General features: G+C 62.1%; 107 protein-coding genes (2 of these 107 cut by a window edge). 59 read left to right on the top strand and 48 right to left on the bottom strand.

The features are described from left to right. On the bottom strand, positions 1-548 hold the 5' portion of the coding sequence (locus ACFQ6H_RS07405) for a copper chaperone PCu(A)C (protein WP_021342814.1). It extends 88 nt beyond the left edge of the window; the window shows 548 of its 636 coding nt (coding positions 1-548); its start codon is at positions 546-548; its stop codon lies beyond the left edge, outside the window. Between the two features lie 265 nt (positions 549-813). Here ACFQ6H_RS07405 and carD point away from each other — a divergent pair, with 265 nt between their 5' ends. From carD to rlmB, 5 genes are read left to right on the top strand one after another with little or no spacing between them, the layout of a single operon-like run. Then, a complete protein-coding gene (gene carD / locus ACFQ6H_RS07400) occupies positions 814-1,302 on the top strand; it encodes an RNA polymerase-binding transcription factor CarD (RefSeq protein WP_003945666.1) in 489 nt (162 codons plus the stop codon). Positions 1,303-1,324: 22 nt separating this feature from the next. Then, positions 1,325-2,032: a 2-C-methyl-D-erythritol 4-phosphate cytidylyltransferase gene (gene ispD, locus ACFQ6H_RS07395; protein WP_378645056.1), complete on the top strand. Its 708-nt coding sequence runs from the start codon at positions 1,325-1,327 to the stop codon at positions 2,030-2,032. After that, complete coding sequence (ispF, locus tag ACFQ6H_RS07390; RefSeq protein WP_095970889.1) at positions 2,033-2,509, top strand: 2-C-methyl-D-erythritol 2,4-cyclodiphosphate synthase; 477 nt, start codon at positions 2,033-2,035, stop codon at positions 2,507-2,509. 11 nt (positions 2,510-2,520) lie between these two features. Next, positions 2,521-3,915, top strand: a complete 1,395-nt coding sequence (gene cysS / locus ACFQ6H_RS07385; protein ID WP_095970890.1) for a cysteine--tRNA ligase — start codon at positions 2,521-2,523, stop codon at positions 3,913-3,915. Positions 3,916-3,917: 2 nt separating this feature from the next. Next, entirely contained in the window at positions 3,918-4,895 is a 978-nt protein-coding gene (rlmB, locus tag ACFQ6H_RS07380; protein WP_230816683.1) for a 23S rRNA (guanosine(2251)-2'-O)-methyltransferase RlmB, read from the top strand. 34 nt (positions 4,896-4,929) lie between these two features. Here the strand turns inward: rlmB and ACFQ6H_RS07375 are convergent, their stop codons facing one another. Beyond that, positions 4,930-6,711, bottom strand: a complete 1,782-nt coding sequence (locus ACFQ6H_RS07375) for an ABC transporter ATP-binding protein (protein ID WP_378645053.1) — start codon at positions 6,709-6,711, stop codon at positions 4,930-4,932. After that, positions 6,708-8,333, bottom strand: a complete 1,626-nt coding sequence (locus ACFQ6H_RS07370; RefSeq protein WP_378645051.1) for an ABC transporter transmembrane domain-containing protein — start codon at positions 8,331-8,333, stop codon at positions 6,708-6,710. Before ACFQ6H_RS07370 ends, ACFQ6H_RS07375 begins: the two co-directional genes overlap by 4 nt. A 199-nt stretch (positions 8,334-8,532) precedes the next feature. Between ACFQ6H_RS07370 and ACFQ6H_RS07365 the strand changes: the two genes are divergently transcribed. Beyond that, positions 8,533-9,522 carry an ABC transporter substrate-binding protein gene (locus ACFQ6H_RS07365; RefSeq protein ID WP_378546358.1) on the top strand — a complete coding sequence of 330 codons (990 nt, stop codon included), beginning with the start codon at positions 8,533-8,535 and terminating at the stop codon, positions 9,520-9,522. Between the two features lie 38 nt (positions 9,523-9,560). Here the strand turns inward: ACFQ6H_RS07365 and ACFQ6H_RS07360 are convergent, their stop codons facing one another. Together ACFQ6H_RS07360 and ACFQ6H_RS07355 are read right to left on the bottom strand one after the other, a co-directional pair. Further along, positions 9,561-10,358, bottom strand: a complete 798-nt coding sequence (locus ACFQ6H_RS07360; protein ID WP_378639207.1) for a helix-turn-helix domain-containing protein — start codon at positions 10,356-10,358, stop codon at positions 9,561-9,563. 171 nt (positions 10,359-10,529) lie between these two features. After that, positions 10,530-11,249 (bottom strand): hypothetical protein, encoded by a 720-nt coding sequence (locus ACFQ6H_RS07355; RefSeq protein WP_378645048.1) that lies wholly within the window; start codon positions 11,247-11,249, stop codon positions 10,530-10,532. Between the two features lie 306 nt (positions 11,250-11,555). Between ACFQ6H_RS07355 and ACFQ6H_RS07350 the strand changes: the two genes are divergently transcribed. After that, positions 11,556-12,281: a hypothetical protein gene (locus ACFQ6H_RS07350; RefSeq protein ID WP_378645045.1), complete on the top strand. Its 726-nt coding sequence runs from the start codon at positions 11,556-11,558 to the stop codon at positions 12,279-12,281. An 88-nt stretch (positions 12,282-12,369) separates the two neighbouring features. Here ACFQ6H_RS07350 and ACFQ6H_RS07345 read toward each other — a convergent pair whose 3' ends face one another. The 7 genes from ACFQ6H_RS07345 to ACFQ6H_RS07315 all read right to left on the bottom strand — a co-directional run bounded on the left by ACFQ6H_RS07345 (position 12,370) and on the right by ACFQ6H_RS07315 (position 18,303). Further along, a complete protein-coding gene (locus ACFQ6H_RS07345) occupies positions 12,370-13,062 on the bottom strand; it encodes an LpqN/LpqT family lipoprotein (protein ID WP_378645043.1) in 693 nt (230 codons plus the stop codon). Between the two features lie 77 nt (positions 13,063-13,139). Next, positions 13,140-14,012, bottom strand: a complete 873-nt coding sequence (locus tag ACFQ6H_RS07340; protein WP_378645040.1) for a biotin-dependent carboxyltransferase family protein — start codon at positions 14,010-14,012, stop codon at positions 13,140-13,142. A gap of 57 nt (positions 14,013-14,069) precedes the next feature. Continuing rightward, complete coding sequence (gene pxpB / locus ACFQ6H_RS07335) at positions 14,070-14,684, bottom strand: 5-oxoprolinase subunit PxpB (RefSeq protein ID WP_378645038.1); 615 nt, start codon at positions 14,682-14,684, stop codon at positions 14,070-14,072. Then, on the bottom strand, positions 14,681-15,442 hold the full coding sequence (locus tag ACFQ6H_RS07330) for a LamB/YcsF family protein (RefSeq protein ID WP_378645036.1): 762 nt from the start codon (positions 15,440-15,442) through the stop codon (positions 14,681-14,683). The genes pxpB and ACFQ6H_RS07330 overlap by 4 nt, the downstream gene beginning before the upstream one ends. A gap of 34 nt (positions 15,443-15,476) precedes the next feature. Next, the gene (locus tag ACFQ6H_RS07325; RefSeq protein WP_378645033.1) at positions 15,477-16,358 is read right to left on the bottom strand and encodes a metal ABC transporter permease; all 882 of its coding nucleotides are present in this window, start codon (positions 16,356-16,358) and stop codon (positions 15,477-15,479) included. Then, positions 16,355-17,197: a metal ABC transporter ATP-binding protein gene (locus tag ACFQ6H_RS07320; protein ID WP_378645138.1), complete on the bottom strand. Its 843-nt coding sequence runs from the start codon at positions 17,195-17,197 to the stop codon at positions 16,355-16,357. Before ACFQ6H_RS07320 ends, ACFQ6H_RS07325 begins: the two co-directional genes overlap by 4 nt. Positions 17,198-17,352: 155 nt before the next feature. Then, positions 17,353-18,303 (bottom strand): metal ABC transporter solute-binding protein, Zn/Mn family, encoded by a 951-nt coding sequence (locus ACFQ6H_RS07315; protein WP_378645030.1) that lies wholly within the window; start codon positions 18,301-18,303, stop codon positions 17,353-17,355. A gap of 139 nt (positions 18,304-18,442) precedes the next feature. On the opposite strand from ACFQ6H_RS07315, the gene ACFQ6H_RS07310 reads away from it, so the two are divergent. Then, positions 18,443-19,531: a LacI family DNA-binding transcriptional regulator gene (locus tag ACFQ6H_RS07310; protein WP_007733995.1), complete on the top strand. Its 1,089-nt coding sequence runs from the start codon at positions 18,443-18,445 to the stop codon at positions 19,529-19,531. A 32-nt stretch (positions 19,532-19,563) separates the two neighbouring features. On the opposite strand, the gene otsB is transcribed toward ACFQ6H_RS07310, so the two are convergent. Together otsB and kstR are read right to left on the bottom strand one after the other, a co-directional pair. Then, entirely contained in the window at positions 19,564-22,104 is a 2,541-nt protein-coding gene (otsB, locus tag ACFQ6H_RS07305; RefSeq protein ID WP_378645027.1) for a trehalose-phosphatase, read from the bottom strand. Positions 22,105-22,191: 87 nt separating this feature from the next. Further along, complete coding sequence (gene kstR, locus ACFQ6H_RS07300; protein ID WP_003945752.1) at positions 22,192-22,830, bottom strand: cholesterol catabolism transcriptional regulator KstR; 639 nt, start codon at positions 22,828-22,830, stop codon at positions 22,192-22,194. A gap of 94 nt (positions 22,831-22,924) precedes the next feature. Here kstR and ACFQ6H_RS07295 point away from each other — a divergent pair, with 94 nt between their 5' ends. The 6 genes from ACFQ6H_RS07295 to ACFQ6H_RS07270 all read left to right on the top strand — a co-directional run bounded on the left by ACFQ6H_RS07295 (position 22,925) and on the right by ACFQ6H_RS07270 (position 29,965). Further along, complete coding sequence (locus ACFQ6H_RS07295) at positions 22,925-25,087, top strand: acyl-CoA dehydrogenase (protein ID WP_378645024.1); 2,163 nt, start codon at positions 22,925-22,927, stop codon at positions 25,085-25,087. A gap of 83 nt (positions 25,088-25,170) precedes the next feature. Next, a complete protein-coding gene (locus ACFQ6H_RS07290) occupies positions 25,171-26,211 on the top strand; it encodes an acyl-CoA dehydrogenase family protein (RefSeq protein WP_378645021.1) in 1,041 nt (346 codons plus the stop codon). Further along, positions 26,196-27,347 carry an acyl-CoA dehydrogenase family protein gene (locus ACFQ6H_RS07285; RefSeq protein ID WP_378645019.1) on the top strand — a complete coding sequence of 384 codons (1,152 nt, stop codon included), beginning with the start codon at positions 26,196-26,198 and terminating at the stop codon, positions 27,345-27,347. Before ACFQ6H_RS07290 ends, ACFQ6H_RS07285 begins: the two co-directional genes overlap by 16 nt. A 10-nt stretch (positions 27,348-27,357) precedes the next feature. Further along, positions 27,358-28,356: a bifunctional MaoC family dehydratase N-terminal/OB-fold nucleic acid binding domain-containing protein gene (locus ACFQ6H_RS07280; protein WP_378535006.1), complete on the top strand. Its 999-nt coding sequence runs from the start codon at positions 27,358-27,360 to the stop codon at positions 28,354-28,356. Between the two features lie 2 nt (positions 28,357-28,358). Next, on the top strand, positions 28,359-28,799 hold the full coding sequence (locus ACFQ6H_RS07275; RefSeq protein ID WP_378645009.1) for a MaoC family dehydratase: 441 nt from the start codon (positions 28,359-28,361) through the stop codon (positions 28,797-28,799). Then, a complete protein-coding gene (locus ACFQ6H_RS07270; protein ID WP_317551625.1) occupies positions 28,796-29,965 on the top strand; it encodes a lipid-transfer protein in 1,170 nt (389 codons plus the stop codon). Before ACFQ6H_RS07275 ends, ACFQ6H_RS07270 begins: the two co-directional genes overlap by 4 nt. Positions 29,966-30,090: 125 nt before the next feature. Here the strand turns inward: ACFQ6H_RS07270 and ACFQ6H_RS07265 are convergent, their stop codons facing one another. After that, positions 30,091-31,389, bottom strand: coding sequence for a DUF222 domain-containing protein (locus ACFQ6H_RS07265; protein WP_378645007.1), 1,299 nt, complete (start codon positions 31,387-31,389; stop codon positions 30,091-30,093). Between the two features lie 84 nt (positions 31,390-31,473). Here ACFQ6H_RS07265 and ACFQ6H_RS07260 point away from each other — a divergent pair, with 84 nt between their 5' ends. From ACFQ6H_RS07260 to ACFQ6H_RS07235, 6 genes are all read left to right on the top strand, one after another. After that, positions 31,474-32,025 (top strand): GNAT family N-acetyltransferase, encoded by a 552-nt coding sequence (locus tag ACFQ6H_RS07260; protein ID WP_378645005.1) that lies wholly within the window; start codon positions 31,474-31,476, stop codon positions 32,023-32,025. A gap of 31 nt (positions 32,026-32,056) precedes the next feature. Next, positions 32,057-33,058, top strand: coding sequence for a helix-turn-helix domain-containing protein (locus ACFQ6H_RS07255; RefSeq protein WP_378645003.1), 1,002 nt, complete (start codon positions 32,057-32,059; stop codon positions 33,056-33,058). Positions 33,059-33,192: 134 nt separating this feature from the next. After that, positions 33,193-33,603, top strand: coding sequence for a VOC family protein (locus ACFQ6H_RS07250; protein ID WP_047269632.1), 411 nt, complete (start codon positions 33,193-33,195; stop codon positions 33,601-33,603). Positions 33,604-33,729: 126 nt separating this feature from the next. Beyond that, positions 33,730-34,923 (top strand): serine hydrolase domain-containing protein, encoded by a 1,194-nt coding sequence (locus tag ACFQ6H_RS07245; protein ID WP_378645001.1) that lies wholly within the window; start codon positions 33,730-33,732, stop codon positions 34,921-34,923. Between the two features lie 103 nt (positions 34,924-35,026). Next, a complete protein-coding gene (locus ACFQ6H_RS07240; RefSeq protein WP_378644998.1) occupies positions 35,027-35,875 on the top strand; it encodes a mycofactocin-coupled SDR family oxidoreductase in 849 nt (282 codons plus the stop codon). Then, on the top strand, positions 35,872-37,332 hold the full coding sequence (locus ACFQ6H_RS07235) for an MFS transporter (protein ID WP_378644996.1): 1,461 nt from the start codon (positions 35,872-35,874) through the stop codon (positions 37,330-37,332). The genes ACFQ6H_RS07240 and ACFQ6H_RS07235 overlap by 4 nt, the downstream gene beginning before the upstream one ends. A gap of 30 nt (positions 37,333-37,362) precedes the next feature. Here ACFQ6H_RS07235 and ACFQ6H_RS07230 read toward each other — a convergent pair whose 3' ends face one another. Further along, the gene (locus ACFQ6H_RS07230; protein ID WP_378546406.1) at positions 37,363-38,838 is read right to left on the bottom strand and encodes a glycoside hydrolase family 71 protein; all 1,476 of its coding nucleotides are present in this window, start codon (positions 38,836-38,838) and stop codon (positions 37,363-37,365) included. Between the two features lie 526 nt (positions 38,839-39,364). Here ACFQ6H_RS07230 and ACFQ6H_RS07225 point away from each other — a divergent pair. From ACFQ6H_RS07225 to ACFQ6H_RS07215, 3 genes are read left to right on the top strand one after another with little or no spacing between them, the layout of a single operon-like run. Then, positions 39,365-40,321 (top strand): ATP-binding cassette domain-containing protein, encoded by a 957-nt coding sequence (locus tag ACFQ6H_RS07225; RefSeq protein ID WP_378535022.1) that lies wholly within the window; start codon positions 39,365-39,367, stop codon positions 40,319-40,321. After that, positions 40,318-41,118, top strand: coding sequence for an ABC transporter permease (locus ACFQ6H_RS07220; protein ID WP_003945537.1), 801 nt, complete (start codon positions 40,318-40,320; stop codon positions 41,116-41,118). Before ACFQ6H_RS07225 ends, ACFQ6H_RS07220 begins: the two co-directional genes overlap by 4 nt. Before the next feature lie 30 nt (positions 41,119-41,148). Continuing rightward, positions 41,149-41,781, top strand: a complete 633-nt coding sequence (locus ACFQ6H_RS07215; RefSeq protein ID WP_378644993.1) for a TetR/AcrR family transcriptional regulator — start codon at positions 41,149-41,151, stop codon at positions 41,779-41,781. On the opposite strand, the gene ACFQ6H_RS07210 is transcribed toward ACFQ6H_RS07215, so the two are convergent. Beyond that, positions 41,772-42,566, bottom strand: a complete 795-nt coding sequence (locus ACFQ6H_RS07210) for a putative protein N(5)-glutamine methyltransferase (RefSeq protein ID WP_378644990.1) — start codon at positions 42,564-42,566, stop codon at positions 41,772-41,774. The two genes, ACFQ6H_RS07215 and ACFQ6H_RS07210, sit on opposite strands and share 10 nt — an antisense overlap. A gap of 211 nt (positions 42,567-42,777) precedes the next feature. On the opposite strand from ACFQ6H_RS07210, the gene ACFQ6H_RS07205 reads away from it, so the two are divergent. Further along, on the top strand, positions 42,778-43,938 hold the full coding sequence (locus ACFQ6H_RS07205; protein WP_378644988.1) for a lipase family protein: 1,161 nt from the start codon (positions 42,778-42,780) through the stop codon (positions 43,936-43,938). Between the two features lie 10 nt (positions 43,939-43,948). On the opposite strand, the gene ACFQ6H_RS07200 is transcribed toward ACFQ6H_RS07205, so the two are convergent. Continuing rightward, on the bottom strand, positions 43,949-44,515 hold the full coding sequence (locus ACFQ6H_RS07200) for a TetR/AcrR family transcriptional regulator (RefSeq protein ID WP_378448237.1): 567 nt from the start codon (positions 44,513-44,515) through the stop codon (positions 43,949-43,951). Positions 44,516-44,642: 127 nt separating this feature from the next. On the opposite strand from ACFQ6H_RS07200, the gene zapE reads away from it, so the two are divergent. Further along, positions 44,643-45,590 (top strand): cell division protein ZapE, encoded by a 948-nt coding sequence (gene zapE, locus ACFQ6H_RS07195; protein ID WP_378644986.1) that lies wholly within the window; start codon positions 44,643-44,645, stop codon positions 45,588-45,590. 26 nt (positions 45,591-45,616) lie between these two features. On the opposite strand, the gene ACFQ6H_RS07190 is transcribed toward zapE, so the two are convergent. After that, complete coding sequence (locus ACFQ6H_RS07190; RefSeq protein ID WP_378644983.1) at positions 45,617-46,366, bottom strand: AraC family transcriptional regulator; 750 nt, start codon at positions 46,364-46,366, stop codon at positions 45,617-45,619. Between ACFQ6H_RS07190 and ACFQ6H_RS07185 the strand changes: the two genes are divergently transcribed. Both ACFQ6H_RS07185 and ACFQ6H_RS07180 read left to right on the top strand, forming a co-directional pair. Then, positions 46,341-47,186, top strand: a complete 846-nt coding sequence (locus tag ACFQ6H_RS07185; RefSeq protein WP_378644981.1) for an ABC transporter ATP-binding protein — start codon at positions 46,341-46,343, stop codon at positions 47,184-47,186. The two genes, ACFQ6H_RS07190 and ACFQ6H_RS07185, sit on opposite strands and share 26 nt — an antisense overlap. Beyond that, positions 47,183-48,490, top strand: coding sequence for an FtsX-like permease family protein (locus ACFQ6H_RS07180; RefSeq protein WP_378644979.1), 1,308 nt, complete (start codon positions 47,183-47,185; stop codon positions 48,488-48,490). The genes ACFQ6H_RS07185 and ACFQ6H_RS07180 overlap by 4 nt, the downstream gene beginning before the upstream one ends. Positions 48,491-48,508: 18 nt before the next feature. Here the strand turns inward: ACFQ6H_RS07180 and ACFQ6H_RS07175 are convergent, their stop codons facing one another. From ACFQ6H_RS07175 to ACFQ6H_RS07165, 3 genes are all read right to left on the bottom strand, one after another. Continuing rightward, entirely contained in the window at positions 48,509-49,357 is an 849-nt protein-coding gene (locus tag ACFQ6H_RS07175; RefSeq protein WP_378644977.1) for a sterol desaturase family protein, read from the bottom strand. An 82-nt stretch (positions 49,358-49,439) separates the two neighbouring features. Then, positions 49,440-50,201: a PE-PPE domain-containing protein gene (locus ACFQ6H_RS07170; RefSeq protein WP_378535040.1), complete on the bottom strand. Its 762-nt coding sequence runs from the start codon at positions 50,199-50,201 to the stop codon at positions 49,440-49,442. 236 nt (positions 50,202-50,437) lie between these two features. Next, on the bottom strand, positions 50,438-51,625 hold the full coding sequence (locus tag ACFQ6H_RS07165; protein ID WP_378644975.1) for a serine hydrolase domain-containing protein: 1,188 nt from the start codon (positions 51,623-51,625) through the stop codon (positions 50,438-50,440). 16 nt (positions 51,626-51,641) lie between these two features. Here ACFQ6H_RS07165 and ACFQ6H_RS07160 point away from each other — a divergent pair, with 16 nt between their 5' ends. After that, a complete protein-coding gene (locus ACFQ6H_RS07160) occupies positions 51,642-52,250 on the top strand; it encodes a DUF4304 domain-containing protein (RefSeq protein WP_378644973.1) in 609 nt (202 codons plus the stop codon). Between the two features lie 99 nt (positions 52,251-52,349). On the opposite strand, the gene ACFQ6H_RS07155 is transcribed toward ACFQ6H_RS07160, so the two are convergent. From ACFQ6H_RS07155 to kstD, 3 genes are all read right to left on the bottom strand, one after another. Then, positions 52,350-54,113: a cholesterol oxidase substrate-binding domain-containing protein gene (locus ACFQ6H_RS07155; RefSeq protein WP_378448248.1), complete on the bottom strand. Its 1,764-nt coding sequence runs from the start codon at positions 54,111-54,113 to the stop codon at positions 52,350-52,352. A 69-nt stretch (positions 54,114-54,182) separates the two neighbouring features. After that, positions 54,183-55,040, bottom strand: coding sequence for a MaoC/PaaZ C-terminal domain-containing protein (locus tag ACFQ6H_RS07150; protein WP_214886859.1), 858 nt, complete (start codon positions 55,038-55,040; stop codon positions 54,183-54,185). Continuing rightward, positions 55,030-56,754: a 3-oxosteroid 1-dehydrogenase gene (gene kstD / locus ACFQ6H_RS07145; protein ID WP_378644971.1), complete on the bottom strand. Its 1,725-nt coding sequence runs from the start codon at positions 56,752-56,754 to the stop codon at positions 55,030-55,032. Before kstD ends, ACFQ6H_RS07150 begins: the two co-directional genes overlap by 11 nt. Positions 56,755-56,869: 115 nt before the next feature. Between kstD and ACFQ6H_RS07140 the strand changes: the two genes are divergently transcribed. From ACFQ6H_RS07140 to ACFQ6H_RS07115, 6 genes are read left to right on the top strand one after another with little or no spacing between them, the layout of a single operon-like run. Beyond that, on the top strand, positions 56,870-58,468 hold the full coding sequence (locus ACFQ6H_RS07140; protein ID WP_378546452.1) for an FAD-binding protein: 1,599 nt from the start codon (positions 56,870-56,872) through the stop codon (positions 58,466-58,468). Positions 58,469-58,471: 3 nt separating this feature from the next. Further along, positions 58,472-59,257 carry a 2-keto-4-pentenoate hydratase gene (locus ACFQ6H_RS07135; RefSeq protein ID WP_124568886.1) on the top strand — a complete coding sequence of 262 codons (786 nt, stop codon included), beginning with the start codon at positions 58,472-58,474 and terminating at the stop codon, positions 59,255-59,257. A gap of 8 nt (positions 59,258-59,265) precedes the next feature. Beyond that, the gene (locus ACFQ6H_RS07130) at positions 59,266-60,168 is read left to right on the top strand and encodes an acetaldehyde dehydrogenase (acetylating) (RefSeq protein ID WP_378644968.1); all 903 of its coding nucleotides are present in this window, start codon (positions 59,266-59,268) and stop codon (positions 60,166-60,168) included. After that, complete coding sequence (gene dmpG / locus ACFQ6H_RS07125) at positions 60,165-61,208, top strand: 4-hydroxy-2-oxovalerate aldolase (protein ID WP_007734084.1); 1,044 nt, start codon at positions 60,165-60,167, stop codon at positions 61,206-61,208. The genes ACFQ6H_RS07130 and dmpG overlap by 4 nt, the downstream gene beginning before the upstream one ends. A gap of 3 nt (positions 61,209-61,211) precedes the next feature. Further along, positions 61,212-61,964 carry an SDR family NAD(P)-dependent oxidoreductase gene (locus ACFQ6H_RS07120; protein ID WP_378644966.1) on the top strand — a complete coding sequence of 251 codons (753 nt, stop codon included), beginning with the start codon at positions 61,212-61,214 and terminating at the stop codon, positions 61,962-61,964. Next, the gene (locus ACFQ6H_RS07115; protein ID WP_378644963.1) at positions 61,961-62,449 is read left to right on the top strand and encodes a VOC family protein; all 489 of its coding nucleotides are present in this window, start codon (positions 61,961-61,963) and stop codon (positions 62,447-62,449) included. Before ACFQ6H_RS07120 ends, ACFQ6H_RS07115 begins: the two co-directional genes overlap by 4 nt. Here ACFQ6H_RS07115 and ACFQ6H_RS07110 read toward each other — a convergent pair. Next, positions 62,436-64,043 (bottom strand): FAD-dependent monooxygenase, encoded by a 1,608-nt coding sequence (locus ACFQ6H_RS07110; RefSeq protein ID WP_378645135.1) that lies wholly within the window; start codon positions 64,041-64,043, stop codon positions 62,436-62,438. The genes ACFQ6H_RS07115 and ACFQ6H_RS07110 overlap by 14 nt on opposite strands. Positions 64,044-64,183: 140 nt before the next feature. Here ACFQ6H_RS07110 and ACFQ6H_RS07105 point away from each other — a divergent pair, with 140 nt between their 5' ends. From ACFQ6H_RS07105 to ACFQ6H_RS07075, 7 genes are all read left to right on the top strand, one after another. Next, positions 64,184-64,660, top strand: a complete 477-nt coding sequence (locus tag ACFQ6H_RS07105; protein ID WP_054826824.1) for an HIT family protein — start codon at positions 64,184-64,186, stop codon at positions 64,658-64,660. Between the two features lie 171 nt (positions 64,661-64,831). Then, entirely contained in the window at positions 64,832-66,007 is a 1,176-nt protein-coding gene (locus ACFQ6H_RS07100) for an alkane 1-monooxygenase (protein ID WP_378644959.1), read from the top strand. Continuing rightward, a complete protein-coding gene (locus tag ACFQ6H_RS07095) occupies positions 66,004-66,174 on the top strand; it encodes a rubredoxin (RefSeq protein WP_007734092.1) in 171 nt (56 codons plus the stop codon). Before ACFQ6H_RS07100 ends, ACFQ6H_RS07095 begins: the two co-directional genes overlap by 4 nt. A 30-nt stretch (positions 66,175-66,204) precedes the next feature. Further along, complete coding sequence (locus ACFQ6H_RS07090; protein ID WP_007734094.1) at positions 66,205-66,396, top strand: rubredoxin; 192 nt, start codon at positions 66,205-66,207, stop codon at positions 66,394-66,396. Beyond that, complete coding sequence (locus tag ACFQ6H_RS07085) at positions 66,396-67,652, top strand: NAD(P)/FAD-dependent oxidoreductase (protein ID WP_378644956.1); 1,257 nt, start codon at positions 66,396-66,398, stop codon at positions 67,650-67,652. Before ACFQ6H_RS07090 ends, ACFQ6H_RS07085 begins: the two co-directional genes overlap by 1 nt. Before the next feature lie 74 nt (positions 67,653-67,726). Then, entirely contained in the window at positions 67,727-68,353 is a 627-nt protein-coding gene (locus ACFQ6H_RS07080) for a TetR/AcrR family transcriptional regulator (RefSeq protein WP_378644954.1), read from the top strand. A gap of 195 nt (positions 68,354-68,548) precedes the next feature. Beyond that, on the top strand, positions 68,549-69,382 hold the full coding sequence (locus tag ACFQ6H_RS07075) for a hypothetical protein (protein ID WP_378644952.1): 834 nt from the start codon (positions 68,549-68,551) through the stop codon (positions 69,380-69,382). Positions 69,383-69,455: 73 nt separating this feature from the next. Here ACFQ6H_RS07075 and ACFQ6H_RS07070 read toward each other — a convergent pair whose 3' ends face one another. Both ACFQ6H_RS07070 and ACFQ6H_RS07065 read right to left on the bottom strand, forming a co-directional pair. Continuing rightward, a complete protein-coding gene (locus ACFQ6H_RS07070; protein WP_007734099.1) occupies positions 69,456-69,827 on the bottom strand; it encodes a hypothetical protein in 372 nt (123 codons plus the stop codon). 2 nt (positions 69,828-69,829) lie between these two features. Continuing rightward, positions 69,830-70,990: a Rieske 2Fe-2S domain-containing protein gene (locus tag ACFQ6H_RS07065; protein ID WP_378448259.1), complete on the bottom strand. Its 1,161-nt coding sequence runs from the start codon at positions 70,988-70,990 to the stop codon at positions 69,830-69,832. Between the two features lie 195 nt (positions 70,991-71,185). Here ACFQ6H_RS07065 and hsaA point away from each other — a divergent pair, with 195 nt between their 5' ends. From hsaA to hsaB, 4 genes are read left to right on the top strand one after another with little or no spacing between them, the layout of a single operon-like run. Further along, a complete protein-coding gene (gene hsaA, locus ACFQ6H_RS07060) occupies positions 71,186-72,361 on the top strand; it encodes a 3-hydroxy-9,10-secoandrosta-1,3,5(10)-triene-9,17-dione monooxygenase oxygenase subunit (RefSeq protein WP_039973406.1) in 1,176 nt (391 codons plus the stop codon). Positions 72,362-72,371: 10 nt separating this feature from the next. Then, positions 72,372-73,250, top strand: a complete 879-nt coding sequence (gene hsaD / locus ACFQ6H_RS07055; RefSeq protein ID WP_019746906.1) for a 4,5:9,10-diseco-3-hydroxy-5,9,17-trioxoandrosta-1(10),2-diene-4-oate hydrolase — start codon at positions 72,372-72,374, stop codon at positions 73,248-73,250. Continuing rightward, the gene (gene hsaC / locus ACFQ6H_RS07050) at positions 73,250-74,152 is read left to right on the top strand and encodes an iron-dependent extradiol dioxygenase HsaC (protein WP_003945585.1); all 903 of its coding nucleotides are present in this window, start codon (positions 73,250-73,252) and stop codon (positions 74,150-74,152) included. Before hsaD ends, hsaC begins: the two co-directional genes overlap by 1 nt. Further along, entirely contained in the window at positions 74,149-74,733 is a 585-nt protein-coding gene (gene hsaB / locus ACFQ6H_RS07045) for a 3-hydroxy-9,10-secoandrosta-1,3,5(10)-triene-9,17-dione monooxygenase reductase subunit (RefSeq protein WP_003945677.1), read from the top strand. The genes hsaC and hsaB overlap by 4 nt, the downstream gene beginning before the upstream one ends. Positions 74,734-74,800: 67 nt before the next feature. On the opposite strand, the gene ACFQ6H_RS07040 is transcribed toward hsaB, so the two are convergent. Then, the gene (locus ACFQ6H_RS07040) at positions 74,801-75,625 is read right to left on the bottom strand and encodes an Abi-alpha family protein (RefSeq protein ID WP_378644949.1); all 825 of its coding nucleotides are present in this window, start codon (positions 75,623-75,625) and stop codon (positions 74,801-74,803) included. Between the two features lie 2 nt (positions 75,626-75,627). Then, positions 75,628-76,902, bottom strand: coding sequence for a DUF445 domain-containing protein (locus ACFQ6H_RS07035; RefSeq protein WP_003945674.1), 1,275 nt, complete (start codon positions 76,900-76,902; stop codon positions 75,628-75,630). Between the two features lie 330 nt (positions 76,903-77,232). Here ACFQ6H_RS07035 and thrS point away from each other — a divergent pair, with 330 nt between their 5' ends. Next, positions 77,233-78,450: a threonine--tRNA ligase gene (gene thrS, locus ACFQ6H_RS07030; RefSeq protein WP_378644947.1), complete on the top strand. Its 1,218-nt coding sequence runs from the start codon at positions 77,233-77,235 to the stop codon at positions 78,448-78,450. On the opposite strand, the gene ACFQ6H_RS07025 is transcribed toward thrS, so the two are convergent. Next, positions 78,447-78,893: a MarR family winged helix-turn-helix transcriptional regulator gene (locus ACFQ6H_RS07025; RefSeq protein WP_003945852.1), complete on the bottom strand. Its 447-nt coding sequence runs from the start codon at positions 78,891-78,893 to the stop codon at positions 78,447-78,449. The two genes, thrS and ACFQ6H_RS07025, sit on opposite strands and share 4 nt — an antisense overlap. Positions 78,894-79,036: 143 nt before the next feature. Here ACFQ6H_RS07025 and ACFQ6H_RS07020 point away from each other — a divergent pair, with 143 nt between their 5' ends. Further along, positions 79,037-80,233, top strand: coding sequence for an MFS transporter (locus ACFQ6H_RS07020; protein ID WP_378546489.1), 1,197 nt, complete (start codon positions 79,037-79,039; stop codon positions 80,231-80,233). An 81-nt stretch (positions 80,234-80,314) separates the two neighbouring features. Here ACFQ6H_RS07020 and ACFQ6H_RS07015 read toward each other — a convergent pair whose 3' ends face one another. The 3 genes from ACFQ6H_RS07015 to ACFQ6H_RS07005 form a co-directional block, all read right to left on the bottom strand. Then, a complete protein-coding gene (locus ACFQ6H_RS07015) occupies positions 80,315-82,372 on the bottom strand; it encodes a neutral/alkaline ceramidase (protein WP_378644946.1) in 2,058 nt (685 codons plus the stop codon). A 95-nt stretch (positions 82,373-82,467) separates the two neighbouring features. Then, positions 82,468-83,196, bottom strand: coding sequence for an acetoacetate decarboxylase family protein (locus ACFQ6H_RS07010; protein ID WP_042920495.1), 729 nt, complete (start codon positions 83,194-83,196; stop codon positions 82,468-82,470). Beyond that, positions 83,193-84,053, bottom strand: a complete 861-nt coding sequence (locus tag ACFQ6H_RS07005; protein ID WP_378644942.1) for an SDR family oxidoreductase — start codon at positions 84,051-84,053, stop codon at positions 83,193-83,195. The genes ACFQ6H_RS07010 and ACFQ6H_RS07005 overlap by 4 nt, the downstream gene beginning before the upstream one ends. 139 nt (positions 84,054-84,192) lie before the next feature. Here ACFQ6H_RS07005 and ACFQ6H_RS07000 point away from each other — a divergent pair, with 139 nt between their 5' ends. Further along, the gene (locus ACFQ6H_RS07000; RefSeq protein ID WP_378644939.1) at positions 84,193-85,398 is read left to right on the top strand and encodes a cytochrome P450; all 1,206 of its coding nucleotides are present in this window, start codon (positions 84,193-84,195) and stop codon (positions 85,396-85,398) included. On the opposite strand, the gene ACFQ6H_RS06995 is transcribed toward ACFQ6H_RS07000, so the two are convergent. Then, positions 85,387-85,821 (bottom strand): cupin, encoded by a 435-nt coding sequence (locus ACFQ6H_RS06995; RefSeq protein WP_230814803.1) that lies wholly within the window; start codon positions 85,819-85,821, stop codon positions 85,387-85,389. The genes ACFQ6H_RS07000 and ACFQ6H_RS06995 overlap by 12 nt on opposite strands. A gap of 95 nt (positions 85,822-85,916) precedes the next feature. Here ACFQ6H_RS06995 and ACFQ6H_RS06990 point away from each other — a divergent pair, with 95 nt between their 5' ends. Then, complete coding sequence (locus ACFQ6H_RS06990; RefSeq protein WP_378644936.1) at positions 85,917-86,129, top strand: hypothetical protein; 213 nt, start codon at positions 85,917-85,919, stop codon at positions 86,127-86,129. A gap of 16 nt (positions 86,130-86,145) precedes the next feature. Here ACFQ6H_RS06990 and ACFQ6H_RS06985 read toward each other — a convergent pair whose 3' ends face one another. Next, positions 86,146-87,090, bottom strand: a complete 945-nt coding sequence (locus ACFQ6H_RS06985; protein WP_378644933.1) for an alpha/beta hydrolase family protein — start codon at positions 87,088-87,090, stop codon at positions 86,146-86,148. A 118-nt stretch (positions 87,091-87,208) separates the two neighbouring features. Here ACFQ6H_RS06985 and ACFQ6H_RS06980 point away from each other — a divergent pair, with 118 nt between their 5' ends. Next, positions 87,209-87,808 carry a TetR/AcrR family transcriptional regulator gene (locus ACFQ6H_RS06980; protein WP_378644931.1) on the top strand — a complete coding sequence of 200 codons (600 nt, stop codon included), beginning with the start codon at positions 87,209-87,211 and terminating at the stop codon, positions 87,806-87,808. A gap of 12 nt (positions 87,809-87,820) precedes the next feature. On the opposite strand, the gene ACFQ6H_RS06975 is transcribed toward ACFQ6H_RS06980, so the two are convergent. The 4 genes from ACFQ6H_RS06975 to ACFQ6H_RS06960 all read right to left on the bottom strand — a co-directional run bounded on the left by ACFQ6H_RS06975 (position 87,821) and on the right by ACFQ6H_RS06960 (position 91,436). Continuing rightward, positions 87,821-88,903 (bottom strand): ABC transporter substrate-binding protein, encoded by a 1,083-nt coding sequence (locus tag ACFQ6H_RS06975; RefSeq protein WP_020968444.1) that lies wholly within the window; start codon positions 88,901-88,903, stop codon positions 87,821-87,823. A gap of 78 nt (positions 88,904-88,981) precedes the next feature. After that, positions 88,982-89,779 carry an ABC transporter permease gene (locus ACFQ6H_RS06970; RefSeq protein ID WP_378546509.1) on the bottom strand — a complete coding sequence of 266 codons (798 nt, stop codon included), beginning with the start codon at positions 89,777-89,779 and terminating at the stop codon, positions 88,982-88,984. After that, complete coding sequence (locus tag ACFQ6H_RS06965; RefSeq protein ID WP_378448887.1) at positions 89,776-90,606, bottom strand: ABC transporter permease; 831 nt, start codon at positions 90,604-90,606, stop codon at positions 89,776-89,778. Before ACFQ6H_RS06965 ends, ACFQ6H_RS06970 begins: the two co-directional genes overlap by 4 nt. Beyond that, positions 90,603-91,436 (bottom strand): ABC transporter ATP-binding protein, encoded by an 834-nt coding sequence (locus ACFQ6H_RS06960; protein WP_378644928.1) that lies wholly within the window; start codon positions 91,434-91,436, stop codon positions 90,603-90,605. Before ACFQ6H_RS06960 ends, ACFQ6H_RS06965 begins: the two co-directional genes overlap by 4 nt. 97 nt (positions 91,437-91,533) lie before the next feature. Here ACFQ6H_RS06960 and recC point away from each other — a divergent pair, with 97 nt between their 5' ends. From recC to recD, 3 genes are read left to right on the top strand one after another with little or no spacing between them, the layout of a single operon-like run. After that, on the top strand, positions 91,534-94,815 hold the full coding sequence (gene recC / locus ACFQ6H_RS06955) for an exodeoxyribonuclease V subunit gamma (RefSeq protein WP_378644925.1): 3,282 nt from the start codon (positions 91,534-91,536) through the stop codon (positions 94,813-94,815). A 3-nt stretch (positions 94,816-94,818) separates the two neighbouring features. Beyond that, positions 94,819-98,136, top strand: a complete 3,318-nt coding sequence (locus tag ACFQ6H_RS06950) for a UvrD-helicase domain-containing protein (protein ID WP_378644922.1) — start codon at positions 94,819-94,821, stop codon at positions 98,134-98,136. Then, on the top strand, positions 98,133-100,001 hold the full coding sequence (gene recD, locus ACFQ6H_RS06945; RefSeq protein WP_378644920.1) for an exodeoxyribonuclease V subunit alpha: 1,869 nt from the start codon (positions 98,133-98,135) through the stop codon (positions 99,999-100,001). Before ACFQ6H_RS06950 ends, recD begins: the two co-directional genes overlap by 4 nt. Positions 100,002-100,027: 26 nt before the next feature. Here the strand turns inward: recD and ACFQ6H_RS06940 are convergent, their stop codons facing one another. Both ACFQ6H_RS06940 and ACFQ6H_RS06935 read right to left on the bottom strand, forming a co-directional pair. Further along, on the bottom strand, positions 100,028-100,396 hold the full coding sequence (locus ACFQ6H_RS06940) for a cupin domain-containing protein (protein ID WP_378546524.1): 369 nt from the start codon (positions 100,394-100,396) through the stop codon (positions 100,028-100,030). A 250-nt stretch (positions 100,397-100,646) separates the two neighbouring features. Continuing rightward, entirely contained in the window at positions 100,647-101,210 is a 564-nt protein-coding gene (locus ACFQ6H_RS06935) for a TetR/AcrR family transcriptional regulator (RefSeq protein WP_378644917.1), read from the bottom strand. 98 nt (positions 101,211-101,308) lie between these two features. On the opposite strand from ACFQ6H_RS06935, the gene ACFQ6H_RS06930 reads away from it, so the two are divergent. Together ACFQ6H_RS06930 and ACFQ6H_RS06925 are read left to right on the top strand one after the other, a co-directional pair. Beyond that, positions 101,309-102,535 carry an amidohydrolase family protein gene (locus ACFQ6H_RS06930; protein WP_378644914.1) on the top strand — a complete coding sequence of 409 codons (1,227 nt, stop codon included), beginning with the start codon at positions 101,309-101,311 and terminating at the stop codon, positions 102,533-102,535. After that, positions 102,532-103,404, top strand: a complete 873-nt coding sequence (locus ACFQ6H_RS06925) for an alpha/beta hydrolase (protein WP_378644911.1) — start codon at positions 102,532-102,534, stop codon at positions 103,402-103,404. The genes ACFQ6H_RS06930 and ACFQ6H_RS06925 overlap by 4 nt, the downstream gene beginning before the upstream one ends. Before the next feature lie 165 nt (positions 103,405-103,569). Here ACFQ6H_RS06925 and ACFQ6H_RS06920 read toward each other — a convergent pair whose 3' ends face one another. Then, entirely contained in the window at positions 103,570-104,880 is a 1,311-nt protein-coding gene (locus ACFQ6H_RS06920) for an NAD(P)/FAD-dependent oxidoreductase (protein WP_378535102.1), read from the bottom strand. A gap of 252 nt (positions 104,881-105,132) precedes the next feature. After that, on the bottom strand, positions 105,133-106,473 hold the full coding sequence (locus ACFQ6H_RS06915) for an MFS transporter (RefSeq protein WP_378644908.1): 1,341 nt from the start codon (positions 106,471-106,473) through the stop codon (positions 105,133-105,135). Between the two features lie 419 nt (positions 106,474-106,892). Between ACFQ6H_RS06915 and ACFQ6H_RS06910 the strand changes: the two genes are divergently transcribed. Then, positions 106,893-108,110 carry a PucR family transcriptional regulator gene (locus ACFQ6H_RS06910; RefSeq protein ID WP_378644905.1) on the top strand — a complete coding sequence of 406 codons (1,218 nt, stop codon included), beginning with the start codon at positions 106,893-106,895 and terminating at the stop codon, positions 108,108-108,110. A 40-nt stretch (positions 108,111-108,150) separates the two neighbouring features. On the opposite strand, the gene ACFQ6H_RS06905 is transcribed toward ACFQ6H_RS06910, so the two are convergent. Further along, positions 108,151-108,495, bottom strand: a complete 345-nt coding sequence (locus ACFQ6H_RS06905) for a hypothetical protein (protein WP_378644902.1) — start codon at positions 108,493-108,495, stop codon at positions 108,151-108,153. Between the two features lie 258 nt (positions 108,496-108,753). Further along, positions 108,754-110,178 carry a PQQ-binding-like beta-propeller repeat protein gene (locus tag ACFQ6H_RS06900; RefSeq protein ID WP_378546533.1) on the bottom strand — a complete coding sequence of 475 codons (1,425 nt, stop codon included), beginning with the start codon at positions 110,176-110,178 and terminating at the stop codon, positions 108,754-108,756. Positions 110,179-110,429: 251 nt separating this feature from the next. Here ACFQ6H_RS06900 and ACFQ6H_RS06895 point away from each other — a divergent pair, with 251 nt between their 5' ends. Beyond that, complete coding sequence (locus ACFQ6H_RS06895; protein ID WP_378644900.1) at positions 110,430-111,029, top strand: RNA polymerase sigma factor; 600 nt, start codon at positions 110,430-110,432, stop codon at positions 111,027-111,029. Beyond that, complete coding sequence (locus ACFQ6H_RS06890) at positions 111,029-112,150, top strand: CU044_5270 family protein (protein ID WP_378546536.1); 1,122 nt, start codon at positions 111,029-111,031, stop codon at positions 112,148-112,150. Before ACFQ6H_RS06895 ends, ACFQ6H_RS06890 begins: the two co-directional genes overlap by 1 nt. 64 nt (positions 112,151-112,214) lie before the next feature. Here the strand turns inward: ACFQ6H_RS06890 and ACFQ6H_RS06885 are convergent, their stop codons facing one another. After that, positions 112,215-113,516 carry a TrpB-like pyridoxal phosphate-dependent enzyme gene (locus ACFQ6H_RS06885; RefSeq protein WP_378535116.1) on the bottom strand — a complete coding sequence of 434 codons (1,302 nt, stop codon included), beginning with the start codon at positions 113,514-113,516 and terminating at the stop codon, positions 112,215-112,217. 227 nt (positions 113,517-113,743) lie between these two features. After that, positions 113,744-114,202, bottom strand: coding sequence for a PaaI family thioesterase (locus ACFQ6H_RS06880; RefSeq protein ID WP_378448905.1), 459 nt, complete (start codon positions 114,200-114,202; stop codon positions 113,744-113,746). An 85-nt stretch (positions 114,203-114,287) separates the two neighbouring features. Here ACFQ6H_RS06880 and ACFQ6H_RS06875 point away from each other — a divergent pair, with 85 nt between their 5' ends. Beyond that, positions 114,288-114,292, top strand: partial view of a TetR/AcrR family transcriptional regulator gene (locus ACFQ6H_RS06875; protein ID WP_378644898.1) — the start only. It continues 571 nt past the right edge of the window; only the first 5 of its 576 coding nucleotides appear in the window; the start codon lies at positions 114,288-114,290; the stop codon falls past the right edge of the window.

Below are 114,292 nucleotides of genomic sequence, written 5' to 3'. Positions count from 1 at the left end.
ACCGAACCGGCCTTCTCGAACTTGAACGTGATCGGGACGGTCAAGCCCGGGCGAACGCCTGCCTTGATGTCCTGCAGAACGACGAGAGTGAGCGCAGCGGGTGCGTCGTCGTTCTCTTCGTTGTTCTTGATCTGGGTCTCGGCCTCGGTTGCGGCGCCCTCGCCGGCGGGCAACTGACCGGCCTGCAGTGACGTCTGCGGCTTGATCGTCAAGCCGCCGACCTCTTCACCTGCGATGACGCGCGCTGCGTAATCGGTGGTGATGCTGACGAGCTTGTCCGTGGTCTCGGCGCTGTCGTTCACGACGGTGAATGCGAGCACGGCGTTGCCGCCCGGCTCGATGCTGTATTCCTCGGACGAGGGGTAAGCGATGTGCACGTTGCGCAGTGCGATCTCACCGAGGTTGGCGCTGTTGCCGTTCACGGCGGCCTGCTGGACGGCGGTCTGGCTCACCTGTCCGGAACCGCAAGCGGACAGCGCGATGGCTGCGCCTGCAGCCAGTGCAATGGCGGTAGCGACTCGACGAGTCGGCTTACGGATAGCAGTCACGATTTGTCCTCCACGGCGTCAGGTTCGCACTCCACTAGGCAGAGTAGTAGATAAGGTCCCGCAGGCTGGCCGTCGGGTCGCCACAACGGTTGTCTGCGTGGGCTTTCAGTCGGTTACACAGGGGTGCTCCAGACCAGTTGAATGCACGTACAACAAGCCCTGTCAACCCCTACGCTCGAGCAAGGATGCCCCTGACCTGCACAGTTGATGAGTGGTCGGTTCTTTCACGTGTTAAACTAGTGGAATCGAAAGGGGCACGGGACACATGATTTTCAAGGTCGGAGACACCGTCGTATACCCCCATCACGGTGCGGCGCTGATCGAAGCTATCGAAACCCGCACCATCAAGGGTGAGCAGAAGGAGTACCTGGTTCTGAAGGTCGCTCAAGGCGATCTCACAGTTCGGGTTCCTGCAGACAACGCAGAGTACGTCGGAGTTCGTGACGTGGTCGGCCAAGAAGGCCTCGACAAGGTTTTCCAGGTTCTGCGAGCACCGCACACCGAAGAGCCCACCAACTGGTCTCGTCGATACAAGGCAAATCTCGAGAAGCTTGCCTCAGGTGACGTGAACAAGGTTGCGGAAGTTGTTCGTGACCTGTGGCGTCGTGAGCAGGACCGTGGACTTTCCGCTGGTGAGAAGCGCATGCTCGCCAAGGCTCGTCAGATTCTCGTCGGAGAGCTCGCGCTCGCCGAGGGCACTGACACCGAGAAGGCAGAGACCATTCTCGACGAGGTCCTCGCGGCCGCGTCCTGACGGTAATACAACAAAGCTGACAGTGGCAGTAGTAGCCCTGGTACCTGCTGCAGGTCGGGGAGTGCGTTTGGGCGAGAAATTGCCCAAGGCATTCGTCGAACTCGGTGGGTGCACCATGCTTGCACGCGCGGTCGATGGACTCCGGAAATCCGGAGCGATCGACCGCGTTGTTGTCATTGTGCCGCCTGAGCTGGTCGAATCCGTCGTGGCCGACCTCGGTCTCGCAGCGGACGTCGACGTCGTCGGTGGTGGCGCCGAAAGAACCGATTCGGTTCGAGCCGGCCTCAGTGCTGCCGGTGACGCGGATTTTGTACTCGTGCACGACGCCGCGCGGGCATTGACGCCGCCGGCGCTGATCGCACGTGTCGTCGAAACTCTCCAGGCCGGCAACTCCGCGGTCATTCCGGTACTTCCGGTTACCGACACGATCAAGTCGGTCGACGTACTCGGCGCAGTCACCGGTACGCCTCTTCGATCGGAGTTGCGTGCGGTTCAAACTCCTCAGGGCTTCTCCACCGACGTCCTGCGGAGTGCGTACGAGGTCGGTGATGTCGCCGCGACCGACGATGCCGCTCTGGTCGAGCGTCTCGGTGTTTCGGTCCAGACGATTCCCGGCGACGCTCTCGCCTTCAAGATCACCACCCCGCTCGACCTCGTCCTTGCACGGGCGCTCCTGATCTCGGAGACAGAGGAGACAGAGTTGAGTTCGGACTCACGGAACGGAAATTAGATGCGCGTCGGTCTCGGCACGGATGTCCACCCCATCGAGGTGGGCCGACCTTGCTGGATGGCGGGGTTGCTGTTCGAGGAAGCAGACGGGTGCTCAGGGCATTCGGACGGCGACGTCGCCGTCCACGCGCTCTGTGACGCGTTGCTCTCCGCGGCGGGCCTCGGAGACCTCGGTTCGGTTTTCGGCACCGGCAGGCCCGAGTGGGACGGCGTGAGCGGCGCTCGAATGTTGGCCGAGGTTCGCCGACTGCTCGAGGAGAACCAGTTCACCGTCGGCAACGCAGCAGTGCAGGTCATCGGTAACCGTCCGAAGATCGGGCCGCGACGCGACGAGGCGCAGAGGGTGCTCTCGGACATCCTCGGCGCCCCGGTTTCGGTGTCCGCGACCACCACGGACGGCCTCGGCTTGACCGGTCGCGGCGAGGGGATCGCCGCCATGGCCACCGCGTTGGTCATGACAACCGAACACGACAGGTAAGATCGCTGGTCGTGACCCTGCGCCTATACGACACCGGTACGCGGGCCCTTCGGGATTTTGTCCCGTTGGCCCCCGGACATGCATCGGTGTACCTGTGTGGGGCGACAGTTCAGGGTGATCCTCACATCGGACACGTTCGCAGCGGCGTCGCTTTCGACGTGCTGCGACGCTGGCTGTTGGCGCACGGCAACGACGTTGCCTTCGTGCGCAACGTGACGGACATCGACGACAAGATCCTCAACAAGGCCGCCGACGCCGGCCGACCTTGGTGGGAGTGGGCGACGACGTTCGAGCGTTCGTTCACGTGGGCGTACGACCAATTGGGTGTGCTTCCCCCGTCCATCGAGCCGCGGGCCACCGGTCACGTGACGCAGATGGTCGAGATGATGGAACGCCTGATCGAGAACGGCCACGCGTACGCGGCGGGCGGTGACGTCTACTTCGACGTACAGAGCTACCCCGAGTACGGCGCACTGTCCGGCCACAAACTCGACGACGTCCATCAGGGCGAGAGTGCCGCCGAGGGAAAGCGCGATCCCCGCGACTTCACTCTCTGGAAGGCCGTCAAGCCCGGTGAGCCCTCGTGGCCGACACCGTGGGGACCCGGCCGTCCGGGCTGGCACCTCGAGTGCTCGGCCATGGCGGAGTTCTACCTCGGCGCGGCATTCGACATACATTGCGGTGGACGCGATCTCGTCTTCCCTCACCACGAGAACGAAATCGCTCAGGCCAAGTGCGCCGGCGACGATTTCGCTCAGTACTGGTTGCACAACGGCTGGGTCACGATGAGTGGCGAGAAGATGTCCAAGTCGTTGGGCAATGTTCTCTCGGTGCCGAACGTGCTCAAGAAGGTTCGCCCGCAAGAACTTCGGTATTACCTCGGTAGTGCGCACTACCGTTCCAACCTCGAGTACTCCGACGAGGCATTGGACGAAAGTGCGAAGTCCTACCAGGGGCTCGAGTCGTTTGTCCTGCGCACACACAAGCGCGCAGGTGGCGTCGAACTCGGTACGTGGACCGAAGGTTTCGCGGCGGCTCTCGACAACGACTTGTCGGTGCCGATCGCGTTGGCCGAGATCCACGGCAAGGCGAGCGAGGGTAATTCCGCGCTTGCTGCCGGTGATCTCGACGCGGCTCGGGTGGCTGCCGGCCAGGTGCGGGCCATGCTCGCGATCCTGGGCGTCGACCCACTCGACGAGCATTGGACGCAGTCCGGTGGCGACACCGAGACGGCAATGGAAGCTTTGGACGTGTTGGTGCGGGCTGATCTCGATCGTCGGCAGCAGGCACGTACGGAAAAGAACTGGGCGGTGGCGGACGAGGTCCGTGATCGCCTCATCAAGGCGGGTATCGAAGTAACCGATACTCCCGACGGACCCGAATGGTCCCTTAAGGCAGGGCAGTAACAATGGCTGGAAACTCGAGCAGGCGCGGCGCAGTCCGTAAGGGCGGCACCAAGAAGGGCCAGGTTGCCGGTTCCGGTGGCCAGCACAAGCGTGGTCTCGCCGGCCGCGGTGCTACGCCTCCCGCCGAGGCACGCACCAAGCACCCCGCGGCGAAGCGTGCAGCGCGCGCCGCCCGGGCCGACGAGAAGCAGAACCAGGGCCGCGGTGGCCGTCCGGGTCCGGGCCGCAAGGTTCTCGACGGTCCCGAAACCGTGCTCGGTCGCAACCCGGTGGTGGAGTGCCTGCGCGCGGGTGTTCCGGCGACGGCGCTGTGGGTGGCTGTCGGTACCGAGAGCGACGACCGGTTGAAGGAATCTGTTCAGCGGGCTGCCGACGCCGGTATCTCCATCCTCGAGGTGCCGCGCTCGGATCTCGATCGCCTCAGCGCCAACGGTCTTCACCAAGGCATCGCTCTGCAGGTTCCGCCGTACCGCTACGCGCATCCGGACGATCTTCTGTCCGAGGCACGTAAGCACGCCGAGCCGCCGCTGCTCGTCGCGCTGGACAACATCACCGATCCCCGCAACCTGGGTGCCGTTGTGCGCTCGGTCGCAGCTTTCGGTGGACACGGCGTCGTGATTCCGGAGCGCCGTAGCGCGAGCGTGAGTGCTGTTGCTTGGCGTACCAGCGCCGGCGCTGCCGCTCGTCTGCCGATTGCGCGGGCCACCAACCTCACTCGCACGCTCAAGGACTGGGCGTCGAAGGGTGTTCAGGTCGTCGGTCTCGACGCCGGCGGCGACACCACTCTCGACGATTTCGACGGCAGCGGTCCTGTGGTGATCGTGGTCGGTTCCGAGGGCAAGGGTCTTTCACGTCTCGTCCGCGAGAACTGCGACGCGATCCTCTCGATTCCGATGGCCGGTCCGGTCGAGTCGCTCAACGCGTCGGTTGCCGCCGGAGTTGTCCTGGCGGACATCGCCCGCAGGCGTCGTAGCAGCTGAGTTGTAACGGCTTTCAGGTGAGCCTGGCGGGGTTCTAGCTCCGGACCGACCAGGCTTCCCACAGTGCAGCGTAGGAACCGTCCGCGCCGATCAGTTCGTCATGTGTCCCGCTCTCGACTACGCGGCCACCGCTCATGACGAGTATCCGATCGGCGCGGACTGCTTGGCTCAGGCGGTGCGCTATCACCACAGCAGTCCTGGCGCTGACCGCGAGCTCGGCCGCCTGATCGAGCAGACCTGCTGCGGTGGTTCCGGCTTCGGCAGTGGCCTCGTCGAGGATGACGACGGGTGGATCGAGCAGAGCCAGTCGGACGAGGGCTATGTGCTGTGCCTGAGCCGCAGTCAATTGGTACCCGCCGGCGCCGACTCGGGTCTCGATCCCTTCCGGAAGCTCGTGAATCCATTGAGCTTTCATCGTTTCGACGACTTCGGCGATCTTCGCATCGTCCGAATCGGGTGCGCACAACCGGAGATCGTCGGCGATCGTCCCGACGAACACGTGAACTTCCTGGCTGACCAGGACGATTTTGTGCCGAAGTTCGGCATCACTGAGGTCGTCGATCGGTATGCCGTCGACGGTGATTCGCCCGTCTCCGACGGGAATGATGCCGGCAATCAGTTTGGCGAGTGTGGTCTTTCCGGCGCCGCTGCTTCCGACGACGGCGATTCGTTCCCCCGGTGCGATGGCGATCGAGATCGAATCGATGACAGGGGTGGAGTTGTTGTACGAGTAAGAAACCCGGTCCACCTCGACGCCGATGGGTTCGGACCGAGCCGGGGCAGGAATGGTCGAAGGACGCCCGGGCATCGCGGTGACACCGATCAGGCGAGCCAAGCTGGCACCAGCATCCTGCAATTCGTCGATGTTGGAGAGAAATACCGCGATGGGGCTGAACAGACTGTGGAAGTAGAGCGCGGCGGCGGTAGCGGCCCCGATGGACACCGATCCCGTGGTCACGAGCCAGTAGCCGACGCTCAGGACGGCGGCCAATCCGAGTAGTTCGGCGCCGTTCAGTTGAGCGAAGAAGTTGGTACGCAGCCGAACTGCCTGCATGTCGAAGCTGATGGCATGCTCGGAGGTCGCGGCGATTCGGCCGATGTGCTCGTCAGTTCTCCGTAGGGCAGTGACAGTGCCTGCGCCACCCAGAGTTTCGATGAGCTGCTGTCCCCGCCTGGCCTGCGCAGCGCGGGAGCGTCGGTAGACGGGTCCGGAGCGTCGGAGGAAATGACGAAGAGCAAAATAGTGGATCGGCGCGACCGCAACGATGGCCAGGGTGAAGCGCCAATCGATCACTCCCACACCGACAAGCGTCAGCGAAATCATGAACAGGGCCGATACCGTTGCGGGTAGCACCCGAGCGATGACGGTGTTGACCGCTTCGACGTCACCCGAGACCCGGGAAATCAGATCGCCGGTTCCGGCATCCTCGACCAGCGACGACGGCTGCGCGAGCGTAGCGGCGAACACGTCCTCACGAAGATCGGCCAGCACGTTCTGCGCGACTTTCGCGAGAAGCTGTGTGCTCCACCAGGTCAGCGCGACTCCTGCGGCCGCTGCGCCGAGCATGAACGCGGTGATACGTAGAAGTGAGACAAACGGCTTGCCCTCCGTGACCGCATCGACCATGAGTCCGAGCAGCGCGGGGGTGGACAGGCCGCAGGCCGTAGCGGAGAGAAGTACGACGGTCGTGAGTGCGAGTGCTCGCTTGCGTGGGCGAAGCAGTGCGATCAATGCGCGGACGGTCTGCTTGGTCGACGCGATCGGCAGGGCAGATACAACCGGAGCAGCAGATGCATCCGGAAGAGTTGCGGTCACAGCGAGTCTCCGTCCCGCGCGTCGTCGATCGTCACGACGCGGTCGCACGAATGGAGCAGGGTCGGACTCGAGGTGATCACCAGAATGGCCTTGTCGGGAAAGTTTCTCAGTGAGTGTGCAATTCGATGTTCGGTGACAGAATCCACGGAAGTGGTGGGTTCGTGAAGGACCAGGATCGGCTGGGGTTGATGGAGAGCGCGGGCGAGGAGAAGACGTTGGCGTTGACCCCCGGAGAGCTTCTTTCCTTGCTCACCTACCTCGGAGAGGTGGCCGTCGGGCAGATGCGTCAACACGTCGTCGAGTGCAGATGACGTCATTGCCGACGAGTCGACGCTCGGTGCAGCCAGATTGTCGAAGACGGTGCCTGTGAACACGGTTCCTTCGTGAGCGGAGACGAACACCTGATCGCGAACTCCGTCCGGACCGAGTTCGGTTGCATCGGTGCCGAATACGAAGTAGCAGTCGGGGACGAGCGGGGTCTGGTAGGCGAGTTGTCGTGCCAGCCGGTCAGCGGAATCGTCAGCGCGCACGCCCACCACTTCTCCGCGGCGAGCTGAGACGACGGTTCCGTTGTCTGCCGAAATCAGCAGGGCGTCTTCACTTCTGTCGGAGCTGATCGGGGCCGTGGAGAGCAGCGAATCGATCAGGTGCGGTTCGGCCAGGAGTTCGGACAGTCTGCGCGCGGAGCCCCGCTTGGCAGCGAGTTCGGCACCGAAGAATCCCAGCGTTTCCATCGGCCCGGCAATCACTCTGCTCAGGCCGACCACGGTGACGAAGTTACCCACGGTGATCGTGCCTTGATGCGCCATCCACGCGGCACCCAATGCGACTGACGCCAGTACCAACGCGGAGACCCCTGAGTTGAGCGCGGTCAGACTGGACATTGCCCTGACCGTCCGGATCGCTGCGTTCATCGACTCCCGGCTGGCATGGACGTATCGGGAGAGAGCAGTGGGCTCGGCTCCGAAGCCTTTGAGCACTCGCAGTCCGAGCGTGAAATCAGTTGCGAGCATGCCTGCCTCGGCTGCCTTCTTCTGCTCTGCATACACACGCTCGTCCAGTGGACCGCTGATCTTGTGGATGAAAACGAGCTGCGCAGCCGTGATGAGGACGACGATCAGTGCCAGCGGCCACGATACGAATGCAAGCGAAATCACTGCCGCGGCAAGCCCTGCGAAAGCTGAGCCCTGCTCGGCGACAACCCAAGAGAAGCCCGAGACGTGCGAGGCGTCCGAAGTGGAGATGGTGAGAACTTCACCCGTCGAACGCTGAGCTTGCATACCCCTGGCATCGAGTACCCGTCTGGCAGCGTTCAGTCGTAGGTCGTGTTCGCCGTAGACGAAGACCTGTGTGTTCAGGCGAACTGCGACGCGCCACGACAGGGCGAGTCCGACGAACAGAGCGCACAGCACCGCCAGCCACACGAGAAGTGCTGTGCTGTCGGACTTTCCGATTGCCCGATCGACGACGGTGCCGATCAGCACCGGAATGAGGGCTTGAGCGACCTGGTACGACGCCTGACCGGTGACGGCTGCAACCAGTCGCGGGCCGCGTCCGGAGGAGAACGATCCGGTTCTGATCATCTCCATCGGACCGGTACGAGTTTCGGGCAGCGCTGACACTCGTGAAACTCCTCGCCCAGATCCGAACACTCGTTGTGCAGTTCTACGGTAGAGCCGGTGGAGGTACGGAAAGTGCTCGTAGATGCCAAGGGCTACGCGGCAGCGGACAGATGGAGCATCGAGACCCCATTACCGGGATCAGGTCTCGATATACCTGCCTGGTCGAAACAAGTACGTTTGCGAAGAGAGCTGACAGAAGATGAAAAGCACTACCCGAATAGTGGCTGCGTTGGCCGCAATTGCCCTGCTCGCAGGCTGCCAGAGCAGCACCGAGTCAACTGCGTCGGAGGATACGACGCAGTTGGCCGAGACCGGTGCGCTGCCGGCCACCATCGACCACGCGTACGGCTCGACCACCATCGAGACCGAACCTCAGCGGATCGTGACCATCGGTTGGAACAGCCAGGATTCGGTCCTTGCACTGGGTAAGACGCCCGTCGCCATGGAGTCGTTCAGTGGGGCAGGCTTGGAGAGCGGAATCCTGCCGTGGGACGAAGAATTGTTGGGCGATGCCGAACCGACGTTGCTCGACAGCACGTCCGGTGTGCCGTTCGAGCAGATCCTGGCATTGGAGCCGGACGTGATCATCGCGGTGGTCTCCGGAATCACCGAAGACGACTATGCACGTCTGACTCAGATCGCACCCACGATTCCGTTCAAGGAGACTGCATGGGCGACCACGTGGCAGGAACAGTTGTCGACCATCGGTTCAGTGCTCGGTCAACCGAAGCGGGCGGCTGAGCTGATCGAGGAAACCGACGAGTCCATAGCCGACCTCGCCGCGGGCTCCCCGAATCTGAACGGGAAGACCTTGACCTTCCTCTCGGGAAACATCGACGGCCTCACCAATTACTGCGCCGACGACGGCCGAGTCATCCTGATGACCCAGCTCGGACTGAAGCAGTCGGCCGGAAGCGCAGGGCTGTGCGGCGACACGCAGGGTTCCGTCACCGCATCGCGCGAACAGTTCAACGAACTGGGCGCGGACGTTATCGTGCTCAACGACGCGAGTGGCCAGGGGCTCCCCGGATTGATGGGAGACAAGTTGTTTGCCGACCTGCCGGCGGTCAAGGAGGGCAGGCTGATTCAGCAGCTCGGCCTGGCCCGAGTCATGGCACTGGCCTCACCCACGTCGCTGAGCGTGAAATATGCCTTCGCCGAACTGGTCTCGAAGATGAACGGGTTCTGACCGACTGATACTTCTGCCCAGCTGATGATTCTGACCAGCTAGGCCGACAATTCGCACGCATCCGAGTAATAGTTCTTCGGTGTCCGTCCGGTGACCTTGCGGAACACGCTGGTGAAGGCGCTGGGGGTTTCGTACCCGACACGGCGGCTCACCGTCGAAACAGGAACGCCCGCAGCGAGATAGGACATCGCAGCGCGGACGCGAACTTGAATCCTCCACTCGGTGAAGGACATCCCCGTGCCTTGAGCGAACACGCGGCTCAGGGTGCGGGGGCTTCCGCCGACCACATAGGCCCAATCGGCAAGTCCGCGTTGATCGGCGGGGTCGGCGATCAACCGGTGTGCAACGGCGAGGGCCCGGGGATCAGCGGGCATCGGCACTGCGACATCGGCCGCCTCGATGGGCGCGAGCGTGTCGAAGACTACTGATTCGGCGCGCAAGCGAGCCTCGGGCGGCATATTTCGCTGGTGGAGGTGGATGAGCATCGTCTTGACCACGTCGTCGATGCCGATGATTGCGGGTTTTGTCCACGGGTGGGGGAACGACTCGGGTCGGAAGTACGTGAAGCGAGCCTCAGTGGATGCGCCGAGCGTGATGCGCCGTGGAGTTCCGGCCGGAATCCACATGCCGACCGTCGGTGGGATCTGCCAACGAACGTCGTCGATGTAGGCGCTCATCTCTCCGGAAGCGCCCCAGAGGAGTTCGTGTTCGGGATGGCGGATCTCACGCCACGCCCGCTTCTGATCGCGCCCGATGGTGGACGTGGTCATGGAGAAAGGGAGCGGAACGTACCGGCCTGCCGGCACAGCCCAGTACGGAAATCCTGTGGAACTCATCGCTGGATCATACCGCGAATGACTTAGGTAATGCTTTCCTATTTGGTTCTATGATGCGGGCGCGACGGAGTGTGATCGCCACAAAAGTTCGAGGGTGGCATCGGGTCCGAAGACTCGATGCCACCCTCGAACACATTCCCCGACGGAGTGTTTACAGGTGGAGCGGGCGAATCAGCTGCCGTTGGCCAGGACACCGCTGATGATGTCGGAGATGAAGCCGGCCGGGTTGTCCAGGATGGAGGAGCCGGCCGAACCGGTTCCGCCCTCGCCGTCAGAAGAGCCGAAGCCCAGATCTGCCGAGCCCGATGCGGCTGCCTCGCCGGGGTTCTTGGCGCGGATCTTGGCGTAGACGCCGCTGATGTTCTGATCGGTGCTGAACAGCGAGATACCGATCGAGCTGGAGAGTTCCTGGTACGAACCGATCGGTGCATCATCGGCGACGAGGTACTGCGCCTCGATCGTCACGGTCTTGCTACCGGTGGGGGAAATCAGCCAACCGGTGCTCGGAATGTTGACGGTGCGGTTGGTCGTATCGACAGACGGCGTGACGGATTCGGTCTTCTGGCCACCGACCAAATGCCACGCGTTCACCGTCGCGGTGTTCTGGATGTACTTGAACGTGGCGGGGTAGCGATCGACGAACTGATTGACGTAGCGCTCGGGGTGGCCGGTCGTAGAGATCACGGTGCGCACGGTGACCTTGCCGCCGGGTGCAACTTCGCCGTCGCCGACGATGCTCTTGGTGATCCGGACGTTGGAGGAGTTGACGGTCGCAGAGGAAGGGTGGGCTGCATCAGCGCTTGCGGTGCCTGCGCTCATGAAAAGTCCGCTGGTGGCCAACGCAGCGATTGCTACTCCGGTGAGTGTTTTGCGCATTGAAAAACGTGACATGAAGTTCTCCGTTCGAGGGGTTCGGCGGCGGCGATGTGGTGACTCTTCAAAGGTTGCGCCGCGGTAACCATTGAAATCTATCGGACGCTTGCTCATGTAGAAGTTGGGCAAAATTTACGGAAAAGTCCGGTTTGAGAAGCTTTTTCTCGGCTAGGTTGCCTGTCGATAACTGAGTGCTGACAATTTTGACGAAAAGCTGGGCGAATGTCCAGGTCGCCTGTATCGTACTTCGGGAGTCGGGTTGTAACAAGTTCCAGTAATCGACGAAATCGGTTGTCCTGGAACTGTAAAGAGCGGAGATGTTTCGTGACGAAGGTTGGATCCAGGAATCGGAATCTGTCCACTGTAGGCGTCGGGCTGGGGGCGATCGCTCTGGCTGTGGGTGCAAGCACTTTCAGCGCTGGGGTCGCGACTGCCGAGACTGCAACTTCTGGTGCCTACACATTTACTCGCACCGTGGACAACGCGTCCCCGAAGATCGGCGACACGATCACCTACACGACAGTGTCGAAGAAGAGCGGAATCGACGGATATATCAGCAGGTTCACCGAGACTCATGCCGCATGCTTGACCTTTGTCCCGGGTTCGGCGAAGGTCACGAAGTTTCACGTTGGCGGGACGATGACCGAAACCACGGAAACACCGGAACTGACAGCCACGACGCTCCAAGTGACCAGTGCCGGCTGGATCAACAACGGAAGCAAACCGGTGACCATGAAGACCAGCTACACGGTCACTGCTTCGTGTGCGCCGGGAACCGTGTACGGAAGTGGATTGGCGGTAGGTGCCACGGTGATGGGCAACGGATTCCAGTCGAGTGCGAATTTCGCCAACGTGGGACCGTCCATCACTGTCCGCGCCGCGGATGCGGTCGACCCGGTTGACCCAGTCGATCCCGTCGATCCCGTCGATCCGGTCGATCCCGTCGATCCCGTTGATCCCACTGGCCCCGGAACCGGTGGAGGAAGCGGATCACTCGGCTCGTTGAGTGGTGGTCTCGGTTCCCTCAGCGGCCTGTTCGGCTCGAGCTAGTCGAGAGTTGTGAAACGGCGGGCCGTGACTGTCGAAGTCTCGGCCCGCCGCTGTTGTTCGGTGATCAGGTATTCAAACCATCAAGTGCTCAGCCGAATTCGATGGAAGTGTTGATTTCCTCCACCTGGTTGGACGTCTGCATGTTTGTCGTATCGGTGAACTGGTTTGCGAAGCTGACCAAGTAGACCGGCGAGTTGTCGTCGGTTTGGTATGCGACAACTGTCATGACGGCGTACAGCGGAACGTCCACATTTGGAGCGGTCCAGGTTCCGGAGAGGCGGAATCCCCGCTGTCCGTCGACGTCGATCTCGGTGTACTTCACCTCGGTCCACCCGTCGAGAGTGGCGATTGTTTCACGCGCGGCGGCAAGAACCTCGTCTTTTGTTGCGGTGCCTTGGTTTTCGACCGTCACGGTGGTGTTCGGCATGAAGCCGCTGGGTTCGCGGCTGTTGCTGGACAACGCATCCGTAACGCCGGCAGGGATGTTCTCGCCGTGAGTCCAGCTCGGCGGGAGGCTGACACTGATGCTCGGCGCTTCGGGGTCGTCGCCGGTTTCGATCGTCGTCCGCTCACCGATGAACGGTGTTCCGTCCCGCAAGGTCGGCGTCGCGACAGCGGCAGACGGCGAGGATGCAGAACTTTCGGAAGCGGTGGTCTCGCTGGTGTTGGTATCACTGGAGACGGCGTCGCCGCTTTCCGAACTGCTGCATCCGGACAGGACGAGTGCAGCAGTGATCAGTGACGCTATTCCGAGAGCAAGTGTGCTGCTCTTAGGGCTCATAGTGTGACAGTCCTTCAGGTTCTGGTGACGGCCGAGCGCCGCCGGCAGCGTTGCTGGCGCGGCTGAGACTATCAGCGCTACGACGGCCTGGTAGTGGCCTTGAAGGTAATGGTGCTGCCGGGCCGCAGCTGTGCCAGCGACGCAATCCCCGCGTCGGAGACGACGGCGATGACGGGGTATCCGCCGGTCACGGGATGGTCGGCGAGAAATACGACGGGCGCTCCGCCTGGTGGCACCTGGATGGACCCCACGACGACGCCTTCGCTCGGCAGTTCCTCTGTGCGTGAGCGATGCAGAGGCCCTTGGCCCTGTAACCGGACACCGACGCGATTGGTGTGTTCGGTGACTTTCCAGGCGGTGTGAAGGAGCGCCTGAACGGATGCGGCAGTGAACCAGGAATTTCGTGGGCCGAGCGTGATCTCGAGTGGAACTGCGCCGAGTGGAGGGGCCGGCGGTGGAATCAACTCTTCGGTGGGCCACGTCCCTTCCTCGGCCCCGAGGAGGAGGTGATCGCCGACGGTGAGCGGCGGCGGCCCGAGTCCGGAGAGCGTGTCGGTGGATCTGCTGCCGAGTACCTGCGGGACGTCGATGCCGCCGCGTGCGGAGATGTACGTTCTCAAACCAGTTGTACTGTAACCTAATTCGAGAATACTGCCACCGTTGAGGTGCATGCTCGAGTAGTCAGGCACCGGCTGTCCGTCGACGGTCAGCGCTACCCGCGCGCCCGTCACTGCGACCGTCATCGATCCGACGGCTCGCATAGCGAAACCGCCAGTGGTGACTTCGATGGTTGCTGCTCGAAAAGTGTTGCCTACAAGTCTGTTCGCGCTGTCGTGCGCGATCATGTCGACGGCCCCGGATCTGCCGACCCCGAGGGCGCCGTAGCCTGTCCGCCCGCGGTCTTGAACTGTGGCGAGCGGGCCGGTACGCACTACCTCGAGCCAGGCCATGAATCCATTCTCCCGCAACATCGCGGTGAAGACACCGAAATCATGAGGGCATCAAATTCACGCACGGACAAAGGTGACCGTGGTGCCGGGTAGAAGCAACGCCGGCGGGCGGCGTTCGGCATCCCACACCGACAGTTCCGTGGTTCCGATCAACTGCCAGCCGCCTGGGGAACTACGTGGGTAGACGCCCGTGAACGGGCCGGCCAATCCGACTGCCCCGGCCGGGACCTGCCTGCGCGGGTCCGATCGACGTGGAACCTCCAGCCTTGTCTCGCTGCTGGTCAGATACGCGAAGCCGGGGGCGAAACCGATGAACGCGACGGTCCAGGTCGCAGACGCGTGAGCGTCGATCACACCGTCGACCCCGAGTCCGGTCAGCTTGCCCACTTCTGCAAGGTCGGCGCCGTCGTAGCTGACCGGAATCTCGACGGCAGGTCCGCTCTCGTCGGCCGTCAGTTCGATCGGTACGGCACCGCGCACCCATTTCTCCACGAATTGGTGCCCGGTGATCGTGTTGTCGTACTCGATCAAGATGGTTCGCGCCGCAGGAATCAAGTCGATCACCCCGGGGATCCGACTGGCGTCGAGGGCCCTGAAGTTGCCCAACACGTTCAGCAGTTCGTCGTATTCGACGAGGACTGCGGATTCACCGGCGGGCAGGATCGTGATCATGTGAACGGCGTGATCTCGACGTCGGAAGATTCGAGGAGAGCACGGATTGCCACGGCCATGTCGACGGCTGCCGGACTGTCACCGTGCACGCACACCGATGCGGCAGCGACTTTCAACGTGCTCCCGTCGACTGCGTCCAACTCGCCGTCGACGACCATTCGCCGAACCCGTTCTGCAACAAGCGTCGGGTCGTGCAGAACGGCGCCCGACTCGGTGCGGGGGACCAAGGTGCCTTCCGCCGTGTACGCGCGATCGGCAAAAGCCTCGGCGACGATGTCGAGTCCGGCCTCGCGAGCCTCTTCCAGAAACACCGAACCCGGCAGTCCGAGTACTGGTAGCGAACTGTCGTAGGCGACGACAGCCGCGACCACGGCCCGTGCTTGCCGACGATGATGAACTATCGCGTTGTAGAGCGCGCCGTGGGGTTTGACGTACGTGACCCGCGATCCGGCGACACGAGCCAAACCGTCGAGCGCCCCTATTTGATAAATGACGTCGGCGGTCAGGTCCTTCGGAGAGACGTCGATGAAACGTCTGCCGAAACCGGCGAGGTCGCGGTACCCCACCTGCGCGCCGATCCGTACGCCGCGGGTGGCTGCGGATTCGCATGTCGCCAACAGTGTCGTCGGGTCGCCGGCGTGGAATCCACAGGCGATGTTCGCGCTTGTGACGAGTTCGAGCATCGCGTCGTCGTCGCCCAGGGTCCAGGCTCCGAAGCCCTCGCCGAGGTCGCTGTTCAGATCAACGCTGTAGCCCATACCTCGATTCTAGGTAGGTATGGGCTCTCGGTGTTCAGGCGTGCGCCGGAATCCGTCCGGCATTCTTGCGACGTGCGGATCCGAAGAGTCGGCATATCAGGTAGATCACGAACGAGACCGAGGTGACGAAACTCGAGACGGGAACGCCGGGGGCCAGCGAGAGAAGGATGCCGCCGACGGCTGCCAGTTCGGCGAACACGACGGAGAGAATCGTGGCCTTGAGCGGGCTTGCCGTGACGTACGCGGCGGCCGCTGCGGGAGTGATCAGCAGCGACATCACCAGCAGGGCGCCGACGATCTGCACGCCGAGCGCGGCGGTGATTCCGACCAACACCGCGAACACTATCGACAGTGCCCGCACCGGAACACCTCGAGCTGCAGCAACTTCGGGATCGGTGCTCGCGAACAACAAAGGGCGGTAGATGAATCCGAGTGTGCCGATCACGATGACCGCGCACAGCAGCAGAAGTTCGAGACCGCTGTTTCCCGGCGCCACGATCTGTCCGACCAACAACGAGAAGCTGGTTCCCGTGCGACCGTCGTACGCCCAGAGGAACAACACCGACAGGCCGAGGCCGAAAGCCATGATCACGCCGATCACCGAATCCCGTTCCCGCGCTTTGGCTCCGAGTAGCCCGAACAGAACCGCGGCGACCACGGATCCGACGATGGCGCCGAAGCCGACGCCCACGCCGACAAGAAGTGCGGCGGATGCACCGGTCAGCGACAGCTCACTCGTACCGTGCACCGAGAACGACATCTGACGGCTCACGATCAGTGGCCCGATGATGCCCGCCAGCAATCCGAGGATGGCGCCGGCGATCAACGCCTGTTGGACAAAGTCGTACTGAAGTAGATCGACGGTGGCGGACACGTCGAACATCCGCGACATCGCGTCGGTGAACTTGTTACTCACTGGTGGTGATCCTCATCAGAATGGTGAACGCCTTCGCCTGGACGCAGTCCGCCGGCGCTGCCGAGTGCGTCGATGGCATCTCCGGTGCCGATCACGACGAGGCGACCACGAACCTGCAGCACCTCGACGTCGGTGTTGTACAGATCCGAGAGAACCTCGGATGTCATCACTTCGGCCGGCGTCCCGATCCGGAATTTGCCGTCCACCAGATAGAGCACTCGATCCACCAACGGCAGGATCGGATTGATCTCGTGCGTCACGAACAGCACCGCCGTGTCATGGCTGCGTCGACGCTTGTCGATCAGCGTCGAGACCAGGTGCTGGTTGGCGAGGTCGAGGCTGAGCAGCGGCTCGTCGCACAGCAGAATCCGCGGGTCGCCGACCAAAGCCTGAGCGATACGCAGTCGCTGCTGCTCGCCGCCGGACATGGAGCCGATGGGAGCGTCGGCAAACGACTGGGCGCTGACCTGCGCGATGGCGTCGTCGACGATCTTGCGTCGACGACCCCGGCGCAGTAGCCCCGTGCCCCACTGGTGACCGTCGACGCCGAGGCCGACCAGGTCGCGGCCGCGGAGCGGGAGGCCGTCGTCGATCGACTTCTGCTGAGGGATGTACCCGACATGTGAGTTGCCGGCCCGCGCCGGCGTGCCGACGATCTGAGCACTACCACCGCTGAGCTGCAGTTGACCCAGAAGAATCTTCAGGAGCGAGGTCTTGCCAGACCCGTTCGGTCCGAGTACGGCGATGAACTCACCTGGCTGTACCTCGAGGTCGAGTCCGTCCCAGAGGGTGCGGGTGCCGAAGGACAGTCGAGCATCCTTCAGCGTCACAGCGGGCACGGTGGTACCAGAAGGCTCGGTGGTACCAGAAGGCTCGGTGTTACCAGAGGGCACGGTGTTTCCTGAAGGCACGGACTCACCAGAAGGCACAGGAGTATTCGCGGAAGTTTCTGTCACAAGCCGATCGGTTCTTCTCGGAAATGGTGGGGCAATAATTACTGGGCAGAGAGGGCGTTTGCGAGCGACTCCGCGGTCTGCGTCTGCCACTGAATGTAGTCCAGGCCCTCGGGGAGAGTCTCCGTAACCTCGACGACGGGCACTCCGGCGGTTTCGGCGGTGGTGCGCATGTCCTGGGTCACTTTGTCCTGCGTCTGGATGTTGTAGACCAGTGCGCGGGCCTGCTTCTCCGAGAGGAGCTGGCGCGTTGCGGCGATTGCGGCCGGTGACGGATCGTTGCCGTCTTCGATGGCGCTGGTGAACTCTTCGGGAGTTGCGTCCTTCAGTTCAGCTGCGACCAGGAGGTAGTGCGCGATCGGTTCGGTCTGAGCCACGGGTGTGCCCGCGTGGGTAGCGGCGATGGAATCGGTGATGGCCGTGACGCCGGCGAGCTTCTGGCTGTATGCCTTCGCGTTGTCCTCGTAGGTCGCCGCGTTGTCTGGATCGAGAGCGCTCAGCTGATCGGCAACCGAATGTGCGACGGCGTCGACGGTCGGGATGTCGAACCAGACGTGTTCGTTGACTGCGCCGTGGGTGTGACCGTCATGCGATTCGCCCGCGGTTTCGCCGGCATGGATGCCGCCGTCGAGCAGGTTGTAGGCGTTGACCGTCTTCTGCTCGCCCTTGCCTGCGTCGAGGACGTCGGTGATGAACTGGTCGTAGCCGCCGCCGTTGTAGACGACAAGCGATGCGTCGGTGATCTTGGCGGCATCGGCGGGAGTCGCCTCGAACGAGTGTGGGTCCGCAGACGGCTCGTTGATGATCGACGTCACGGTCAGCTTGTCGCCGGCGACGGCCTGCGCGACGTCGCCCCACACGTTCGTCGATGCGACGACGGTGATGCCGTCGTCTTTCGAAGAGGTTGAGCTGCACGCGGTGAGCGCGAATGCTGCGGCGACCGAGACGGCCGCGAGGGCGGTGGCGGTGCGGAATTTCGACGACGAACGCACGTGCTTTTCTCCTGAACAAAGGCTGGGCTAAATGCTATTGGAAACCGTTACCGTTACACATTAGCGCATAGTCGCTGGTAGTTCACCTTCGGTTCAGCCCCAACGCGCCGTCTGCGGGCACTACGGCTAACGTCCGTTTATGCCCCGGTCCCGTCAGCCACGCCGTCAAGCCACTTTGGCGTCGCTTGCCGCCGAGCTCAATGTGTCGAGAACTACAGTCTCGAACGCGTACAACCGACCCGATCAGCTCTCCGTCGAGCTGCGGGATCGAGTGCTCCAAGCGGCCAAGCGACGTGGATACCCCGGACCTGATCCGGTCGCCCGCTCCTTGCGAACTCGCAAAGCCGGCGCCGTCGGTCTCCTGCTCACCGAAGCACTCAGTTATTCGTTCCGTGACCCGGCCGCCATGAGCTTTCTGGCCGGTCTCTCGGAATCGTGTGAGGACGCCGGTCAGGGCTTGCTGCTCATCCCGGCCGGTCCCGGACGCGACGAGGTGGATGCTGCGGCCGTGGTCCAGCAGGCGGGCGTCGACGGCTTTGTCGTCTACTCGGTGGCCGACGACGATCCATATCTCGCTGCCGTGCTCGAGCGTCACATTCCGATCGTGGTGTGCGACCAGCCGCGCGAGATTCCCGGTGCGTCCCTCGTAGGCATCGACGACCGCGCTGCCATGCGCAAGGTCGCCGACTACCTCATCGGGCTCGGCCACCGCGACATCGGCGTGCTCTGCATGAGGCTGGGGCGCGACCGGATGGACGGCGTTGTCAGCCAGGAACGGCTCAAGTCCCCGCACTTCCACGTCCAGCGTGAGCGGATCGAAGGAGTGCGCGACGCGATGGTGGCGTCCGACATGGACCCACTCTCACTCACGGTGATCGAGCGGTACGTCCACACATCGCAGTCCGGGCACTCGGCGGCGGCGGAAGCTCTCGCGACCAACCCTGAGATCACCGCACTGGTCTGCACCACCGACGTGCTGGCTCTCGGCGCCTTGGACTGGGCGCGCTGGCAGGGCATAGATGTACCTGGCCAACTGTCGATCACCGGATTCGACGGCGTCGACGAGGCGCTGCGTGAATCACTGACAACGGTGCGCCAGCCCCAGGAAGAGAAGGGCCGGCGCGCCGGTGCGCTCCTGATGTCGCCGTCCGGATCCGGCGTTCCGATAGTCGAGATGCTCGACACCGAGCTACTGGCCGGGCGAACATCAGGTCGGATCAAGGGGTAACTGTCACAGGGGTAGGTGTCAGGGTGTAGTTGTCACGCCAGGAGTTGGGCGCAGCGCAACAATCCCAGATGGCTGTATGCCTGGGGGTGGTTGCCCAGCGAGCGTTCCGCGATGGGGTCGTACTCCTCCGCGAGCAGTCCGGTGGGACCCGCTGCCGCGACCAACTGGTCGAACAGTGCCTCTGCTTGCAGGCGTTGCCCGATCAGTAGGTATGCCTCGACGAGCCAGGCTGCGCAGAGATGGAATCCACCTTCGATGCCGGGCAGGCCGTCGTCGTGGTGGTAGCGGTATACCGTTGAGCCGCTGCGTAGTTCGGCCTCTGTGGCTACGACGGTTGCGGCGAAGCGTGGATCCGTGGGATCGATCAGTCCCGACAGTCCGATGTGCAGAGTAGCGGCGTCGAGATCGGTACCGTCGTAGGCAGCGGTGTACGACTGGACGTCGTCCTTCCATCCCTTGTGGCGTACTTCGTCGGCGATCTGGTCACGTAGTTCCACCCACTCGGGCAGAGCCTCACGAGAAAAGCGGGCAGCAAGATCGACAGCGCGGTCGACGGTGACCCAACCCATCACCTTGGAATAGACGTGGTGGCGAGGGTTGTCGCGAATTTCCCAGATACCGTGGTCGGGTTCGAACCAGCGTCGCTGCACTGCTTCGACCATGGCGCACACCAGTTCCCAGTCGCGGTCGCTCAAAGGGTCAGCAGCACCGGCCTTTTCGCGTGCATTGGCCAGTTCGACGATCAGCTCGACGATCGGGCCGAACACGTCCAGTTGCACCTGCTGATTGGCGGCATTTCCGACGCGGACCGGCCTGGACCCGGCGTACCCGGGCAGTGAGTCGATGACGGCTTCGGGCGGTAGTGAAGTCCCGTACAGCGTGTAGAGGGGATGCAGGCGCTCGGGTCCCGGCAGCGTTTCGAGCACGCGGTGGACCCAGTCGAGGTAGTTCTCGGCCTCGTCGGTGGATCCGACGCTGACGAGAGCTGTTGCGGTGAGGGCGGCGTCGCGCAACCAGCAATAGCGGTAGTCCCAGTTGCGGACTCCGCCGATCTCTTCCGGCAGAGATGTCGTAGCGGCGGCCATGATGGAACCGGAATCGGCGTGAACCAGCCCGCGCAAGGTCAGCGCAGAGCGTTTCATCAAGTCCGGCTTCAGCTTCGGCAGTTCGAGCGTCTTGGCCCAATCGGACCAGTATGCCTCCGAAGTTGCTCGGCGTTCGATCTCCGGAATCTCGGAAGGGCCGATTTCTTCTGTTCCGCAGCGCAATTCGAGGACGACGTCACCCTTGGACGGCTCGACGATGGCGTGCGCGGTCTGCTGGTTTCCGTCGGTGGCGATGTTCCACAGCACGCCGGGGGAGCGGAGCACGTATGGCTCGTTGGTGCCGAGGACCCGTATGCCCTCGTCGACGACCTCGAGGGTGACCTGACCTTGGCCGAACTCGGGCCGGGGTGCAAACGAGACGATCGCGTCGGCCTGGCCGGAAATGATGCGAGTCAGGTCGGTTCGTCCCTGTGCGACGTCGTGGGGGAGGTAGTCGGTGACGGACAGGCTCGCCCAGCGGGTCTGAACGGTCATCGTGCTGTCGATGTACTTCTGGCTCAGCGGCAAGGCTGTTCGGCGAGGCCCGACCGTGAAATGGCCCGCCCCGGTTCCGCCGAGAAGGTGCGCGAAGACTGCTGCGGAATCCGGTTCCGGGTGACACAACCAGGTCAGCGTCGCATCCGGGGTCACCAAAGCGACGGTCCGCGGACTGGCGAGCATCGAGAGCCGCTCGATGGGCGGAGCGTCGGCACCGGAAAGCCACGTACGACGCTCGTCGAGCAGGAACGCCAGAGCGGCAGCGACGTCCTCGGTGCTGTCGACGCGATAGTCGGCGACAGTGTCCCCGCTGCCGACCTTGATTCCGATGTCCGGCCCCTGAAGCCTGCTGAACGCCTTTTCGTCGGTCACGTCGTCCCCGATGAAGACGGCTGCGGTAGCGCCGTCCTGATGGCGAATCAAGTCGAGTGCGTGGCCCTTGTCGGTGGCGATGACGGCCAATTCGACCACCGATTTGCCCTCGGTGACCTGAACACCCGGCCAGAGCGCCGATTCGGTGCGAACGGCGATGAGTGCCTTCTCGGCGTCGTCGGCGCTGGTGTTGCGTACGTGCAGGGCGACGCTGGCGGGCTTCTTCTCCACCGTTGCCCCAGGGGTGTCGGCGGCGATTCGGCCCAGCTCGGTGACGATCTCGTCGAGCAGCTTCCGGGCGTCGGCGTCGATCGCGTGAACGAATCCGATATCGAACTCGGAGCCGTGGCTGCCGACCAACTGCACTTCGGCGGGAAGTCGGGACAGCGCAGCCAGATCCTTGAGGGCGCGACCGGAGATCACGGCAGCCGTCGTCGAAGCCAGGCTGGCGAGGGAGCGGAGCGCACGCACCGTTTCCGCACGGGGATACGCCTTGTCCGGGTTGGCGACGATGGGTGCCATCGTCCCGTCGTAGTCGGAGGCTACGAGCAGACGCGGGGTGCGTGCCACGCCCGACAGTGCTCGGCGGAGTTCGATGGACAGGTCTTGTGCGCTCACCTCTTCAAATCTAGGTGATGCAGCGACTCCTGGCTCGATACGTTTCCGGCCGATCAGTGCAAAAATGACAGATGCGACAAGGAACGTCTATTCGGGTTTCCGAGTTCCGTCACCGAGCAGCAGTTCAACCGTCAATTCCAGTCGATTGGCGACATCGGTAGCCGAAGAACGTCGCGTGAGCCATGCCACCAAATTGGACAGCCACACATCGGAGATCACGCGCGCGATCGCCAGCTGCTCTTCGGTTGGCTCCTCTTCGGTCATCGCTCGTGCGAAGAGGCGGTCCATCAACTGGCCAACTTGATCGACCTCGGCCGCTGCGGAGGCGTCGGCGAACATGAACGCGCGAGTCATAGCTTCGGTCAGGAGTGGATCGCGCTGCATCGCGCGGGTGATGAGGCTGAGGATCAGCTGCATCCGCTCGAGCGGGCTGGTTCCGGGTGGGATCTTGCCCTTGGAATCGATCTTCTCGAATTCGCGTGCCAGAGCGGACACCAACAGGTGAACCTTGGACGGGAAGTAGCGATAGAGCGTTCCGACTGCGACGTCGGCGCGCTCGGCCACGGCGCGCATCTGGACAGCCTCGTAGCCGCCCTTGGACGCCAAGGCGAGGGTTGCGTCGAGAATCCGCTTGCGGCGTTCGCGTTGCGCGTTGGAGCTGAGATCGTCGTCCCCGAGCGTTGCAGAAGCAACCGCGTTGGAGCGGGATCGGGATGTTGTGGTCATCGACAAATTCCTTCGCGCCTTGACTCTTGGCCAGGTGTCATATTAGAACACGTTCTAAACAATTGTGTCACTTATCGAGAGGCGGGAACCAGTTGTGACAATCGCCACGACCGATGAACAGCGAGCGGTCCAGGAATCGATAGAGGCCTGGGCTCGCTCGGCCACGCCGATGGACATGGTACGCCGTGGACCAGCAGTTTCGTGGCGGGAGAAATGGTCCGAGTTCGCGTCTCTCGGGATATTTTCGGTCGCCGTTCCCGAATCGGTAGGCGGAGCCGGAGCCGAAATCGTCGATCTCGCAGCAATGCTCGAACAGGCGGCAATCGAACTTGTGCCGGGTCCTGTTCTCACGACTGCACTCGCAGCTCTGGTGGTGGGGCGAAGTTCGTCGCCCGCTGCCAAGCGTTGGTCCGAAACGCTCGCCGACGGTGCGTTGCCGTGCGCCGTTGTATTGGACGAAAGTCCAGTTGCGGCAACGGCGAACGCGTCCGGTGGCATCGAGCTTCATGGCGAAGGAGGTTACGCCTGGGGTGGAGATTCGGGCGTATCGGTGCTCGTGTCGGCAGGCGTGAATTCCGAAGGTGACGGCTCGCGTGTCGTCTGGGCTCTCGTCGACGGCGACAGCGAAGGCGTGACCTACGACGCCGTCGACACGATCGACAAGTCGCGACCACTGGCACGGGTCTCGTTCGACCGAGTGACGGTTGACGCCGACCGAATCCTCGATGACATTGCGCCCGGATCGGTTTCCGATCTCGCGGCGGTACTGGGGGCCGCGGAAGCAGCCGGAATTGCGGCGTGGAGTCTGCGTACTGCGGTGGAGTACGCGAAGATTCGCGAACAATTCGGAAAGCCCATCGGTTCGTTCCAGGCGATCAAACACATCTGTGCCGAAATGCTGTGCCGCGTAGAGAATGCCGGAGCGGTCGCCTGGGACGCCGCGGTCGCTGCCGAGTCGGGCGATGAACTTCCGATCGCCGCAGCAGTGGCGGCCGCGGTGTCGCTGGACGCCGCAGTCGACACGGCAAAAGACTGCATTCAAGTGCTCGGCGGCATCGGATTCACCTGGGAACACGAGGCGCACTTCTACCTTCGTCGAGCACTGTCGCTCAGGCAGATTCTGGGCGGATCGTCTCACTGGCGCGCACGCGTCGCGGAATTGACGATCGGCGGCGCACGGCGTCACCTTCAGATCGACTTGAGTGAGCTCGAATCCGACCGGTCCGAAATTCGCGAAGAGGTAGCGCAATTGGTCGCGCTGCCCGAATCCGAACAGCGCAACGCGTTGGCCGAATCGGGCTACCTCGCACCGCACTGGCCCAAGCCGTACGGCCGGGGCGCCAAGGCAGCGCAACAGATCCTGATCGAAGAAGAGTTGGCGGCCGTCGGTATCGGCCGCCCCGACCTGGTGATCGGGTGGTGGGCAGTGCCGACCATCCTCGAGCACGGCAGTGCGGAGCAGATCGAAAGATTCGCGACACCGACGCTCAAGGGCGAGATCACCTGGTGTCAACTCTTCAGCGAACCTGGTGCAGGTTCGGATCTTGCGGCACTGCGCACGACCGCGGAAAAGGTCGAAGGCGGTTGGAAGCTGAACGGCCAGAAAGTCTGGACTTCGCTTGCGCGTGAAGCTGACTGGGCCATCTGCCTAGCCAGGACCGATCGCGATGTTCCCAAACACAAGGGCATCACGTACTTCCTTCTCGACATGAAGACCGCTGGGATTCGGATCTCGCCGCTGCGCGAGATCACCGGAGACGCCCTGTTCAACGAAGTCTTCCTCGACGACGTCTTTGTCCCGGACGAGTGCGTTGTCGGCCAACTCGGTGGAGGCTGGAAGCTGGCCCGCACGACCCTCGCCAACGAGCGGGTCGCGATGAGCGGTGGCTCTTCACTCGGCGGTGCGATGGAGGAATTGCTCGAGCTGGCCGGCGATCCCGATCCTGTGGTTGCAGACAAGCTCGGTGGGCTGATCGGAACCGCCATGGTGGGCTCGTTGCTGGAATTGCGCACGACACTGCGGCAATTGGATGGTCAGGATCCGGGCCCGGCGTCGAGCGTCCGCAAGCTGGTGGGCGTGCGCCAGCGTCAGAATGTCGCAGAGTTCGCCATGGAATTGGGTGGCCCGGCCGGATGGGTGGAGGGTCCGCTCTCGCGTGAGTTCCTCAACACGCGATGCCTGTCGATTGCCGGCGGAACCACGCAGATTCTGTTGACCGTCGCCGCGGAGAGAATTCTGGGCTTGCCCCGTGATTAGACGGCGTGAGTAGAGGCCTTTAGAAATGTCCACGTTGGTGATACAACTAGAACACGTTCTACATCAGAGACAGGATTGCCAGCGTGGACTTCACTCCCGATGAAACCCAGGAAGCGGTAGCCGAGGTGGCTACCGCGCTCCTTGCCCGCGAACTGGAGCCGGACGCGCTCTGGGCGGCATTCGCCGAAGCCGACCTGCTCACGTTGGCCCTACCCGAGCGTCTGGGCGGCGAGGGCCTCTCGGTCACCGACGTCGGCTCTCTTCTCGTCGAGGTCGGCCGAGCCGCCGCTCCCATTCCGGCTCTCGCGACCCTCGGCTTCGGCGTACTCCCCATCGTTGCTCTGGGGACCGATGCTCAACAGGACGAATTGCTCACCGGAGTCGGCGCCGGACGGGTGTTCACCGCGGCGCTCGGTGAGCCGGGTCAGCAGTTCCCGGCGCACCCGTCGACCACCGCGCAGCAGTCAGGCGACTGGTATCGCGTCAGCGGGACGGTGCTTGCCGTGCCCTTCGCGGCGAGCGCACACAGAATTCTTGTGCCCACCGACGCCGGAGTCGTTCTCGTCGATCCGACCGCCGCCGGCGTCGCATTGACGCCGACTCCCAGCGCGTCCGGCAGTCCGGAGTTCGCAGTCACCATGGACGAGGCAGTCGGTGAACTTCTCGGTGCCGGCGCGGAAGCCGTCCAGACGCTGTACCGGATCGCCACGGCGAGTATCGGAGCCGTCGCCGATGGTTTGGTATCCGGCGCCGTCGATCTCACTGCGACACACGTCGGCTCGCGTGAGCAATTCGGCAAGCCGCTCGCCACGTTCCAGGCAGTCTCACAACAGATAGCCGACGCGTACGTCACCTCTCGGACCCTTCACGTCGCGGCGTTGTCGGCGTCCTGGCGCGTGTCGGAAGGCCTGGACGCCCAGTCGGACCTCGACGTCATGGCGTACTGGATCGCCCAGGAAGTTCCTGCCACGATGCAGGTGCTTCACCACTTGCACGGCGGTCTGGGCGTCGACGTCACCTATCCGCTTCATCGTTACTACTCGACGGCAAAAGACTTGGCGCGCCTGCTCGGCGGCGCTTCGCAGCGACTCGACCTCGTGGGGGCCCGGTGTTCATCGATCTGACCGACAGTCAGCGCGCATTGCAAGCTGAACTTCGACGCTACTTCTCGACGCTGATTTCGCCCGAAGAGGCCAAGATCATGCGTGTGGAGCGGCATGGCCCTACCTATCGCGAGGTCATCCGTCGAATGGGCAAGGACGGCTGGCTCGGCGTCGGCTGGCCGGTGGAGTACGGCGGACGTGGGTTCGGTGAAGTCGAGCAGCAGATTTTTGTCAACGAGGCTGTGCGGGCGGATGTCCCACTGCCTTCGGTCACTCTGCAGACCGTCGGTCCGACTCTGCAGAAGTACGGCAGCGAGGAGCAGAAGCAGAAATTCCTGCCCGCGATCCTGGCCGGTGAAGTGCACTTCGCGATCGGCTACACCGAACCGGAAGCGGGCACGGACCTTGCAGCACTGCGGACCTCGGCAGTGCGCAATGGTGACGAGTACGTCGTCAACGGCCAGAAGATCTTCACGACCGGCGGGCACGACGCGGATTACGTGTGGCTCGCCGTACGGACAGGGTCTGCCGATTCACGGCATCGCGGCATCTCCATCCTGATCATGGACACCAAAGATCCCGGTTACACCTGGACCCCGATCATCACCTGCGACGGCGCGCATCACGTCAACGCCACCTACTACGAGGACGTTCGCGTTCCGGCGAACATGCTTGTGGGTGAAGAGAATCAGGGCTGGCGCCTGATCACGACGCAGCTCAACCATGAGCGCGTCATGCTCGGCCCGGCAGGTCGTGTCGCAGGGATTTACGACCACGTCTTCGATTGGGCCAAGCGTGAAAATCTGCTTGATCACGTTGATGTACGGCGCGCACTCGGCGAAATTCACGCGACGTACCGGCTCAACGAACTGCTCAACTGGCAAGTGGCGTCGAGTGATTCGGATTCGGTGGATATCGCCGACGCTTCGGCAACCAAAGTGTTTGCGACCGAGCGTATCCAGCGGGTCGGTCGACTGGCAGAAGAGATCGTCGGGCGGTACGGAAATCCGATCGATCCCGAAACTGCTGATCTCATGGAGTGGCTGGACATGCAGATCAAGCGCAACCTGGTGATCACCTTCGGCGGTGGAGTCAACGAGGTGATGCGCGAACTGATTGCGACCGCCGGCCTGAAGCTTCCCCGCGTTCCGAGATAGGAAACAAACCGTGTCAGATCCCATTCTCACTGCTGCCGAGCGGGTTCGAGAGGACGGGCCAAGCGCTCCTCGCGCCGGCCGGGACCCCGTGAACCTGCCGATGATCCGCAACTGGGTCGAGGCGATCGGAGACGAGAACCCGATCTACGTCGACGAATCAGCTGCCCGCGCCGCCGGACACGACGGCATAGTCGCGCCGCCGGCGATGGCGCAGGTATGGACGATGCGCGGTCTGGGCGCGATTCGAGAAGCTGACGATCCGTTGGGCCGGATGACGGACATACTCGACGAAGCCGGATTCACGTCGGTCGTCGCGACCAACTGCGATCAGATCTACCACCGCTATCTGAAGCCGGGTGAAGAAGTCACCATCTCGTCGGTGTTGGAAGATGTTGTGGGGCCGAAGAAGACAGGTCTCGGTGAAGGTTGGTTCTTCACTACCCGCAGCTACTGGCGGGTCGGCGAAGAACTGGTCTCGGAGATGATGTTCCGGATCTTGAAGTTCGCGCCGCCAACAAGTGAGAGCCCCTCCACTGACGTTCCGGCTGACCTGGACGCATCTCGGATGCTGCGTCCGACAGCATCTCTCGACACGCAGTTCTTCTGGGACGGTGTTGCCGCACACGAGTTGCGTATCCAACTGCGTGCGGACGGTTCGGTGCAGCACCCGCCGGTGCCCGCGATCTGGAAGGACAAGTCGGAGCAGACCGACTACGTGGTCGCGTCAGGTCGGGGAACGGTCTTCAGCTTTGTCGTTCACCACGCCCCCAAGGTTCCTGGTCGGTCGTTGCCGTTCGTCGTGGCCCTGGTCGAACTGCCCGAGGGTGTGCGGATGCTCGGCGAATTGCGCGGCATCGATCCGTCGAGTGTGTCGATCGGGATGGAGGTGGAGGCGGTCTACCTCGACTTCCCCGGAGACGACGAGACCGGGGGAACTCCCTGGACTCTGTACGCCTGGCAGCCGGTTTCTGTGTCTGGGGTTCCTGCGGTTTCTGCGGTGAAGGAGTGATGATGACTTCGACGACGGATATCACTGTGGGAGAGATTCTTCCGCAGCTCTCGATTTACGGCGACCCGACTTTTGTCGTCTCGGCGGCGCTCGCTACCCGAGACTTTCAAGATGTTCACCACGACCGCGACCTCGCACAGAAACGCGGCTCGAAGGATATCTTCGTCAACATCCTCACCGACACCGGCCTGGTGCAGCGATTCGTGACCGACTGGGCAGGACCGCGGGCCGTACTCACGTCGATCAAACTCCGCCTCGGAGTCCCCTGGTACGCCTACGACACGTTGACTCTCTCCGGAACGGTGACCTCTTACGGCGAGGATCTCGTGTCGCTCGCGGTGGTCGGCAAGAACAGTCTGGGAGATCACATCACTGCGCAGGTCACACTGGCATTCCCGGCGTCAGGCTCGAACGGAGACATTGAAAACGGAGACATTGAATGAGCGCATTGTCCGGCAAGGCGGCGATCGTCGGAATCGGCGCCACGGATTTCTCGAAGGACTCCGGTCGCAGTGAACTGCGACTGGCCGCCGAGGCAGTTCAAGCCGCGTTGGACGACGCCGGTCTGACACCCGCCGACGTCGACGGTCTTACCTCGTTCACCATGGACACCAACACCGAAGTGGCAGTGGCTCGATCGGTGGGTATCCCGAACCTCAAGTTCTTCAGCCGCATTCACTACGGAGGCGGTGCCGCTGCCGCGACGATTCAGCAGGCCGCCATGGCTGTTGCCACTGGCGTCGCGGACGTCGTCGTCGCCTATCGCGCGTTCAACGAGCGGTCGGGTGCGCGTTTCGGTCAGGTGAACTCCGGTCTTGTGGCGCAGGTCAATTCGTCGGGCACGGATAACGCTTTTTCCTACCCGCACGGATTGGGCACGCCCGCATCGTTTGTCGCTATGGTCGCGCAGCGATACATGCACGTCTACGGAGCGTCCAGCGAGGACTTCGGCCGAATCGCCGTCGCGGACCGTAAGCATGCAGCCACTAATCCGAAGGCATTTTTCTACGGAAAACCGATCACCCTCGAGGACCATCAGAATTCGCGATTCATCGCCGAACCTTTGCATCTCCTCGACTGCTGCCAGGAGTCCGACGGCGGCATCGCCATCGTCGTCACCTCGGCAGAACGAGCCAAGGATCTGAAGAACACCCCTGCCGTTATCGCAGCCGCCGCACAGGGCAGCGGGGCAGATCAATACATCATGACCAGCTACTACCGTGACGGTTTGACCGGCCTGCCAGAGATGGGCCTTGTCGGCGATCAACTCTGGTCACAAAGTGGGCTGCGCCCGTCGGACATGCAGACGGCGGTCTTCTACGACCACTTCACGCCCTACGTATTGATGCAGCTCGAGGAACTCGGATTCTGTGGCAGGGGAGAAGCGAAAGACTTCATCGCCGGTGGCGCAATCGAACTCGGCGGCAAGCTTCCGATCAACACCCATGGCGGACAGCTCGGTGAGGCATACATCCACGGGATGAACGGTATCGCCGAGGGGGTTCGGCAGATCCGCGGTACTTCGGTCAACCAGGTCGACTCCGTCGAGAACGTACTGGTGACTGCGGGAACGGGCGTTCCGACATCAGGGCTTGTGCTGACCCGCTGATTGATCACGCTGATTGATCGTGGGCACAGCTTCATCAAGCGTCACGGCCTGTTGGCACCGTATCGAGGTCTCCTTCGATGCGGTGCTCGGGCCGTGTTATGTTGTGGCCAAAGAGGTTTGAACCATCACGTTTTGAAGGTGGTGTTCGCCGGCCTGGGGTGCTGCTGCGGATCGATCGAGGGTGGCGGGATGAACCACGGTTTGTTGTCGACGCCGATCCGAATCGCCCACTTGCCGACGAACCCGGATTTGCGGTGCATCAAGCGGTGATGTGAACGGCACAGCAGGACCAGGTTGCTGATCACTGTCGGGCCGCCGTTGGCCCAGTGCTTAATGTGGTGCGCATCGGTCCACGCGGGCACGCATGTGCAGCCGGGAAAGGCGCAGCCTTTGTCGCGGGTAATCAACGCCACTCTCTGCTCGGCAGTGACCAACCGTTTCCCGGGTTTCGCATCCAACGGCGCCCCGTGATCATCGAGCAATACAGTCGACAGGAAACAATCACAGCCGAGAAGCCGCGTCTGCGAGACCGACAGCGGCCCGAGCCATGGCATGTGCCCGACATCAAGATCCGACCGAGACTCTTCACCATCAGAAGGCGTAGCGGCGCAGTCCCGATGCTCGGCGAGATCGCGCGCGTTGATGTGCACGTTCACGTGCGGGCGTTGGCCGCCGTCGGTACCGGTCTTGGCGCAGTCGAGGTACCGGCGGATCAGTTCGGTGAACCCGTCCGCGGTCCGCTTCGCCGCCGACCGTGCATCCGGAGTTCCGTCGGGCGCCGGGGTCGGCATCGTCAGATTCGACAACGCCGACAGCAGCATTTCGCCGGTGAGGGCGTCGAAATCGCCTCGCACCACTACCCGACCGTTGAGCGTCGATGCGATGCGGAGCTCATTGAGATCCACGTCTTCGGCGGGCGGAATCTCATCGGATTCGAAAACGCGCTCCAGGGTCGCGATGACATGCCGCACTTTTGTCGTTGTCGCTTCCACACCCGAGGCTGCTGCGAGCAGCAGGTCGATGCAGCGAGGGAGCGCCTCCTCCGGCATCCCCTTCGGCGGAGATTCACAAAACGCCACGATCAACACGGCATGCTCGAACGAGCAATCCCCAACATCGAAGCCTGCCGCCACCGCTGGAAACGGCCGCAGCGCCGCACCCAGGGCGGCGATCTTCTTCCCATCCCGAACCTGCAACATCGTGTTCGCCGCCAACCACGCACCCACCCCGCGGGACGCGATCACCTGATCATCCGGGCGCATCGACAGTTCGTCCACCACCGCCACCCGCACGGCTTCCAGGCGCAGAATCTCCGCACTCGCCGACACCGCAGCCTCACGCAACTCGGCAGCAGACAACTGCCACAGGCGTCCGCGCAACCCCACCGCGGAACCAGACACCACGTCCGACAACAAGACACTCATAGAATCCCCCGATCCCCATCCCCAACAATACTCGAACACACGTTCGAGTCAAGGGATATTTCGAACCCGATCTAGGATCGCTGGATGTTCACGTTGTCTACGGAACGCCTTGTTCTGCGGGATTTCACGCCCGAGGATGAAGAGGCCGTCCATCAGTACGCGTCCGACCCTGCCGTCTGTAGACATGTTGATTGGGGTCCGAACACTCCCGCGATGACCAGGGCGTTCCTTACCGATGCGGCGCTCGAAGCTGCGCTCGTCGAACGTCGCTCGTTCACCCTGGCCATCACGTCGAAGGCCGATGGAACGGTCATTGGTTCGGTAGCTGTGTGGGAAGTATCCACCGTGCACAGGCGGGCGGAACTCGGTTTTGTCGTGAACCCGAAGTTTCAGGGGCAGGGTTATGCGTCCGAGGCAGCGCGCGCGGTTCTGGAACTCGCCTGTTCCCGCCTTGGAGCGCAGCGAGTGCAGGCGACGTGTCGCCCGGAGAACTCGGCGTCGGCGTCGGTGCTCGCCAAAATCGGCATGGTGGAGGAGGGACTGATGCGGGCGCACATGGTGATCCGGGGGACCGCGGTCGATTCGCTGCTTTTTGCCGCCGTACGAGCAGAGATCACGCCACCTGACTTTGCGTGACCTTCCCCGGCCCTGGTGCGATACTCGAACCATGTTCGAGGACGCCTTGCTCATCGACGTGGCCGGTCGGCCCACCATGCAGCATCATCAGGCCTTTTCTCAGGACTGGGACCGCATCAAGGAGTGGTCCGACAACATTTACATGCCCTATACGGTGACGCCGATCGGAAGTCGGTTGAAGCCGGCTTCGGACATGTACTCGGCGGCAGTCGGCAAGATCGACGTCACCAGATTCTGTTACGGGATTCCGGTCTCCGTCGGTGAATGTTCGCCTGAAGCCGGAAACATTCTGGTCCTGACGACGATCAGGGGCAACGGTCGACATGCTCTCGGACGGGGCGCTGCGGCGAATACCGGAGTGGGGGAGACCTTTGTCGCAGACTGCAGCCGGACCGACTATTTCGTCGAATTCGACGAGGATCATATGCAGCTGAATCTCACTGTGCCGCATCAGCTTGTCGCCGATCACGCCCAACAGTGGTACGGGGTAGTTCCCGATGACCGCCTGTGGCGGCACAAGTGCACGATCGGTGGGCGTGGCTCGAGTTGGCTGGCATTGATGGACTACGTTGTTCGCGCAATTGCAGAGTCACCCGACGCGATGTCGGGTGAAAGGTTGGGTGTCAGGGTTCAAGAACTCATCACGGCTCAGCTTCTCGACGAGTGGGCGACGCAGGCCGGGTTGCAACTCGGCGTCGACGTCGCCTCCGCCGAACCGGCCTACGTGCGATCGGCAGAGGAGTACATCGACACCTTCGCGCGCTCGGTGCCGACGGCGTCGGAGATCGCGGCTGCAGTGGGCGTCAGCGTCCGAGCGCTCACTGCGGGATTTCGACGATACCGAGACACCACGCCGGGTCAACGACTGCGCGCTCGTCGACTGGAGGGAGTACGCAGCGAACTGTTGCGCTCCAACGGGAGAACCGTCTCCGAAATCGCCAACGCCTGGGGTTACGTCAATCTGGGGATGTTTGCGGCGGCATACCGGAAACGGTTCGGGGAGCTACCTTCCGAGACTCGGAACCGATTCTGAGGACAGCTGTTTGAACGGTCATGACGATCGGTTTACACAGTGGATGAACTGCCTTGATCCGTTGTTTCGTGTCGGAGCGTTCTGCAAGGATTGAATTCGAACGTGACAGCAATCCCACGAGCTAGGAGTACGTCATGGCAACTCGACTCAATCCGTACATCAGCTTCAACGGCAATGCCCGTGAGGCGTTGGAGTTCTACAAAGAAATCTTCGGTGGCACGCTGGCGCTGAGCACGTTCGGTGAATTCGGCAATCCCGGTGAAGGCGGCGACAAGATCATGCACGGAATGCTCGAAACCGATCAGGGATACACCCTGATGGGTGCCGACACTCCGCCCGGCATGCCGTACAACCCAGGCGACAACATCACGGTCAGCCTCAGCGGCGACGACGGTGACGTGCTGCGCGGGTACTGGGAGCAGTTGTCGGGAACGGGAACGGTGAGCGTTCCACTCGAGAAGCAGATGTGGGGCGACGAATTCGGCGCCTGTACAGACAAATTCGGCATTTCCTGGCTGGTGAATATCGGAGCGCCCCAGAGCTGACTCCAAGCTCTGCCCGGTTCTGCCGAAACGAGACAGTTTTCCTGCCGTTTCGAGGCAGAACCGGGCATGTGATCGCCGTTACATTCTGTTCGACAAGACAAGTTGCGAGTCGGATGGAGAAATGCAGTGACGATCGAAGATATTGCGCGGAAACCTCTTTCGAAGCCTCGCCTCGACGACGTGCTGGCGCGAGCAACTCAGGGGGCTGACCGTGTCCCGGGTGTCGTCGCGATGATCACGGATCGAGAAGGCAACATCTACGAGGGTGCAGCCGGTGAGCGGACTCTCGGTCACGGCGAACCGATGACCCTAGATACAACTTTTGCGCTCTTCTCCACGACCAAGGCGATCACCGGTACCGCTGTCCTGCAGTGTGTGGAGGAGGGGTTGCTCGATCTCGATGCGCCCGCTGCGACCTATATCCCCGAAATTGGTGAGCTGAAGGTCCTGGACGGTTTCGACGCCGGCGGAAACCCTGTTCTTCGGGAACCCAAGCGAGACATCACCACTCGAATGCTTCTTCTTCATACCGCAGGGTTCGGGTACGACTTCTTCAACGAGTCCTACAATCGGCTTTCGCAGGAGCACGGGCAGCCCAGCGTGATCACGTGCAGCAAAGCCGCGCTCACGACGCCGCTGCTCTTCGACCCGGGTGAGAAGTGGGAGTACGGCACCAACATCGACTGGGCCGGACAGGTCGTCGAGTCGATTCGAGGTCAGCAGCTCGGCGATGTCATGCGCGAGCGCATCTTCGAACCTCTCGAGATGGCGGATACGGCATTCACGATGAGCCCGTCGATGAAGGATCGACTTGCGCCGATCCATCAGCGCGAGAGCGACGGAAGCCTCACTCCGCTCATAGGATTCGAGCTTCCGGCTGAGCCCGAGGTGCACATGGGTGGTCACGGTTTGCACGGCACTGTCGGCGACTACATGAAGTTCATCCGTATGTGGCTGAACGACGGCGCGGGTACTGCGGGCCGCGTGTTGGCGCCGGAGACGGTCGCTGCAGCCGTACGGAACGGACTCGAAGGCCAGCACGTGGGGTTGTTGCCCGGAGTTCTTCCGACACTGTCCAACGATGCGGAATTCTTCCCCGGCGTACCAAAGGGATGGGCATACTCCTTCATGACAAATGAAGAGGTGGCACCCACCGGCCGACCGGCCGGATCACTGGCTTGGGCGGGTCTTGCAAACCTCTACTACTGGATCGACCGGCAGACCGGCGTCGGCGGGTTCTGGGCAACGCAGATTCTGCCGTTCGCGGACGCTGGATCCATCAACGGATACCTGGAATTCGAGACCGCCGTCTACCAGTGATCGGCTAGATTCCCGCTGTCCGGGATCGACAGTTTCTTTCGGGCAGGTTCGGAGTACGCATGCAGTACAGCGCACGCTGGCATACGACGAACTAGGAGACGGCATGAACAGCCTCGAAGGCAGCTTCGAAGGAAAAGTTGCACTGATCACCGGTGCCGCACGCGGTCAGGGCCGCGCCCACGCTATCGCATTCGCGGAGCGTGGCGCCGACATCGTGATCTGCGATCGGTGCGAGAACAGTGATGTCGTCGCCTACCCCCTCGCAACCGAGGAAGACCTGAAGGAAACCGTCAGGTTGGTGGAGGCCACCGGTCGTCAGTGTATTGCAGTCAAGGCTGACACAGCCGATCGGGAGGCAATGGATGCGCTCGTTGCCCGCGCTGAAGCCGAGTTCGGCCGCGTCGACATCGCCGTCGCGAACGCCGGTGTGTCCGTGCCCGCTCCGATCACGTCGATGACGTCGGCCCAGTGGAACGAGGTCATCTCGTCGAACCTGACCGGTGTGTTCAATACCGTGGCAGCCGTGTCGGGCGGAATGGCGGAACGTGGTTACGGTCGCATCATCACGATCTCCTCGATGATGGGTCGATCCGGTGGCACCCAGATGGCGGCGTACGGCGCCTCCAAGTGGGGTGTCATCGGTTTGACGAAGAGTGTGTCACTCGAACTGGCCAACTCGGGTGTGACCGTGAATGCTATTGCACCGGGCAATATCTCGACGCCGATGATTCACAACGACATGATGTACGCAATGATGCGGCCGGACCTGGAATCGCCTACGGCAGACGACGTCGAACCTGTGTACGCGACCTTGCACGCGCAGCCGATCGGTTGGCTGGATCCCTTCGAGGTCACGCGAGTCGTCCTGTTCCTCGCCGCCGACGCGAGTGCCCACATGAGTGGCATCGTGGTTCCTGTCGACGCCGGAGTAGCCGCTCGCTCGAACGCTTGACGGACAAGACTGTTCGCGCGAAAGCGCGGACCGGGTGGGTCGTCGGCGTCCTGAGTCTGAGCGGTGTGGTGGTCGCGCTGCAACAGACCTTGGTGGTGCCGGTCCTGCCTGCGTTCGCGACGGCATCGGGAGTATCGTCGTCCACCGCTTCCTGGCTGGTGACCTCGACGTTGCTGACCGGTGCCGTCGCGACCCCTCTCATCGGCCGACTCGCCGACATGTTCGGCAAGCGCGCGATGATGCTCGTCTGCCTCGCGGTGATGATCGTCGGCTGCGTGGTTGCTGCGCTCAGCCAGAGTTTCTGGCTACTGATTCTCGGTCGCTCGTTGCAGGGCTTCGCGACGGCGCTTCTGCCCGTCGGAATCAGCATCATGCGCGATGTCCTTCCCCCGGAAAAGCTCAGTGGTGCAGTTGCTCTCATGAGCGCAACGCTGGGTATCGGCGGAATGTTCGGCATGCCGATGGCGGGGGTGATCTCGGCGCATTGGGGATTACCCGCGCTTTTCTGGGTCACCGGTGGATTCGGGGTTGTACTGGTAGTCGTCTTGCCGCTGGTGGTGCCGGAATCGGCTGTGAAAAGTCGAGGACGCTTCGACTTTCTGGGAGCCGCAGTCCTCACATTCGCCATGACTGCACTGCTGCTGGCCGTTTCGAAGGGAACCGAATGGGGCTGGGGAAGCCTCCAGGTTCTCGTTCTGGTCGCGTCCGGAGTTGTCTTGCTCGGTGGATGGATTCCGTGGGAACTGCACACGCCGGCACCGTTGGTGGATCTGCGGACTTCCCTTCGCGCCCCGATTCTCGTCTCGAACGTCTGCGCGGTGTTACTCGGATTTGCCATGTTCATCAGCGCATTGGCGGCAACGCAGGAACTTCAGTTGCCCCTCGCGTCGGCTGACGGTCTCGGACTCTCAGCCGCCGAAGCCGGATTGGCGATGATGCCGGGCGGAGTTCTGATGATCGGATTGGCGCCGGTGTCGTCGAAGGTGACGAGGCGATGGGGAGCAAAGGCCACGTTGGCGTCAGGTGCGATCGTCATTGCAATCGGATACGTCTTGCGTGTGCTGTTGACGCCGACGTTGGTCAATATCGTGATCGGCGCAGCCGTGGTATCCGCCGGTGTGGCATTTGCTCTTGCAGCCATGCCGACGCTGATCACTGAATCTGCACCCATCCATCAGACTGCGTCGGCCAACGGATTCAACAGCTTGCTCCGCTCGGTCGGTACCTCCACCGGAAGCGCTGTTGCGGCAGCGGTATTGGCCAGTTCGACGGTGGTGATCGGCGCGACCGCTGTACCGACCCTGCATTCGTTCGCGGTTTTGTACTGGATCGGAGCGGGTGTATCGGCATTGGCCGCAGCCGTGACGTTGGCAGTGAGGGTGGATCGGACGGGTGCGGTATCTGTGTCCGAGTTGCCTACTGCAGCAGAAACCGACGGTGTAACGAGGATCGGGTGAGCCGAGGTACTCACCCGATCCTCGTCACCGCTATCTCCTACTGGAATCGACCAGGTATTCGAGATTCTGGTTGTACGGTGTGGCCGTTACCGCAGCGTGTGAACTCACCCGGGACACCTCGGTCGAGCCGCGAACGACTGTGGCTTTGATAGCACCTACCTTCAACGGTGCGATGCAGCTGCTCATCCCGGCCGGAGCATTACAGGTGGTTGTTGTGCTTCCCACTGTCACTTTGACGACCGCAGGCGCGGTCAAGAAGGAAAGAACTTCGACGGTATCGCGAGCGGGAGATGACCATTGGCGCAGTGTCATAGGGGCGGCAGAACGGTTGGTGGGGACCGCGGAGACCGACTGATTGCGATAGATGAGATAGGCGGTGTCGCGAACTATCGCGGGTGAGGCGCCGGTGCGGAAGCTGTACAACCCGTAGGAACTCATGTCGAGCAACGCGCGTCCATGACCGGCGCTGGGCGCGAACGACGTTCCCTCGCTGTAGTCGTTCCAGGTGACGAGCTGTACCCATTCGCTGTTGGACGCAATCGCGATCTGCCACATGTTCTGCAGATTCTGTGAATTCTGTGCCTCGTCGTAGATCGACTGACTCGGACGAACGTCTTGGAAGGCGACTGGCTGCATCCATATCTTCCCCAAGGAGTGAGCGGCAGCGGCAAGTCCCATCGGAGAGTTCGGGTTCGAGGCCGAGAGCGGATTTCCTGCCGGGTTTCGATTACCCCAATTCGACATTCCGTAGCTGATCGATGCAAAAGAATTCCGGTTGGCTGCAGCGTTGAGGAAAACCGGAACAAATGCCACGTTTATTCCGTAAGAATTCTTCATTATAGTCATGAATTCCGACCACCAGCCCGCAGTCTTGTTTTCGGCAAGAAATGGCGATATCACGAGCCGTCCGTCGTTCAATTTGAATGATGAAGCCATGGACGAATACGGTTTCATCTCAGCTGCCATTTGGGCGGCGGTCATGTTTTTGAACGCGCCGTTCATATCAGGCATGAGCATGATCTTGAAATTCGGATCGACCGACGCCGCCGCTTTGATCAGTGCAGTGGGCACAGTGGAACCCCACCAACTCGTGTCGGTTGCCTTGGCGATGATATCGACGGAGAATCCGTCGATGCCCGCAGCGATCGCCGAACGAACCTCGTTTTCGAGATCGCGTTGGCGCCACTGTGCATCGGCGATGGGTTGCCGCGGACTCGGCCGATCGCGGAGGAATCCTCCGTAGCGGACGTGCTTGTTGTTCTCGCCGTTGACCGTAAGATATTGTGTCGCATAATAATCACCGGATGGATTCGCATTGTCGATCGATACCGGATATGGCGGGAAGTAGTGAGCGAAAACCAACTTCCCGTTGAGTGCTGACTTCGGCGGTATGTCGAAGGGCAACGCTGCAGATTCGGGATTCGCAGAGAACGAAGTCGGTGTGTACGTCGGCGCGGAGCGTGGTTGCGTGTCGTACGCGGAGATCAGTGCGGCCACGACAATCACGGCCAGTGTGAAGCAGATCGTCTCGAAGGAATATTTCGCCGTTCTTCGGATGCATTGAGTTCTGGTGCATGGAGTTCGGACGCTCATGGCGCAGTCAGCCTTTCTCGATCCCCCGAAGTGTGAGTCTTCCCCGCGTGCACTGAATCGGTGATTCAATTCTTTTCGGCCTCTGCTTGGTTCATTTCGAGATTCGACACCAGATAGCCGCTGCCATTGGGCCGAGTGTCACTTGCGGTACGAGTGTAACGCTGCCGTGCCTGTCGTGAATACCCGAAAATGATCTTTATTCGAGAAATTTCGAGTTTTTCTTTCGGGTGTATTTCGGTCGAAAGGTTAGTGAAGTTTACCGGCTGTATTGGACAGGACGGGGACGTGCGGCTTGTGCCGTACCTCGTGACCGAAAGCCACCGGCGAAACCGGCGAGGTGATTGCAGCCCGCCAACTGACGAAATTTCCTGGAATGTGTCGGCCTCCTGGGTCACACTGGGGAACGGACTACCGACGGATTACCGATGCGGGAGGGCTCATGACCGAAGCGATTGTGGCCGAGGGGCTGGTCAAGAAGTACGGCGAGGTCACGGCATTGGACGGCATCGACCTGGAAGTGCGCGAGGGTTCGGTGATGGCTTTGTTGGGTCCCAACGGTGCCGGAAAAACCACTGCGGTAAGGATATTCACGACGCTGCTCATTCCGGACGGTGGTCGCGCCGAGGTTGCCGGGCTGGACGTGGTCGAGGATGCGCGGGCGTTGCGATCCAAGATCGGAGCTTCGGGTCAATACGCCGCGGTCGACGAGTACCTGACGGGTTACGAGAATCTGGATATGGTCGGGAGGCTGTATCACCTCGGCGCCCGAAGCAGTAAGGCCCGAGCGCGTGAATTGCTCGAGCAGTTCGATCTGGTGGAGGCCGGCGATCGGCCGGTCAAGGGCTACTCCGGTGGAATGCGCCGCCGTCTCGATCTCGCCGGCGCATTGGTTGCTCGCCCGCAGGTGTTGTTTCTCGACGAGCCGACCACCGGCCTCGATCCTCGGGCGCGACTCGGTCTCTGGGACGTCATCGAAGGGTTGGTGGCTCAGGGGACCACGCTGTTGCTCACGACGCAATACATGGAGGAAGCCGAGAGGTTGGCCGACCAGATCGCCGTCATCGACCGCGGCTCGGTCATTGCGCGCGGTACTGCAGATCAGTTGAAGGCGCGGGTCGGCGGCGAGCGCATCGAATTGAGCGTGCACGAGGTCGAGCACCTCGACATCGTCCGAGAGGAATTGCGTTCGCTTGCCGTCGGGGACATTCAGGTTCAAGAGAATGTTCGTCGCGTCACCGTTCCTGTCGACGACGGCACCGATGCGTTGGTCGCAGCGCTGAATCTTCTGTCGGCACGAGGCATCCGGGTGTTCGACGTCGGTCTGCGCAGACCTACTCTCGACGATGTCTTCCTTACACTGACCGGGCACCAGGCTGAACTGGAGGATCAGAAATGACCGTGCAGATGGCGCTCGAAGACGGTTTGACCATCGCCAGGCGAAACTTGATCAAGATCAAGCGCGTTCCGGATCTTCTGGTGTTCACCACTCTGTCGCCGATCATGTTCGTGCTCTTGTTCGCATACGTCTTCGGCAGCGCGATCTCCGTCCCGGGTACGTCGTATCGAGAATTCCTGATTGCCGGAATCTTCACCCAGACAGTCATATTCGGTGCTACCTGGACTGGCTTGGGGATGGTCGAAGACATCCAGAAAGGAATCATCGACAGATTTCGATCGCTCCCTATGGCTCCGTCCGCCGTGCTGACCGGACGAACATCAAGTGACGTGTTGATCAACGTCATCAGTTTGGTGGTCATGTCGTTGACCGGTCTTCTGGTGGGGTGGCGTATCCATTCCAGCTTCCTCGAAGCGGTGGCGGGTTATGCGCTACTTCTGTTCTTCGCGTACGCGTTGTCATGGGTCATGGCTGTTGTCGGGCTTTGGATCCGGACGCCGGAGGTATTCAACAACGCGAGCTTCATCGTCATCTTTCCGCTGTCGTTCATCGCGAACACTTTTGTCGAGACCACCAATCTTCCCGGCCCGCTCAAAGTGATCGCCGAATGGAATCCGGTGTCGGCGGTGACTCAGGCGGTGCGTGAATTGTTCGGCAACACCAACCCTGCGATGACAGTTCCGGATGCGTGGCCACTGCAGAACCCGGTCATCGCGTCGTTGTTGTGGACTTTCGGTTTGCTGATCGTCTTCGTACCGTTCGCTATTCGTCGCTATCAGAAGGCAGTCAGCCGCTGACCTGGTGGTTCCGGCCGGTAGGGTAGGTATGTGCCGGAGTCTGAACGCATCGACAAACGCAGCCTGAGATACGCCGGGCGACGTGAGGAGTTGCTCGACGCATTGACCCGGTATGTCATCGACAACGGTGTCGGGGAACTGACGGTGAGGCAGCTCGCCAAAGCCGTAGGTGTGTCGCATGCGTCGTTGCTCAACCATTTCGAGAGCAAGGAGAATCTGCTCTCCGAGGTAATCGAGAACATGCGTAGCGAGTCCATTCCGTTTGCGGTCCCGATGGAAGCGGGGATCGATCCGGCGACAGTGCTGACCGCGTGGTGGACCGAACGTACGACACCGGAGGTCCTGCCCCGATTCCGAGTGATGGTCGAGATCTACGCCCTCGCGCTCGGCGATCGCGAACGCTACGGACGGTTTTTGGACCGTTTCGTGGGCGATTGGATCGAAGCTCTGGAAACCGGACTACGGCAAGCGGGCTGTCCCGAGGAGGATGTTTCGTCGGTCGCTACCTTGTTGCTTTCGCAAATGCGGGGTTTGTCGATGGATCTTCTGGCCACGGGGGACCGGGCTCGCGTCGATCGCGCGTTCGGGCTTTTTGTCGACGGCTTTGCCGCCCACGCTCGGAACTGGTCTGTGCCTTCAGGATTCGATCGCCGTCAACGCTGACCGATCACCACGGTTGATGCGGTTTCATTGTAGGCCGCCACACGAGTGAGAAACCCTCCCCGAGTGAATGTTTCGACGGTCATCTCGACCTGCTCCGTGCTCGTCTCGACGAGTAGATGGCCGCCCGGTCGTAGCCACGGCGCAGCATCGGCGATGATGCGACGCTGCAGGTCCAGGCCGTCGGGGCCGCCGTCCAACGAGACTCGCGGTTCGTGAAGTCGCGCTTCGGGCGGCATGAGTCGGATTGAATCGGTGGGGACGTAAGGTGCATTGGCGACGACGACATCCACGCGACCGAGTAATTTCGTCGGCAGTGGGCGGTACAGATCGCCTTCGAGTACACGCTCGGGCGGTGCGATGTTCTGGCGAGCGCACCGAATCGCTGCCGGTTCGATGTCCACCGCGTAGAGATCGACAGTATCGATCTTCGCCTGCACAACAGCCCCGACAGCTCCTGAACCACAACACATGTCGATGACGATGCTTCCCGAGTCGACGAGTGTGCAGGCCTGTCGAGCGAGGAGCTCGGTGCGTCGGCGGGGGACAAATACTCCAGGGTCGATGTGGATGCGCAAGCCACAAAATTCGGCCCACCCGATGACAGGCTCGAGTGGCTCGCCGGCAACTCGTCGATAGATCATCGCGTCGAGTTCGTCGCGCGAGCGTGCGGCGTGGAGGAGTAAGCGAGCTTCGTCCTCGGCGAACACGCAACCTGCTGCCCGGAGGATCGCGGCCACCGAATTCTGCTGCGAAGGGGGAGAGGTCGGGAGATCAGGCGCTGACATGAGAGAGCCTTTCGGCCTCCTGATCTCGCGGGGGACCTGCATGTATAGAACACCGCCACCTTACCGGAGCAGGCGCGTGACGACGGGGAATGTGCAGCGGGAATCTAGGTTGACCAATTGGTAGGGCTGTTCTAGGGTCTGAACTCGATCGGCTGATGTGGGGCTGATCACCACGTACGGCACTGTCGACGCAATCGGTAGGAGAAGGCACGTGAGCAAGCGACTGTGTAGGACACTCGTCGGATTGGGCGCGAGCGCATTGGTGGCGTTGACCGTCACAGTGCCGGCCGCGGCGGAAGAGAATGATCTTCCGGGCTCCGTGGTGAGCCACGAGCCGCTCGGCCCCGATCGGGTGATCCCCGGCGCTGTGAGCGCAACAAAGGTGACGTACTGGTCGACGGGCCCGAAGGATGCGCCGATGACGAGTACCGGTGTGGTGTACCGCCCCGAGGGGGCTCCGCCCGAGGGTGGTTGGCCAGTCATTTCCTACGCGCACGGAACGGTGGGTGTCGCGGATCAGTGTGCGCCGAGCAGTAGCGTTCCGCTCGAGCGGACCGCGACGCATCTCGGGCATTGGCTGGAGCAGGGATACGCGGTCGTGACCACCGACTACGTGGGGCTCGGAACACCCGGTGTTCATCCGTATCTCGACGGTCGTTCCGCTGCGCACAGCGTTGTCGACATGGTGCGTGCCGCTCGTGCGGTCGACGACGACCTGTCGAGCGCCTGGGTAGCGATGGGGCAGTCACAGGGTGGACAGGCGACTATGTTCACTGCTTCTCTTGCCACCGATTACGCGCCGGAGTTGGACTACCGCGGCGCTGTCGCCACTGGTGTCCCCTCGAACATCGAAAATCTTCTACCGCTCGGTGGCCCCGCTTTCCCGGCACTTCCACTCAAGGGTACGACGGTCTACATTGCGAATGTTCTTGACGGATTGCGTGCTTCGCGTCCGGACATCGACATCGACTCGTATCTGACCCCGCTCGGCAGGACCATCCTCGACGACGTCGAGAACAACATGTGTTACACCGAGGCGCGCACCAAATACGGAACCGTCACGCTCGGTCAGGTGCTGTCGAAGTCGCTGGACAATCCGACGTTCATGGACGCTGCGCGCGAGCTGCTCACTGTGCCGACCGCAGGATACGACCGCCCGTTCTTCATAGGTCAGGGACTCTCGGACATCGATGTTCCGGCGCCACTGACTTTGAAGTTTGCTGCTGACCTTGCTGCCAACGGCGTGGACTTTGCATTCCATACCTATCCCACGGATCACCTGGGAACCGTTCCGGCTTCGGTTCCAGATAGCACCCCGTTTGTCGCGGCACTGTTCTCTGGTCAAAGGCCCTGCACCGGAAGCCTCTGCTGACCACTGTCTTTCAGGTGGCGCCAACTCCGCGCAGAAAGATGTCGATCGGGATCCGAAGTTGCCGAACGGTTTCGGAGGAGCGAGGATCTCGGCTACGTGCTCCGAGGCAGTAGTCGAAGATCAAGCCCTCCAGAAGGCTCAGGAAATTTGCGGCGGCGACGTCAGGATCGTCAACGCCAATGGTGTCGAAGATAGGTCTTGCCTTCTCCTGTGAAAACAGGCTGCCTTCGAGGAGTTGGTGCAATGCCGAATCTCGGGGAGTTTCCACGAGCAGTGCGTATCGAGCGATCAATTCGTTTCTGCGGTGCGAGAGAAGATCGTCGAGATACTCGGCCGTCAGGGCGGCAGGATTTCCGGGCCCTTCTCGGAGTTCGTCGAAAGTCGAACGTGACCGGTGCACGATGTGCAATGCAGTTGCTTCGAGAAGTGCCTCGCGAGTGCGGAAATAGTACGACGTCGAACCGGCAGGAAGTTCCAGGGACTGATCAACCGCCCGATGGGTGAGTGCACGCGGGCCCTGCTCGGCGATGATCGTGACGGCGGATGCCGCGATGAGGGCTCTGCGATCGGGCTTCATGTCGTTCCTTGCTGTCGATGTTGCATGCTGCCGGAGTTGAATGTTGCTGATGGTGCGTCGTGAGGGTCACATTGACTTGATTTGTCTTCGGTCTTTAGCCTCGACTCTACAGATGTAGAGGAGCCTCATGTTACTGGACGAAGAGCAGTTGGCGGCACGTGAAGCCCTCGATGCACTGCGGGTTCGGATCTCCGACGGTGAGGTCGGGGGTGGGATCTATCTCTGGGGAAGCGTCGGTCGCGGGAAGACGATGCTCATGGACGAGTTCTACGACGAGCTCCCGGTCGGCAAGCGGCGCATTCACTTTCATCGGTTCTTTGCAAACCTGCACGCCCGGGCGCATGAACTCGGATCGATGGGTTCGGCGCTGGACCACGTGGTGGACGGAATCCGCGTGCTCTGTTTCGACGAGTTCCACATCGACGACGTCGCCGACGCGATGTTCATGGCAAGGGTTCTCGATACGATCGTCGTGAAAGGTGTGACTGTTGTTGCCACGTCCAATGTCCCGCCGACCGAGCTTCTTCCGAATCCGCTCTTTCACGAACAGTTCGTGCCGTCCATCGAGTTGATGGAGCAGAGGCTCGAGGTGATCGAGTTGGGTGGCTCCGTCGACTACCGGACAGCGGGACAACCAAGTGCCGGGGACTACCGGTTTGCGACAGGGGAATTCCTCGTCGACTCGGAAATCGTGAGGCCTTCGGGTGAGGACGTCGAATTGACGATCGGCACACGCACATTGGCATGCTCGGCGATTCGAGACGGCGTCGTCTGGTTCGACTTCGAGGTGCTGTGCGGCGGTTCGACCTCGGCCGCCGACTACCTCGAGCTCGCCTCTCACTTCGGCGATTGGGTGATCTTCGGGGTGCCGGCGCTCGCTGAAGCTTCGGAATTTGCTGTCCGCCGCTTCGGTAACGTCGTCGATGTTCTGCACGACGTCGATGCACGGCTGACCGTGTATGCCGCTGCCGGTGTGGAGGAAGTGGCGGGCAGTCTTCGGGGCGTTTCCGGATTGGCGCGCCTCTACAGCCGACTGTCGCTACTGGCGCGGTCGGAGCTGGACAGCGTCAGTTGAGGCCCAGCGTCAGTTAAGGCCCAGCGTCAATTCCAGGTGAGATCACCGGTCGCGGCGCTGGGCGTGAGCCCGAACATACTGTGGCAGATACGGTTGAGATGGGCGCTGTCGGTGAAGCCGGCCTCGTGTGCACTGGTTGTCAGGGTTGCGCCACTGCTCATCACTTCCATGGCACGTCGTAGCCGCAACCAACGAATGTAGGTCGAAAAGCTCATCTGCAGTTGATCGTTGAAGATTCTTCCCAATCGGCCGGGTGAGATGGAGACCAGCGCGGCGGTGTCCGTCAGCGTTATCGGGCCCGAGATTCGCTCGGGCAGTAGCGTCAGAGCAAGATATAGAGCAGGGTGAAGAGCGCGTACGCTCGACGGCTGCTTGCTTTCGGAGAGTGAATCGATGAGCCTCGCTGCGTATTCCAGATCCGACTCAACGCCACGGACCGTCATCGCTACGGCAGTCCGTCCACGAGTTGACCATTCGGGCACACCGCCGTGGTCGGATTCAGGCGGCCTGATGCGCCGGCCCATTCCGGTGGTGGAATCGACATAGATCGCCCGCCCCCGCGCGCCCTCTGTGGCGGACAACGAGTGCACTGCTCCGGAGGGAACGATCACGGCTCCCACGATTTCACTGTGGCCCTCTCCGTCGGTGACCGTGACTGACCCGTCGTCGACGATCAAGATCTGAACAGCGGCGTGAGCATGCGTGTGCGCCGATCCGACGGCGCCGGTGAACATGAGAATTCCGGGCTGCATGTGGACGGCGCCGGACCAGGTCATGTCAGCGATGATAGTGACGACCCTGACAGAGCTCGGGGTCCGGTCATCCTCCGGTAGGACCGAGGTGAGTTCGAAGATCGTGCGCTGGGCCGATGTGTATGCGAGGGGTACGCGAGAGGCTGTACTCATGAACAACGCACAATCACCCGCAGTCCTGTCGGTCCACTCGCTGGGCAAGTCGTACGGCGACGTTCCAGTGCTCCGCGGTGTGTCGCTGGAAGTCCGTGCGGGCACGGCCACGGCGATCATGGGTCCGTCAGGATCGGGGAAGTCGACTCTGCTGCACTGCATGTCGGGAATCGTGAAGCCTGATTCGGGCGCGATCCTGTTGAGCGGTAGGCATATCGAGAACCTCGGGGAGAACGATCGGAGTCGACTTCGGCGAGAATCCTACGGTTTCGTCTTTCAATCGGGTCAGCTGCTGCCCGAGCTTCCGGCGATCGAGAACGTCGCTTTGCCCTTGGTGCTCAACGGGTTGTCCATCGCGGAAGCCAAGCGGACGGCGCACGGTTTCTTCGCGCCTTTGGGCCTGGACGGACTGCAGGACCGTCGCCCGGGTCAGATGTCGGGTGGGCAATCCCAACGTGTCGCGATTGCCCGAGCGTTGGTGACCAAACCCGCAGTCCTGTTTGCAGACGAGCCGACCGGTGCGCTCGACGCACAGACAAGCTGGGAAGTGATGAGGGTGTTGCGTGATTCGGCTCAACAGATCGGTTCGGCGTTGGTCGTCGTCACTCACGACGTCGAAGTTGCTCGCTGGTGTGATCGTACGATGATGATGCAGGCCGGCTCGCTCGTCGGGACACAGGTGGCGGCATGAAAGCCACAGCGCGTGTCGCCCTGCTGACGGTGCGAGGTGAAGGCAGAAAGGCGTTGAGTACCTTCGCGCTCCCGGTATCGGCCTTCGCTGCGTCAACCACCCTGTTGCTCACGGTTCTCGGTGGCTACGGTGCCTTTGCGGGCCGATCGAGCGAACCCGAGTCAGAGGCATATCTCGCGCTCGCCGGGGTTGCCTCCGTGTTGATGATCGTCCCGGCAATCACGCTCGGTCTGGCGGCGGCCCGCTTGGGCGCCCGTCGTCGAGACGAACGCCTGGCGGCGCTGCGACTCATCGGATCCACGCCCCGTCAGATTGTCGCGCTGTGCGCTGCGGAATCGGGTATCCAGGGTTTTGCCGGCGCGTTGATCGGCGTGTTGGGGTATTTCCTCGCGCTGCCACTCGTAGCCCTCTTGCGATTTCAAGGCCGGACCTTCGAGTGGAGTGAGCTCTGGGTAGGCGCACTTCCTCTGGTGGGCATCGTATTCGGTATGACCGTCCTGGCTGCTTTGACGTCGATGCTCGGGATGCGTCAGGTATTCGTGAGCCCGTTGGGCGTCACGGCGGGTAATCCCAGCGCCGCACCGAAGATGATCTTTGCTCTTGCGGGCGTCGGGGTTCTGTTGGGATGGAGTGCATTCGGTGGTTCCGCGGCAAGCATCGCGGCAATACTGGTGGGCCTTGGTGTCTGTTTCGGCGTTGTTGCGCTGGTCGGTCCGTTTGTCATCTTGGTGCTCGGAAAAATCATGCTCAAATGTGCCAAAGACGGTGCTTCGCTGATTGCGGCGCGTCGGGTCTTGGACAATCCGAAGGCTGTGTGGCGCACGGTCAGCGGTGTGACGATGGCAAGTTTTGTTGCCGCAGGCACGTCTCTCCTCGCCGCGATAGGCAACGGGGAGGGACAGGATTTGCAGCCAGGGCAGGAGTTCCTGTTCGCGGACATGAGAACCGGGGTGTTGTTCACTCTCGGAGCAACATTCACGTTGGCGGCCATCTCGTCTGCGCTCACCCAGGTATCCGGGATCCTCGACAACCGTGAGCTGTATCGGAGTCTGACTTTGGCCGGCACACCTGTCGAGGTGATGGACAGCGCCCGCATGAGGCACGTTCGCACTCCCGTGGTGGTGATGGCACTGGCCGGTGCCGGCGCTGCACTGCTGTTCCTCTTCCCACTGGCAGGGGCAGCCGTATTGACCACTCCGATGGCGCTGGTTCAGTTGGGCGTCACCCTGGCGGTGGGGATCGCGTTGGTGTTGGCCAGTGCGTTTGCAGCCAAGCCAGTCATGCGACGGGTACTCGCGGGCTGAATCTCAACCCCTCGTCCGTCAGTTCTGTCTCCGGAACGGTTCGGCCAACTGGCCGAGGTAGTCGTCGGGGTAGTCGGGCTTGGCCGCCATACCGAGATCGTCACTGCTGAATCGCTTTTCCGGATCGAAAGAGTAGGTACGGAACAGGTGGTCCCAGATGAGAGTGAACAAACCGAAATTGACGTCACCGATTCCCGCCCACTTGAGGTGATGGAATCGGTGGCCGGCGTTGAGGGCGAGTATCGGACGCAGGGGGCCGACGCGGTAGTCGGCATTCGAATGCTGAAGCAGGAGTTGGACAGCGACACACACCGCGAGTGCCGACGCAACCGGGACGGGCATCCCGAGAAGGATCAGCGGCAGGACGCCACCGGCGGTTTCGAAAGTCTGATGCACGGGATGTTTCATGAGTCCGTTCATGCCGTAGAACCGTTCGAGGCTGTGATGGACCGCGTGAAAACGCCACAACCATCCAACCTTGTGGCTGATCAGATGTACGACGGTGATGCCGAAATCCGCAACCAGTACTGCGAACACAACCTGAACGACAAACGGAAGACCGTTCGGCCACAACCCGTCGAACGGAATCACCGCGGCCATCAACGGGATAACCGCGACGCTGACCAAGATGAGAGATTCGTTGACAAACGCATGGACCGCGTCGCGAAACCTGTCCGGTCCCGGGGCATTCCACGAAGATTCGTAGGGAAGCGCCCGTTCGGCCGCGAAAGAGCAGACCACGGCGAAGAGAATCAACGCCACCAGCGACCATTTCGGCGCACCGGATGCCGCGAGCGCAATTGCCGCTCCGTTGATTCCCAAGAGCATGAACGGGACGTACCCGTATCTGACGATGAACGTGAGCATGTTTTCGATCGTGCACGGCGCGGGTGGCCCCCGACTTGTACGAATCGGTCGACTTTCAGTCAGTCGAACAAGCTGTATCTCGTTACTTCGTCAGCACGGTGGCGAGTGCAGCGCTCAGATACGGAGTGATGTTCTCGACGACTCGCGTCACGATCGCAGTGGCAACGTCAGCGGGTTGCAGGGGTACCGAAGGCGTCTGCGGCAATGCCGGGGGAGCAGGCGGAGCGGACTCGGACATCATCGGCGTATAAGTGTTGTGCTTCGTGAAATATCCGAATACCGAGTCGACGAACACCTCGGGGGCATCACGGGGCTTGGGCATGTTGCAGATGCCGTCACCCTCGATGCAGACTTCCTGCACTGCGATGTCACCGAATCCGCCGCGTGCTCCGGACATCGTCGCTCCTGGAACGACATTGGGCACTACGGTTTCGATGCCGCCGGCCGAGTTGCGGGGGTCGGCGTAGAGCACACCTTCGACTTGCGACTGCGGAATGGATCCGTCGCGCGCGATGTCACCGAGCACGTCGCCGGCAATCCGAGCACCCTGTGAGTACCCGGTGACGACGATCTCGCTGCCGGGGCACTGAGCGTGAAAAGCGTTGACCTCGCTGCGCAGCGTCTGGGCGCCCGCGGCAACACTCTGGTCATACGTCTGATCGCCGAGCGGCCAGAAGCTCGCCGGGTAGGTCACCGGCTTGGAGGCGTACCCCTGGGCTACGTAACGGTCGGTGACGGGTTGCGTAGTTTGTCCCGTCGGGTCCCACGTCCCGCCAACTGCGAATACCGCACCGGCCGGGCACGACCCGCCGTCATTCGGAGCCGCTCCGGCAGGTACCGACATCACTAGAGTCACCCCCGCTGTGACTGCAACCGTGCATGCCACTGACATCGCGTATTTCCTCATCGGGCCTGTCCCCATCTATCTACGTTCTCGTTCACTGGCGAGACAACCCGCGGTCCGACGCGATTCGTTCGGTACTGAAGAGAATGGTGATGGGGCGATAAGTCCTGGAGGTAATCCGTGCGTAAACAGGAAGTTGCAGGCCGACGCTGTTTCCTACCAGCGTGTGGGGCGCATCACGGCGTCGGGACCTGCGGCGGGTGATCCGGCTCGAGGAGGGTTCCGATCGCCTTGCCCATCGGCACGGCGTTGTTGAGATCCGCGTTGGTTGTCGGCCCGAGAGTCGCGTAGACGACGATCGTGGTCTTCGAGTCGGGGTAGTAGAGCGCAAGGCCGTTGTAACCGCCGTACGACGGGTTCATCACCAGCCAACCGTCGAGATGCCCGGTCCCGAAGGAAAAGAACTTGTCCGTCGTCATACTTCCCAGGCCCGCAGTCGTCGGCGCCATCTGTTGATCGAAAGCCTTGTCGGAGAGTAACTCTCCCGTTCCTAGCGCGCGCACCCACTTTCCGATGTCGGAGACGGGCGCGTTCATGTTTCCGCTGTGCAGGAAAGCCGTCGGATTCCAGAAGGTGGAGTCTTCGAATACTCCGCGTTCATTGGTGTAGCCGTGCAGGATCGGCTCGTCCATCTGCGACGTGAGCACGACGCTGCTGTCATCCATCCCGAGCGGATCGAAGACGCGTTGCTGAAGTAGTTCGCCCAGCGGCTTTCCGGTCGCCTTCTCCATGACGTCGCCGAGCAGCGTCAGGTCGCTGTGCGCGTACGCCCAACTGGTGCCGGGTTCGAACAGCGGTGGGCGGGAGTTGGCAAGATCCAGGATCTCCTGAGCAGTCCAGCCCTTCATCGGGTTGTCCGTGAAGAGTTTGAGGAACTGTGGATCGGTCACATAGTCGGAGATTCCCGACGTGCTGTTGGCCAGCATTCGCGGAGTGATCGTGTCTGCGCGCGGAAAGTTCGGTTCCCACTTCGCGATCGGTTGATCGAGTGGCAGCGTGCCCTCTTCGTCGAGTTGCAGCAGGACGGTCGAGAGCATCGGTTCCATCGGTTGGCCGACGCGCAACTGCATGTCGGTTGTCGCAGGAACTCCGACGGGGGACTCTCCGACGGCGCCGAGAGCAACTTCGTCGTCGCCTCGCCACACCCCGAACACAGCGGCACTGAGGCCCAAGTCGGACACCTGACGGCGGACGATATCCGCGATCTCGGTGGATTCCCGACTGCTCGAGGTATTGGGAGGTGCGGTGCTCGTGTTTGTTGCGGAGTCATCGTCGGAACTGCACGCAGCGGTTGCGACGGCAACGGTCAAGGCGATCGACAGAGCAGATAGCCGCACCCGAGTGCGGTGGTGGGAGGAAGTCATGCCTGCGATCCCTTCGATGTGGAAATCGAGCAACCGACGCCTAGCAATGTCCCAATTGACTGAAGTTACCCCAGTCGGTGGCGACTTGAAACAGTATCGACGTCGATACCTGCTGGTAAATTGCCTGTTCGTGAACGACTCGGCGTCAGCATTGTTCGACAGTATCGAGCGGGATCATGTGCGCCCATTGCTGAAAGATCTGGGCTTTCGGAAGCGAGCGCTCACGTTCTCTCGTGCCCGCGACGGACTGACCGACGTCGTGTCTCTGCAGCGTTCCACTGGGAACACCGCGGGCCATGTCCGGTTCTATGTGAACTGTGGTGTCTACTCTTCGGAGTTTTCGACCGTGCTCGGACAGACGGTCAGAGATCGCCCACGCGAAGGGGATTGCCAGTTCCGGTGCCGGATGGAGACGCTGGTGCCCGAGGCACCACAGTGGTTCGAGATCGAGGCGTTTCAGTACCGCTTAGCGACCGAGGACTGGGTTCGCGCGCGTGGCATCTATCAGTCCATTCGGGCCGAGTTCGGGAGTGAGGACCGTTGGCCACGGATCGACGAGAACCTCAAACGTCATGTGCCACCTGCGGAACTTGCCCGCGTTTGCGCCGTGGTGTGGAACGGCTGAAACCCCGCTCGTTACAACGCACGACGGCCGCCGCACTCCCGAAACAGAGGAGTGACGACGACCGTCGAGTTGTCAGAGTGTGCGCTCAGTACTTGAACCTCAAGGCAGCAACTGGTCCAGGAAGGTGTTGCTGAAGACCTTGTGCGGATCCAACGCGTTGTAGGCGGCGTTGGCGGTGTCCCAGTTGTCGCTCGAGGGAACGCCCTCGCGGTAGGTCTGGGGGAGGCCCTGGGTGATGATCGGGGTGTCGGTGTACGGCTTGTCGGGGCCGAACGCCCAGCCCTTGGACCACTCGGGGCGGAAGGTGGCGTCGTTGTTGTTGTAGTGATTGCGCATCCACTGTTCCATTTCGCGGTAGAACGCGAACATGCCGGGGGTTCCGGGGACGCCGAGGACGTTGAGCCAGATGGCGGTGTCCCATTCCGGATGGTCGGGGCGGGGGCGCATGGCCGAGATGGTGGGGGCGCCTGCCGAGTCGACCTCGACCTCGGACGGTTGATCGAGCCCGCAGCAGCGGATTTCGACGGGGCCGTTGAGCGGGAACTGTCCGATGGAGCGGTAGTACTCCATGCGGCCGTTGAACCACTGGGTGAAGTCGTGGATGACCTGGCCGATGTTGGCGCGAGAGGTGATGACGGCTCCGCCGCCCTCGGTCAGACGCAGGGTAGTGGCCCGGATGTAGAACTGGACGTCCTTGGACCATCCCCACAGGTCGTTGGAGAACGTCGCGGCGAGTCCGGCAACGGTGGTGGCGTACATGATCTGACCGAATGCCGGTGCGATGCCCGGGTTTCCGGCGTTGATCTGGCCGATCATGTCGGTGACAGGTTCGGGAAGGTTGTCGGAGAAGATGTAGTTGTACGGCCCGGTCACCTCACGCGCGAACGGCGGTTTGGTGGGGGCAAGTGACCACACCTTCATCCAGGGACGTTCCGTGAAGGGGTACCAGATTGCTTCTGCGCGACCGTTTTCGCGGACGAACTTCTCGAAGGTACGTCCGGAAGCGCCGCGGGCACCGAAGAGTTCCTGCCAACCGATGTCGGTGTGGCTGACACAGCGCATGCGGTAGTTGGGGGCGGCCTGCAAGGTGACGGAGGTGAGGAAGGTGCGTCCGAGGTGAGTCAGCAGCGGCTTGATCGCCGCGTCGCTACGTGCATACGTCTTCAGCGCGTATTCACTACCGTTCCAGACCACCGCGGTCAGGGACGTGACGAGGTTGGAGAGTGAGCCGAAAGTCTGTCCGGGAACATGCGCTTCGCCTTCGGCGGGAAGAGCTGCGCCGTGAGCGTCGACGGCGAGGCAACCGGCGATGGTCAACACACCAGGTGCCGGCAGGTTCGCGAACCCGAGTCCCTGTGCTTGTAGCGCCGTGGTGATGGCGTCGAGGGTCGCGCCGGGTCCTGCGGTGACGGTGGCCGGGCTACCGCCCGCGTTGACGGAGACGCCGGTGAGATGGACCGTGGTGTCGGCGAGAATGACCTTGTCGATCGGCGCACCGTTGACGATGGTCAGCGGCGTCCAACCGTGCATGGCACCGCGGGGGCGAATGGTGTAGCCGTTGGCATGGCCCCAGTTGGCGAGGCGGACTACGTCTTCGGGCGTCTTGGGCGAACAGGTCCAGATCGCATCGAGCATGATCTCTTTGGACCAGTTCTGATATGCCTGCTGGTAGAGGGCGATTCCTTCGGGGAAGGCAGGCGGCGGGGTGAGGGTGGAGACGGGGCCACCCGCGGAGCCGGAAGAGCCGGCGGGGACGGCATAGGCCGGCGTCCAGCCGGCGAATGCGGTCGCTGCCACGGCGCCGGCTCCTGCGGCCATGAAACCTCGTCGGGACAGTCGGAACTTTTCGTCTTGTGCCGTCATCTTCGGGCTACTCCATCGGGTTCGAGAACTACGGTGAGTTCTAACAGGTGGGTATCAGACAGGGTGGTATCAGACAAGAGTGAGAACTACGTCAGCCAGGGCAGGAGCTTCACGCTCCAGTACAGAAGCTGAGATCAGGAGTCGCCCATTGTCTTTCCAGATCTGGATACTCAAGTTCTCGCCGGGAAACACGACCCCGGCAAAGCGGGCCCGAAATCCGGCTACCCGACTGCTGTCGCCGTCGAGCATGGTATCCACTGCGGTCTTGCAGACCATTCCGTAAGTACACAGTCCATGCAGGATAGGCGCTGGAAAGCCTGCCGCGGAGGCGAATTGCGGATCCGAGTGCAACGGATTCCGATCACCGCACATCCGATACAGCAATGCCTGCTGTGGAAGCACAGGTGTCACCACTGTCGCATCTGGTTCCCGATCCGGAAGCGAAATCGACTCCGACGGACCACGTTCACCCCCGAAACCACCCTCTCCGCGGGCGAAAATCGACGAGCGGGCAGTCCAGAGCGGATTACCGTCGGCGTCGACCGTGACGGATTCCTGCACGATCACCGCGGCCTTGCCCTTGTCCCAGATCTCGGCGATCCGCGTGGTGGTGCGCCCACTACCGCTTGCCGGGATCGGCTGATGGACAGTGACTTCCTGGCTTCCGTGTACTACCTTCGCCAGATCGATTTCGACGCCGGGGAACGACACCTTCGGTGCTTCGGTGGCGTGGAAATTGGCGGCGACGGTGGCGAAGGTGGGTAGCACCTGAGGCTTTTCGTCGTCGAGGTAGCGCAGTTCGTTCGGATCGAGCGGACGCGCACCTGCTCCTAGTGCCAAGTGGTAGTGCTGCACGTCCGACGGGGTCCACGAGAACTCTTGTGGCGCAAGCTCGGCGCCGAGCGCGATCTTCGGATCAATTGGCATGGTCGACCGCCGTCTTTTCAGCTGCAGGTGCCGTGGTGGTCTCGGCCTTCTTCGCACGCTCGACGATGTCGAGTACGGCCAGGTAGCCGAAAGTCATTGCGGGACCGATGGTCGCGCCTGGACCGGCGTAGGTGTGGCCCATGACCGGAGCGCTCGCGTTGCCCGCGGCGTAGAGGCCGTCGATGACGCTTCCGTCTTCGCGTAGTGCTCGGCCGTTGACGTCGGTGCAGATTCCACCCTTGGTGCCGAGGTCGCCCGGAACCATCTTGATGGCGTAGAACGGGGCCTTGCTGATCTCGGCGAGGCTGGGGTTCTTCAGTCGGGGATCGCCGTAGTACGCGTCGTATCCACTGTCGCCGCGTCCGAAGTCCTCGTCCTTGCCGTTGCGCGCGAAGCCGTTGAACCGATCGACGGTTTCGGTCAGCGATGCGACGGGAAGCCCTGTCTTCTCGGCCAATTCGGCGATGGTTCCCGCCTTGACCACGATGCCGGCCTTGAGCCAGCGGCCGGGGAAGGGGGAGCGCGGAGTGATGCCGGCAAACGTGTAGCGGTTGCGGTAGCGCTGATCGAGAATCATCCAGGTCGGGATGTTCTCGCCGGGGCCTTCGCCCTGGCCGTACTCGCCGCCGTACATCGCATGGGTTGCCTCGACGTACGGAGCCGCCTCGTTGCCGAAGCGCTTGCCCGACATGTTGACCATCATGCAGCCGGGGAGCGTACGTTCGGAGAGAGCGAACCACGGTCCGCCAGTCAGCGGAATGGACGGGCCCCACCAGGCGTCGTCCATGAAATCGACTGCAGCGCCGACTTCTTGGCCTGCGCGGATGCCGTCGCCGGTGTTCGCCTTGGCGCCGACGGTCCATTCGGTGCCGATGGGCCCACGCTGGTACTTCTCACGCATTTCCTTGTTGTGCTCGAACCCGCCGGATCCCAACACAACTCCGTGGCGAGCGCGGATGACCTGCTCCTCGCCGTCGACGAGGACGTTGACGCCGCGAACCGCGCCGTCTTCGGTGTAGAGGGAGGTCAGTGGGGTGTTCAGCAGGATGGGCACTCCGGCGGATTGAAGCCCGAGTCGAATGCCGGCGACCAGTGCCTGGCCACGAACCAACAGATCCTTCTTGGTGGCCTTGGCGGCGAGGAATCGCATGCCGACCTTCATGGCGCGCAGCGGTCCGCGAGGATTGCGCATCAGCAGGTTGAGCCACTTGTAATCAGCCTGGGTGATGACGAAGTTCTTGGGGGCCTTGACGTAGTCGGGCTCGAGATTCTTACGGTCGGCGCCCAACTTGTTGCCGTCGAACGGGGTGGGCTCGACACTGCGGCCACCGAGGCGTCCGCCGGGAGCCTCCGGGTAGTAATCGGAGTAGCCGGGGACCCACTGCAGTTCGAGCGGGCTGTTCTTCAGCACGAACGAGAGCATTTCGGGACCGCGCTCGAGGTACGTGTCGATGCGTTCGGGAGCGACGACGTCGCCGATGATGCTGTGCAGGTAGGAACGTGCAGCCTCCGGTGTATCGGTGACACCGTCCGCCTGAAGTGCCTCGTTGTTGGGGATCCAGACCCCACCGCCGGAACGGGCGGTCGATCCGCCGTAGTGGGCGGCTTTCTCCACGATGACCACACTCAAGCCCTGGTGGGCTGCGGTCAAGGCCGCTGTCATACCTGCGGCACCACTGCCGACGACGACGATGTCGTATTCCTGCTTGCTCATGTAGAACACGTTATAGAATGATGGGGGTGTCAGTCCATGCTTTCTGCCAGGAAGTATTTCCGGACGTTGTCATTGATAACGAAACACGTTGCAGTGAAATTGAGGATGGTGCGGTGTGACCTGGGATACTTCGGTTGACGTCCTTGTGGTCGGGTTCGGTGTGGCGGGCGCCAGTGCGGCGCTCGAAGCGATAGCGGCCGGTTCGTCGGTTTTGGCCATCGACCGAGCGCTCGGTGGTGGTGCCAGCACGATTTCCGGGGGAATCTACTACGCCGGCGGCGGCACCGTGATTCAAAAGGAAGCCGGTGTCGAGGACAGTCCCGAAGCCATGCTCGCCTACCTGAACCGCGAGGTCGGTGACGCGGTGACGCCGCAGACGCTGCGCCGGTTCGTCGACGAGAGCCCGGCGTCGATCGACTGGCTGCGCAGTCACGGAGTGCCGTTCGAGGCCTCACTCTGTCCGTACAAGACGTCGTATCCGAGCAACAAGCACTACCTCTACTTCTCGGGTAGCGAATCGGCCGGCGGGTTCCGTGACATCGCAAAACCTGCTCCGCGCGGTCATCGCGCCAAGGGGAGGGGCACGTCGGGGAAGATGCTGTACAGCCCGCTCGCGAAGTCCGCGGCGGCCAAGGGCGTCCAACTTCTCGGCCAGACGCGAGCGGATCGGCTGATAATCGAGGACGGCCGGGTGATCGGCGTCGAAGCACTGACTCTCCGTGACGCACCTGCCGGAGTTCGTCGCCGTCACGCGACGCTCGGATCCCTGTCCTCCAAGCCCGGCGTCTACGCGCCGCAGTTGCGCACTATTCTCGACGCACTGATCGCGAAGATCGAGAAGAAGCACGCCAAGCGGATTCGTATCCAGGCACGCGGCGGCGTGATCCTCAGCGCCGGCGGCTTCGTGTCCAATCGCGAGATGATGCGTACCCATGCTCCTGCCTACAAGGGCGGTATCCCGCTCGGCACGTCGGGCGACGACGGCAAAGGCATCAACCTCGGTATCGAAGCCGGGGGCGCAACCGACAAGCTCGGCAATGTTTCCGCCTGGCGATTCATCGTCCCGCCGAGTGCTTTTCTCGGTTCCGTTCTGGTGGGGGAATCCGGTGCGCGAATCGTCGACGAGTCCCGGTACGGTGCCGCTCTCGGTCAGGCGATGGCGGAGAAGAGCAGCGGAATCGGTTGGCTGCTGGCAGATTCCGAACTCGTTCGCGAAGCGAAGTCGCAGATAAGTGACCAGTCGATGTGGTTCCAGCGGGTACAGACCACCGGAATGATGCGTACCGCGGTGCGTGGCAACACGATTGCCGAGGTCGCTCGCAAGGCGGGGATAGACGTCGCCGGCCTTCAAGCCACAGTCGACGCGCACAACTCGGCTGCCGCTGCCGGGCAACCCGATCCGATGGGTAAGCCGTCGGACTTCGTCAGGCCGATACTGTCTGCGCCGTTCACGATGTACGACGTCTCGATCAAGCCCAACATGATGAATCCGTGCCCGATGCTCACGCTCGGTGGATTGGTGGTCGACGAATCGTCCGGCATGGTGAAAAACGAGGCCGGGGAGGGTATCCCTGGCCTGTATGCCGCCGGCCGTACCGCTGTCGGTATCTGTTCCAACTCGTATGTGAGCGGCTTGTCGCTCGCCGACTGCGTGTTCTCCGGACGACGAGCCGGTCAGCACGCAGCCGCATTCTCCACAGTCGGAAAGGCCTGAACGATGCTCTCGACGCAGATCCGCGGCGAACTTGCCGACCATCTCGACTCGGCGGAACGGGATCGCGCTCCGATCAGCCCGCTGATCGCCGACTATCCGGAAATAGACGTCGTCGACGCCTACGAGATCCAGCTCATCAACATCCGGCGTCGTGTTGCCGGTGGCGCAAAGGTGGTCGGACACAAGGTCGGACTCTCGTCACTGGCGATGCAGCAGATGATGGGCGTCGACGAGCCAGATTACGGTCACCTGCTCGCCGAGATGGAAGAGTTCGAGAACCGTCCGGTCGACACGTCGCGCTTCTGCTTCCCCCGCGTCGAGGTGGAGGTCGCCTTCATTCTGGGAGCAGATCTGCCGGGCGCCGGGTGCACCGAACAAGACGTCATCGACGCCACTGTCGCCTATGCGCCGTCCATCGAGTTGATCGACAGCCGGATCAAGGACTGGAAGATCGGCCTCTCGGACACCATCGCGGACAATGCGTCCTCCGCTGGGTTCATTCTCGGCAAGGAACGAGTTCGCCCGTCGGACATCGACATCAAGGCGATCGACGCGGTGCTGACCTGCAACGGCGAGCGGATTGCGGAGGGGCGCAGCGATGCGGTTCTCGGTAACCCGGTCACCGCTGTCGCGTGGTTGGCGCAGAAGGTCGACACGTTCGGAGTTCGGCTCAAGGCCGGCGACATCGTTCTGCCGGGTTCGTGCACGCGAGCGATCGACGCTCATCCAGGCGACAACTTCCGAGCCGAGTTCAGCGGCCTCGGCTCCGTATCTCTTCAGTTCACGTAGGAGTAGTCATGACCAAGGCAAGTGTGGCGATCGTCGGATCGGGAAACATCAGTACCGATCTGTTGTACAAATTGCAGCGTTCCGAGTGGCTGGAGCCGCGATGGATGATCGGAATCGATCCCGAGAGTGAAGGATTGGCGCGCGCCCGCAAGATGGGACTCGAGACCTCCGCCGAGGGCGTCGACTGGTTGCTGAACCAGGCGGAGAAACCGGACCTGGTCTTCGAGGCGACGTCGGCATACGTGCACCGCGAGGCAGCACCACGCTACGAGGCCGCCGGTATCCGTGCCATCGACCTGACGCCGGCCGCGGTCGGCCCGGCTGTGGTTCCGCCCGCGAACCTGCGTGAGCACCTGGACGCACCCAACGTCAACATGATCACCTGCGGTGGGCAGGCAACCATTCCGATCGTCTACGCGGTATCACGTGTCGTCGACGTGGCGTACGCCGAGATCGTCGCCTCCGTTGCATCGTTGTCCGCCGGCCCGGGAACTCGCGCGAACATCGATGAGTTCACCAAGACCACCAGCCGCGGTATCGAGACCATCGGCGGCGCACAGCGCGGCAAGGCGATCATCATCCTCAACCCCGCGGACCCGCCGATGATCATGCGCGACACAATCTTCTGCGCTATCCCCGAAGACGCCGATCAGGCCGCGATCACCGACTCCATTCACCGCGTCGTCAAGGACATCCAGCAGTACGTGCCCGGCTACCGGTTGCTCAACGAACCGCAGTTCGACGAACCGAGCGTCGTTTCCGGTGGCTATGCAACGGTCACCACGTTCGTCGAGGTCGAAGGCGCAGGCGATTTCCTGCCGCCGTACGCGGGCAACCTCGACATCATGACGGCAGCAGCCACCAAGGTGGGCGAGGAAATCGCCCAGAAGCTTCTGAGTGTGAAGGCATGAGCGACATGATTCATTTCGATTCGAGCTGGGACATCCGCGTCACCGACACATCGCTGCGCGACGGCTCCCACCACAAGCGTCATCAGTTCACCGTCGACGAAGTACGAGCCATCGTCGGTGCCCTCGACGGAGCCGGAGTGCCGGTCATCGAGGTCACTCACGGCGACGGCCTCGGCGGGTCCTCCTTCAATTACGGCTTCTCGAAGACTCCCGAGCAGGAACTGATCAAAGCTGCAGTCGAGACGGCGACCAACGCGAAGATCGCCTTCCTGATGCTGCCCGGATTGGGCATCAAGGACGACATCGTCATCGCACAGGACAACGGTGCGTCCATCTGCCGCATCGCAACTCACTGCACCGAGGCAGACGTATCCATCCAGCACTTCGGCCTCGCGCGTGAGCGTGGACTCGAAACAGTCGGATTCCTCATGATGGCTCACTCGATTCCGCCGGAGAAGCTGGCCAAGCAGGCTCGCATCATGGCCGACGCGGGTTGCCAGTGTGTGTACGTGGTCGACTCCGCCGGCGCACTTGTGCTCGAGCAGGTATCCGATCGCGTCGAGGCGCTGGTTCAGGAACTCGGCAACGACGCTCAGGTCGGCTTCCACGGCCACGAGAACCTGGGCCTGGGCGTCGCCAATTCCATTGCGGCAGTTCGTGCGGGAGCCAAGCAGATCGACGGTAGTACCCGTCGGTTCGGTGCCGGCGCCGGCAACGCCCCGGTCGAGGCCTTCGTCGGTGTTTGCGACAAGATCGGCGTCAAGACCGGTATCGACTTCTTCGCGATCGCCGATGCAGCCGAAGACGTTGTGCGCCCGGCAATGCCGCAGGAGTGCCTGCTCGATCGTCAGGCACTGATGATGGGCTACGCCGGCGTGTACTCGAGCTTCCTCAAGCATGCCGAGCGTCAGGCCGAGCGGTACGGAGTGTCGTCCGCGGAGCTGTTGGTGCGCGCAGGTAAGCGCAAGTTGGTCGGCGGCCAGGAAGATCAGTTGATCGACATCGCGCTGGAACTCCAGCGCGAAGCAGCGGCTTCCTAGCCCATGGCAGACGTACTGGCCGGAAAAGTGGCCTTGGTGACCGGCGCGTCCTCAGGCTTGGGGCGCGCGGTGGCCGAGATACTCCACCGCAGGGGCGCCCAGGTTTTCGGTATCGCCCGCGACAAGGAAAAGCTGCGGCAGTCGATGGTCGAGGTGGTCGGCGCGGATGGAGAGCGTCGTTACGCAGCGACGGACGTCTCGGATTCTGCTCAGTGTGATGCGGCCGTGCAAGCGTGTGTCGACGAACTCGGTGGTATCGACATCCTCGTCAACGTGGCGGGATCGCACTCGCTTCGTCATACGGCGGATATTGCAGATTCCGAATGGGCACATGACCTTGCGGTCAATCTGAACGGACCGTTCTTCCTGTCCCGCGCAGCACTGCCGCACTTGCTGGAGCGGGGCGGCAACATAGTCAACGTCTCCTCGATCGCGGGGCTGGAAGGGCAGGCGTACTCGGCTGGATACTGCGCTGCCAAGCACGGACTCATCGGACTGACCCGAGCGATGGCGATGGAGTTCACCGGAAAGTCTCTGCGTGTCAACGCAATCTGCCCCGGCGGCATGATGACTCCTCAAGTTACCGGATTCACCTTCCCCGACGGAGTCGACTTCGACCTCGTCATGAAGGTTGCCTCGCCGCGTGGCTTGATGGAAGCCGAGGACGTTGCGAAGATGGTGGCTTTCGTGGCCTCCGACGACGCCTCGGCGATACACGGGGCCGTCTACTCGGTGGACAACGGAAAAATGGCATGACCCCGTTGGTCTCGGGACCGATCTTTCAGATCTGCTGGGTGGTCGAGGACATCGAGGCTGCCGAACAGGAGTTCACTCGGCAGTGGGGAGTGGAGCGGTGGCTACGTATGCCAGACATCGCCTTTGGTCCCGAGACCACAACGTTTCGCGGGGAGCCCGCGGACTATGTCGTGCACGTGTCGATCGGATATGCGGGCAGCCAACAGCTCGAGCTGATCCAACCAGTATCCGGACGCAACCTGTACACGGAATTCCTGGAGACTCACGGCGTCGGAGTTCATCACCTGGCCTGGGTTCCAGGCGATTACGAGGCGACGCTGGTCGAGGCCGAGCGTCGCGGAATGCCGGTGGTGCAACAGGGTCGGGTAGAGGGCGCCGGCATGGAGTTCTCCTACCTCGATGCCGGGCCGTTGGGTGGATACGTCGAGTTGATGAAGCTCTCACCTGAGATTCGGTTGATGTTCGCTTCGCTCATTCCTGATTGACGGCAAACACTTTCGCGAAGTAGTCGGAAACGTTCTCCGGGTGCCCACGGAATCCGAGGTAGCCGTCGGGCCGAATGACCAGCGCCGCCGTGCCTTCGACCCCATACGCGGCGCACAGCTGCGAGTCGTTGTCCTCGATGATCGGCACCAACGAATCGACGGTCACGGTTCCCGGTGGCACTATCGCGTAGACGTCCAACAAGCCGTGCGCTGATCGAATGGCGGCGTCGGCGACCTTCTCGAGGCTGTTGATGCTCTCTGCGGATCCGTCCGAAGTCAGCAGTAACGTGTGGTCGACTCCGGACAGCAAGTCGAACAACCGAATTGGATACTGCACACCGTCTCGGCGCATTCCGCGTGCATCGGGTGCACGCTCGCCCGGTTGGACGTGTGGACTCGAAGAATCACGCCCGGTGTTCAGCGGACTCTCCGAGTAGTCGATCAACAATTGAGCCTGGCGCCGCATCGCCGTGTCGATGGAAGACTCTCCCGAACCGATTCCTTCTCGAGCATTTCGGACGGTCATCCCGACGACTTCTTCACCGACCGGCCGTCTTTCGGCGTCGTAGGTCTCGAGAAGATCTGCTGTTGCAACGCCTTTGACGGCGAGCGCTACCTTCCATGCGAGATTGTGGGCGTCCTGGATCCCGGTGTTCATGCCCTGCGCGCCAGTCGGGGGATGGATGTGCGCGGCGTCGCCGGCGACAAAAACCCGTCCGCGACCGTAAGCGTCGACGATGCGGTGGCTGATGCGGAAGACCGAGGACCATCGCAGCATCGAGGCGGTTGTCGGTTCTGGGGAGAGTCTGTCGAGCACGGCTTGGATGTGATGGAGTTCAGGTGTCTTTCCGGTTGAAAAGCCATGCTGTACAGAGGCTTTGTTCGACGATTCGTCCGGCATCAAATCGTCCGGAACGAGCATCGACATGCGGTACCGCTTGTGTCCGGGAAGTGGGATGCACACGAGTAGATCGTCGGTGGTTCCGTCGTCGCTGGTGTGGTTCGCGCGCACCGCGTAGCCGCTGGGGATCGACCAGTCGACTTCGACGTCACCGAGCATGTAGCTTTCGGCAAATGCGCCGCCCTCGAAGCTCAGTCCCAGCCCTTTGCGGACCACGCTGTGCGCGCCGTCGGAACCCACCAGGTACTGGGCCGTCACGGTGCTGCCGTCGCTGAGGGTGCAGGTGACGGCGTCGTCGGACTGTTCGAATGCAGTGAGGCCGACTCCGCGTTCGACGGTTGTTCCCAACTCGGTGAGGCGCTCGGTGAGGATGCGCTCCGTCGAGTACTGAGGCAGGCAGAGAAACCAGTAAGGAACGTCGTCGGGGAGGGTGAGGTCGACGCGGCCGACCTCGACGCCGTTCGTGTATATGATCTGACCGCGCATCAATGTCGAGGCGTCGAGTGCCTGGCGGAGCACCCCCATGTTCTCGAAGAGTTCGAGAGTGCGTGGCTGAATCCCGACGGCTTTCGCGTATTGCCGCGGTTCGTCGAGGGGGTCGACTATTCGACAGGAGATACCGCGTCTGCGCAGCTCGATCGCGGTGGTCAATCCGATCGGGCCGGCGCCCGCTACCAATACGTCGGTATCCATGAGGACCCACTCACGTCGGGGACAGTCGGTCATTTCAGTATGGGTACGCGAACTTTTGTTTTGGGGAAATTCGCGCAGATCGGGCATTTTGGGGCTTTCCACACGGGTCGCAGACGTTGAGGTCGTGGGAAGATCGCGACGTGAAGGCAGGCGAGTTGCATCATGAGCCGCCGGGGTACCGGTGCCCGTTCTGTCGCTTCGCGCTGGGCGAGTTCGACGAGCACAACGCGTCGACCGACCTGGTTGCTCGAACCGACCACGCAATCGCTCGGATTTCCCCGAAGTGGTGGCCGGGCAACCCCGGCCACGTACTTGTGTCGCCGATCGAGCACTTCGAGAATCTCTACACTTTGCCCACGAGCGTCGGGCACTCGGTTTTCGACCTGGTTCAGGCCGTGGCTGTTGCAATTCGTGAAGCCTACGGCTGCGACGGCGTCTCGACCCGGCAGCACAACGAACCGGCGGGCAACCAGGACGTCTGGCACCACCACGTCCACGTATTTCCGCGATACGAGGACGACCACCTGTATTCCCGGCATGGCGAGGCGGCCTACGTTCCGCCTGAGGCGCGAGCGCCTTTCGGCGCACTTTTGCGCCCTCGATTCCTTGAACGCTGATCTGCCGCCACATCCTAGTGATGTACAAATCTGCGTGTTTGTAAAACACTTACCTCAAAAATCGTTGACAAAACGCCATCATTTGTCCACTCTCTATACATAGATGTTGTTCGTGTCGCGGATTACCGCGCAGGACGCACTCACTGATCCGAACGAGAACTGGAGAATTCGATGGCGGCGTTGGTGTACACCGAGCCAGATGGTCGGCTCGCAACTTGGAGAGACCGGAAACGCTACTTGTGGCTGTTGGCGCTGATTCCGTCATCGGCAACTTTCATCGCCGTGGGGCTTGTTACCGCCACCGGATGGAATGTCTTCTGGTGGACCGGCCCACTGATCGCGTTTGCTCTCATTCCCGTCATCGACATCCTGGCGGGTGAGGACGGGAAGAATCCGCCCGACGAGGTGATCGACGAACTCGAGAACGACCGCTTCTACCGGTGGTGCACCTACGCCTATCTGCCGCTGCAATACACGGCCTTCTTCCTGTCCTGCTACATCTGGGCGCGTTGGGATTTGAGCGTTCTCTCCAATATCGGACTCGCAGTGACGATCGGTGTGACGGCCGGAATCGGCATCAACACAGCCCATGAACTCGGGCACAAGAAGGAGAGCGTCGAGCGCTGGTTGTCCAAAATCGTTCTCGCACAGAGTGCTTACGGTCACTTCTACCTAGAGCACAACCGTGGCCACCATGTGCGAGTGTCGACTCCGGAAGATCCGGCGACCTCGCGCTTCGGTGAGACCCTCTACGGTTTCTGGCCGCGCAGCGTCGGCGGAGGATTGAAGTCGGCATGGCATCTCGAGAAGACCCGCTTCGAGCGTTTGGGCACCACGCACTGGAGCATCAAGAACGACGTGCTCAACGCCTGGCTCATGTCGGTTGTTCTGTTCGGTGTCGCGCTTGCAGTGTTCGGGATCGGCATCGCGCCGTACCTCGTGATCCAGGCGGTCATCGGGTTTTCGCTGCTCGAAGCGATCAATTACCTCGAGCACTACGGACTCCTGCGTCAGAAGACCGCAAGCGGACGGTACGAGCGCTGCACGCCGGCGCACAGCTGGAACAGTGATCGCATCTGCACCAACGTCTTCCTTTATCACTTGCAGCGGCACAGCGATCATCATGCGAATCCGACACGGCGCTACCAAGCGCTTCGCAGTATGGAAGAGGCCCCTCAGCTCCCGAGCGGCTACGCCAGCATGATCATGCTCGCCACAGTCCCGCCCCTGTGGCGCAAGGTGATGGACCACCGCGTTCTCGAGCACTACCGAGGCGACATCACCCAGGTCAACATCGCGCCGAAGAAGCGGGCCAAGATCCTCGCAGCCTACGGGGTGAACGCATGAACGCCTACATCTGCCCGATCTGCGACTACACGTACACCGAATCGACAGGTGCTGCGCGAGAAGGCTTTCCGCCCGGCACACCGTGGTCGAGCATTCCGGACGACTGGTGCTGCCCCGACTGCGGTGTCCGCGAGAAGGTCGACTTCACCCTCGTCACGCAATCCTGATCGAAATACCCACCGGTGAAAGGAAAACCGATGTCCGAGACTGCCACTGCTTACAAATTGTTCCGCTGCCTCCAGTGCGGGTTCGAGTACGACGAAGCGATCGGCTGGCCCGACGACGGTATCGAGCCGGGTACTCGCTGGGACGAGATTCCCGAAGACTGGTCCTGCCCTGATTGTGGCGCTGCCAAAGTCGATTTCGAAATGGTGGAGGTGGACCGCTGATGACAGCGGTCAGCGAGCCCGACACACGCACCGTCGTGATCGTGGGCACGGGCATCGCCGGTTCCGGTGCCGCGCAGGCCCTGCGCAAGGAAGGGTTCGGCGGCAGCATCATCCTGATCGGCAGCGAACCTGAGGAGCCGTACCGCCGCCCGGCGCTGTCGAAGGAGCTACTGTGCGGGAAAGCGTCGATCGATCGGGTTCGGTTGCGGCCGTCGACTTTCTGGACCGAGCAGGGTATCGATCTTCGGATCGGCGCAACTGTCACGAGTATCGACACAGATTCCCGCACAGTACTTTTAGCCGACGGTGACAGCATCGACTACGACGTTCTGATTCTTGCCACGGGTGGACGGTCCCGACGGTTGGCCGCGGAAGATTCCGAGCGCGTTCACTATCTTCGAGATATCGCAGACATGCGACGCTTGCAATCCCAGCTGATCGAAGGATCCTCGCTATTGGTGGTCGGCGGTGGCTTGATCGGATCGGAGGTGGCGTCAACGGCACGCGACTTGGGTTGCAGTGTGCAGGTTCTCGAAGCGCAACCGCTGCCCCTGTCCAGGCTGCTTCCACCGTCGATAGCGGAGAAGATCGCCGCGCTGCACGCCTCGGCGGGCGTCGCCTTGCAGACGGGAGTCGACCTCGAGACGCTCACGACGGGTGCCGACGGCGTCACCGCACGTGCGCGTGACGGACGCGAGTGGACAGCGAACCTGGCCGTCGTCGCAATCGGATCCTTGCCCGATACCGATGTGGCTGCTGCTGCGGGTATTGCGGTGGACAACGGGATTTCGGTAGACCGATACCTCAGAACGTCTGTCGATGGTGTGTACGCGATCGGCGATGTGGCCAACGTGCCCAACGGTTTTCTCGGCGGCATGCACCGCGGCGAGCACTGGAACACTGCGCAGGACCACGCCGTCGCAGTTGCCAAGACCATTGTGGGGAAGGCGGAACCTTTCGAATCCGTCCCATGGAGTTGGTCGAACCAATTCGGCCGCAACATCCAGGTAGCCGGTTGGCCAGGTGCCGACGACACCGTGATCGTCCGAGGAGACCTGGACTCCTATGACTTCACTGCGATCTGCATGCGCGAGGGGAAGATCGTCGGCGCTGTGAGTGTGGGGCGGCCGAAAGATATTCGGGCCGTCCGAACCCTTATCGAACGCTCTCCGGACATCAGCGTCGACGTACTCGCCGATACAAACAGGGATCTGACCGAACTTGCGGCGGGTCTTGTCGCCTCACCGGTGCTCTGAGTGTGCTCGTGACTTCTGTGGCTTGCGTGTCCACCGTTTTGACACCGAGCACGGGCGATGGAAATCTTCCCGATATGTCCACCGCTCGTGCCCGTGTCCCGTACCACGAGGCAGCTCGTCAACTCCTCCGTGCGTCAGCGCTCGACGCCACACGCGAACTCTTGACCGAGAAGTCGTGGAACGACATCACGATGGCGCATATCGCCGAGGCAGCGGGTATGAGCCGGCAGACGTTGTACAAGGAGTTCACGTCTCGCCAAGGCTTGGCGTCCGGATACCTCATCCGGTTTGTCGACGAGTTCCTCGAAGTGGTGGAACGCGAAGTAACGCTGCATCATTCGGATCCGCGGGGCGCGGTCTCGGCTGCATTTCGTGCCTTCTTCGACGCCGGTGCCCGGGATCCGATGGTGGTCAGTATTGTCGGTCCTCGTCCGCAACATGACCTGCTGAGCCTGGTCACCACTGACGGGACTCCGCTGCTCGAACATGCGAGCGCGAGGTTGGCCGAGATCTTCATGACCAGTTGGGCGAACGTCGACCGCATCCATGCCGAGATGTTCGGCAGCACGATAGTGCGTCTGGCGATCAGCCATGTGACGTTGTCCTTCGGCACTCCCGATCAGATCGCCGAGAACCTGGGGGAGATGTTCGGGCCGTTCCTCGATCAAGTCATCGGTTCGGGTGCAGCCGAAAAGAACTGAGGCGACGGGGATCGATACGGTTGCCGGGCTAGGACGGAAGTTCGATCGAGCGTGATCGGCGTAGTTCTTTGGTGGGAAATATCGCCGATATGTGTGAATCCAAGTCCCGCTTCTCGGTAGCGTGCCGGACGTGCGTCGAGGTGCAACCCGTGGGCGGCTCTCGTTAGATTCCGTCAACGGTGGAGGGTTTCGAAGATGAAGAGCCGCAATAAGTCTCGAGTGATGTCGACAGTCGCGCTAGTTGCAACATTTGTCATGGCCGGTGCAGGTGTGGCAATTGCCGACGAATCCTCGTCAGGGTCTTCCGGCAGCGGATCGCTCGGTTCCTCCGGTGCGGCAGAGATTGATCCGTTGACCTTCGACGGTTGGGGCACGTGCCCGATCGAGGATCTCGAGGTGACGACGTGCGCCAGCGTCGTAGTTCGCGGAGGGACCATGAAATTGGGCGCACTTTCGGTGCCGATCCCGGACGGCAGTCTCAAGGTTGCGGGTGGGGTGAAATACGCGACCCAGCCCGACAACAGTTTTATCGAGACGTTCGTTGCCAAGCAGGACGGGTCCAACGGGGTCTATTCCAACCCGATTTCGGTACCAGGGGGTGCGCTCGGGATCGATACCCCGCTCGGACTGACTCAGATCAGCGCGACAGTCGAATCGGTGGGAGTCCCCGATCTGAAGGTCCTCGAGCAGGAACTCACGATGCCGGTCCGCTTGAAACTGTCTAATCCCTTGCTCGGTGGCGATTGCTACATCGGGTCGGTCTCGAATCCGATCAATCTTCACTTGACCACAACTGGAAACCCGCCTTCGGAACCCATCGGCGAGTTTCCCGGCGCGGTGTTCCCGGCAGTCCCACATTCGGATGCTGCGTTTGCGGCGCCGGGAGCCAGTGGATGCGGACCGTTGGGTGCGCTCAACTGGGCGGTGAATCTCCGCGGGGGAGTGCCGGCAGTCAGCGGAAAGAACTCGCTCACCACGTCGAGCGACGTCTACGCGGTGGCTGCACGGAAAGTGCGACCGCCCGCCTGACAGACGCACAGTTGCCGGAACACAAAACGAGGACCGACCCGTGGTGGGTCGGTCCTCGTTCTGCACAATCAGGTCAGCTGACCTCGGGATCACGCACCGTGATGGTGCCGTCCCTGACTGCGTCGGCGATGCTGTCGTGCAACTTCGGGCAACCGTCTTTCAATGCCGTCGACTGACCGGAAGCAATTGCCTCTTTGAAGGTGTGGCAACGCAGTGCCGGGTCGGAAGTCCACTGAACGCTGGTGTGCTTGTACGTGTTCTTGCGAACCAGTACGCACGCGCCGCATGCCTTGCAGTCGACTTCCTGCAGACCCGAGTCGAGGTATTCGTGCTTGTCCTCGATCGTCTGGGCCGCGATCGCCTCGAGCCGTTCCGTTTGCCCGGCAAAGTCCGGTGCCTTGGCCCAACGAGCCCACCGTGCGTCGGTTCCGATCGAGGCGCTCACGACTAGACCTCTGCTTCCTTCTTTGCCGCTTCTGCTGCAGCTTCCTTCTCAGCCTTCTGGCGTGCGAGGTTTTCCTCGACCTCGGCGTGCCAGGCTTCGTTTGCCTTGGTGGTGTCCACCTCGAACTCGAAGCGCTGCGTCATCTTCTCGGTGACGTCTGCCTTGTCCACGTAGAACTGCTCGTACCAGCGTCGTAGCTGGTAAACGGGGCCGTCTTCTTCGCAGAGGAGAGGATTCTCGATCTTGGTCTTGTTCTTCCAGATCGCGACGTCCTGCAGGAAGCCCTCGCTGATGCCCTCGGTGAACTTGCCGGCCAGCTTGTCGGCCATCTCGTCGGAGACGCCCGTCGGCTTCTTGACCGTCACGCCCCACTGCAGCACGAACGAGTCCGGGCTGATCGGGTAGTGGCAGTTGATCAGAACACTCTCGACCTCGTATCCGCTGTAGCTGTTCCACAGGGGATTGACCATGTACGACGGTCCGTAATACGCAGCTTCGGAGCGAAGCAGCGTGTCGCCGCCGTACTGGGAGGCCATTCCGATGTCGGGACGGCCGGTGGTGTTGAGGTACTGAGTGGCGATCTCACCTTCGAAGACGTTCTTGAAGTACGTCGGGAAGGCGTAGTGGATGTAGTAGAAGTGCGCCATGTCGACCACGTTGTCGATGATCTCGCGGCAATTGGACCCCTCGATGACCATGGAGTTCCAGGTCCAATCGGTCCATTCGTCGCTGTAGGCGCCCTCGATACGAGGAATCACGATCTCCTCGGGCGGCGGATTGCCCTCGGGGTCGTTCCAGACGAAGAGCTGAGCGTTCTGCTCGAGGGTCGTCCACGCACGGGTACGTGCGAGCGGGGGCACGCGACGGGCATAAGGAATGCCGGTGCACTTGCCGTTGCCGCCCCAGCGCCAGTCGTGGAAGGGGCAGGCGATGGAATCGCCCTTGACCTCGCCTTGTGTGAGGTCACCGCCCATGTGACGGCAGTATCCGTCGAGAACTTTGATGTCGCCCTTGCTGTCGGCGAACACCACGAGCTTCGTACCGAAAGCCTCGATCGCGTGCGGTTTGCCGTCCTTGAAGGTCTTCAGTAGACCCAGGCAGTGCCAACCGCGGGCGAAACGAGTCTGCACCGTTCCGACGTCGATCTCGCGAATCTGCGCCATTGTGACCTCACATCCCTTCTAGCTGTTAGTAGAACACGTTATAGAACTCGATCCGGTTCCGCCAGATTTTGGGGGCACTTGTTACAGCATTGCGGCCACAAACGGGACCTCTGTCAGCGTCTCGACAGAAAAGAGAACGTGTTCTAGTCTCAAGTGTAAGTGAACCAACCGATCGAGGAAGACGGGAGCGTCGAAGTGGGTAACCATGACAGCCACGAGGTGATGCAGAGGCTCGACGCACTACTGCCGGCACTGCGCGAGCGCGCACAGGAGACCGAGGATCTGCGTCGTATCCCCGACGAGTCCATCAAGGCTCTTCAGGAAACAGGCTTCTTCCGCTTGCTGCAGCCGAAGCAGTGGGGCGGATACGAAGCCGATCCGGTGCTGTTCTACTCCGCGGTCAAGAAGATCGCCAGCGCGTGTGGTTCCACAGGATGGGTCTCGTCGATCATCGGCGTACACAACTGGCACCTCGCCCTCTTCTCTCAGCAGGCACAGGAAGACGTGTGGGGCAACGACACTGACGTTCGCATCTCGTCCTCTTACGCCCCGATGGGTATGGGTGAAGTAGTCGAGGGCGGATACAAGGTCAACGGTGCGTGGGCTTGGTCCTCGGGTTGTGACCATGCCAGCTGGGCCGTTCTCGGTGGTCCGGTGTTCAAGGACGGCCGCGCGGTCGACTTCGTGAGCTACCTGATTCCTCGCGAGGACTACCAGATCGACGACGTGTGGAATGTGGTCGGTCTGCGTGGAACCGGCTCCAATACCGTTGTGGTCAAAGATGTTTTTGTTCCCAAGCATCGCGTTCTGAGCTTCCGGGCGATGAGCGAACTGACCGCCCCGGGTCTCGAGAACAACACCGCGCCGGTCTACAAGATGCCGTGGGGAACCATTCACCCCACGACGATCTCGGCACCGATCGTCGGAATGGCTTACGGCGCTTACGAAGCGCACGTCGAGCACCAGGGCAAGCGTGTGCGCGCTGCGTTCGCCGGCGAGAAGTCGAAGGACGATCCGTTTGCCAAGGTACGCATCGCCGAGGCATCCAGCGACATCGACGCCGCGTGGCGTCAGCTCTCCGGCAACGTCGCCGACGAGTACGCGTTGATCCTTGCGGGCGAAGAGGTTCCGATGGAACTGCGTCTGCGCGCTCGACGTGACCAGGTGCGCGCCACTGGCCGTGCGATCGCCTCGATCGACAAGCTCTTCGAGAACTCCGGTGCCACGGCGCTGCAGAACGGTACGCCGATTCAGCGTTTCTGGCGCGATGCTCACGCTGGTCGCGTCCACGCCGCCAACGATCCCGAACGCGCATACGTCATGTTCGGAACCGGCGAATTCGGTCTGCCGATCACCGACACGATGGTCTAGAGGAGGCTCAGTGACAACCACCGAAGAAGCCCTCACCTACGAGTCCACTTCGCGGTTCGCGCAAGTGCGCCCCGATCTGAAACTGCATTTCCACGAGGCAGGCGTCGGCAACGACAAGACCATCGTGCTGCTGCACGGCGGTGGCCCAGGCGCGTCGTCGTGGTCGAACTTTGCCCGCAACATTCCGGTGTTGGCGAAGAACTTTCACGTCATAGCGGTCGATCAGCCCGGCTACGGGCAGTCCGACAAGCCGACGGAGCATCCGCAGTACTTCGTTCACAGTGCGTCGGCGCTCAACGATCTCCTGGACACGCTCGAGATCACCGGTCGCGTTGATTTGCTGGGCAATTCGCTCGGCGGTGGCGCTGCCGTTCGGTTTGCGCTCGACTACCCGGATCGCGCCGGTCGCCTCGTTCTGATGGGCCCCGGCGGTCTGAGTGTCAACCTGTTTGCGCCGGACCCCACCGAGGGCGTCAAGAACCTCGGGAAGTTCAGCTACCAGCCCACACGTGAGAACCTCGAAGCATTCCTGCGGATCATGGTCTTCGATCAGAAGCTGATCACGCCGGAACTCGTCGACGAACGTTTTGCTGCGGCCAGTACTCCCGAGTCGCTGGCTGCGGCCAAGGCGATGGGTAAGTCCTTCTCCAGCGGTGACTTCGAGCTCGGCATGCTCTGGCGCGAGGCGTACAAGCTTCGTCAGCGCGTGTTGCTGATCTGGGGCCGTGAGGATCGGGTCAACCCTCTCGACGGCGCGCTGGTTGCGCTCAAGATGATCCCGCGCGCGCAGCTCCACGTCTTCGGCGGTTGCGGTCACTGGGCGCAGCTCGAGAAGTTCGACGAATTCAACCGGCTCGCAACCGACTTCCTGCTCGACGGAGGTAAATGATGGGTATTCGATCTCTGGCGTACATGCGCATCGGGGCCACCGACATGGCTGCGTGGCGCGAATACGGACTCAAGATCCTCGGAATGATCGAGGGCAAGGGCGTCGACGCGGAATCGCTGTATCTGCGTATGGACGACTTCCCGGCGCGTCTTGTCATCGTTCCGAACGACACCGACCGTCTGCTCGTCTCCGGGTGGGAAACCGCGAATGCGGCTGAGCTGCAGGATATCCGTGACAGGTTGTCGGCGGCCGGTGTTCCGTTCAAGGAAGGCACGGCGGAGCAGCTCAAGGACCGTCGCGTCGTCGAGATGATCGCGTTCGAGGACACCTCGGGTAACTCCCTCGAGGTGTTCCACGGAGCTGCTCTCGAACACCGCCGGATCGTGAGCCCGTACGGGCACAGGTTCGTGACGGGGGAGCAGGGGCTCGGCCACGTTGTGCTCACCACCGACGACGACGATGCTTCGCTCCGGTTCTACCGCGACGTACTCGGATTCAAGCTTCGCGACTCGATGCGTCTGCCTCCGCAGATGGTCGGGCGGCCCGCGGACGGCGACCCGGCGTGGCTGAGGTTCCTCGGCTGCAACCCGCGTCACCACAGCTTGGCGTTCCTGCCGTTGCCCAACCCGACGGGCATCGTGCATTTGATGCTCGAGGTGGAGAACTCCGACGACGTCGGACTGTGCCTCGACCGGGCATTGCGCAAGAAGGTCAAGATGTCGGCGACTCTCGGTCGCCACGTCAACGACGAGATGCTCTCGTTCTACATGAAGACTCCGGGCGGGTTCGACATCGAATTCGGTTGTGAGGGGCTAGAGGTCGAGGACGAAAACTGGATCGCGAGGGAAAGCACGGCCGTGAGCCTGTGGGGTCACGACTTCACGGTGGGAATGAAGCCGTGAGTTCGCCCGACGCGTCGGTGAGCGCGGAGCAGGCGATCGATCCACGCCAGTTCCGCACGGTTCTCGGGCAGTTCTGTACGGGTATCACCATCATCACGACAGTCGACGACGGTGAACCAGTCGGGTTCGCGTGTCAGTCTTTCGCCGCCCTGTCACTCGACCCGCCTTTGGTGTTGTTCTGCCCCACCAAGGGGTCTCGGTCGTGGGCGGCAATCGAGCGGACCGGGAAGTTCGCCGTCAACGTGTTGGCGGAGGAACAGCAGGCGGTGTGTGCTCGTTTCGGGTCGCGTGAGCCGGACAAGTTCGCCGGCATCGATTGGACGCCATCACCTCTGGGCTCACCGATCATCGACAAGTCGCTTGCCCACATCGACTGCACAGTCGAAACCGTCCACGACGGCGGCGATCACTACGTCGTCTTCGGTCGGGTGTCGTCGATGAGTGAGATCAAGACCGAACGCCCGCTGCTCTTCTACCGCGGGCAGTACACGGGCATCGAGCCGGACAAGACTGTTCCGGCTACCTGGCGTGACGATCTGGAAGCGTTCCTGACGACCACGACGGAAGATACCTGGCTGTAGGGGGCAAGCCCCCCGTGAGTGGTTAAGGAGTCCAGGGGCTCCTTGACCACTCACGGGGCCGGAGGCCCTACAGCGAAAAACAGGTATGACAGAAGTCGTCACCGAACGGCGTCAACAGGATGCTACGACGCACAATCCTGTTGGATCGTCCTGCGCGCTTGACCGCCTCGATCACCGACGGCTGCACCTCGACCACCTGGTACCGGTCGGCCTCGACGGGCTCGCGTGAGAACGCCACCAAACCGAGCCGATGCAGGTTGTTCAGGTAGGCGCTGATGCGGTCCAGATGTCGACATCCCGCCAGTTCTCCGATCATCGACAGACCCTCGTCGATCATCTCCGAGCCGACTCCGAACGGCCGCGCCGTGCGCACGTCGACGCTCGGTTGTGCGCCGGAGGTGGCCAACAGCCGAAGAATTCGAGCTTCGTCCGGCGCGATCTCGTCGAGGATCCGGTCGTAGGCCGGGTGCAGATCGTCGCGATCGGTCACGTCCGCGGAACGGTCCAGCAACCTGTCGCCGCGTGCCCGCAGCGCCGCGAGAGTGGCCTCGACGCTCTGCTTGCGATTGGTACGAGTTGCCATTGCCGCCCGTAGGTTCTCGGTCCGCGAGCCGTCTCCGTTGGAGTTCTCGGCCCGACGTTCCGATTGAACATTGGCCGATTCAGCGGCCTCTGCCGCGGCTTCGGCGGCAGCCTGAACGATCTGCCGCGTCGCCTCCTTCGCCGTTCCGAAAGCCCACCCTGTCAGCTTGATCGACGTGAGCGTCGTCGTGGCGGTCAGCCCGACAAGGCTACGGATCAGACGCTTTTCGACGGATTCGACCGGCGTGATGTCCGCAGCCCAGTCGTACGATTCCGCTTCGACGATCATGCGATGGTCGTGCTCACTCATGCTCATACTCCGAATATTGCGAGGTGTAGGAAACCGGCAAACGAGCCCAGCACGGCCCCGTGTACGAACAACAGCCACTCGTCCTGCTTGACGGCTGAGCGTAGTAGTTCGCTGAAATCTTCCGGTGAAAGGATGCTCATGCGTTCGGTGACGAAGACACGAATCTTCTCCGACTGGTTCTCGGCGAACTCCGCGTCCTCGAAGACCCTGGGGTACAGGTCGAGCACTTCGGTGGTGGCCAGGCCGGGCAGACGCTTGTAGCTCTGCGAACCAACGGTCATCTTGACCACCGACTTTGCCCAGCCGGCTGCGTCGTCGACGGATTCGCGCAGTACCTGATCGAGCATCCGCCGCGTTCGGTCCGAGCGGGGACCTTCGAGGAGTTCGGTGCCGATGTTCTCGAGCGTCACGACGTGATCGGCGAGGGTTTTTGCGTACCCGGCGATGATCTCGGTGCGTCGCTTCAGGAAGAGCCCCTGCCTCCACGGCACCCAACGGTTGGGGGTGATCGGCTCGAAGATCATCGTGATGCCGAGGTAGTTCACGATGTATCCGATGATCACACCGCCGATGGGAAGCACCCACCACTGCGGAACCAGATGGAGGATTCCGACGAGCACGAAGCCCATCGGGAATCCGAAGTAGAAGCCGAAGTTCTGCATGAACCTGAGCTCTTTGTTGCCCATCGTGCGGAAGATGTCGTTGAGCAGTTTGGGATGCGAAGAGAGGTAGCGGATCACCATCAGCTTCGCGTCGATGAACTCGTCGATGTCCTCTTCGATGCGGTCGGTGATCATGCGCACGCTGGCCGGCAGATCGTCCTCCACTTTGCGGAAGACGGCTTCCTTCACCGACGTCGGAAGGTTGTGCCAGAGCTGAGGATTCTCGGCCGTCATGATTCTGGTGACCACGCCGCGCACTTCACTGCGAGAAATGTTCACCAAGTGCTCGGCGATGCTGTCCGGGTCCAGGACGCGATAGAAATCGGCGATGCTGCCGACTTTCGCGAGGGATTTGTCGACGGCGATCGACGCCATCTTCTCCGCCCGCGAGGGGACGATGCCTTGCCAGCCGAATCGGCCGTCGCTCGTGATCGCCGGGATCACCTGGACGCGCCGGGGGAGGAACGGGAAGAGCAGTTTGAGGCCGGGCACTTTGATCCCGTGGAAGTTGATCGGCGCAAAAAGCATCAGGACGCCCGACCAATTGGTGATGTACCCGATGATTCCCGTGAACAAAGGAATGGTGATCAACTGTTCGAGCAAGTGGTCCGGCACCGTCGCACATCCTCCTCATATCCGAGAACCTCACGTTCGGACATGATTGCCGAAACTTCGCTCTTCGTGGGTGTTTCGTTGGCTACTGCTGCGCCTTCCCAGTTGCGTCAGCATAGAGGCCCGACAATTCGGGCTGTAGGTGGGTAGGAAGTTGATGTAACCTCGCGTACATGGTCAGTATTGCGCACAACACGACGACGCCGGTTCTCTTCCGGCGCATCGTTTAGCAACTGCTGACCGAACCCTTTCAGCCCCGGGAGTTATCGCCCCGGGGCTTTCCTGTTTCGTCGCTCCGTGTGCGTCTCCCCTTGAACGATTTGGAGACCTCTCATGAGCGCTGACCACCGCGAACTCGGGCGCGACCTGGAGTTTTTCGCCACCACCCCCATAGTCGGAGCAGGCCTCCCACTCTGGTTACCGGACGGCGCGATCATCAGGAGCGAACTCGAAAAGTTCGCCGCCGAACAAGCAGCGCGATCCGGTTGCCGGGGTGTCTATACCCCCGTTATGGCGAAGAAAGAGTTGTACGAGAGATCTGGGCATTGGTCCAAGTTCTCGGACGACATGTTCCCTGAAATGAAGATAGGCGGAGAGTCATTTCTCCTTCGTCCGGCTAACTGTCCTCATCACGCCCAGATATTCGCCGCTCGCGGTCGTAGTTATCGCGAGTTACCTTTCCGCGTTCGTGAACTCGGCTCGATGTTCCGTAGTGAACTCTCGGGAGTTCTCAGTGGACTGAACCGCGTCAGACAGATCAATCTCGACGACGCACACGTCTTCTGCAGTCGCGAGCAGATTCGATCGGAAGTGATCGTCGTGCTCGACGCGATCGAGGACTGCTACTCGACTCTGGGGATTGCCGAACGGGGGTACCGACTCTCGATCAGAGGGACCGGGCAGTACCTCGGCACCGACGAGCAGTGGGCCGACGCCGAGGATCAACTTCGCGGAGCACTGAAGGCGCGCTCGATCGAGTATGTGGAAGCGAAGGGGGAGGCGGCGTTCTACGGTCCCAAGATCGACGTCCAAGTGCGAGACGCGCACGGCCGTGAGGAAACACTCTCGACCGTCCAACTCGACTTCAATCAACCGGAACGGTTCGACCTCGAGTACGCCGCGGAAGACGGATCCAAGGCTCGCCCCGTCATGATCCATCGGGGCTTGCTTGGGTCGATGGAACGCATGACTGCGCTCTTGATCGAAAGGTTCGAAGGGCGGATGCCGCCATGGCTGGCACCCAACCAAGTCTCGATCCTGCCTGTCGGCGACCGGCACCAGGTTGAGGCCGAGTGTTTGCGGGCCGATCTCGAGGCTCGCGATGTTCGAGTGGCGATCGCGCCTGACGGATCGTTGGGACGTCGCATCCGCGAGGCACGCACTCACCGTGACCCGTACATCGCGGTGATCGGGGACAACGAGGTGCACGGCGGTGCCGTCGACGTTCTGGTCCCCGCGCGTGGTGGGCGGGCGGTCGTCGACGCGGGTGTGTTTGTCGCTCAGGTGGTCTCGGACATCAAAGCGCGTGCCCTGCTTCCGGCAGCTTTCTAGCCGACGGGAAGCTCGTGGAGGGCGCGCACCAATGGCGCGAGTTCGGGTGTCTTGCATGCCTCGTCGAGTGCGGCTTCGAGGGTGGCGTCGTGTGTCGGCCGTGCGCTTTCGAGAAGCTCGCGGCCGGCCGGCGTCAACTCCGTGTAGATGCCTCGACGGTCGTCGGCGCACAGGATGCGCGTCAGTAGTCCTCGATCTTCGAGTCGATTGACCAAGCGCGTCGTGGCGCTGCTGCTCAGTGCGGCAGCGCGAGCCAGTTGGGCCATGCGCATGTGCCAGCCGTCCTGGCGGCTCAACGCGTCGAGGACGGTGTATTCGACGACGGACAGTTTGTGCTCACGCTGGAGCGCGCGTTCCAGTTCGGTGTCGAGGGCGCCGTGCAGTGCTGCGAGCGTGCGCCACCCTTGCGAACGGATTTCGACGGCGTCGTCGGCGATCCCCATGTGATTCTCCTTGTCCGTTTCCTGCCGCTCAAGGTTACCAGCTTGCGCATGTTGCGCGCGCGTGCAACTATTTATAGCGCGCCTGCAACTAATGCACACGCCCGCTAACGGCTAACGCGTAAATCTGTGAAAGGAACATCGAGATGCCATTGGGTCTCATTGCCCTCGCTATGGGCGGGTTCGGGATCGGCCTCACCGAATTTGTCATCATGGGCCTCCTGCCAGAGGTCTCGGCCGACTTCGAGGTCACCGAGTCCGTCGCGGGCTACCTGATCTCGGGCTACGCACTGTCGGTGGCGATCGGCGCGATCCTCCTGACCGCTGCCGTCACCCGCTTCGAGCGCAAGAAGGTCCTTCTCTCGCTCATGGTGCTGTTCATCATCGGCAACCTGATGTCCGCGCTCGCTCCCTCCTACGAGGTCATGATGGGCGGACGCATCGTCGCGGCACTGTGCCACGGTGCGTTCTTCGGAATCGGTTCGGTGGTTGCCGCCGACATGGTCGCTCCCAACAAGCGCGCCGGCGCCATCGCGATGATGTTCGCGGGCCTGACCATCGCCAATGTTCTCGGCGTTCCGTTCGGCACGCTGCTGGGCCAGCAACTCGGATGGCGCTCGACGTTCTGGGCCATCACCGTCATCGGCGTCATCGCCCTGATCGGAATTGCAGCACTTGTCCCGACGACGCCCGCCAGCACGACCGGCGGCGGATTGCGCGGAGAGTTGGGGGCGTTCCGCAACAAGCAGGTTTGGCTCTCGATCGCCATCACCATCCTCGGCTACGGTGGAATGTTCGGAGCCTTCACCTACATCGCCTTCACCCTCACCGAGGTAACGGGATTCGCGACGTCCAGCGTTCCGTGGCTGCTCATCCTCTTCGGCTCGGGCCTGTTCGTCGGTAACTTCCTCGGCGCCAAGGCTGCCGACCGCTCGCTGACGAAGGCACTGGTCTGGATTCTCGCGATCCTGACCGTCGTTCTGATCGTGTTCGCCGCCACCGCTGAGAGCAAGGTCATGACCGTGATCTCGCTGTTCTTCATGGGCGCCTTTGGTTTTGCGACGGTTCCCGGTTTGCAGATGCGGATCATGAACTACGCGTCGGCAGCACCGACCATGGCCTCAGGTGCAAACATTGCCGCCTTCAATGTCGGCAACGCGCTCGGTGCGTGGCTGGGCGGAATCACCATCGCCGCGGGACTCGGGTTCACCTCCCCGATCTGGATGGGAGCGGCAGTCACCGTCGCCGGTCTGCTGGTCTTGATCGTCGCGGCGAAGATCGACCGCCCGGCAGCGTCAGAGCAGCAGGCTCCGAGCACCTCGCTGCACCCGAGCGCCGCCTGAACCTGGCCACCGCGCTCTGACCCCATCGCGTGAACGTATCGCTCCCCTTGTTCAACAAGGGGAGCGATACGTTCACGCGGGTCAGGTGAGGCGGAATTCGGCCGTCACCCCGGAGAAGGGCGTGATCGCGCCGCTACCCCGAGCCTTCGATGCGCCGAAGTGTTGGACTCGATACGTACCCGCCGGAGTTTCGGCCGGAACATCCCACGTGATGCGCACGACGGAGCCGTTGCTCCCGACCCGGCGCCAGTGCAGTTTGGTGGACCAGTCGTTGTCGTCGGCCACGCGCGTCCAGGATCCGCCGGTATTGCGCTGGATCTCGTAGAAGGTCCCGTTTCGGTGAGTGTCGTTCTTGGGGTGGCCGGTGACGAACTCGACGGCAACTTGCCCACCCGGTGAGGTGTCGCCGGGCTGGACGGTTGCATCGCCGAATTGTGTTCCCGGCAAAGGCTCGTCGAAGTCGACGCCGGGTCCGAAGCTGGGTTGGAACCCGGACAGGTCGGCGGGCGCGGGGCCGCGAGGAGGTTCGGTGCCGTCGCGCATCGCGGCTGCGAGAGCGGAGTACCCCTGCTGATAGGCCGGCAGCGTGTAACGGCCGAACATCGTCGAACCGCCCTCGTACTGCTGCGAATCGTATTCCTGTGGTGTGGTGCAGTAGCTCGAGTAAGAGTTCGCGTACCCCTGGAAGATGACGTTCTCGAGGGGAACCCCAAGCTCCTCGGCGACGGTTCGACGCACTCGTAAACCGGAGACGATGGTGAATTCCGCAGGGCCACCGACGATGTAGAACTGGCCGATCCGCAGGATCTGGATCTTGAGTACGTTCGGCACCCATCCGCCCGGTGGCAGCAAGCCGACCGGAACGACTACGAGTTTGGGGGCCTGTGCATCCTGAAGCCATTGAGGCACAGGAGCGTCCATACCGCCCAAGGCGTCGATCATGGGGTTTCGGGTGCCCTCGGGGAAGATCGGGATTGCCGGTCCGTCCTCGACGCTTCCGGCGCTCATTGCCGCGCCGATCGCGGCCGGAGCGGTGCGGTGCTCGCGCCCGTCCGGAGTGAATCTTCCGCTCACCACCTGATTTGCCATGTCCAGGTACATGATCCGACTGTCGACGCCACCGGTGACGGTGTCGGAGGCCGTATCGAAGGCAGTTTGAGCTGCCGCTACCTGGCGGAGTCCGATGATGCGCGCATTCTCGAATTCGTCTTCGGTCGGTCCGCGTCCAGGCTCGAGGAAGAGGTTGGGTGACATGTCGCCGCTGTTGGTCTGCGGAAACGCAGCAATGAAGCTGGTGTCGCCGTCGAGGTAGCGCACGCCCTGGTCGTCGTGCTCCCAGAAGTACGCCGCGGCGCCCTTGTTGTCCCCGGAGATGAGATGGTTCTCGTTCGTGAGCGAGGCGCAGTGGGTGGCGAACCAGTTGATCGCTCCGATGTCCTTGCTGCCCCGGCTGATCCGCATGACACGCATATGGTGATCGTTGCCGCCGGGGTAGTAGGCCTTGTCCTCTTCAGGATTGAGGTCGAACGCCACTCGCGAGCGGTTGACGCTGGCATCGGTGAGATCGGACCGCCCGAAACGGACCGTGCCTGGCGCCAGGTTCTCGTGCGCAGCGCTGATCGCCTCGACCATGCCGTTGACCTCGGCTTCGAACACCTGCAGTTCGAAGCCGAGAACTGCGAGGTTGTACGCGTAGTTGTGCGAGGCCCCACCACATGCCGCGTGTGAATGGATGGCCGTCAACATGACGTTGCGCTCGGCGTAGATGTCACCGAACCTCCCGGCCAGTCGGCGCAGGACCTCGTCGTGAACGGACTGGAAGATCATGCAGTTGTCGACGCACACGTAGGCGACCCGCGACCCGCCGGACTCGAAGATGAAGGCGCGTGCGCGCATTCGCTGGTGCAGGCCTTCGGCGCGTTGATCGAAGCTCGAGTAGCCCATCATGCCGACTTCGGCGACGGGTCCGGTCACGTCGGAAATTCCGACGCCCACCTGCAGTGACGCCGACGACTTGTCGGTGCGTGCGGGTGAAACGGTGCGTGCCGGCGAAGCTGCGACGGCCTGGTTCGTCGACAGAGCGGCGAGCGCAGGTGCGGCGGCAGCGCCTGCCAGTACGGTGCGTCGGGTGATCTGCACGAGTGTCCTTTCGGGCGGTCTGACGCGAGTTGGTCAACCGTCCAGGAGTGTAGCCCGAGTCACACGTGACCGAAAGGGGTGCCGTCAGCCGACACTCAGATTGTTGTGGCCTCCCCGAACGTCATCGCCAGGTTCTTGATGGTCGTGGTCATCAGGGCCCGGCGGGGGAGTCCCAGTTTCCGAAGCTCCGCCGCCATCGGGTGACTGCCCAGTTGAACCTCGGCTCCACCAGGGCGCGATTTGACGCCGGTCGGTGCCATGTCCCACGACGTGCACCTGGTGGCGCCGTCGAGATGTGAGTACGCGGCCAACGACATGTTGGCTCCGCCGCCCGGCACGCTGACGCCGGATTTCACACTCAACTGTGTGATGAGTTTGCCGTCGCGAGAGACCGATCCGCGCTTGACCGAGCCGACGTGCTCGGTGTCGAACTCGGCGAGCACCTTCGGGAATCCCCAGATTTCCCGGCCGGCGGCCTTGGTGAACTCGCCGTCCACCGGCAACTCGTGAATGAGTGCCCCTGCAGTTCCGGCAGCGAGCGAACGTAGATCTCCCAGCACCGAGGTTTCGGGAGGCGCAGTGTGGCTGCGCACCATGTACGTCACTCCGAATTCGTTGTACGGCCCCAGATCCCCGTCGATGTAGTCGACAAAAACCAGGCCGCACAGCGCCCGGCCGGGACGGTACTGGAGCACGGTCAAGCCGGTGTAATCGATGATCGACTGCGCGGTTGTGCTCGGTACCGAGTACAACGCCATGAAGGCAGACGCGGTGCGAACTTCGACGGGCATCTCGACCCTCTTGCCCAGAATCGTGTAGCTCATGGCGCTACCACCCCACGGAGTCCGTCGGAGCCGTAGACGGGTTCGAGCATCGAGCGGAAATCCGGTCCGCGGCGCAGCATTTGGCCTCCGTCGACGTTGATGATCTGCCCGGTGATCCAGGTGGACTGCGGTCCGAGGAGGAAGGAAGCGAGTCCGGCGACGTCTTCGACCTCGCCGACGCGTTCGAGCGGGGTGTTTGCCAGGTAGTCGTCCAGGATGGGGCCACCGTCGGTGATGAGCGCGACAAGATCCGTTCGGGTCAGCCCCGGGCGGATCGCATTGACACGAATGTTGCTGGCGCCCAGTTCGTCTGCCGCCAACTGCACCAGGTGGTCCACGCCGGATTTCGAGACGCCGTACGCGCCGAACCAGCGATGCGTGTTGCTGCTGGCGATCGACGAGATCGCGACGATGGATCCGCCGCCTCCTGCCACCAGCGCCCGAGCACCGTGCTTGATCGTCAGCATGGTCCCCGTGACGTTGAGGTCGACGGTGCGACGCCACGCGTCGACGTCGAGTTGCGTGACCGGTGCGATGGTTTCGTTCCCACCGGCGCAGGCCACGACTCCGTCGAGCTTTCCGGTGGCGGACACCGCCGCGGCGACAGCGGCGACGACGTCCGTCTCGATCGTGACGTCGGCAGGGGAGACGCTGACCGATCCTGCCGGACTCGACTGCCGGATCGATTCGGCGGCAGCATCAAGTTTCTCCTTGTTTCGTCCGCAGATCGTGACGTGAGCGCCGGACGCAACCAGCGAACGCGCGATGCCCAGACCGATGCCACTACCGCCGCCGGTCACCAGTATCGATGTGCCGGCGAAAGTGGGTATGCCCGCTGAGGCGGTGTCGTCGTCCATGCGTGTCTCCTGGTCGTTGCTCCGGCGGGCTCGCGTGCTGCTTCTGGAGGTTTTCCGGTTCGGCTTCGGTGAAAACGCCCCACGCTATATAGGAACAGGTTCTACTTATTGAGGCAAGGGTTGTGCGAGAGGCGGAGTGATGGCTACCAGACCGACCTTCGATTTGATCGACGGGCGCTTCTACAGCGGAGACCTCGGCAATGTGCGCGACGCGTACGCGTGGATGCGCGATCACGAGCCCGTGTATCGAGACGACGCCAACGGCATCACCGCGGCCGCAAGCTACGACGCCGTCGTTGCAGCCGAGCGGGATCCCGAACTGTTCTCCAACGCCGGTGGCATCCGCCCCGAAACCGGTCCGTTGCCGCAGATGATCGACATGGACGACCCGCAGCACCTCATGCGTCGACGCTTGGTCAACGCGGGTTTCACACGTAAGAAGGTCGAAGCCAAGGCCGGCCGTATCCGGGAGATCTGCGATCAACTGATCGACGCCGTCTGTGAAAAGGGAGAAGCCGACTTCGTCGCAGACCTGGCAGCACCGCTGCCGATGGCCGTCATCGGTGACATGTTGGGTGTTCGCCCCGAGGAACGCGCGATGTTTCTGCGGTGGTCGGACGATCTGGTGAAGGCATTGGGAAGCAACGCTTCCCCGGAGCAACTGCAGGCCATGATGGCTGCGTATGTCGATTTCACCGCGTACATGATGCGAACCATCGCCGAGCGGAGGAGCGAGCCGGCCGACGATTTGGTGAGCACGTTGATTCACAGTGAGGTCGACGGCGAGGCCCTCTCCGATCAGGAAATCGTCAACGAATCCCTGCTGATCCTGATCGGCGGTGACGAGACCACACGGCACGTGCTCAGCGGCGGCATGGAACAGTTGCTGCGCCATCCGGACCAGCATCGAGCACTGGTCGACGATCCCGATGCCATTCCGTTGGCGATGGAGGAGATGCTGCGGTGGTCCTCGCCCATCAAGAACATGGCTCGAACCCTGAACCGTGACACCGATTTCTTCGGTGCGCAGCTGAAGGCCGGAGAGAAGATGCTGCTGCTCTTCGAATCGGCAAATTTCGACGAGTCTGTGTTCCTGAACGCCGAACAATTCGATATCGGCCGCACGCCGAACCCACACGTGGCCTTCGGCTTCGGAACTCACTTCTGTCTGGGCAATCAGCTGGCCAGGTTGGAGGGACGGATCATGTTCGAGCAACTGTTCGCCAGGCTGGCGGACATGGCACTTGCCACCGACGCACCGTTGCAGCGGCGCGCCGCAAACTTCGTGTCCGGACTCGAATCGATGCCGGTGCGGTTTACGGCTTCGGCGCCGTCAGCCGGGTAGTTGGCAGTTGGGAGGCGCAGCGTCTTCGGAGAGGGGGCTCCCCGCCGGATTGACGTAAATGACCTCGAGAACCAGTGGTGTTGTCTGAGAGTTGTTTCCGATGTGCACATGATCAGAACCGCTGGGTTCGATCAATGTATTTCCCGCGCTGTAGATCCCGTCGACGGAGCAATCGGATCGGTAGTGGCTCAGCGTGCCCTGCGCGATCAGTGCGTAGAGCGTCCCGTCGTGGAAGTGCCAACCGGTGGAACCGCCGGGGTCGATGGTGATCTGGCGCAGGATGTAATCCTTGCCGTCGAAAGTCACTTGCCCGAGGATTTCACCGTGCACCCCCGTGCTCGGTGTTGCCGACGCATTGATCGGCGTCAGAGACAGCCCGATCGCTGCGGACACTGCAAGCAGAACCTGATGACGTTTACGCATGAGCGGCCCTCCCAGACGGATGTGCTCCTGAGTGTCCTCCGACAGTGTCCGATTTATCCCGGTTTTCGTGGATCTTGCAGGGTGAAGGTAGAGGTATGGCCCTAAGGGGCGGTTACGCTCGTGCCATACCGCCAGCCCGCCCCGACGCCGTCATCCGATTCGACATCGAGGCGGTCGGAAACAGCACGATGCTGCGTTGGACGCTCTTCCTCGAAGATCCGATACCGTCGGAGGCGGAGGTCGTGCGGATGCGAAAGCGGCTCAACACCTTGATAAATGCGAATCTCAGGTTCAACTTCGGCCAGTGAGTTGATCACTGCCGCATTACTTGGTGTCGACTCGGCCGATCGGGTCGGCGTTGTCGCTGAATGCGGCCCGGGCCGCTGGCCAGCTGGTCTCATCGATGCGCAACGCGGTCCGAAGGTAGGCAGTACTCATCCGTTGGATGGCGGCGACCCGCTCGGGGTTCTCGTCAGTGGTCTCGGCGACTTCGTATCCGACGATTCCGCCGAGTGCGTGCTCGGCACCGTAGAAGGTCAGGAGGTCGGTGGCTCCGGGGCCGTGCGTGTAGGCGTCGGTGAACCAGTCAGGTCCGCGGCTGGACATCTTGGACTGGTCGTGGTCGCCCGCGACGACGAGTGTCGGCGTCCTCAGTTCCTGGAACGAGGGGCGCATGAACGGGAAGTTCGCCTGCGCGAACGGATGCAGGTTCGTGCCGCCGAGACCGGTTGCTGCGAACAGGATTCCCGCGGTGACGCGACTGTCGGACATGTCCTGGCCGACCTGGCCGGCCTCGTCGAAGATCCGTGCTCCGAGGAGCGACTGAGCGGTTTGCCCACCCCAGGAATGACCCGTGGCGGCAACTCGACTGCGGTCGATGCGGCCGGCAAGTCCGGGCACGGCAAATTCGATGGTGTCGAGCTGATCAAGGATGCGCGTGAGATCCGCGATCCTCTCGGTCCAGATCGTCGGGAACACCGGATGGTCGAACCCGAAACCGTTCCGGCGCGAGTCCAGATGTGTCGGCTGGATCACCACGAATCCGTGGGATGCCCAGAATGCCGTGAGCGGCGAGTATCCATCGAGGTTCCACCCGTTGCCGTGGGAGAACACCACAACGGGGAGGTTCGTGCCTGCTGCCGGAGCAGACACACGTACTTCCAGCGGGACTGGTCGATCGGGGGCGAACAACTCGACGGGGGCAACGGAGACGACCGGGGTGCCGGCGCCGATGATGCCGTTCAGCGTGTCGATCATTGATGAGGTCATGGCAAGTTCCTTGCTGAGGCTGCACCCTGCGATACTGGTTATCGGAGCGTCGCTCCGCAACATTACGGAGCGTTGTTCCGTAATGCAAACATATGTCGTGAGTCAGCGAGGAGTGCACATGGCTGATGCGCAGGACGAGCAGTCGCGCGTCGCGTCTCCCAAGCAAGTCGGTCGCCCACGTCGGAGCGAGCAGGCGCTGCTCGACGCGGCGGCAGCGGTGTTCGTAGAGTCCGGGGTCGACGCTCCGGTGCGGGAGATTGCGGCGAAGGCCGGCGTCGGCATGGGGACGATCTACCGCCACTTCCCGACGCGCCCCGAGTTGGTGGTCGCCGTATACCGACACCAAGTCGAGGCGTGTGCGGACGCGGGCCCACAGATGCTCGCGGAGAGTGCAACGCCCGAGGCGGCTTTGCGGGCATGGGTGGCTTTGTTCGTGGAGTTCCTGGTCACCAAGCATGGGCTCGCCGGCGCACTGCACGGAGACAGCGCCGGGTCCGACGCTCTGCACACCTACTTCGTCGACCGCCTCGTCCCGGTATGCGACTCCCTCCTCGAGGCGGCGCTCGAGTCCGTTGGCACTGCTTCGCGGGTCGATGCGTACAACGTGCTCAAAGGCATCGGGAACCTTTGTATTGGTGCTGGGTCCGATGACCGGTACAAGGCAGAGGTCCTTGTACAACTATTCATCTCGGGCGTACTCGCGCGAGAGGTTCGCTGACGCTCGGCTCAGTCAGATCAGCTCCGGATTCTCTGCGTACACCTCTTCGAGGATCGACATGTCGAACAGTTGGTCCGCCGTAATCTCCAGTCCCGCCTTCGACAGTGCCGCGATGTTCTGCTCGATCAGTTGTGGTGTCATCGTGAACAACCCGTTGGCTTTGGTATCTGCCGACACCACCAGATCGTTCTGGGCGGTGGCTTCCTTGATCTGCTCTTCGAGTTCCAGGTTCTGGTCCTTGCCGTAGACCTCGACGGCAAGCCGTGCCGACTCTGCCGGATCGGCGACCGCATCCTTCCATCCTTGGATCTCGGCCTTCAGGAATGCCTTGAGCTTGTCTCTCTCGTTGTCGATGGTGGACTGGAGAACCGTGAACGATTCGGCGACCAACGGCAGGTTGTAGTCCGCGAAGAGGAAGTGGGCGTTGGGGAAACCTTTGGCGGCCAGTGTGATCGGCTCGTTGGTCACGTAGGAAACCCAGCCGTCCACCTCGCCGTTCGCCAAGGGGCTCGGATCGAACTGTGCGGGAACGATCGTCATCTGGCTTTCGGTCAGTCCGTTTGCTGCCAGGAGCGCTCCGAAGACGAGCTGATTGGAATCCTGGACGCCGATCTTCTTGCCGATCATATCCTGGGGTGAGTTGATCGGTGCCGCAGCGGAACTGACTATCGCAAACGGATTCTTCTGGAATGTCGCCCCGACGATCTTTGCCTCCAGTCCGTCGAGTACGGCGGGGGCTGTGAGCTGCGGTGCGGACATTCCGATCCACACCTTGCCGGTGTCCAAGCCGGCTTCGACGCCGGTGCCGGCTGCGCCACCTGCCACCAGGTCGACATTCCCGAAGCCTGCATCCTTGTAGTAGCCCTTGTCGAGAGCGAAGTACTCGCCCGCGAACTCGATGTTCTTGATCCAGGACAACTGCACTGCAACTGTTCCGAATTCGGAACCGTCGTCCGTGGTTCCGCCACTCGAACTGCTGGAGTCACTGCTACACGCGAGCAATGACGCACTACCGGCGACTGCGATGCCGGTCAGCGCGGAGTAGCGGAAGAAGGCCCTGCGGTCCAGCTGGCGGACGGGCTTGAATGGCGTCATGAATCGGAACACTAGGGCCAGTCGGTTTCGTTCAGTTTGCTTGGGAGACAGAGTTTGTTGAGGTCGTGTTAACAGATGTCACGACTTGCCCGCCGAGGGGCCGAAACGAGACAGAGCGATGCTTTCGAAGATTCCGACCACGGCGTAGAGGATGATCGACACCACGGTGATCACCACGATCGATGCCCACAGTTCGTTGTACTGATAGCGCGGAATGGCTTTGATCATGCTCGAACCCAAACCTTGGCCGCTACCGAGCCATTCGCCGATCAGTGCTCCGATCAAGGCGCCGGGTACGGACACCCTAGCGGCGGCGAACACCGCCGGAAGTGCGGACGGTACGGACACCATTCGCAGTGCCGTCCAACGACTCCCGCCGTACGCGGCAATGAGGTCTTGTGCCTGAGCCGGAGCAGCGCGCAGACCGACCATGATCATGACGAGGGCTGGAAAGAACACCACAATCGCAACCATGACCGTCACACCCACGATTCCGCGCCCGAATATCAGGACGATGATCGGGGTCATCGCAACGAGAGGAACAGATCGTAGAAGCATCGCAACGGGCATGAAAGTCTGTTCGACAGTACGCGAAACGACAAAAATGGATGCGACCACGAGCGCAGCAGTCATTCCGACGGCAAAGCCGACACCGGCGTCGCGCAGAGTGATGAACAGGTTGTCGACGATGCCCGAACGCGCATCGGCAGATTTCGGCCCGGAGAACAGATACTCCCAGACGTCGGCCGGCGTCTTTCCTACACGCGGCCCCACCTGGGGGAAGGCGTTGAGAAAGACCACCCAGATGACAAGCAACAGCGCCGAGGCAATGGCAATGGGAGCGAGGAATCTCAATGTTCCTCGTAGCGCGGTCATTTCTGTGCTCCCGGAGCGCTGGTCCATGGCGTGACGAGTCGGGCGATCGCTGCGACGACGGCGTATCCCAGGCCGGCGAGCAAGGCGGCGGCGATAGCCATACCCCAGGTTCGCGGGACGTTGTACGACGTCTGAGCGGCCGTGAGTGCGACGCCGATCCCGCTGTCCACCCCGCCGAGATACTCACCGAGAATTGCACCCAGTACGGCCGAGGGTGCAGCAATCTTGAGGGCGGCAAAGGTGCTCGGAAGTGCGCTCACAAGTTGAACTTTGGTGAACTTCTGCCAACGCCCACCGCCGTAGGCGGCGACGAGATCGAGGCTCGTCTTGTCTGCCGATCTCAGGCCCGCGAGCGTGCCGACCATCGTGGTGAAGAAGCAGTACATCGCGGCGAGAAAGATCGTGGGGGTCCGGCCGCCGAAGACCACCAGGATGATCGGGCCGAGCGCCAACAACGGTGTGCAGTAGCTCAGGATTGCCAATTGCGTGGCCAACCCCTCGATGGGTGGAATGAGAACGACAAGCACGGCAAGCGTGATCGCCAGCAGGTTTCCCCAGAGAAAGCCCTGTAGCGCACCGGACGCCGTGACGGTGAAATTGGGTCCGTACAGCGACCAGCCGTCGTCGAACATCGTCGACACAACCACCCACGGCGTCGGAATCGTGCCTCCCGCAACACCGGCGGCGGCGAGAATCCACCAGAGAGCGATCAGTCCGCAGATGCCGACTGCACCGCCGAACCATGTCGGACGCTTCAATCGGATCCGGCGCGGTGCTGATGGCTGCGCCGCCGCGGCCGCGACGTTCTCGATATCGGTGATGGTCATGCGACGCCTGCTTTTCCGAAGAGCAGTCCGGAGAGGTAGTCGTGGATCTCGTGGAACTCGGGTGTCCGCATCATCTCGGGCGTCCGCGGGCGCGGCAGGTCGATTGGCACGACTTCGAGGACGCGTCCGGGCCGCGGCGTCATGAGAGCGACGACGTCCGAGAGGAACACAGCCTCGGCGATACCGTGCGTCACCATCAACGTGGTGGCCGGCTTCTCGGTCCAGATTCTGAGCAATTCGATGTTGAGCCGTTGTCTGGTCATGTCGTCGAGCGCGCCGAACGGCTCGTCGAGTAGTAGGACGCTCGGCTTGACGACGAGTGATCGTGCGATCGACACACGCTGACGCATACCGCCGGACAATTGAGCGGGCTTGGCCTTCTCGAATCCTTCGAGGCCGACGAGAGCGATCAGGTCGGCGATCTGGTCGGGGTCGGGATCGATGCCGGCAACCTGAAGCGGCAGTTTGATGTTGGAGGTCACCGTCCGCCACGGCAGTAAAGCCGAATCCTGGAACGCGATTCCGAGTTCGCGACGCTTGCGCAACTCGGCGGGGGACTGCCCGTTGACAAGGGCCGTTCCCGACGTCGGAGTATCGAGGCCCGCGAGAATGCGGAGAACGGTGGACTTCCCGCAACCGGACGGCCCGAGCAGAGACAGAAAAGAGCCTTCGCTGGTTTGAAGGGACACGTCGGTCAGCGCGGTCACCGACCGACGACCCATCTCGAAGGTCTTGCCGAGGCCGGAGATGTCGAGACCGGTTCCAGCGGGGCGAGGTGTGGCGGTGGGACTGGTCATTCCCGCACAGTACGAACGTCCGGTTGCGGTCATGTTGCCTGCGCGTCACCGCTGCGTGAGGCTGGTTCGGCATGTCCTGTCACAGCGTCGTGGTGAGATGGACCTCTGGACGGAGTGAGGGGAGCGAAGATTGCTGAAGTTGTACCGGGCCGAGCGTTCGGACACGTTGGTCTCGGCGCTGGCCACGCTCCTCCGGACACCGTTGTCGGATCCATTCGCCCGCGAAACTGTCGCAGTGCCGGCCAAGGGCGTCGAGCGTTGGCTCAATCAGCGGCTGTCCTCCCAGCTAGGCACGTCCGGACCGTCAGCAGTGGACGGAATTTCTGCGAACATCGCGTTTCCTTCACCCGCGCGCCTGGTCGCAGAGTCCGTGGCCGCGGTCAGTGGAATCACGGCTGACGACGACCCATGGTCGCCGACACGATTGGTGTGGACGGTTCTCGAAGTGATCGACGAGTCCCTCGGCGAGCCCTGGTGCGGCGTCCTGGCGAAGCATCTCGAAGGCCATCGTGAAGGTCGACGGTTCGCCTCCGCTACGCACGTCACCGAACTCTTCCGCAGCTATGCCGCGCAACGCCCGCAGATGCTGATCGACTGGGCAGCCGGGCGGTTGACGGACGGGCATGGGTTACCGCTCTCGGAGGATTTCGAGTGGCAGGCACGTCTGTGGTGCATCGTCGCGGACAGGATCGACCTCCCGGGACCCGCAGAGCGATTGGGGCAGGTAAGCCGCACTCTTGTCGAGGATCCGGCCTTGGTCGACCTGCCGGAACGCCTGTCGGTCTTCGGGCCGACACGTCTGCCGGTCGATCAGCGAATGATCTTGAGCGCCTTGAGCGCGCATCGGGACGTGCACGTTTGGCTCCCGCATCCGAGCCCCGCGTTGTGGAACAAGATGAGCTCGCGCATTCCACCTCGAAGTGAGAGTGAGATCCGACGTTCGGAGGACGGGTCGGCCTTGATATCTGCCAATCCGTTGCTGTCGAGCCTCGCTCGCGACGTTCGTGAACTACAGATCAGCCTCGGTGCCGTCGAGTTCGAGTCGGTGCATCTTCCCGAACCAGCCGGCCCGAAATCCCTCCTGGCGACGGTCAAAGCCGACGTCATCGCAGATCGTGCTCCCAGCGCTTCAGCGGAACCCGATGGGACAGTTCAGGTCCACGCTTGCCACGGGCCGGCACGGCAAGTCGAGGTGCTCCGCGAATGTCTGCTCCGATTGTTCGAGGACGACCCGACATTGCAGCCGCGCGACGTACTCGTGATGTGCCCGGACGTCGAAACTTACTCACCTTTGGTTCGTGCGGCATTCGGGCAGGGTGTCCATGGTCACCCCGGGCACCTTCTGCGAGTTCGTCTGGCAGACCGCGGATTACGTCAGACCAATCCGGTCCTTGCAGTTCTCGGGTCTCTGCTCGAATTGGCCGACGGCAGGGCCACAGCCAGTGAGGTTCTCGACCTTGCTGCGACTCAGCCTGTCCGCACTCGCTTTTCGTGGGGTGACGACGAGTTGGAAAGATTGCGGGAGTGGACGACGGAAGCGGGTGCTCGCTGGGGAATCGGCAGTCGCCAGCGTGCCACGTTCGGTCTCGACGCGTTTCCGCAGAACACATTCAACACCGCCATGGACCGAATCTTGTTGGGGGTCAGCGCGGACGAATCGGAAAACGCCTGGTTGGATCTCGCGCTGCCACTCGATGACGTGGACGGCACCGACATCGATCTGAGTGGACGTTTCGCAGAATTCGTCGATCGCCTGGCCGTCTCGCTTCGCGACCTTGCCGGCCCGCATTCGCCGGCCGAATGGCTTCGCGTGCTGATGCGGGCTCTGGATCTGCTGACCGACACAGTGCCCGCCGATTCCTGGCAGAGCGCGGGGGCACACCGCGAGTTGGTAGCTGCTGTCGAATTCGGCGGAGAGACGGTGTTACGTCTGGCCGATGTTCGCGCGATGCTCTCGCGCAGCCTCGCGGGCAGACCTACGCGTGCCAATTTCCGAACCGGCGAACTGACGGTGTGCACGATGGTTCCGATGCGTTCGGTGCCGCATCGCGTCGTCGTGCTGATCGGGCTCGACGACGAGGTCTTCCCCCGAACCGGTGGAGTCGACGGTGACGACATCTTGTCCCGTGATCCCGTTGTGGGGGAGCGTGATCTGCGCAGTGAAGACAGGCAACTGCTTCTCGATGCCGTGATGTCTGCGGGTGAGCACCTGTTGCTGTTGTATACCGGTGCCGATCCGGTCACCGGTGTCGTCAGACCGCCGGCGATCCCCCTCAGCGGTCTCCTCGACGTACTCAGCGCGACGGTGGGCCCCGAGGCGATGAACGGAGTGCTGACACGGCATCCGTTGCAGTCGTTCGACAATCGAAACTTCTCACCGGACAAGCCGTTCAGCTTTGATACGGCAGCCCTGGCCGGTGCGAGGGCTGCTGCCGGAACACCGGTCGAATTGCCGACAGTCTTGTCGGCCGAGCTACCCGAGGTGCATCCGAAGGAAGTCAACCTCGCCGACCTGGTGAACTTCCTCGTACACCCCGCCCGTGGTTTTCTGCGCCAACGCCTCGGCGTCCGGGTTCCGGAACTCGACGACGACATCGCGGATTCGCTGGCAACCGAGCTCGATCCACTGTCCACCTGGGCTCTGGGTGATCGAATGCTTCTCTCGCGCTTGGCTGGTCGCAGCTCCGCAGATTTCCGTGCAGCCGAGTGGCGCCGCGGTACTTTGCCTCCGTACAACCTGGGCGCCACGGTTCTGGGCAACGTCGAGTGGGTAGTAGACCAACTTGCCGGTCTTGCCTTGCCGCACCTCCGCGGCGACGCCGAGGCCGTCGACGTCGACATTGATCTCGGGGACGGGCGCCGACTCACCGGAACGGTGACCGGGGTGCACGGCAATTCCGTGGTTCGGGCGTCGTATTCCTCACTGGCGCCCAAACATCGGATGACGGTCTGGATCAACCTGCTCGCCCTGAAAGCTCACGGACGACCAGGTGCGCTTGATGCAGTGTCCATCGGACGGGGTCGGGGAAAGATAGCAGCGGCGCGATCAGTGCTCGATGCGCCGGGTAACGCCGTCGAACTCCTGAAGCAGTTGGTGGACCTACGGGAGCAGGGGCTGCAGCGCCCGTTGCCGATGTGGGCCGCGACTTCAGCCGAATATGCGCGCCGACGCTTCGGCGGCGAGTCGGTCGACGATGCGACAAACGGAGCGGACACCCAGTGGACCGGACAGTACGGCGAGATGATCGATCCAAGCAACGCTTACGTTTTCGGTGAAGCACGAACACTTGCGGAGCTGGCGGCGGACCCGCCATCGGACGACGAGTTCGTCTGGGCCGAGGAACCGACTCGGTTCGGAGTTCTCGCCCGACGACTGTGGGATCCGTTGCTGACCAACGAAAGAGCGGAGTAACCCGTGGACTTCGATCTTTTGGGGCCACTGCCTACCGGTACCACGGTGTTGGAAGCGAGCGCCGGAACTGGCAAGACCTACGCGATCGTCGGACTCGCGACCCGTTGCGTTGCCGAAGGTCTCGCTGACATATCGCAAGTTCTGCTGGTGACATTCAGCAGGGCTGCTACTCAGGAACTTCGTGAGCGTGCCAGGGAGCGGTTCGCCGGAGTGTCCGCAGCACTGGTTGACCCAGAGGCAGCCCGGCGGTCGGAAGATGATCTGGTGGAAGACCTGGCCACAGCTGACGACGAGGAAGTCGGCGTGCGGCGTCGCCGACTCCTGCGTGCCCTCGCGGAGTTCGACGCCGGCACCATCACGACCACTCACAGCTTCTGTCAGCGGATGCTCGACGGACTCGGCATCGCCGGGGAACGGGAGCCCGACACAACTTTTGTGGAATCGGTCGACGACCTGATCAGTGAGGTCGTCTCGGATTTGTACCTCAGCCGCTACAGCCGGACGGACTCGTCTCCACCGTTCTCCACGAAGGATGCGCTCGCCATTGCGCGAAGCGCAGTCGGCGATGGTCAGGCAATTCTCGAACCCGATGGCGAGGAGGAGACCGCACCCGGCCAGCGCGTCCTGTTCGCGGCTGCTGCTCGTGTCGAGGTCGAACGACGTAAGCGGATCAAAGGAATCCGCGACTTCAACGATCTGCTGACGCTGTTGCACGGTGTATTGACGGATCCGGAATACGGCCCCGTCGCGTGCCGTCGGGTGCGCGAGAAGTTCAAGGTCGTGCTGATCGACGAGTTCCAGGACACCGATCCGTTGCAGTGGGACATTCTGCGGTTGGCCTTCCACGGACACACCACACTGGTCCTGGTCGGTGATCCCAAACAAGCCATCTATGCGTTCCGCGGGGCAGAAGTCCTGAGTTATCTCGATGCGGTCAAGCAGGCGGATGCGCACCAGGAGTTGACCACCAATTGGCGTAGCGACCCAGGGTTGTTGGCGGCACTCGAACACCTCTACGGCGGCGCTGCACTCGGTAACGAGGGCATCGTCGCGCATCCGGTGGAGGCTTCGCACAAGAAGTCTCGGTTGTCCGGGCCGGTGCCGATGCGTGTGCGCCATCTACCGCGAACCGGAGCCGGCCCGCTCAATCGTTCGGGATTTCCGGCAGTCGGCAGACTTCGCAGTCGTGTCGCAGACGACGTCGCAGCAGACGTGGTCGGTCTGCTGGGCAGCGATGCCCGATTGGCCGTCGACGGTGATCCACGCCCGGTCGAACCGGGAGACGTCGCGGTGTTGGTACGAACCCACAAGCACGTGGCGATGATTCGCGATGCGCTCGATGCCGTAGGTGTACCGTCCGTGCTGACCGGTGGGTCCAGTGTTTTCGCGACACCCAGTGCGACGCAGTGGCTGTGGCTGCTGCAGGCGATCGAGCAGCCCCATCGCTCCGATCGTGTCCGGTTGACGGCCCTCTCCCCGATTTTCGGGCGCACCTCCGAAGAACTGGACGCGGACGGCGACAACGTCGTCGCGGAACTCGCGGGTCAACTGCGCTCCTACTCCGGGTTGTTTGCGCGCGTCGGGTTCGCGGCTGTGTTCGAAAGGATCTCTGCCGAAACAAATCTGGAGAAGCGTGTACTCGCGGCCCCTTCCGGCGAACGAGATTTCACCGATCTGCGGCACGTCGCACAACTTCTCGGTCGCGTCGCCACCGAGGAAGCGTTCGGGTTGAGCGCACTGGTTCGCTGGCTTTCCGACCGGATCAAAGACCCGACGTCCGGGAGTGCCACCGACCGAAGCCGTCGCCTCGACAGTGACGCTGCCGCAGTGCAAATCGCGACGGTGCACGCCACCAAAGGGCTCGAGTTCCCGATCGTCTACGTCCCGTTCAGTTGGGAGAGCGTGGGCGGCTTCAACTCGCCGACGCAACTGTTGCACGACCCGGAGGGACGCCGCATCCTCGACGTCGGTGGGCAGGAAGGACCGGGGTACAACGCCAGAAAGACTGTTGCGGAGGCCGAAGAAGCGGGCGAAGAACTGCGGCTGCTGTACGTGGCGCTGACCCGGGCGCAGTGCCAACTAGTGCTCTGGTGGGCGCCAAGCTACGGGACCTCGCGCTCGCCACTGCACCGGTTGATGCTCGGACGTACACCCGGCATCGCCGAACCTGCTCGGGTAGTGAAGGTGCTCGACGACGGTACAACCGCAGCACGTCTCGCAACCTGGCCGGCAGCAGCGTCCGACGTGATCTCGGTGGAACCAGTTGGTCCACATCCGCCCTCGCCCGTCCAGTGGTCCAGAGCAGCCGCGGATGTGTCCGAACTGGCCGCGGCGCGTTTCGGTCGAGACCTGGACACTCTGTGGCGTCGTACGTCGTACTCGGCACTCACCGCCGGAGCTCACCACGCGGTCACGACCACCGACAGTGAAGTCGAGGATCCCGAAAAGGACGACGAGCCGGACGATTCCGTAGACATCGGGACCGTCGCCCCCTCCCCACTGGAGGCGTTGCCTTCACCGATGAACGGACTTCCTGCGGGCGCCGCATTCGGCACACTGGTGCATGAAGTGCTCGAGGTGGTGGACACGGCTGCGGCAGATCTGAGAGCGGAACTCGGGATGCGCTGCGCCGAGGCGGTCTCGATTCGGGCGGCCGACGTGGACTCGGAAGCACTCGCAGATGCGCTGTATCTGGTGATGCAGACTCCCTTGGGATTCGGAACCTTGGCCACGATCGCGCCGAAAGATCGACTTCCCGAACTCGATTTCGAACTCCCACTGGCCGGCGGCGATGATCCGGTGTCGATGAATGTCACACTTCGCGGAGTGTCGGAACTGTTGAGGCGCCACCTTCCTACGGACGACATTCTGGCGTCGTACGCCGACTATCTGGACCGTGTCGAGACGCCACCGATGCGCGGATTCCTGACGGGCAGTATCGACGCAGTCTTGCGGATCCCGGGCCCGTCGTTCGTGATCGTCGATTACAAGACCAACAGGATCGGCCGCGGTGATCTGACGGCTGCCAACTACACGCGCGAACTCATGGCGACGGAGATGATGCGCTCTCACTATCCGCTGCAAGCGCTGCTGTATTCGGTTGCACTGCATCGGTATCTGCGGTGGCGACTGCCTGATTACAATCCGCACCGTCATCTCGGCGGCGCTCAGTATCAATTCGTGCGTGGGATGCTCGGCCCGGACAGCCCTCCGGAATGCGGTGTCTTCGAATGGAAGCCGCCTGCTCAGTTGACAGTCGAACTGTCGGATCTGCTGGCAGGTCTTGATGCGTCCCACACAGCAGGGGAGAGGGCTCGATGACCGAGGCGCAACTGGCGCAGCGCGCCAAAGGGATTGTGCGGATCTTCAACGAAGCTGGGGTGCTGGTTGCCGCCGATGTCCATGTCGCGACGCGGGTGTGCAGCCTGGGCGGTGAAACGTCGGACGAGGTGATGCTGGCCGCAGCGTTGGCGGTCCGGGCCGTGCGATCAGGTTCGGTGTGCCTCGATCTGCGACGGATGCGTGATGTGAGCGTCGACAACGCGACGGAAGAAGAACTTACCTCGTTGCCGTGGCCCGAACCGTCGGAGATTGTTGCTGCCCTTCGCCTGAGCCCTCTGGTGATCGGCGGCAACGCCGGCCCGCTCAGGCCGCTCCGGTTGGTCGACACGGATGACGGCGAGCTTCTCTACCTCGATCGATACTTTCTGCAGGAGCAGACGATTCGGCGAGTCCTCGGTGAGCGTGCGTCCACCTGGCCACCCGCCGACGTGAAAGCCGTCCGAGCGCGACTGGATTCGTTGTTCGCCGACGAGAACGGTCCGACCACCGCACCTGATCGTCAACGGATAGCCGCTGCTCTCGCCGCGACACAGTGGACCACGGTCATCGCCGGTGGGCCCGGAACCGGCAAAACCCATACGGTCGCACGTATTCTCGCGCTTCTGTCGGCAGAGCTGGGATCGAACGCCCGCATCGGACTGGCCGCACCGACGGGTAAGGCCGCAGCACGGCTGCAGGAGTCCGTTCGTGAGCAGACAGCGAGCCTTGGCCTTCCTAAAGAACTCGCGGCGATGACGTTGCATCGGTTGCTCGGTTGGCAGCGGGGGAGTTCGAGTCGCTTCAAATACAATGCCACCAACAGGCTTCCCTACGACGTGGTCGTCGTCGACGAGACGTCGATGGTCTCGCTCACGTTGATGGCGCGCCTGCTCGAGGCCGTTCGCCCCGATGCCCGGCTACTGCTCGTCGGCGATCCCGATCAGTTGACGTCCGTCGACGCTGGCGCTGTTCTTGCTGATCTTGTCGCCCGCCCGGTAGAAGTCAGTGGAAATCCGGCGCTGACGCAGTTGGTGGGTGACGATCTCACGGCCACTGGTTCCGAAGAGGCGCTGAGTACGGATGAACAGGATCGTCTGCGGGGCGGGATCATTCAACTCTCCCGTGGACGCCGCTTCGACGGAACTATCGCCCTGTTGGCCCGGGCAGTTCGAGCTGGAGATTCCGCTGAGGTTCTGCGCATCCTGCGTAGTGGCGATCCTGCCGTCTCCTTCCATTCGCCCGAGGACGTTGACGCACTGCGCGCCGACATCGTCGCGAGTTCAGAGGTGGTGACGGCGTCGGCTGAAGTGGGTGATGCGATCGGCGCACTGAAAGGCCTGGAATCGCACCGCCTTCTGTGCGCCCATCGTGACGGGCCGTACGGTGTCGGGCGGTGGGCGCAACAGGCGATGGAGTGGGTCGGCACGGCATCAGGACAATTCCTGGACCCGACGCGGTGGTATCCGGGCCAGCCGCTGCTCGTGACGGCCAACGACTACGAGGCCAAGATCTACAACGGGGACGCCGGGGTGATCGTGCAGCGTGAGGATGGCGTTCCCATTGCCGCCTTCCAGCGTGGTAGTGATGCGTTTCTGCTTCACCCGAGCCAACTCTCGTCGGTGCAGACCGTCTACGCGATGACGATTCACCGGAGCCAGGGCAGCCAGTACGACACGGTATCGGTGATGTTGCCGGCCGAAGCGTCGTCACTGCTGACCCGGGAGTTGTTGTACACGGCGATCACTCGTGCCAGAAACCATGTGAGAGTGATCGGCACCGAGGATTCCGTGAGGGCGGGAGTTCAGCGGCAGGTGCTCAGGGCAAGTGGACTGCGTCGTGAGATCCGTCCGTACGACGGGCCGTGAAAGTCGGATCTTGCTGATTCTCTTGGTCATACGTTGTATACGACGAACACCTTGCGCACGGTCTCGGTGACCATCCATGTACCCTTCCATCCGATGGGGAAGATTGCACTCGTACCGGCAATGAGATGTACGGGATCGCCGTCGTCCTCCTCGACGGTCATGGCGCCGGAGACGATGGTGATGATCTCGCCGCGGGTGAGGAACTCCCACCGCGACATTCCCGGTTCGCTCTCCCAGACTCCGGATTGAATGCGCCCGTCATCGCTGGTGAACTCGACGTCTGCACGGGTGATGATGTCTCCGCCGAGTGGCTCTGCACTGGGTTGGCCGAGCAGTGCTTGCTGAAAGATCCCGCTTGCGCTGTTCAGTTCTGCGGCTCGGAAGGTAACGGTCACAATTCGATCCTGACTTTCGAAACTCATGTGAATCATCGGACTTGTCGATGATGTCGTGTGTCTGCTGAGCCGGGATACATTCACTTGTCGCATCTTTCGACAGTTCGCTGGTACAGATGTCGAAAGTGCGATCGACCACCATTCAACCGAGGTTCAAGGAACCATCTCGCGCCGAAACATGCCCGAGCGCATGGTGAAACGCCCCCGCGTTGGTGATCTCGAACGGGGTGATCGATTGTGTGTGAGGGGCTTACGTGGTGGACGCTGTCAACGAGGTGATGAAGCGCTCGGCTGCCGCGTCGACCTCGGCGTCGGGGGTGAGCAACCTCTGCAGCAGCAGTCCTCGCAGACATGCGGTTGCGATGATGCTCTGCTGCTTTGCGTCCACCACTGCGAATCCTTCGCGGAGGGCCGCCGCTTCGAGCAGGTGCGCCAAATCGTCGAGGTCGGCGGCGAAATCTTGAAATGCTTTGTGCTCGTAGACCGCAAGTCCGGCCAGGTGAAAAAAGGTGCGGCTTCGATCTTCGTGCTCGGCGTTCGAGTAGAAGGTCCAGATCGCCCTGCACAGGGCTGCGAACCCGAGATCTCTGCCCATCGCGGCGATGACGAGGTTGTCACGGCGGCGAGCTTCCGACAGCACGGCGCTGAGGAGACCCGGTCGTGATCCGAAGTGATAGGTCAGCAGCGTGTGGTGCACTCCGAGTCGCTCCGCTACTTGGCGCATCGACAGCTTCGGGCTTGGGCCGGTTTCACCGAACTCGTCGAACAGTGCCTGTAGCAGTCGCTCTCGACCCTCCCCAACCGGCGATCTCACGCTACCTCCATTGACGGGTTCACCACTGTTGAGTACGGTACCGCATATCGAATTCACCAGTGTTTAGGAGAGTGGTTTCCAATGCTCGGGAGGTCCCTTTGACTGACGTATGGTTTGCCGGCGGCATGGTCGCGGATGGATCGGGTACCGACCCGGTCGAAGTCGACGTGTGCGTGAGCGACGGCATTGTCACCGCGATCGGACAGGCACCGTCGGGTTCGACCACGGTTGACTTGGACGGCATGCTTCTGACTCCGGGGCTCATCGATGCCCATGTCCACCTGGGCATTTCGAGTCCGATCCGAAGGCAATTCGGGTTTGAGCTCTCGGCAGCCGAACTGGCTGCTGGCATCTTCGCCACCGCGGGCCATGCCCTTGACGCGGGCTTCACCACGGTGCGAGACGTCGGTGGCATCGACGGCGGAGTCGTCGACGTTATTGCGAGCGGCAAGGTGCGTGGTCCGCGTGTCCTCTCGTGTGGTCCTGTGCAGTGCCAGACCGGTGGGCACGGCTACTACGGGGCCGCATGGGAGCCGACCGAGCTGTGGAACATGCACCACATTCCAGGGCTCTGCGCCTTGTCCTTGATGTCGGGTAATGCCGACGAGCTACGACGCAACGTGCGCGAGTCGTTCCGCCGAGGGGCAACATTTCTGAAACTGTGCGTCACCGGTGGTGTCGTCGGAGGCCATGACCGCCTCACCGACACACAGTTCACCGTTGAGGAAATCTCCGTGGCAGTGGAAGAAGCAGCGTCGCGCGGCACCTACGTCACGGTGCACGCGCACAACAATGCGGGCATTCGCAACGCAGTGCGGGCCGGTGTCCGGTGCGTGGAACATGGCACCGACATCGACGAAGAGACTGCTCAGTTGATGCGCGAGCACGACGTGGCTCTGGTCCCCACCTTCGCTGTGGTCGAGCAGTTGACGGACACCGAGAGCATGGACCTGGACCCCGCAATACGAGACCGCGCCGCCGGAGTCCGTCAGCGCATGGCCTCGGCACTCGCGGTCTCTCGCGCAGCAGGCCTGAGGATCGGCCTGGGCTCGGACCTCATCGGGCCGCACCAAAAGCGCCGAGGTGAGGAGTTGCGCTTGCGCGCGGAGTTGGAGTCGCCGATGCATGCACTCGTTTCGGCCACCAGCGTCAATGCCGACATTCTCGGTATCGGGGAAACTGTCGGGAGGATCCGCGTCGGTATGCAGGCGGACATGGTTGCCTGGCAGCAAGACCCACTCCGAGACGCAAAGGTGTTCGCCGATCCGGAGATGGCTGTTCTCGTCGTGAAGTCCGGCAATATCGTCAAGGGAGACGTTCGATGAGCGCAATGCTGCACGGATGTTTTGCAGACACGGAGTACTTCGAAATAACGGCGAAGTCGGGGCACAGCTACGGCGTCTGGGTGACCACACCCCCCGGCTACGCGGACTCCACGGATCCCTTACCGCTGATCTACGTGATGGACGGCAACTGGGCTGTAGGTCTTACCGCCCCGCTCATCGTCACGCAGGCAGACCCGTACCTGACGGTCGCCCCGTACATCCAGGTCAGTGTCGGATATGCCGGTGAGGAAGCCGCCAACTGGGCACGGCTCCGCAACCGCGATCTCGTGCCGCCCGGGGAACCGGTAGGCGAAGAAATGACGGCTACTCTTGCCGCTGCTCGTGACTCGGGTGCAATGACCCAGGAGTACGTGGACGCCTACCTCGAGGAGCTGGCAGACACCCACGCGGACGTCTTCCTCGACTTCCTGACCAACGAACTCCACCCTCACCTGTACTCGTCGGAGCTACGTGTCAGCGAGTCCGGGCACGGACTCTTCGGGTACTCGTACGGAGGCCTTTTCGCCCTCTACGCATGGCTGCGCGACGCGCCCCCATTCGCGACCTTCGGTGCGGGTAGTCCCGGAGTTGTGAACGCCGACAGCCAGATCCACACACTGGTCGAGGCCCGGCCGGAGCGCGGCGTGGGCTCAGTTGTGCCGCAGCTGCACGTCACGCTGAACGAAGCCGAACTGACAGGGCCCATTCCGATCTATCGCGGACTGGCACGTAACGTTCTCGCTGTCGTGGAGCAGTTGCACGGCACGGGGTGGTCGCAGGATGTTTCGACCGCGTTGTTGCACGAGACGCATGTCACCGGGCTGCAGGCATCGTTCCTGAGCTACTTGAAAAAATGCCATGCACGGTAGCTGTTCGTCCCGGCGACGATGTGCACGCCGACACGTTCGACGGGCGATTTTCCGTAGACGCCGTTGAAGGAGAAGTCGGCTGTGGGCGTCCACGAGGTGGTGGACACCCACAGCCGTGTCTATTCAGTTGTCGAGGCTATCGATTCTCCAAGCCGGACAACACTTCTAGCCCATGACGGTCCCGGTCGACTCGGCATTGGGTGCCCGAAGGCGGGAGAATGCGCCGAGGTCGATTTCGAGCCCGGTGTGCATCCCGACATAGGTCAGGGGATCAGCGTCGTGATCGTGTCCAGCTTCCACCTGGTCGATGATCCTGGACATGAGGCGCCCGGCGATGGGCGCATTCTTGAATTGGTTTCCGCTGGTGCCCATGGCGACGTAGAAACCTCGTTTATCTGTCTTGTCGTAGATCGGGGTCCAATCAGATGCTGCGTCGTACACGCCGGCAATACCTTTCGGTTGTGACGGGACTTCCAAGCTGGGGAAACGTCTGGCGGCGCGGAAAACTTGCGCTTCGAACCGGGCAACAGTGCGATTCGGGTTCGCGGTATCAGGATCGTCGATCCACTCGAGCGGATCGCAATCCGGTTCGGTCCCGCCGACAAGGAAACCGTTCCCAGGTTCGGCTCGCATGTAGGTTCCGAGATCCAAATCGGCGATCATCGGGCCGAGGATCTCGTCGTCGTTGTACCCAGTGGGTGCGGTGACGTGATGGACCTCCTGACGCAAGGGCCGAACCGAAACCTTGAAGTCGGACCCGACATTCGACAGCTTGTTGAACTCTCCCGACCAGGGGCCGGCAGCGTTGACGACAATCTTGGATTTCACACTTTCCCCGTCGTGGAGCCCTAACTGCCAGATGCCGTCAGACAACTGCTCGACTGCCACCACACGCGTGTTGTACGCGAAAACCGCACCGTGCGAACGTGCTGCCGCAGCAAGATTCGCGGCGGCCAGTTGCGGGTCGTCGACGAACCCCGCCTGAGGTGTGTACAGCGCTCCGAGCGTGGTTTCCGCATCTGCGAAGAATGACTCCGAGTCGACTGGCTTGGGCGGATAGTATTTACCTGCGTCGATACCGGGAATTTTCTCGACGAGTGTCGTTGCGTCCCAGAGCTGGTAGTCGATTCCGATCTTCTCGAATAATCCAATCGTGCGCGCGTGGGGTGCGACGTCGACGTCGAGCAGTGCCATTCCGCATTGCCGAAACTTCGCAAGCGCGCCGTCGACTGTCGCGTTGAGATGCTCGTTCCAGTTTTGCCAGCAATGCAGCGACTCCCAAGCTGCAGCCATACCGTCGAATGTGGAGTAGTTGAACCGGATAACCGCACTGGATGCACTGGTCGAGCCGTAGCCCGGACCGCCAGACTTGTCGATGACCAGGACTTCGTAACCTCGAGCGGCCAGTTCATAAGCGATGGAGCTGCCGATTACTCCAGCTCCGACGACAACTGCGTCGGTCTTGTTGTTAGGCACTTTCGGCCCCTCCTTCTTGTGGCTTCGCCAGGTCGAAAGCGCATCTCTTCGACTGGCGAGCTTGGGTTCTTGGTAAGCCTGACGGCTTCGACCTCCTCTGGAGAGCCGCACCCCGACTTCTCGGAATGGGCTCTGCCTTGCCTGATTTCGCACCTGAAGGCCCAGAAGATCGTCATCCTCAACTCTCGCTCGGCGGCACGCGGAACGCTATCGACAGCTGCGCAAAAAATCGCAACCATGGCGCGCCCATTGTCAGAAATGTTTCGTCGAACTGCTCTGCGTGGCTGACCGGTCTTTCGTTTCCGGAATCCCTCGCCACAGAATGGGAAGCGCGATCAAAGCGATGGCGGTTGCGTAGAAGGCCGGCGACAGATTGCTTCCTGTGGCGTTGACCAACGATGCGCACACCAGAGGCGCAGTTCCCGCAAAGAGCGCATACGCGACGTTGTAAGGGATTGCCGTGCCGGTGAATCGCGCATGCGTCGGCATCATTTCGAGAATTACGAGCAAAGCGGAAGCAAGTAAGGAGAGCGCGACGACCAGAGCGGCCAGGGCAACGGCAATCGCGAAAGCATTCCCGGTGCCGATGAGCATGTAGCTGGGCACCGATACGAAAACTGACATCACCATCCCGATTCTGACGAGTGGCCTCCGGCCGATTCGGTCGACTGTGGCGCCGAAGAAGATGAACAGCGGGACTGCGAGAACCAAAGCGCCGGTTGTCATCAGCAGTGCAACCGTGCTCGGAACATCGGCTGAGAGAACCAGAAATGTCGGCATGTAGCCGAGCAGCATATGAGTAACGACACCGAGCGAGGCGAAGTACACGAAGGACGTGAGCAGAGTCCGCCAGTGATTGCGGAACAGATCTGCCAGTGGGCGGGTTGGAAGGGAATCGTTTTCTTGCATTTCCTTGAACGCCGGAGTCTCCTCGACGGCAAGCCTCATGAACAGACCCACCATGGCGACAACGCCTCCGATGATGAACGGCCAACGCCATCCTCCGTCGGCGAAGTGCTCAGCGCCGACCGAGCTGAATGACAAGACTGTGACCGTGGCCAAGATGCTGCCGACGAACGACGAAGAACTGATTATCCCTGCGTACAAGCCTCGGCGGTGGGACGGCGCATGCTCGACGACGAAGGTGGCAGCTCCGGTGTATTCGCCCCCGGCCGAGAATCCTTGAACCAATCGGCACAGCAGCAGCAACAGCGGTGCGGCAACACCGATCGAAGCGTATGTCGGTAGGAGACCGATAGCCGCCGTCGAGCAGCCCATGAGCGTGATTGCCAGGGACAATGATCTCCGTCGGCCGAGACGGTCACCCAGTCTTCCGAAGAAGATGCCGCCGGCAGGTCTGGCCAAGAATGCGACTCCGTAAAGAGCGAAGGTGGCAAGCAGTGCGCCACTGCCGAACTCCGGAGGGAAGAACACTGTCGCGAGAACTGCGGCTGTGAATCCGTAGATCGTGAAATCGAACCATTCGACGATGTTGCCTGTCGCGCCGGCAATCAGGGCCCTACGGCGCGCGGATCGACGTTCCGGTGAAGTCGTGGTCTCCTGCTCTACAGGAGCATTTGCTGTGCCGGTCATACTGATTCCTCTCGGGATATGCTGAATGGCAACGTTTTTGTGACGTCACAGTCGTCATTCGAGGTATTCGAAATTGAAAGAGGTCGGTGGGATCCGACATTGAACTGGTGAACGTAGGGCATTGTCGATTTCGGGTCGGAGGCGACTTTGCCAGAGGGAATTCGTGCCGGGCGGGCCTCGGGCTCAACTTTGCAAATCTCACGGCTGCAACAGATCTCGTCGCTGCTGAACGTCCGACCTCTCGATGCCACGTCTGCCGGGTCGCAGACCGAGTGAAGACGTTCCGGGTCTCGAGTGCTTCGGCATGAAGCGAGCTTATGGTGCGAAAGTTAGTTGCATCACTGGCATTTGTGCAAAATGCCGACGATAGATTTGGTCATTTGTTGCAAAAAGGAGAGCGCAACTCGTACAGTTCGACCATGGCCGGAGAACTACAGCATTTGGTGGACACCACCGGGCGCCGTCTCGACCGTTCCGTTGCGATCGATGATGCACAGATCCGTCTACTCGCGTACAACTCCCATGACAGTGCCGTTGATCCCGTCAGGATGAATTCCGTTCTACAGCGAAATGTTTCACGTGAGATCGTAGACTTCATTTTCTCGAGTGGAGGCCGTGAAGCCCTTGATGTCTTCGCTGTTCCCGTCAACGAGGAACTAGGGCTGACCCTTGGCCGGGTCGGGATGCCGATCCGGTACCGCAATGCGCTGCTGGGCTTCGTCTGGCTGTTGACTTCGGAGGGCGACGTTGACGAGGATCAAGCCGAGGTCTTGAGGCGCACGGCTGACGCGGCAGCAACGATCCTTCACCGAGAACAGCTACTGGACGAGTTGTCTCGAAGTCGGGAGCGGGAACTTACTCGTGACGTACTTTCCGGCGAGCGGTCGCTCCGCGAGGACGCGGCAAACAGGTTGGCCGAGGGGGGCTTGTTGGCAGCGGGTCCAGCAGTCGTGGTCACTATGTTGCTCGGTCCTGTCGACCGGTCGACATTGACCGAAAGAGATCGTCTGAGTGTTGCCGTCGGCGTCGATCAGCTTCGGCGGAGGCTCCCGCGGAACAGTGCAATCCAACTCGACCGCCCCGACCACAGTCTGCTCATCGTATCGGTGGCCGAACGCTCGACGCATACCCATCTGGACTCGCTGATCGTTGCAGCCCAAAAGCGAATCTTGTCTGAAAGTGGGCGTCAGAACCTGGACTGTTGGGTTGGTATCGGTGAATCGCGAACCTCGGTTGCAGACGTGCGCGAATCCTACGAAGAGTCCAGGCGTTCCGCAGATGTGGCCCAGGTCGTCAAGGTGCTCGGAAATGTTGTGCGGTATCGGGATCTCGGTGTCTACGGCCTTCTGGCCGAACTGTCGGAGGATCGGCTCGAGAACAGTATTCATTCTGGGCTGCAGTCCTTGCTCAGCCATGAGGACACCAAGAGTGAGGCCCTACTCGCGACGCTGGAGAGCTTTTTGGACAATGCCGGTGACGTAAAGCGAACGTCCGAGGCGCTCTGTGTGCATCGGGGGAGCTTGTACTATCGGTTGCGGCGAATTCAGGAGATAACACGCGCAGACCTGGCAAACGGCGACGACCGGTTGGCCTTGCATTTGAGCCTGAAAGTCGCGCGACTGTTGGATCTCCGATGATCCCGATCCGAGAAGAGGGACAGCGGAAGAATCCAGCGGCTCAACGTAGTTGGCGGCTTTCGATCATCAAGCGGGATGGTTCAGGGGGTGGGAAAGGCAGCGCGTCGCTCATCGGCCGGGATGAGTCGGCTTGTCCTGCTGAGATGTTCATACGTTTGATCGGGCATCTTCTATTTTCTTGTCGGCAGATGCGGCGGAGTGCAACTTTTTCGGGCATTGAAAGTGCAGAATCGTCGAGATGAGTGTCGAGCTGTGTGAAGAACGCGCGTTTTTGCAAACCGAAATGACGACGAATTTGGTCTGAGTCCGGTCCTCCAGTACGCAGATGTTTGCGCGCAAACTGGACTATTTTTTGCCGACTGCGAACAGAGGATTTCGCGTCCATTCCCGTTGGCTCCCTTTATGGTTGGAGTGGATCAGGCACCTTAGTCGGAGCGATGTGTACGCACCCCTTCACTGCAGGTCTGGTCTGATCTTTCCGAAGTTGGAGTCGCGGAGATATATGCAGTTGTCCGAGATCGTTCCCCCGATATTGAACAAATGCGCAAGATCGGATTGTGGACGTTGATTGCTGCACGTCTATCCACTTGCTTGTTGGTGAGCAGGCTGGTCAGTACGACACGGTATCGGTGATGTTGCCGGCCTATCGCCAAACGGTGAAATGGTTCTGCCAGGAGAACGACACGTTTTTGCCGGCATTCGAGACGACAACTCCGCGCGGATCGACTTCTGGCGGAAGGGGAACCGACCACATCATCTTTCCGTCGCGAGCCCGGATTGCGTGCATGCCGGTGTAGTCGCTGAAGACGAAGTGGTCGCCATCGGTCGCTCCGTTTCGAACCCAGTACGCGTCTTGCCAGGGTGTCTGCCACAGCTGTCGACCACTCTCGACGTCGAGACCCGAGATTGTGCGGGTCTCCGGTGAGGTGACCAGGATTGTCTTTCCTACCACTGCGGCAATGGCGCTTCCCGTCCCGGCCATCTCGGTATTGACGATTTGTGAACTGCGCCAAAGTTCGTCACCGGACTCCGGGTCGTAGGCGCCGTCGCCGAGAAACATCGGCACCGCTGTCGAGGGCTTACTCGGGTAGGACGACGACGAGGAAGAGGGAATCGGTATCGCACGAATCGTGGATCCGTCGGAAGCCAAAAGGTTTTGGGTTCCTACATAGCCTGATCTGCCACCGACACTGGTGAGGAACAATCCGTTCCCGGCAGGGACGAGCGAATCACCCTCGAATCTGAATCGTTCTGCGCCGGAATCCAGATCGTAGATTCGATAGCGGTACTGTGGGTCCCCGCCATCGCCCTGTTCCATCGCAATGACCGTGTTGGTGCTCGGGATCGTGTAGACCGATCCGAACCTTTCACTTGGTTCGAAGGTGCGAACGAAGTTGGCCGTCACATCGGTGGTGTTGCCGCTGGCAAGAATTCGTGTGCGAACGGTTCCGTCCACTCTCTCGCCGGACGTGTACACAGTGTCTCCGGTGATGGCGGCACCACTGAGATCGAAGTCGGTTCCGAGGTCGGACAACAGAGTTCCGGTCGCGGTATCGACAAAGATCATTCGTCGATCGCCCCAGCACGCGATGATCGTGGACTCGTTCTGTTGGCTGCACTGGCCGATGACTCCGCCGATTCGTGTTTTCCACAGCGGACTTCCGTCGTCGGGATTCACACCGACCAGTGAGACGTCACCGACTCCCTGGCCCGACGAAGACTCGTCGGTCTTGGGCAGGGGATAAGCCGTCGCGGCCACCAGCACGTCACCGACCTGGTACGTGTTTCCGTAGCCGTAGTAGCGATCGAGGCCGGAAGGCATCGACAACAACACGTCGCCGGAGTTATCCGTGAGGGTTCGGACATCGAGTTCCCAGGCTTGTTGCGGAGGATCGGAGAGGTCCACGTCGACAACGCCCTGCTCGACGATTGGACCGCCTGACTTCTGCTTCGGCGAGGCCGCTTCAGTGGAGTCGGAGAGTGCCGATACGACGATGAACGCGATCGCCACGATCAACGCCAACCCGAGGGCGACCAGTTTCCAGTGTTCCTTCAACCGAAGCTGCATCGAAAGACCGTAACCGATCGAGCAAACTGAACGGTTCGTTTCGCTGCCCGCCGGGCTTGATCCTGGCCGCGAGATCGCTCCCAAGGCCTACCTCGCGTCAGTGCCGGGTAGCGTTTGGTCTCCGACCAAGAGACTGAGGACCGACTGCTGCGCATGGTGAAAGCTCGGGAGAAAGTGCGGATCGTGGGTCGTCATCGCTACCCGTTCCGCCACCCCGGGGACGCTACGGGCCGCACCGACCAAGTATCACCGTGACATCTTCGAACCCGCCCGGTGATCGCGCCACACCGGACCCGGACCTGCACGGCCCGCGCGTGGCGGAGGTCTTCGCTCAGCTCTTCGACGCCCATGCCGCAGATCTTCGCCGGTACGTGTGCGCTCGAGCCGGCGAACATCACGCCGACGACCTCGTCGCTGAGGCTTTTGCCGTCGCAATCGATCGTCGATCCACCTACGACGCTGGTCGGGCTCCCGTTCGAGCTTGGCTGTTCGGCATTACCCACACCCTGCTCCGGGCACACTTTCGTTCCCAGGATCGCGCCGAACGCGCATTCGCGCGGGTACATGGCGAACGCGTCGTGTCCGAGACTGCGCCGGAAGACCTTGTCACGGCTCGGGTGGACGCGTCCCGTCGCCTCGAGGTGATCGCGTCGGCCCTCGCCGAGCTGACCGAGGACGAACGCGACGTGCTCCTCCTCTCGTCCTGGGCCCATCTCGAACCGGCCGAGATCGCGGAGATCCTGTCCGTGCCGGCCAGCACTGTCCGGTCCAGGCTGCACCGCACGCGTACTCGCCTGCGGACTTTGCTGCTCGACTCCGAAAACCTCCAACAAGCCTCGGGAGAGAACTGATGCCGAATCCTCGGACCGATCCCCTGGACGACACGTTGCTCGAACTCCGCGATGCGCTCGACAAGCCGGACGTCGACGCGTTGGCAGCGATCCGGAATCGGGTCCTCGCCGACGCGGAAGCGGCGGAAAGTTCTCCGCCGGTACCCAGTCGCAGGTTTGCTCTGCGGCGCGTGCCCGCTTCGGTCTACGCCGGTGCCGCGGTGCTCATGGCCGTCTGCCTGGCTGCGGTGCTGGTGCAGTTCACACCTGCAGAGCAGACAGGCACTACGGGTGGTGCGTCGCTGCCGGTGCCTTCCATCGAACTCGCCTCCGCCGAACACGTCCTACAACAAGCCGCGCGCTCGCTCGAATCGATCGAGATGACCTCCGCTCGACAGGGACCGTTTCGACTCGTCGAGGAGCACGCGTGGGTCCAACAGGGGATGGAGTTCGGATCTCCCTACGAAGCAGGTCCCGACGCTCCACGCAACGGCTACACCTACCTGCTCGAAACCCGTTCGCAGCTATGGATTCCGGCAGACGAAACACAAGAATGGCTCGAGCGGCGGTCAACTGGCCAGTCGCGGTGGCTCGGCGGCACGACGCCGGAGAGTGAATCAGCTCTCTACATCGACGAAACCCGAAACGGGGAATGGCGTGCCCGCTGCGGCAGATTCTTCGACGACAATCGCGACAACATCAACTGCGTTCCGGACGACTGGGACGACCCCAACTTCTATCGGTCGCTGCCCGCTGACCCCGAGGGGTTGCTTCGATGGTTGCGCGACTACACGGCGCCGCGCGGTTCGACGCCGGAAGCGATGTTCCACATCGCGATTGAAATACTGAGAGCCGGCATGATGCCGCCAGATGTCAAAGCGCAGTGGTATCGCGCGATCGCCGGAATCGATGGTGTGGAGACCGTGGAACAGACCACCCTCGACGGTCGGGTCGGAATCGCACTCGGGCTCAACGGCGTTCGCGAGCGTCGCGACTTGATCATCGATCCGGGTACCGGCGAGTTCATCGGCGAACGACGGGTCGCGGGCGCCGCTCCGGAAGATCCTTGGATAGCCCCCGGTACCGTGTTGGGGACAAGTTCGATCACTGTCCGGTCCGTCGACGAGCTGGGATACGAATAGAGAACGTGCTCGGTGTGACGAAGTGTGGTGGCCTCGTACACACGAGTCCACCACACCGGCGGCGTCAGACGTAGGGCGAGTACGCCGGGAGATCCAACTGACCGTTGCCCGAAAGACCGATAACGATCACCTCCGGTTCGGTGACGGCACGAGCGTGAGCGATGGCGCCGGCAACTGCGTGGGTCGATTCCGGAGCCGGGATGATTCCTTCGGCGCGGGCGAAGATCAGACCGGCCTGGAGTGCGTCGTCCTGATCGACGGCAATCGCATCCATGAGTCCGAGGTTGACCGCATGCGAGACCATCGGCGACATACCGTGGTAGCGGAGGCCGCCGGCATGGATCGCAGGGGGAACGAAGTCCTTGCCGAGAGTGTGCATCTTGAGCAGCGGCGTCAGACCGGCGACGTCACCGAAGTCGTAGCGGTACTCGCCCTGGGTGAGGGACGGGCATGCCGAAGGCTCGCAGGCGACCAGACGAGTCTTGGTGCCTTCGCGAAGGTTTCGTCCCAGGAACGGGAAGGTGAGTCCGGCGAGGTTGGAACCGCCACCGGCGCAACCGAACACGGTGTCGGGGATGGCGTCGCCAGCTTCTTCGAGCTGGACCATTGCTTCCTGACCGATCACGGTCTGGTGCAGCATGACGTGGTTCAGCACGCTACCGAGTGAGTAGTGCGTGTTCGGATCCTGCGCGGCAACCTCGACGGCCTCACTGATGGCCATGCCAAGTGAGCCGGTGGTGTCTGGATGCGACTTCAGCAGTGCGCGTCCGGCTTCCGTCAGGTCGGAAGGCGACGGGTGACAGATTCCGCCGTACGCCTCCATCTGGATGCGTCGGTACGGCTTCGAATCGAAGGAGGAGCGAACCTGCCACACCTCGACGTCGAGTCCGAGCAGTGCGCCCGCGAACGACAGCGACGCACCCCACTGGCCCGCACCGGTTTCGGTGGTGAGCTTGGTGGTTCCCTCGATTGCGTTGTAGTAAGCCTGCGCGACAGCAGTATTCGGCTTGTGTGAACCGACCGGGCTCACGCCTTCGTACTTGTAGTAGATACGGGCGGGTGTGCCCAGAGCGCGCTCGAGTCGGTGTGCACGGAACAGGGGAGAAGGCCTCCACATGCCGTAGATCTCGCGAACCGTCTCCGGGATCTCGATGTAGCGCTCGGTTGCGACTTCCTGCGCAATGAGATTCATCGGGAACAGCGGCGCCAAGTCCTCGGGGCCGAGCGGCTCCCGCGTGCCCGGATGCAGGTGCGGGGGAACAGGCTCGGGGAGGTCGGCCGCCAAGTTGTACCAGTGCGTCGGCACTTTCGACGGGACGGAGACGCCCAAAGGCTCGAGCGAACGGTTGAGTGGGGTGGTGGTCAACTAACTCTCCTTCGTGGATTCGGTACCTGATCTTGGCGGTCGCAGCGACGACGCGTACGGCATTTGCCGGATCGGGGATCCTGAGAGGAGCCTGCTGGACCACCCGATATCGGTCCGGGCAGCACGCAGTTGCGGCTGACCGTCAGCGGTCGGGCCACCAGAGGTGCGCAGTGAGCAGGGTCACGAGCCGATCGTACATCGGCACTCGCGCCCTGCTCACGTCGGGCTTAGCGAAAGATCATGCACGTCGTGGTTCCATGCGCCACCAACTTGCCGTCCTTGTCGAGTACCTTGCCCTCCGCGGTCGCGGTACGCCCACCCACGTGAATGACACTGCCGTGTGCGGTCAGTTCATCGCCGTCGAGAGGCACGGTGCGGATGTAGTTGAGCTTGAGTTCGAGGGTCGTATATCCGACGCCGGCCGGAAGCATGGTGTGTACCGCGCAGCCCATGACCGAGTCGAGCAGCGTTGCGCAGATGCCGCCGTGGACCGTGCCGAGGGGATTGCTGAAATCAGCGCGCGGCGTCAGAGCGAAGCTCACGGATCCTTCGTTGACCTCGCGCATCTCCATCCCGAGGAGGCGCCCGATGCTCGGGCGATCGTTGACTTGTGTCCCCATCCAGCGGAGAAGTTCGAGGCCTGTCATCTGCGCCGGATCGACGGTCGCTGTTGTCTCGTCACTCATTGTTTCATCCCATCACTATGTAGGTCGTCATACATAACGTAGCGTATGAGTCGACAGGTGTACCGACGGCCGAAGGATCTGTGACATGGC

The organism is Rhodococcus sp. NPDC056506 (genome assembly GCF_042794945.1).
Lineage (GTDB): Bacteria > Actinomycetota > Actinomycetes > Mycobacteriales > Mycobacteriaceae > Rhodococcus_F.
The sequence above is the reverse complement of the archived record's forward strand: the minus strand, read 5'-3'. Positions and strand labels throughout refer to the sequence as shown.

Bases quoted from the DNA above. Each gene is read 5' to 3' on its own strand.
- carD (WP_003945666.1), top strand. From the start codon at position 814: ATGATTTTCAAGGTCGGAGACACCGTCGTATACCCCCATCACGGTGCG.
- ispF (WP_095970889.1), top strand. From the start codon at position 2,033: ATGCGCGTCGGTCTCGGCACGGATGTCCACCCCATCGAGGTGGGCCGA.
- rlmB (WP_230816683.1), top strand. From the start codon at position 3,918: ATGGCTGGAAACTCGAGCAGGCGCGGCGCAGTCCGTAAGGGCGGCACC.
- ACFQ6H_RS07365 (WP_378546358.1), top strand. From the start codon at position 8,533: ATGAAAAGCACTACCCGAATAGTGGCTGCGTTGGCCGCAATTGCCCTG.
- ACFQ6H_RS07360 (WP_378639207.1), bottom strand. From the start codon at position 10,358: ATGAGTTCCACAGGATTTCCGTACTGGGCTGTGCCGGCAGGCCGGTAC.
- ACFQ6H_RS07355 (WP_378645048.1), bottom strand. From the start codon at position 11,249: ATGTCACGTTTTTCAATGCGCAAAACACTCACCGGAGTAGCAATCGCT.
- ACFQ6H_RS07345 (WP_378645043.1), bottom strand. From the start codon at position 13,062: ATGAGCCCTAAGAGCAGCACACTTGCTCTCGGAATAGCGTCACTGATC.
- ACFQ6H_RS07340 (WP_378645040.1), bottom strand. From the start codon at position 14,012: ATGGCCTGGCTCGAGGTAGTGCGTACCGGCCCGCTCGCCACAGTTCAA.
- pxpB (WP_378645038.1), bottom strand. From the start codon at position 14,684: ATGATCACGATCCTGCCCGCCGGTGAATCCGCAGTCCTCGTCGAATAC.
- ACFQ6H_RS07330 (WP_378645036.1), bottom strand. From the start codon at position 15,442: ATGGGCTACAGCGTTGATCTGAACAGCGACCTCGGCGAGGGCTTCGGA.
- ACFQ6H_RS07310 (WP_007733995.1), top strand. From the start codon at position 18,443: ATGCCCCGGTCCCGTCAGCCACGCCGTCAAGCCACTTTGGCGTCGCTT.
- kstR (WP_003945752.1), bottom strand. From the start codon at position 22,830: ATGACCACAACATCCCGATCCCGCTCCAACGCGGTTGCTTCTGCAACG.
- ACFQ6H_RS07275 (WP_378645009.1), top strand. From the start codon at position 28,359: ATGACTTCGACGACGGATATCACTGTGGGAGAGATTCTTCCGCAGCTC.
- ACFQ6H_RS07270 (WP_317551625.1), top strand. From the start codon at position 28,796: ATGAGCGCATTGTCCGGCAAGGCGGCGATCGTCGGAATCGGCGCCACG.
- ACFQ6H_RS07265 (WP_378645007.1), bottom strand. From the start codon at position 31,389: ATGAGTGTCTTGTTGTCGGACGTGGTGTCTGGTTCCGCGGTGGGGTTG.
- ACFQ6H_RS07260 (WP_378645005.1), top strand. From the start codon at position 31,474: ATGTTCACGTTGTCTACGGAACGCCTTGTTCTGCGGGATTTCACGCCC.
- ACFQ6H_RS07255 (WP_378645003.1), top strand. From the start codon at position 32,057: ATGTTCGAGGACGCCTTGCTCATCGACGTGGCCGGTCGGCCCACCATG.
- ACFQ6H_RS07250 (WP_047269632.1), top strand. From the start codon at position 33,193: ATGGCAACTCGACTCAATCCGTACATCAGCTTCAACGGCAATGCCCGT.
- ACFQ6H_RS07240 (WP_378644998.1), top strand. From the start codon at position 35,027: ATGAACAGCCTCGAAGGCAGCTTCGAAGGAAAAGTTGCACTGATCACC.
- ACFQ6H_RS07225 (WP_378535022.1), top strand. From the start codon at position 39,365: ATGACCGAAGCGATTGTGGCCGAGGGGCTGGTCAAGAAGTACGGCGAG.
- ACFQ6H_RS07220 (WP_003945537.1), top strand. From the start codon at position 40,318: ATGACCGTGCAGATGGCGCTCGAAGACGGTTTGACCATCGCCAGGCGA.
- ACFQ6H_RS07210 (WP_378644990.1), bottom strand. From the start codon at position 42,566: ATGTCAGCGCCTGATCTCCCGACCTCTCCCCCTTCGCAGCAGAATTCG.
- ACFQ6H_RS07200 (WP_378448237.1), bottom strand. From the start codon at position 44,515: ATGAAGCCCGATCGCAGAGCCCTCATCGCGGCATCCGCCGTCACGATC.
- zapE (WP_378644986.1), top strand. From the start codon at position 44,643: ATGTTACTGGACGAAGAGCAGTTGGCGGCACGTGAAGCCCTCGATGCA.
- ACFQ6H_RS07185 (WP_378644981.1), top strand. From the start codon at position 46,341: ATGTGGACGGCGCCGGACCAGGTCATGTCAGCGATGATAGTGACGACC.
- ACFQ6H_RS07190 (WP_378644983.1), bottom strand. From the start codon at position 46,366: ATGACCTGGTCCGGCGCCGTCCACATGCAGCCCGGAATTCTCATGTTC.
- ACFQ6H_RS07180 (WP_378644979.1), top strand. From the start codon at position 47,183: ATGAAAGCCACAGCGCGTGTCGCCCTGCTGACGGTGCGAGGTGAAGGC.
- ACFQ6H_RS07175 (WP_378644977.1), bottom strand. From the start codon at position 49,357: ATGCTCACGTTCATCGTCAGATACGGGTACGTCCCGTTCATGCTCTTG.
- ACFQ6H_RS07170 (WP_378535040.1), bottom strand. From the start codon at position 50,201: ATGTCGGTACCTGCCGGAGCGGCTCCGAATGACGGCGGGTCGTGCCCG.
- ACFQ6H_RS07165 (WP_378644975.1), bottom strand. From the start codon at position 51,625: ATGACTTCCTCCCACCACCGCACTCGGGTGCGGCTATCTGCTCTGTCG.
- ACFQ6H_RS07160 (WP_378644973.1), top strand. From the start codon at position 51,642: ATGTGGAAATCGAGCAACCGACGCCTAGCAATGTCCCAATTGACTGAA.
- ACFQ6H_RS07155 (WP_378448248.1), bottom strand. From the start codon at position 54,113: ATGACGGCACAAGACGAAAAGTTCCGACTGTCCCGACGAGGTTTCATG.
- ACFQ6H_RS07150 (WP_214886859.1), bottom strand. From the start codon at position 55,040: ATGCCAATTGATCCGAAGATCGCGCTCGGCGCCGAGCTTGCGCCACAA.
- kstD (WP_378644971.1), bottom strand. From the start codon at position 56,754: ATGAGCAAGCAGGAATACGACATCGTCGTCGTCGGCAGTGGTGCCGCA.
- ACFQ6H_RS07135 (WP_124568886.1), top strand. From the start codon at position 58,472: ATGCTCTCGACGCAGATCCGCGGCGAACTTGCCGACCATCTCGACTCG.
- ACFQ6H_RS07130 (WP_378644968.1), top strand. From the start codon at position 59,266: ATGACCAAGGCAAGTGTGGCGATCGTCGGATCGGGAAACATCAGTACC.
- dmpG (WP_007734084.1), top strand. From the start codon at position 60,165: ATGAGCGACATGATTCATTTCGATTCGAGCTGGGACATCCGCGTCACC.
- ACFQ6H_RS07120 (WP_378644966.1), top strand. From the start codon at position 61,212: ATGGCAGACGTACTGGCCGGAAAAGTGGCCTTGGTGACCGGCGCGTCC.
- ACFQ6H_RS07115 (WP_378644963.1), top strand. From the start codon at position 61,961: ATGACCCCGTTGGTCTCGGGACCGATCTTTCAGATCTGCTGGGTGGTC.
- ACFQ6H_RS07110 (WP_378645135.1), bottom strand. From the start codon at position 64,043: ATGGATACCGACGTATTGGTAGCGGGCGCCGGCCCGATCGGATTGACC.
- ACFQ6H_RS07100 (WP_378644959.1), top strand. From the start codon at position 64,832: ATGGCGGCGTTGGTGTACACCGAGCCAGATGGTCGGCTCGCAACTTGG.
- ACFQ6H_RS07095 (WP_007734092.1), top strand. From the start codon at position 66,004: ATGAACGCCTACATCTGCCCGATCTGCGACTACACGTACACCGAATCG.
- ACFQ6H_RS07090 (WP_007734094.1), top strand. From the start codon at position 66,205: ATGTCCGAGACTGCCACTGCTTACAAATTGTTCCGCTGCCTCCAGTGC.
- ACFQ6H_RS07085 (WP_378644956.1), top strand. From the start codon at position 66,396: ATGACAGCGGTCAGCGAGCCCGACACACGCACCGTCGTGATCGTGGGC.
- ACFQ6H_RS07080 (WP_378644954.1), top strand. From the start codon at position 67,727: ATGTCCACCGCTCGTGCCCGTGTCCCGTACCACGAGGCAGCTCGTCAA.
- ACFQ6H_RS07075 (WP_378644952.1), top strand. From the start codon at position 68,549: ATGAAGAGCCGCAATAAGTCTCGAGTGATGTCGACAGTCGCGCTAGTT.
- ACFQ6H_RS07065 (WP_378448259.1), bottom strand. From the start codon at position 70,990: ATGGCGCAGATTCGCGAGATCGACGTCGGAACGGTGCAGACTCGTTTC.
- hsaC (WP_003945585.1), top strand. From the start codon at position 73,250: ATGGGTATTCGATCTCTGGCGTACATGCGCATCGGGGCCACCGACATG.
- ACFQ6H_RS07040 (WP_378644949.1), bottom strand. From the start codon at position 75,625: ATGAGTGAGCACGACCATCGCATGATCGTCGAAGCGGAATCGTACGAC.
- thrS (WP_378644947.1), top strand. From the start codon at position 77,233: ATGAGCGCTGACCACCGCGAACTCGGGCGCGACCTGGAGTTTTTCGCC.
- ACFQ6H_RS07025 (WP_003945852.1), bottom strand. From the start codon at position 78,893: ATGGGGATCGCCGACGACGCCGTCGAAATCCGTTCGCAAGGGTGGCGC.
- ACFQ6H_RS07020 (WP_378546489.1), top strand. From the start codon at position 79,037: ATGCCATTGGGTCTCATTGCCCTCGCTATGGGCGGGTTCGGGATCGGC.
- ACFQ6H_RS07010 (WP_042920495.1), bottom strand. From the start codon at position 83,196: ATGAGCTACACGATTCTGGGCAAGAGGGTCGAGATGCCCGTCGAAGTT.
- ACFQ6H_RS07005 (WP_378644942.1), bottom strand. From the start codon at position 84,053: ATGGACGACGACACCGCCTCAGCGGGCATACCCACTTTCGCCGGCACA.
- ACFQ6H_RS07000 (WP_378644939.1), top strand. From the start codon at position 84,193: ATGGCTACCAGACCGACCTTCGATTTGATCGACGGGCGCTTCTACAGC.
- ACFQ6H_RS06995 (WP_230814803.1), bottom strand. From the start codon at position 85,821: ATGCGTAAACGTCATCAGGTTCTGCTTGCAGTGTCCGCAGCGATCGGG.
- ACFQ6H_RS06990 (WP_378644936.1), top strand. From the start codon at position 85,917: ATGGCCCTAAGGGGCGGTTACGCTCGTGCCATACCGCCAGCCCGCCCC.
- ACFQ6H_RS06985 (WP_378644933.1), bottom strand. From the start codon at position 87,090: ATGACCTCATCAATGATCGACACGCTGAACGGCATCATCGGCGCCGGC.
- ACFQ6H_RS06980 (WP_378644931.1), top strand. From the start codon at position 87,209: ATGGCTGATGCGCAGGACGAGCAGTCGCGCGTCGCGTCTCCCAAGCAA.
- ACFQ6H_RS06975 (WP_020968444.1), bottom strand. From the start codon at position 88,903: ATGACGCCATTCAAGCCCGTCCGCCAGCTGGACCGCAGGGCCTTCTTC.
- ACFQ6H_RS06970 (WP_378546509.1), bottom strand. From the start codon at position 89,779: ATGACCGCGCTACGAGGAACATTGAGATTCCTCGCTCCCATTGCCATT.
- ACFQ6H_RS06965 (WP_378448887.1), bottom strand. From the start codon at position 90,606: ATGACCATCACCGATATCGAGAACGTCGCGGCCGCGGCGGCGCAGCCA.
- ACFQ6H_RS06960 (WP_378644928.1), bottom strand. From the start codon at position 91,436: ATGACCGCAACCGGACGTTCGTACTGTGCGGGAATGACCAGTCCCACC.
- recD (WP_378644920.1), top strand. From the start codon at position 98,133: ATGACCGAGGCGCAACTGGCGCAGCGCGCCAAAGGGATTGTGCGGATC.
- ACFQ6H_RS06925 (WP_378644911.1), top strand. From the start codon at position 102,532: ATGAGCGCAATGCTGCACGGATGTTTTGCAGACACGGAGTACTTCGAA.
- ACFQ6H_RS06915 (WP_378644908.1), bottom strand. From the start codon at position 106,473: ATGACCGGCACAGCAAATGCTCCTGTAGAGCAGGAGACCACGACTTCA.
- ACFQ6H_RS06910 (WP_378644905.1), top strand. From the start codon at position 106,893: ATGGCCGGAGAACTACAGCATTTGGTGGACACCACCGGGCGCCGTCTC.
- ACFQ6H_RS06905 (WP_378644902.1), bottom strand. From the start codon at position 108,495: ATGGACGCGAAATCCTCTGTTCGCAGTCGGCAAAAAATAGTCCAGTTT.
- ACFQ6H_RS06900 (WP_378546533.1), bottom strand. From the start codon at position 110,178: ATGCAGCTTCGGTTGAAGGAACACTGGAAACTGGTCGCCCTCGGGTTG.
- ACFQ6H_RS06890 (WP_378546536.1), top strand. From the start codon at position 111,029: ATGCCGAATCCTCGGACCGATCCCCTGGACGACACGTTGCTCGAACTC.
- ACFQ6H_RS06880 (WP_378448905.1), bottom strand. From the start codon at position 114,202: ATGAGTGACGAGACAACAGCGACCGTCGATCCGGCGCAGATGACAGGC.